Consider the following 112,778-nt stretch of genomic DNA (forward strand, 5'->3'; position numbering starts at 1 on the left):
AGCAGAGAAGGTGACGGCGCGGCGGGGAGGCGAGTCCCCGCCGCGCCGTCGTGTGTCGGCCGTCAGCGGTCAGCGGTCAGCGGTCAAGCGTCGGCTGTGTCAGCTCGGCAAAGCCCAAGCCTGATTCGCCTGATGGCTGCCGCACGTCCAGGTGTCCAGCTTCGTCCCGTCGGCGCTGCCGCCGCCGTAGACGTCCAGGCACAGCCCGGAGGCCTTGTTCGTGACGGTCCCGTCGGCCTGCGCCGTCCACTGCTGTGTGGTCGCTCCGGTGCAGGTGGATAGCACCGCCGAGCTGCCGGCGGTGGTGCCGTTGGCGGTGAGGCACTTGCCGAGGGTGCGCACGGTGCCGTCGCTGGGCCGCGTCCAGGCCTGGTTCGCGTTGCCGGTGCAGGTGTACAGGATCGTCGCGGTGCCGTCGGTGGTGCTGCTGCCGGTGACGTCCACGCACTTGGCGCCGTTGCCGACGATCTCGCCGGTGGGGACGGCCGCGGCGCAGCTCGCCGCGGGGGTGACGCGCCAGATGGCGGTGCCGTGGGCGGGGATGGTCGCGGTCAGGGTGCTGCCGGTGGCGCTGGTGCCGGTCCACAGGTTCTTGGCGGTGGCGGTGCAGCCCGGCAGGCCCACCGAGGCCAGGGTGGTGGACACCGTCTCGGAGGCCGAGCCGCGGTTCAGGACGGCCACGGCCCGGTCGCCGTTCGCCAGCGGCTTGGCCAGGACGTCGGTGGTGCCGTTGGTGGAGACCACGCCTGCCTGGTGGCCGGCGCTGTCCTGGTCCAGGGCGACCAGGTCGGTGTTGCCCAGGGCGGCCAGGCCGTCGGCGGACAGGTTCGCCACGTCCGAGGACAGGATCATCGGGGCGCTCATCATCGCCCACAGCGCCACCTGGCTGCGCGACTCATCCGCGCTCAGGCCGGGGTCGCCGGCGATGAGGAAGTCCGGGTCGTTCCAGTTGCCGGGGTGGGCGTAGCGGGCGATCCAGCGGTTGTAGCCGTAGTTGGACATGACCGAGGACCAGCGGCTCGCGGTGGGGTTGGAGCTGTCGTAGGTGGCGATGTCATAGCCCTCGCGCCACAGCTGGCCCAGGCCTCCGACCCAGCCCAGGACGTCGAACCAGGTGGGGTTGCCCCACTCGCCGCTCTGGAAGTACGCCGGGGCGGATTCGGAGAACGTGATGGGGCGGCCGGCGCCTGCCAGGGCGGTGGACTCGGCGGTGTAGGCGGTGCGGTAGGCCTGCTCGGTGGACTGTCCGCCGGGGACGTAGACGTTGCAGCCGTCGAGCTTCAGGTAGTCCACGCCCCAGGAGGCGAACGTGGCGGCGTCCTGGGCGAAGTGGTCGGCGCCGCCGCCCTGGGGCTGGCCGCTGCCGGGGTAGCCGCCGCAGGTGGAGGAGCCGGCGTCCTCGTAGATGCCGAAGTTCAGGCCTTTGCCGTGCAGGTAGCTGCCGAGCCAGGCCATGCCGTGCGGGAACTTGGTGGCGTCGGCGACGAGGTTGCCGCTGCTGTCGCGGGAGGAGGCCATCCAGCAGTCGTCGACGGTGACGGTCTTGTAGCCCTTGGCTGCCAGGCCGCTGCTGACCAGGGCGTTGGCGTTGGCGACGACCACGGACTCGTTGACCGAGCACTGGTAGTGGGCCCAGTCGTTCCAGCCCATCGGGGGCGTGGCGGCCAGGGTGGCCGCGGCGGTGCTGGTAAGGGTGCTGGTGGCGGCATTGGCGGCATTGGCGGCGGTGGCGGGGTGGGACGTTGAGGGTGCTGCCGGTGGCGCTGCGTGAGCGGTGCTGATTGTCAGCGGTAGAGCTGCCAGCGCGCAGGCCAGGGCGGTGGCTGCGAACCGGCGGGGGCCGGGGCGGGGAGATGACATGGTGCCTCCTTGCTGAATCCTGAAAGATCTGCGGGGCGCACGCCGTGCATCAGCACACTGCGGATGCTCGGAAGTGTCAAGGTTCCGCGCCATACGAACAGATCCGATCATCGATACGCATCGGTCGGCCGCGGCATCCAGTTGTTGATTCGGGGTCGTGGCCCGAAGCGCGCGGCACTAGGGTTGGGCACCGTCGGATCGGACGAGCAGGGGAGGGGAGCACGTGTCGTCGACGTCGGCGGTCGGGGTGCTGGCGCAGGGATTACGGGACCTTCGGGACTTCGCGGAAGGGCCCGAGGGCGAGGAGCTTCAGGAACGCACCGGGCTCACGGCCGGGCAGATCGACGCCGCACTGGCCGGCGAGCATCTGCCGACGCGTGAGGTGACGCTGGCGCTGGTCGGGGCCTGGGAGGGGGACGTCGAGGGCTGGCGGGAGTACTGGGGCCAGATCGCGGAGCTCGCCGAGGACGAGGAGAACGGGGAGAACGAGGGCCGCAGCGGCGGTGAGGGGCTTGAGACGCCCGCGCCGCCGGAGCCTTCGATCATCACGCCGATTCCGGAGGAACTGAACCACGGGGAGCAGGAAGAGCCGGAGCAGGAAGAGCCAGAGTCGGAAGTAGCAGAGCTGGCATCGGAGCCGGCTGAAGCTGATGTGGCCAAAGCTGGTGAGACCGAGGCTGGTGAGACCGAGGCGGAGGCGCGCGCCGGAGAAGCTGAGGCGGCCAATGCCGAGCAGGTGGAAGCGCAGTCGCCGGCGCGCGCCGAGACCGCGAGCGTCCCGGTCTCCCCTGGGTCTGAGAAGAAAAGCGCCCTGGCGCGTGTCGGCATCCCGGTCCTGCTGTTCGCGGTGGGCGTGGGGGTGGGTGCGTTCGGCGATCACGCGCTGAACTCGAAGCAGTCCTCGCGCGACACCGCCGCGTCCGTGCCGCCGGCTGCGTCCTCGACGTCGGCGAGGCCGACGCACACCGCGGCGTTGTCGCCGTCCGGTTCGGGCGCGACCTCGGGGACGTCTTCGGGGACGTCTTCGGGGGCATCGTCGTCGGCGAGCAGTGCGGGGTCGGCTCCGTCGCCGACCGATGGTTCCGGATCGAGCGCGGGATCAAGCTCCGGTTCTGCCTCGGGTTCCTCGACCGTCGCGCCGGGTACCGTGCTCGGGGCGTATGTGGGGATACAGCTGGCGTCCGGGTACAGCGTCAACTTCCTGACCGACCCGTACCATCCCTCCGCCGGTACCTCGAACGGTCCGGACACCATGGGGTTCTTCGCGGGCAGTTTCGTCGACGGGCGTTTCTACGCCGACCGGGTCGCGATCCTGGATCCGACCGAGACCGGCTCGTTCACCTCGTGTCTGAACGACACCCGGTACCAGCACGATGTGCTGCTGTCGCAGATAGCGAACGGCAGCAGTTTCTGTATCACCACCGGGACCGGGCATCTGGTGTTGGTGACGGTGCGGCGGTTGCCGTCCAGTACCGATGCCAACCCCTATGCGGCGCTGGACGTGACGGTCTGGCAGGGCGGCAGCGCTACGTAGACGCCGTTTGAGCTGCGAGAACGCCGGTCAGCGCCGGATGTGACCCGGGTCACATCCGGCGCTGTCACATTCTCCGGTGTCCGGGAGTCAGAGAGGCGAAGGACCAACGGGTCCAACCTTCATGAAACGCGTGAAGCAGCGTCTTTCCACTGATACAGGGACACAGGGAGTACTGACATGGAAGCTCGTATCCAGAACCCGGCGATGATCCTCGACGCCACCGGCGCGGTCCAGCAGCTGTACAAGGCTGTGAACAGCGGCGGGGTGGAGCCGGCGATCCTGGAGCTGGTGCATCTGCGGGCCAGCCAGATCAACGGGTGCGCGCCGTGTGTGTACTCCGGGATGGGCAACATGCGCCGGATGAAGGAGTCCGAGGAGCGCATCGGGCTGGTGGCGGTGTGGCATGACGCGCCGTTCTTCAGCGACGAGGAGAAGGCGGCGCTGGCGCTGGCCGAGGCGGCGACGCGGCTGGCCGACAACCCCGAGGGCGTCAGTGACGCGGTGTGGGAGGCGGCGGCGCAGTTCTTCGACGAGAAGCAGCTGGCGGCGATCGTGATGATGGTGGCGCTGACGAACCTGTTCAACCGGCTCAACCACGTCACGCGGCAGGTCGCCGGGGCCGGCTGGTAGGGGCCGGCAGGCGGGGGCGCCTTGGGGCGGTCGGTGCGGTAGCGTGCGGCGCGGGTCAAAGCACTGACAGCTCTGTGCTGGACCGACCGCACCCGACGTCGCCTTCAGGAGGGCCGCATGGCCGAGTTGTCCGGCTGGTCGCACGTGTCGTTCTCGGTCCGGGACCGGGACGCCAGCGTCAGCTTCTACACCGACGTGCTGGGGTTCAAGACCCTGGCCGTCACCGACCGCGACGCCTGGCTGCAGACGCTCATGCTGCACCCGACCGGGATGTGCGTGGCGTTCCAGCAGCACACCGGCAACTCCGGCCAGACGTTCGACTACGCCGCCACCGGGCTGGACCACTTCGGGTTCGGGGTGGGGTCGCCGGCCGAGCTGCAGGAGTGGATCGCCCGGTTCGAGGAACTCGGGGTGGCGCACTCCCCGGTGCGGGACACCGACCTCGGGCAGTTCGTGAGCTTCGAGGACCCCGACGGGATCCAGCTGGAGCTGTTCTACAGCCCCTACACCGCCGCCTGAGCCTCGGCTGTTGATGGCGTCTCCCATGCGGTGTGACCACCAGCGCGGGATCCATGAGGAGGCGGCCAGGTAGACCTGCACCAGGGCGATCAGGACCAGGACGTAGGTGATCACGCGGCGCCAGAGGTCGCGGCGGCCTGTGTCCGGGGCTGCTGCCGGTGCGGGAGCCCCGGTGGTACCGGTACCGGTGCCGGGTTCGGTGGCTTCGGATGCGTGCCGGAACCTCATGGACCCGATGCCGGCACCGGGTGTGGCCAGTCGCCTGCCGGGTGGGCCGGTCGTGCGGCGGTGGCGCGTGTTCTCGATGGTCGGCTGGCCGGCGCGCGCCGGCCAGCCGACCATCGAGAACACGCATTCGTGCAAGGGCGTCAGTACGCCATGCCCATCGCCTCGCGCACCTGGGCCAGGGTCGCCTCGGCTTCGACGGTGGCGCGCTCTGCCCCGCGGCGCAGGATCGCCGACAGGTAGCCGCGCTCGCCGGCCAGAGCGGCCCGGCGTTCCCGGATCGGCCGCAGGTGCTCGTTGACGGCCTCGGTGGCGGCGCGTTTCAGCGCCGCGGCGCCGCCGTCGCCGATCTGCTCGGCCAGTGCCGCCGGGTCCTGGCCGCGGCACAGTGCGGTGATCAGCAGCAGGTTCGACACCTCGGGGCGGAGCGCGGGGTCGAAGGTGATGTGCCGGTCGGTGTCGGTTTTGAAGCCTTTGATGATGCTCGCGGTCTGGTCTGCGGTGGCTTGCAGCGGGATGGTGTTGCCGTGGCTTTTGCTCATCTTGGCCCCGTCGCTACCCAGGACCGAGGGGGCGTCGGAGATCAGGGCCCTGGGTTCGGTGAACACCGGCGCGTAGCGGGTGTTGAAGCGGCGTGCGACGGTGCGGGTCACCTCCAGGTGCGGCAGCTGGTCGCGGCCGACCGGGACCAGGTCGGAGCGGCAGAACAGGATGTCGGCGGCCTGGTGCACCGGGTAGGTGAGCATCAGCGCCGACAGGGCGGGGCGGCCGGAGGCGGCGGCCTCGGCTTTGGTGGTGGGGTTGCGCTCGAGTTCGGGGACGGAGATCAGGGACATCAGCGGCAGCAGCAGCTGGTTCAGGGCCGGGACGGCGGAGTGGGCGAACACGGTGCTGCGGGCCGGGTCGATGCCGACGGCCAGGTAGTCGGCGACCAGGCCGAGGGCGAAGTCGGCGATGCCGGCCGAGGCGTCGCGGTCGGTGATCACCTGGTAGTCGGCGACCAGGACGAACATCTCGGCGCCGGCGTTTTGCAGCCGGACCCGGTTGCGCAGGGAGCCCAGGTAGTGGCCCAGGTGCAACGGGCCGGTGGGGCGGTCGCCGGTGAGGACGCGGACCTGGCGGGCGTCGCCGACCAGCTGCGCGGCCAGTTCGGCCTCGGTCACGCAGGCGGCGGGCTCGACTCCACCAGAGGGAAAAACATGAGGCTGGTCGCTTGCATTGGTGGGTACGTCAACAGTGATGCTCATCGTCGTTCTCCTCGCGGGAATCCCAGCTGGTCGGGGGACTGGCGCCGCCGGCGTCCGGACCGCCGGGGCCCCCGCGCGGGGGCCGAGAACAACGAAGGCCGTCCGGAACGTCGGACGGCCTGTCGGCGCGTGTGGCTGAACAACCGTCCTAGGACGGCCGCCAGCTGGCACACACGAAACTCTTCACGGACTCAGGATATCAGGGCAGGCATGCCGGACTCAATCGATACTGAATCGATGACCAGGCGGAAGGTCAGCAGCCCCTTGCCGGGCGCGTACTCCCAGTCCCGCTCCGGGGTCCGGGCGAAGCCCAGGCGCGTGTACAGCCGCTGCGCCGCCGTCATCTGCGGTTTCGTCGACAGCACCAGCGCCGGCCGCTTGTCTTCCCGGGTGCGCCGGACACAGTCCAGCACCAGCGCGGCTCCGACGCCCTGGCCGCGCGCGGAGCCGGCGGTGGCCAGCATCCGGATCTCGGCCTCGGCCCCGGAGGCGATGTCGGCGAACTCGCTGCCGGCGACCGTGTACACGGCGGCGCCGACCAGCGTTCCGGCCTCGTCCACGGCTATCAGCTGCCAGGCGCCGTCGGCGGCGTGCCGGGCCGCCGCGTCGGCGAGCCTGGGCAGGTACGTCGCCTCGGCCAGTGACTCGTCCCGGTACACGGCGGCGGTCAGCTCGCCGGCGGCGGCCAATTCGCCCGGTTGGGCTTCGCGAATGGTGATCACAGCGATTGATTCTGCCCGAGGCCCGCCGGGGCCGGTGTGGCGCCACCGGCGCGCGCCGATGGTGCGGTGCGGGCGTGAAGTGTGCGAGGCGAGTGTGACAGTACGGCCACGATCAGGTGATCCGGGAGTGTGTGCGCCGTCACAGCGCCCCCGGATGGTCCTATGATCGCGCTCGGTAGTCGTTCGGATGCCGCGCAGGCGGCAATGCGGGTCAGGCCAATCAGACGTCCTGGTCCGCGATGGAGGTGGTCGCGGTGTCGGGTCAGAATTCGTCCACGGCGCACGCAGAGACGGCCGGGTCCCGGTCGGCGGCGGAGCCGTGGTCGGACGAGCTCACGGGGCTGCCGAACCGGGCGATGCTGGGCCGGTGGCTGGAGGCGCGCACCGGGCCTCGGGCCCGGCCGGGGCAGCGGATCGGTTTGTGCAGCCTGGATTTGGACGGGTTCCGGCAGATCAACGCCCTGTTGGGGTTCGGTGCCGGGGACCGGTTCCTGGCCGCGGTGGCGGCCAGGCTGCGGTCGGTGCTGGAGCCGGGCGGACATCTGCTGGCGCGCACCGGCGGGGACGAGTTCGCGGTGCTGGTCGATTACAAGGACCTTGCCGGATCTGGTGCGGGCGGCGGGAGCAGCAACGGCTCCGGTAGCGGCGCGGGTAACGGCGCCGGTAGTGGCAACGGTGCGGGCAACGGCAATGGCGGTGGTGCCGGCGCTGCTGTGCTGGCCGAGGCGCCGCTGCCGCAGGGCGCTGAGGGGCCCAGGCGCGGCCCGGCGGGCCGGCCGATGGTGGAGCGGGTCGCCGAGCGGGTGTTGGCGGCGCTGCGGGACCCGCTGCGGGTGGAGGGCCGGGACCTGACGGTGACCGCGTCGATCGGCGCGGTCGAGGCGCTGGCCGCGGCCTCGGCGCCGGAGGACCTGCTGCGTGCGGCGGATCTGGCGTTGTACTGGGCCAAGGGCGAGGGCCGGGACCGGTGGACGCTGTTCGACGCCGAGCGGGCCGGGGCCGACGTGGCCCGGTACCGGCTGGCGGCGGATCTGCCGGCGGCGGTGGAGTCCGGGCAGTTCTACTGCGAGTACCAGCCGATCGTGTCGTTGGCCGACGGCGCGGTGACCGGGGTGGAGGCGCTGGTGCGGTGGCGGCATCCGCGGTTCGGGATCGTGCCGCCGGACCGGTTCATCGCGCTGGCCGAGGACTCCGGGCTGATCGTGGAGCTGGGCCGGCGGATCCTGTCCGAGGCCTGCCAGGCGGCGGCGACGTGGCCGGACGCGCCGGGGCAGCCGGCGCCGCCGGTGTCGGTGAACGTGGCGGTGCGGCAGTGCCGGGACCCCAGGCTGATGGGGCACGTGCTGTCGGCGCTGGCCGAGTCCGGGCTGGCACCGCAGCGGCTGCGGCTGGAGATCACCGAGTCGGCGCTGCTGCCCGGCGACGACGCGGCGCAGGCGACGCTGCGGGCGCTGGCCGACAAGGGCGTGGCGATCGCCGTCGACGACTTCGGCACCGGCTATTCGAACCTGTCGCACCTGCGCAGGCTGCCGGTGCACATCCTGAAGATCGACGGCACGTTCGTGGCCGGGCTGACCTCGGGCCGGGGCGGCGGTGCGAACGGGACCGGGGCGGCCGCGGGGGCAGCGGCCGGGGCCGGGACCGGCGCGGGGCCCGGGAGCATGGGGCCGTGCGGCGCCGACGAGCAGATCATCGCCACGGTCACCGCGCTCGGGCACGCCCTGGGGTTGACGGTGACCGCCGAGGGCGTGGAGACCGCCGGGCAGCTGGAGACGGTGCGGCGGCTCGGCGTCGACACCGGGCAGGGATGGCTGTTCTCGCGGGCGCTTCCGGCCGCCGGGATCAGGGACTTGTTGGCGCGCGGCGCGCCGCTGGCGGCGTAGGTGCGGCGGCCGCCGGTGCCCGGGCGGCGCCACGACCAGGGCTGCGAGGAGCGGACTTCGGGCTGGCACGCGGGGGAACTGGAGAGGACTTCCTTGCACTCTGAGGGCTGATCCTCCCGTACCCCGCTGGCACCGGGGGCTTCGGCGCGGTGTGATGGGTGTGCCGGCTCACCGAGCCGGACCGTGTTGGACAAGCTCCCCCAGCGACACCGACACTCGGGCGGGCCGCGACCTTCGGACCAGGGTCACGGCCCGTCCGGCTTTTTGCCGGCCGGGGCGATGCGGTGCTCGCGGCGGCGGCGTTGGCATGATGGCCGCTATGGCTTCTGGATCTTTCGAAGTGGTCGGCACCCTGGCCCGGTTGTGGCGCTACCCGGTGAAATCGATGCTCGGCGAGCAGCTCACCGACGCCCCGGTGGAGCGGCGCGGCCTGGTCGGGGACCGGCGGTTCGCGGTGTGGGACGCCGAGGACAAGTTCGGATCGTGCAAGAACTCCCGCCGGTTCCGGCGCATGGACGGGCTGCTGGACTTCCGTGGCGGCTCCAGCGATGGTGCCGCGGCGCACCTGGTGGCCCCGGACGGCAGTCTGCATGCCGTGCCCTCTCGGGACGCCGACGCCGCGGTGCGGGCGCACCTGGGGCGCGAGGACGTGCGCATCATGGCCGAGGCCGAGGTAGCGCATCATGACGCGGCGCCGCTGCACCTGCTGTCGACGGCGAGCCTTCACTGGTACGCCGACGCCCTGGAGGGCGTGCCCGCCGACGAGCGCCGGCTGCGTCCGAACCTGGTGGTGGACCTGCCGGGGCTGCCGGCGTTCGCCGAGGACGGGTGGGAGGGCCGGCAGGTGCGGATCGGGGCCGGGGCCGATGCGGTGCTGGCGCGGTGGGTGAAGCCGACCGAGCGGTGCCGGACGCTGACCGTGGAGCAGGACGGGCTGCCGCGCGCCGCGCGGGGGCTGAAGGTGCTGGCCGGGCGGGGCCTGAACCTGGGGGTGTATCTGGAGGTGCTGGAGGGCGGCCGGGTGCGGGTCGGGGATCCGGTGGCGCTGTCGGTGTAGGGCGTGTAGGGCGTGCCCCTACATGTCGGCCTTGACCTGCATCAGCTGGATCAGGTTCCCGCACGTGTCGTCCAGTACCGCCGTGATGACCGGCCCCACATCGGTGGGCTCCTGCGCGAAGCGCACACCCAACCCGCTCAGCCGCTCGTACTCCGCCGCGACGTCGTCCACCGCGAAGCTGGCCGCCGGGATCCCGTCGGCCACCAGCGCCTGCTTGTACGGCTTCACCGCCGGGTGGCTGCTCGGCTCCAGCAGCAGCTGCGGCCCGTCGGGGTCCTGCGGCGACACCACGGTGAGCCAGCGGTCCGCGCCGACCGGTACGTCGGCCTTGGTGCGGAAGCCGAGCTTGCCGGTGTAGAACGCCTCGGCCTTGGCCTGGTCGTCGACGAACACGTTGGTCAGGTGGATCCGCACGAAGTGCTCCGATGCTCGCCGGTTGCTCGCCGGTTGTTCGCTGGGTGCTCGCCGGTCAGGAACGGGACAGGAAGTGGAAGCCGAGCCACCACCACACCAACAGCATGCCCACCCGCCCCCACTTCTCGTGCATGACGCGGCTGACCAGCTGCGACAATCGGGGGATCTTGCTGGAGGGGCGGCGGGCGATCAGCTCCACCAGCAGCGCGGCCGCGCCGATCACGACGTACCCGGCGATGGTGATGGTGCGCGGGCTCATCGGCGCACCACCCACACCCCGGTCAGCAGCCACACCACGTAGCCGGCGGCGCGCGCCGGGGGCGGGTCGATCAGCGGGCCCATGAGGATCGACAGGGTCGGGTGGGCGTGGGTGGAGCCGCGGGCGGCGGCGTAGAGCTCCCAGACGGCGAAGGCGGCGCCGATCACGATCCAGGCGACGGTGCTGTGGCGGGCGAAGGGGGCCGGCGCCGGGTAGTGCTCGGTGGTGGGGCGCAGGGCGTACCAGACCAGGGCGGCTCCGGGCAGCAGGGTGGCGAGTTCGGCGGGGATGGTCAGGCGGGCGAAGCCGCCGGCGATCAGGGAGTAGCCCAGGCCCATCGCGGCCCAGCTGATCATGGTGGAGGTGGGGTGGGCGGCGCGCAGCGGTGCCGGGGCGGTGTGAAGGCGTGTGGACGCCCGGTCGCCGGCGGTTTCGGCCCGGCGGCCGACAGGCACGGATTCCTGCGTCATCGCGGCTCCCGCTTCTTCCTTCACCCCGCTGGTCCGGCGCGTGTTCACCGGGCGTTCGCGGACCTCTTGTGCAGCGCGGATACCCACTCAGGTGTCAAACCACACACTGTTCCCACTCTGGTGGCTCTACGTGATCGGCGCAGTTGGCCGGGCTCCGGCCGGACCCGGGTTCGCCCTGGTCGGGGCGGGCTGCTGTGATAGGAGGGTGTGCACCGCGATCGTGAGTGTCGAGCCCGCTTCGGAGTACCCGGTTCTGCTGGCCGGCGTGCGCGATGAGTTCCATGACCGGCCGTGGATCCCGCCGGGCCGGCACTGGCCGCAGTATCCGCGTCTGGTCGGCGGGCAGGATCTGCTGGCGTCCGGGACGTGGTTGGCGGTGGATCCGCAGGCGCCGCGGGTGTCGTGTGTGCTGAACGGCCGGGGTCCGCTGGCGCCGGAGTCGGGGCGGCTTTCGCGGGGAGAGCTGCCGTTGCGGTTCGCCGCCACCGGCGCCGTGGATGATCTGGACTTGATTCGCTACGACCCGTTCCACCTTATTTGCGCGACGCTGACCGAGGTGTTCCTGCTGAGCTGGAACGGCGAGCGCCAGGAGCGGCAGGAGCTGTCGCCGGGTCTGCACGTGGTGGTGAACAGCGGTCTGGAGGGTTCGGACCCGACGGCCGGGCCGGGTACGGAGGCGATGGCGGCACGGCTGGGGTTCTTCCGGCCTCGGCTGCTGGCGGCGCCGCGTCCCAGGCCGGTGCCGCGGGTGGCGACGGACAAGGCGTGGGGGCCGTGGCTGCCGCTGCTGGAGGGCGGCGGTGTGGATCCGCTGGATGATCGGGCGCTGCTGGTGCGGCGGGAGTTCGGCGAGCGGACGTGGGGGACGACGTCGGTGACGCTGGTGGGGCTGCGTTCGGGCGGGGTGCGGTACGACTTCAGCGGGGCGCCGGGGGATGCGGGGGCGTGGACGGCTGTGGTGGAGGACTGAGGAACGGCCTCCCCTGTCTCATCGACTCCCTCATCGATTCCCCCATCGATATGAACTGATATGAATCTCAGCTCTGCTACATTCATATGAGCTGTGGCAAGGTTCTGAGATGGCGGGGGCGGTTCGATGATCCTGGGGATGGTGCTCATCATCGGCGGCGGCGTGTTCGGCGCCATGCTGCTTTCCGGACGGCGCGAACTGCTGAAACGTCGGCGTGCCCTGAGCGTCGGCGCGTTCGCCGAGGGGACCGTCGCCTCGATCGTGACCGACTACCTCGGCGCCGCACCGGAGCGCGAGGGAAGACCCGCCGATCCGGGCACCCCGATCCAGCGGCTGATGATCTCCTTCACCGATGCCGCAGGCACCCCGGTCATCTTCAAGGAGCGGCTCAAGCCAGCCGCGGGCGTCGCGCGCGGTGCGTACTTCTCCGTGCACTACGACCCCGCCGATCCCAAGGGCACAGCGACCGTCGCCTCCAAGCAGGTCCTCGACGCCAAACTCGCCGAGAGCGCCCGGTACTGCCTGGTCAGCGGCGCCGCGGTGGTCCTGGGGGTGCTGATCGTCGCGGGCGTCATCCCGGTGTGAACGATCGCGAGCCGCCGGTACGGCAACCTTTGCCGAAGGCTGTGAGCGGCGCGATAGCCGTGTCATATCGACGCGCGGGGTCCGGCGTGCCACGCTGATCGTTCATGACCGCCGTGCACCCCGACGCCGCCTCCGATTCCCCCGCCGACGACTCGGCCAGCGACCCGGGCTCGGCCGGACCGCTGGCCGGGCTGCTGGTCATCGACCTGACGCGGGTGCTGGCCGGACCGTTCGCCACGATGATCATGGCGGACCTCGGGGCCCGGGTGATCAAGGTGGAGCATCCGGCCACCGGCGACGACTCCCGCCGCTACGGCCCGTTCGCCCCCGACGGCCGCTCCATGTACTTCGCCCGGGTCAACCGGGGCAAGCAGTCGCTCGCGGTCGACCTGAAGAAGCACCCCGAGCAGGTGGCGGCGCTGGCCGAACGCGCGGACGTGCTGGTGGAGAACTTCCGGCCCGGCGTGATGGACCGCCTGGGCCTGGGCGCCGAGGCGCTGCGGGCCCGCAACCCGCGGCTGGTGTACGCCTCGGTGTCCGGCTACGGCGCGACCGGCCCGCGCTCGGGCGAGCCCGCCTACGACGCGGTGATCCAGGCCCGCAGCGGCCTGATGTCGGTGACCGGCGAGCCGGACGGACCGCCGGTGAAGTCCGGCGCCTCGGTCTCGGACCTGTCCGCCGGCGTGTACACCTTCGGCGCGGTGATGGCGGCACTGGTCGGCCGCGGCATCCACGGCCGCGGCACGCACGTCGACATCGCCATGTTCGACGCGACGGTGTCGTTCCTGGAGGGCAACGCCCTGGCCTGGCTGGCCGACCGCACCGTCGCGCACCGCATCGGCTCCCACCACCCGAACATCGCCCCCTTCGGCGCCTTCGAAGCCGCCGACGGCCAGATCGTGGTCTGCGTCGGCAACGACGCACTGTTCGTGGCCTTCGCCGCCGCCCTGGGCGCCCCGGAACTGGCGCAGAACCCCGACTTCGCCCAGAACGCGGCCCGCTCGGCCAACCGCCTGGTCCTGACCGCCGTCATCGAGGAACTCCTGGCCGCCGACACCTGCGCGAACTGGCTGACCCGCCTGGAGGCGGCGAAGGTCCCGTGCGCCCCGGTGAACGACATCGGCCAGTCGATGACCGACGCCCAGACCGAGGCCCGCCGGATGCGCATCACCGCCGGCGGCCTGGAGCTGCCGGGGCAGGTGGTGAAGATGGCCGGGTATCCCGACCCGGTGGTGCGGCCGGCGGCGCCGGAGTTGGACGAGCACGGGGAGGCGATTCGCGCCGAGTTCGGGCTGGGCGTCGGCTTCGGGCTCTGAGGCCGGCGGACGGGGCGGGTAGTCAGAGGGAAAACGCGTTGCCGCCGGTGCTGGCGCCCGGCACGATCGCGCTCGTGACTCCCGACCAGAACACCCCGCCGTGCCTGATCGTCACCGGCATGCCCGGTGCCGGCAAGTCCACCGTGACCCGGCTGGCCGCCGAGCTGATCGCGCGCTCGGCGCGCATGGACGGCGACGTGGTGAACCGGCTGGTGGTCGGCGGGCGGGTGTGGGCGCTGGGTGAGCCGGCCGATGAGGCTTCCCGGCAGGTGGAGCTGTGCAACCGCAATCTGTGTGCGCTGGCCGCCAACTTCGCCGACGCCGGGTTCACGCCGCTGATCGACTGGATCGTTCCCGACCGGCGGCAGCTCGACTTCTTCCTGGAGTTGCTGGCGCCGCGGCCGGTGCTGTTCGTGATGCTCGCGCCGGGGATCCAGGCCTGCCGGTACCGCGACGAGATCCGCGATCCCGACCAGCAGTTCTTCTTCGACGGCTACCAGGAGCTGGAAGCGGCGATGAAGCGGGAACTCGGCGATGCCGGATGGTGGTTCGACACCTCCGGGCTGACGCCGGAGCAGACCGCGGCGCGCGTCGTCGCCGAGGCCGGGCAGCGGGCGCTGGTGGCACCGCGCGGCTGAGCCGAGCCGCTCACGCGCCCGCGGGCCCCGGCGGCTGGATCGTCGGCGTGGTCGGGGAGTCCAGCCAGGCGTTGATGTACGCCGTGAAGTCCCGGCCGGTGCGGGCCTCGACGAACGCCGCGAACGCGGCCCGGTCCTGGTTCGTCCCCTGGTGCTGGTGCACCCAGTCGTTCAGCAGCTGGTAGAACGCCGCGTCGCCGAGGGCTGTGCGTATCCCGTTCAGCATCAGCGCCGGGCAGTAGTAGACGTTCGACGAGGCGAAGTGCGTCGGCAGGTAATGGCCGGGCGGGCCGTCGGCGGTGCGCAGGGCCTGGTCCCGGGGCAGCGCGTTGTTCCGCAGCAGGTCGTCGACGGTCGCCGGGGCGGAGGACGTTTGGGCCGCCTCCCAGAGCATCTGCGCGTACATCGCGAAGCCCTCGTTGAGCCACAGCCCCGACCACGTCGTCGGAGTCACCGCGTCGCCGAACCACTGGTGCGCGAACTCGTGCAGCAGGTCCGCCGGGGCGGCGCGCGTCGAGAAGGTGATCATGGTCTGGGTTTCCATGCCGACCATCTCCGGCCGGAACAGCACCCCGCCGGTCGGGAACGGATACGGCCCGAACCGCCGCTCCAGGAACGAGATCATCCCCGGCACCTGCGCCGTCAGCCGGTGCACCGCGTCGGCGTCGGCCGGCAGGTACCAGTACGTCAGCGCTATGCCACCCGGCCCGGTGGCGCTGTCCTGCTGGAACCGGTCAACCGCGAACGCCACCAGGTACGTCGCCACCGGATTCGGCTGGTGCCACCGGTAGACGCCGTGGCCGGCCGACTCGGTCCGGCCCAGGAACGCGCCGCCGCTCACCCCGGCCCAGCCGTCCGGGGCGGTGATCGTCACGTCGTACAGCGCCTTGTCCGACGGCTGGTCGTCGCACGGGAACCACGTGAACGCCCCATACGGCTCCTGCTGCGCCCACACCGCACCGGAGGCCGTGACCTGCGCCCCCAGCCCCGGCACATCAGGACGCGTCATCGGCGCCGGAACCAGATGCGGCGTGCCGTGGTAGGCGATGACCACGGTCAGGACCGCGTCGGCCGACAGGTGCCGGCCGGCCGGGACCGTGAGGTGGTCGCCGTCGTGGACACCGGCGACCCGCACGCCGTTCACCGTCACCGAGTCGGCGCTCATGTCGGCAGCAAGGTCCAGCACGAAGCGGTCAGTGGGTTCGGCGGCGCGCACAGCGAGGGTGGCGGTGCCGGTCAGCACGGTCGAGGTCGGGTCCCACTTCACGTCCAGGCCGTAGTGCAGCACGTCCGTGGCCGCGTCGCCGAACTGCGGATACATGTCGTCGACCACCGGATGGGAGCGGCCCGCCGACCAGTCGGAAGTCGGACTGCCGGTTTTCGCAGCCGCAGCCGCCGGCGACGAACCCGAACCCGAACCGTCGCAAGCCGCGCTCGCCGCGACCGCGACCGCCAGCACCACGGCGGCTATCAGCCCCCGACGTCCCCGCACCATCCCCACCCCAAAGCCTCCCCGTGACGACACCAGCGCCCCACGATCTCAAGCCCCCGCCCGGCTACGCCAGCCCGGCCCGGAACGCCTGGATCACCAACTGCACCCGGTCGCGCGCGCCGAGCTTGGCCAGCAGATGGCTGATGTGGGTCTTGACCGTGCCGGTGGACACGCTCAGACGCTCGGCGATCTCGGTGTTGGTGAGCCCGGCGGCGATGAGCGTCAGGACCTCTAACTCGCGCGCAGTGAGCAGCCCCCGCAGCCGAGCCTGAGCCGGCGCCACAGCAGAGTCGGCCATGCCAGAGTCGGCCACAGCAGCCTGCGACTGCCGCGCGAACGCCTGGATCAGCCGCCGCGTCGCCGTCGGCGCCAACAGCGCCTCCCCACTGGCGACCACCTCGATCGCGGCCAGCAGCCCCTCCGGCGGCGTGTCCTTCAACAGGAACCCGCTGGCGCCGGCCCGCAGCGCCCCGAACACGTAGTCGTCCAGATCGAACGTGGTCAGGATCAGCACCCGCGACGGACCGGCCGCCGTGATCAGACGCGTCGCCTCCAGCCCGTCCATGCCGGGCATCCGCACGTCCATCAGCACCACGTCCGGGCACACGGCGCGCGCCGCGGCCACCGCCTGCGCGCCGTCGCAGGCCTGCGCGACGACCTCGAAGCCGTCGGCCATCGCCACGATCCCGGCGAAGCCGGCGCGGACCAGGGCCTGGTCGTCGGCGACCAGGACGGTGATCGGCGCGCTCATCCGGCCGGCCCGGCGACGGAGGAAGGCATGGAATGCTCGTCGAGGTGGGTCGCGACAGCGGCACCGGCATCAGAACCCTCGCCCGCGCGGCGCGGGCACGGCAGCACAGCCCGCACCCGCCAGCCGCCCCCGGGCAGCGGCCCGGCGGCCACCGTGCCGTCGTACAGCCCGACGCGTTCGCTGATCCCGGCCAGGCCGTGCCCGCCGCCGGGATGCGACCCGGGTGCCGGGCCGCCGCGGCCGGCGTCGGTGACCTCCACGACCAGCGCCGCGTCCTGATACTCCAGCAGCACCCGCGCTGCGCGGGTGTGGGCGTGCTTCACCACGTTCGTCAGCGCCTCCTGCGCGATCCGGTACGCCGCCAGCTCGATCCCGTCGGGCAGCTGCCGCACCGTGCCCGATGTCCGCAGCCGCACCGTCACCCCGGCCTCGGCGCAGGTGGCGGCAAGCCTGGGCACGTCGGCCAGGCGCGGCGCCGGGGCCAGCGCTGCGGCCTCCCCGCCGTCGCGCAGCACCGTCAGCATCCCCCGCATCTCCACCATCGCCTCGTGGCTGATCTGCTGGATCGCCGCCAGCGCCGCCCCGACGGCCGCCGGGTCGCGGCCGATCGCGAACCGGCCGTAGCCGGCCTGCACGTTCACCACGCTCATGCTGTGCGCCAGCACGTCGTGCAGCTCCCGGGCCAGCCGCACCCGTTCCCGGTCCAGCTCGGCGCGCGCCGCGGCGTCCTGCTGTTCACGCAGCCGGGCCCCGATGTCGCGGTAGCGGGCCACGCCGACGCCCAGGGCCCAGGCGATGAGCAGCGCCAGGCTGGTCAGGACGAGGTTGGTCAGGGGGCGTCGGAGACCGACGGTGGTCGCGGAGTCCCCGATGAGGAACAGCACCAGCGCCGCGGCGGCGATCGGCAGCGGTTCGGTGACGGCCACGGAGTACAGCAGCACCGTGCCGATCAGCTCGAAGGACGCCAGGCCCCGGGTCGCCAGCGGCCAGGCCGTCGCGAGCAGCACCAGCCAGGTGCCCAGCACCACGGCCGCGGAGGCCAGCGGCCAACGGCGGCGCACACCCAGGGCGGCGCCGGAGAGCACCACCCCGGCGAGCACGGGCAGCAGCTGCCCGTTGCCGGGCACGCGGTAGCCGTCGGCGGCCCAGTCGTGGCGTTGCCAGTTCTCCAGGTTCTGGTAGATGGTCAGTGCGGTCAGTGCGGCGGCGGACACGATGTCGAACACCACCCAGGCCCGCTGTCCGGGTACTGATGGCTGGGTTCGCATACCTGAAGGCTAGCCAGCCTGCGATCACCGGTCATCTGCCCCGGGGTCTATGACCACGGTCATAGCCGGGCCGGGTGCGCGGCGGTGATGTCCGCCCGCGGTCTGAAGACCGCAGCGGGGTGTGCTGGGCAGCCTTGGCGCCATGACGATCGAAGTCTGCGAACTCACGAAACGCTTCGGCGGCATGGTGGCCGTCGACCGCCTGTCGTTCACGGTGCGCCCGGGACGGGTCACCGGGTTCCTGGGGCCCAACGGCGCCGGGAAGTCCACGACGATGCGGATGATCCTGGGCCTGGACGCCCCCGACGCCGGCACGGCGCTGGTCGACGGCCGCGCCTACACCGAACTGCGGTATCCGCTCACCGAGGTCGGGGCGCTGCTGGACGCCACCGCGGTGCATCCGGCGCGGTCGGCGGCGGCGCACCTGCGGGTGCTGGCCGCCAGCAACGGCATCGGCACGTCCCGGGTCGGGGAGGTCCTGGCCCGCACCGGCCTGACCGAGGTGGCGCGCCAACGCGTCGGCGGGTTCTCCCTGGGCATGAAGCAGCGCCTGGGCTTGGCGGCGGCGCTGCTGGGGGATCCGCCGGTGCTGATGCTGGACGAACCGGTCAACGGCCTGGACCCCGAAGGCGTGCACTGGATCCGGGGCCTGCTGAAGGAGCTGGCTGCTGAAGGACGCACGGTGTTCGTGTCCTCGCATCTGCTCACCGAGATGGCGCTGACCGCCGACCACCTGGTCGTCATCGGCCGGGGCCATCTGGTCGCCGAGAGCGGCGCCGCCGACTTCGTGGCCGCCCACTCCCGCACCGACGTGCTGGTGCGCACCTCCGATCCGGAACGGCTCACCACGGCGCTGCTGGCGGCGGCGACCCCGGACACGCCGGTCGGCCTCACCCGCGAGCCGGACGGCGCGCTGGCCGTCACCGGCCTGCCCGGCGCCGCCATCGGCGACGTCGCCGCGGCACACGGCATCGGCGTGCACGAACTCACCGCGCGGCGTGCCTCGCTGGAGGAGGCGTATCTGCGCGCCACCGAAGACTTCGTCGACTTCTACGACCACGGCACCGACGGCGCCAACAGCAGCACCGAGGAGACCCCCGCATGATCGCCGCCCCCACCACCGGCCGCGCCCTGCACGCCGAATGGATCAAGATCAGCACGTTGCGCTCGACCTGGCTGACAGCGCTGCTCGCCATCGCCGCAGCGCTGACGTTCGCGCTGCTCGGCTACCACAACACCGCCCACCGCTGGCCGACCTGGACCGCGTCCGAACGCGCCGCCTACGACCCGGTCCGCGCCGGCTACGGCGGCTCCGTCGACCTGGCGGTCCTGGCCCTGGGCACCCTGGGCGTGCTCGCCGCCGCCGGCGAATACGGCACCAGCCTGATCCGCGCCACCTTCACCGCCACCCTGCGGCGCGCCCACGTGGTCACCGCGAAAATCCTCATCGTCGGCGGATTCAGCCTGGCCCTGGGCCAGGCCACCGCCTTCACCATCTTCGAGGCCGGCCAGCACCTCATCGCGAGCACCGGCGCCCAGGTGAGGCTGTCCCAGCCGCACGTGGCGCGCGCCGTCCTCGCCGCCGGGCTGTACCTGGCAGCCTCGGCGCTGATCGGGCTGGGACTGGGGTTCGTGATCCGCCGCACCGCCGGGGCGCTGGCGGCGTTCTTCGGCCTGTACTTCATCGGGCAGCTGCTGCTGGGCGCGATCTCCGACACCGCCTCGAAGGCCTCCCTGGAGGCGGTGTTCGGCAGCATCTGCAGCGTGCGGCCCAGGGCCGGGAAGATCGTGCCGTCGGTGCCGGCCGGGTTCGCGATCCTGGCCGCCTATGTACTGCTCAGTTGTGGCGCCGCGTACGTCGCGGTGCGGCGACGCGACGCCTGACCCTCTGGTTGGCAATCCCGGCTGCGCGGGTCTAAAGGCTGTACAGATTAGGGCTGCACGAAGTGGTAGCCGGCCTCCAGCAGCTGCGGCAGGAAACGCTGCAGCGCCGCGACCGTCTGGGAGCGGTCGCCGCCGCCGTCGTGCTCCAGGATGATCGAGCCGGTGTGGGTGTGGCCCATGACGGTCTGCACGATGTGGTCGGTGCCCGGACGCGACCAGTCGCGCGGGTCCACCGACCAGTCCAGCGGCCGCAGGCCCATCTTGGCGCAGACCGAGAACACCGTCGGGGACCAGTTGCCGCCGGGGGCGCGGAACAGCGTCGGCTGGCGCGCGCCGCCGCGGGTGATGGCGTCGTTGGTGCGCTCTATCTCGGCGGTCACCTGGGCCTCGGTCATCTTCCCCATGTTGGGGTGGGTCCAGGTGTGGTTGGCCACCAGGTGTCCGGCGGCGCTGACCTCGGCGACCAGCGAGGCGTGCTTGTCGGCGCTCTGGCCGATCATGCAGAACGTCGCCTGGATCTTGTACTGCGCCAGCAGGGCCAGCACCTGCGGGGTGTACTTGCTGGAGGGGCCGTCGTCGATGGTCAGGGCTATCGCCTTGTCGCCCTCGTGGACGTAGAACTGGGGGCTGCCCGCCGCCGGCGGCGGGTCGGATCCGGTCGCGCCGGGCGGGGGAGAGTTGTCCGGCGGCGCGGCGGTGTTGGTATGTGAGTCGCCCGGCGCGGTGGAGGTTTCGGAGGCACCGCTGGAGGGGCTCTGCCCGGGGAACGGCGCGCCGGTCGTCGGCCGCGACCGCGGATCCGGCGTGGGCGTCGGCGTCGTGGTGGCAAGGGCCTGCCCGAGCGGGATTTGTTTACCGTTGGAGGCGCAGCCGCCGAGCAACATCACTCCGCCGACGCCCAACAGCAGCCGGCGGGACAGACCGCTGCCGCGCCGCAGCGCCGCGTCGCGGGGGAACTCTTGAGACTCAGGACCCGAAACGTTCACGCCAATGGGACGCGCCGGGCGCGTGCCGGGTTGAGTTCTGTGAAGACTTTCTGAAGAAAACTTTCGCAAAGGAGCAATCGACGGCCGTTTCCTTGCGATGCGTGGCCGTATATGCACGTACTGTCATCGCGGCGCGCGCTGTTTGCTGTGCCGAGCGCGGGCAGGGCGTGGGCGGAACATAGGCGGAGCGTGCGCAGAAGTTCACGCGCGGGCGTAGGCGCCGTCGATGAGGTCCGCGAGGTGCCGGGTGAGGTCTTCGCGGCCGAAGGGCTGCTCGTCGAGCCACCAGTCGCCGGCGGCCTGCACCATGCCGACGATGCCGTGGGCCCAGGCCTGGGCGCGCGGCCACTGGTCCTCGGGCAGTCCGAGCTCGGCGGCGATGCCGGTGGCCAGGGCGTCGCCCAGGCGGCGCTGGAACATCGCCACGCGGTCGCGGACCTCCGGCTCCTCGGCCTGGCCGCGGTGCACCAGGAACCGGTAGAGCGCGGGGTTGCCCTCGACCAGGCGCAGCCAGGAGTCGATCGCGGCCTCGGTGCGCTCCCGGCGGGTGGCCGGGCGGGTGAGGGCTTCGCGCAGCCGGTCCAGGAGGGTCTCGATGTGGCGGTCGGCCAGGGCGACGTACAGGCCGGCCTTGTCGCCGAAGTGCCGGTACAGGATGGGCTTGGTGATGCCGGCCTCGGTGGCGATGGCGTTCATCGACGCCGAGGGGCCGTCGCGCAGGACCACGCGCTCGGCGGCGTCGAGCAGCTCGGTGCGGGTGCGGGGGCCGCGCCGGCGCGCCTGAGGGCGGCCCGGCGGTGCCGGTACAGCCGGTGCCGCCGGGGATGCCGGGGATGCCGGGGATGCCTGTGCCTGGTTCGCCATCAGGTCCCTTCCGTGCCTTCCTGGAGTGTGGCAGCCATCTTGACAGAAGTTACCGCCGGTAACACACTAGCGGCGACCGAGGTTACTTGTCGGTAGCGCCATCCCGGATTTCAGATCCCAGACCTGAATCGAACCCAGACCCGAAGGACAGTGAACGAGACGATGACCGGGTTCTCCCTGGAACTGACCGAGGACCAGATCGAGCTGCGGGACTGGATCCACGGATTCGCCGCCGACGTCATCCGGCCCGCGGCCGCCGAATGGGACGAGCGGGAGGAGACGCCCTGGCCGATCCTGCAGGAAGCGGCCAAGGCCGGCCTGTACTCCCTCGACTTCTACGCCAACCAGTGGTTCGACGAGTCCGGCCTCGGCATCCCGATCGCCATGGAGGAGATGTTCTGGGGCGACGCCGGCATCGGCCTGGCCCTGTCCGGCACCGGCCTGGCGGCGGTGTCGGTGGTGTCCAACGGCACCCCGGAGCAGGTCGGCGAGTGGGTCCCGCAGATGTTCGGCACCCCCGACGACGTCAAGCTCGGCGCGTTCTGCTCCTCCGAGCCCGACGCCGGCTCCGACGTCGGCGCCATGCGCACCCGCGCCGTGTACGACCAGGCCAAGGACGAGTGGGTCCTGAACGGCACCAAGACCTGGGCCACCAACGGCGGCATCGCCAACGTCCACGTGGTCGTCGCCACCGTCGATGCGGACCTGGGCACCCGCGGCCACGCCTCGTTCATCATCCCGCCGAACACTCCCGGCATGAGCCAGGGCCAGAAGTTCAAGAAGCACGGCATCCGCGCCTCCCACACCGCCGAGGTCGTCCTGGACGACGTCCGCATCCCCGGCTCCTGCCTGCTCGGCGGCAAGGAGAAGCTCGACGCCCGCCTGGCCCGGGCCCGCGAGGGCAAATCCAGCCGCGGCAACGCCTCCATGGCCACCTTCGAGGCCTCCCGCCCGGCCGTCGGCGCCATGGCCGTGGGCATCGCCCGCGCCGCCTACGAGTACTCCCTGGACTACGCCAAGACCCGCGTGCAGTTCGGCAAGCCGATCGTGGAGAACCAGGCCATCGCCTTCAAGCTCGCCGACATGAAAACCTCCGTCGACGCCTCCCGCCTGCTGGTGTGGCGCGCAGCCTGGATGGCCCGCACCGGCAAGACCTTCGAGTCGGCCGAGGGCTCGATGTCCAAGCTGTTCGCCTCCGAAACCTGCAAGAAGGTCACCGCCGAAGCCATCCAGATCCTCGGCGGCAACGGCTTCACCCGCGAGTACCCGGTGGAGCGCATGCACCGCGACTCGGCGATCTACACCATCTTCGAGGGCACCAGCGAGATCCAGCGGCTGGTCATCGCCCGGACCATCTCCGGGGCGGCGATCCGCTAGGCGCGCAGGCTCTACCTACGACAGAGGGCTCTCTTGGCAGGCACCACGCCTGCGAGGGAGCCCTCTGCGACGGATATCCCGTGGCCCCCGTCCACACTGAGCCCGAATAATCCACGGATGGACACCACTGGGGCACCGGACCTGCACCCGCACATCGCCGCCTTCTATGACGAACACTACGAAGAAGCCGAACGCCTCCGTATCACCGCGTTCGGCCGGCTGGAGCGCGAACGCACCAAGGAGCTGCTGCTGCGTGAGCTTCCGCCGGCGCCCGCGCGGATCCTGGACGTCGGCGGAGGGCCGGGCATCTACGCGGCATGGCTGGCCTCGCTCGGCCACCAGGTGACGCTCATCGACCCCGTCGCCCGACACCTCGAACAGGCCGCCGAATACGCCACGTTCACCGTCGAGGCCGGTGATGCCCGAACCCTCAGCGCCCCGGACGCCTCGGTCGAGGCGGTCCTGATGCTCGGCCCGCTTTACCACCTGCCGGATCCGGCCGACCGCGCGCAGGCCCTGCGCGAGGCGAAGCGCGTCGCCAAGCCCGGCGGGCTGATCGCCGCGGCCTTCATCTCCCGGTACTCACCGCTGCTGGACCTGGCCAGCAAGCTGCGCATCAACGACGACGCCATGGTCGACCTGCTCAGGCCCCTGCGCCACAACGGCGCCAACGACTTCGAGAACGGATTCACCGTCGCCTACTTCCACACCGTCGAGGAGATCCGCCAGGACTTCCACGCCGCAGGCCTGGCCGACCCCACGATCCGCGGAATCGAAGGACCGCTGTTCCCCCTGCTGTCGTCCGGACTGGTCGAAGACAACCCGGACTACTTCGAAGCCGCGCTGCGCACAGCCCGCCTCGCCGAGGACCACCCGGACCTGCTGCCGGCAAGCGCCCACCTGCTCGCGGTGACCCGCAGGACCTGAACCCGAACCACGCCCTACTGCGCCAACGGAGAACGCTGCAAAGCCTCCGCCGCAGCCGTCGCCGACGGATCCAAATACACCGACGTCGTCCCCACGTCCGAATGCCCCAGGATGTCCGCGACCGTGCCCACGTCGGCGCCGGCCTGCCGCAGCAGCACTGTGGCCGCGGTGTGGCGCAGGCCGTGCGGCGTCACCGCGCGCCGCAGCTCCACCGGCATCTGCTTCACCCGGCGCTCCACCATCCGCTGCACGTCGCGTGCCGTCATCCGGCGGCCGCGGATCGTCACCACCAGGGCGCGCGAGGCGTCGGCCCGGTCGGGCTCGGCGTCGCCGGACGGGGGAGCGGGCCTCTCATGCTGCTGATACTCCTGCAGCAGGCCCACCAGGGTGGCCGACATCGGCACGTCGCGGCTGCGGCCGCCCTTGCCGCTGCGGATCCGCAGCACCGGCATGCCGGTGAGCTCGTGGTGGCGGACGTCGTCCAGGTTCGCCGCGCACAGCTCCGCCACGCGCGGGCCGGTCTCGGTGAGCAGGCGCAGGATCACCTCGTCGCGGAACGTCAGGCGCTGGTCGGCCCGCAGCTCCTTCGTCGAGGCCGCCACCGCCGGGGTCTCCTGCAGCGCTTGGGCCTGCTCCACGGTCAGGCCCAAGCGCGCGCCGACGGCCCGGGTGGGGACGCGGACGCGGGAGACGTGGGGCATGGGGTCGGCGCGGACGTAGCCCTGTTCGGCGGCCCAGGAGAACAGGCCGCGTACGGCGGCGGTCCAGCGGGCGCGGGCTTGCAGGCCGCGTCCCGGGGCGGGTTCGCCGCCGGGGCCTGATTTGCGGGTGCGGGTGTAGCGGCGGTCAGGGGCGTTGGCGATGCGGACCAGGGCGTATTCGACGTCTTCGGCTTCGACGTCGTCCAGCGGTTTGTCCAGGCCCAGCAGCGTGGCGGCCTCGGTGAGGTCCCTGACGTAGGCGTCGCGGGTGGCCGGGGACATCGCCCCGGTGGCCACGCGCAGGTGCAGGGTGTCGCGGTAGCGGTGGACGGCTTCGGCGACGCTGATCGGGGTGAACGGTTTCGGGGCGGCCACTTGACCTATCGAAGCAGACGGCGGGGACAAGGGGACGGCGGCGGGCTGGAAGTCACCGGGCCGCGGGGACATCGGCGGGATGTCCGCTGGTGGGAGGTGTTGTGGTGCCGCGCCGGCCGGGGGACAGCCGGCGCGGCACCACAACGGTTTCACAAAGCCCTGCAGGTGGTGGACCTGACCTGCGGCTACTGGCTACTGGACCTTGCGGCTACTGGATCTGCATCCGCTGCGCCAGCTGGTCGGCGAGCTGGTCCAGCTCGTCGGTGAACACCCCCGCCGCCCAGGTCACGTTCATCACGACCAGGCAGTCGAAGTCCCGCGGCCGCACGATGAACACCGAGTTCTTCAGGATGCCGGCGTCGACGTCGTCCTTGTCCTTGGGGTCGGCCAGGATCTGGAACCGCAGCCTGGCGGCCGGGCCGATCGGCAGCTCCCCGTACACCACCTCCGGCGGGTCGGTGGCGCCGCCGATCGGGGAAGCGAACCACTGCACGACCTCGGTCAGCGCCGGGATCTGCGGCATGCCCTGGCTGGGCACGTAGTCGCGGACCTCGATGCGGCCGGACTCGCCGGTACGCGGGTAGGGCGCGAACATGATCGCCAGTGTCGCGCCGCGTTCGGCGGAGTCGGCGGTGGCCTCGACGAGGGCCTCGGCGAAGGAGGCGATCTCCTCGGGGTAGGCCTGGCCGTCCATGCGGGAATGCGCGACCGACTCGGCCCAGCCGCGCAGGTCCCCCTCGACGCCCAGGGGCAGCGCGATGCCGTCGTTGGGCATCGGCAGGACGACGTGGCGTCCCCGCACCGTGGCGGTCATCGCACCCACCTCAGCGTCGAGGCGATCGACTCGAACAGGCCGTCCAGGGCCTCGGTGAGCTCGATCATCGGCGTGGAGAACGACAGCAGCAGGAACGCCCCGGAGCCGGGCACCTGGAACTGGATGTCCAGGTGCGCCACCGGCCGGGTGTTCCCGGCCTGCTCGGCGGGGTTCGGCGCCTCCTGCCACTTGCGGCGAAGCGCGGGACCGGCCGGGAAGTCCATCATCCGCACGTTCTCGCCGGCGGCGGCGTACTGCATCGCCAGGTCCGACAGCGGCGGCGGGGCGCTGTCGCCGCGCGGCGGCACGAACGTCACCACCAGCGAGCCCGGCAGCGGCATGTTCGCCAGCCGCATCAGCGACAGGTACAGCTCCAGTCCGCCGTTGGCCTTGGCGGCGGCGGCCTGCGCGCGCAGCATGTCCCGCATCTGCGCCTTCAGGTGCGGGGCGTTGTCCACGCCCCGGAACTCCTTGTCGACGACGCGGGCGATGACCGGTTCCCACAGGTCGGAGTCCAGGATGATCCGCTCCCAGCCCTCGGGGGTGGCGATGCGGTAGTCCCGCGGTGGCGGCGCCTGCGCCTCCTGCGGGACCGGTATTGCGGCGTCCTGGGTCACGTGAATTCTCTCTTTTCCTTGGGGCCGGGCGCGTGGTGCGGCTCAGGGGAGCCGGCGGCCGCCGGGGTTGCGGCGCTGCTGGTCGCGTGCGGCCTTCTTCTGCTGTTCGGCCATCTCGGCGAGCTCGTCGAGCTTGGCCCGCTCGTCCTTGGTGGGCCGGGAATACCGGGGGGCGTCGAACGCGGGCTTCTCGGGCCCTGCGACGCCGGGGTGGCGGTGCGCGGCCTGAGCCTTGTCAGGCTCGTCGGCGCGCGGTTCGCGACCCAGCAGGTCGGTGTGGCATGCCAGCACCGCCTCGGCCAGGCCGGCACCGTATTCGGTGCCGGCCAGCCGGTGCAGCCCGTCCCAGGTGAAGCCGGCCTTCTTCAGGGCCCGCTTCTGGAAGAACGACATGGCTTCCAGTACGCGGACGACGTCTTCGGGCGGCATTGGCGTATCCATGGCTTGATCCTAGGTGTGCTGGTGCAGGGCGGTGCAGTGCGGTGCGGTCAGCCGGCGGCGGCGTCCGCGGTCTCCGGCGGGGCCAGCGGGTGCCACTCCCACATCTTGTCCTCGGAGGTGAGGATCTTGTTGCCGTGGAACAGGTTCGGCCCCATGAAGCCCGGCTCCCAGGACTTGAAGTTCTCCGGGATCTGCAGGTTCGCCAGGCCCAGGCCCAGCGGGAAGGTGGCGTTGGACCAGCCGGCCAGCCCGAACTTCCAGCCGGCGCCGCTGGCCAGGTTCGGCCCGAGCCCGCTCATGCCCGGGAAGCTCCAGTCGACGTTGCCGCCCTTGAGCTTGGAGAAGGCCTCGCCGACGTCCTTGAACGGGCCGGTGCCCAGGCCCTCGCCGAAGTTCTTCATCCCGATCTTGAAGATCGAGCTGGTGCCGTTCTTCAGCTGCAGGATGTCCTTGGCGCCCATGTCCAGGCCCTTGACGCCGTCCAGGGCCTCGGTGATGCCCTTGCCGCCGGCGCGGGCGGCGTTGAACAGCTCCATGCCGCGCGAGGCCTTGGCCATGTTGCCGATGGCCCGGCCGGCGCCGCAGGACAGCAGGCCGACCACGTCGATGGCGACGTCGAACCAGTTGCCCTTGCCGTCCAGGGCGGAGATGGTGTCGCAGACCAGTGCGACCGCACCGGCCACCAAGGCGATCGCCCCCAGCACCTCGCCGAGGACCGGCACCCAGGCCAGGGCCAGGGCCAGGATCCCGGCCACGCCGGCGATGGCGCCGGCGATGTGGCCGATGTCGGCGATGACGGTGGCCCAGTCGATGTCCCACCAGTGGTGGGCCGGGTCCTTCAGGCCGTCGGAGTTGATGAAGTCGTTGATGGCCCCGGCGACGGCCTTGCCCTGGCTGTCGCGGATGTCGATGGCGTGCTGGATGTCCGCGCCGGCCTTGGCCACCAGAGCGTCGGCGGCGGCCTTGTCGTTGTGCGCCTTCTGCTCCGCCGGCGTCATGCCGTTGCTGCCCGGGGTGTTGGTGGGGTCCGGGTGCGGGTTCGGCGGAGTCGGGGCGGCGCCGGGCGCGGGGGAGGGCAGGGCGTTGGCCTGCGCGGTGTGGATCTGCCGCTGCGCGGACTGGGAGTCGGCGTCGGCGGCCCGGCCGCGATTGAGCGCGTCCTGCGCCTTGACCTGCGCCAGCTCGATGGTGGAGGCCCACTCGGTGCCCGAGCGCCAGGAGACCTCGTCGTGCGGGCCGGAGGGCCGAACGTTGGTGCCCAGGGCGTCGGCGGCCTCGTTGTACCGGCCGAAGGCCTTGGCCAGCAGGTCCGCGGTGTCCCCGACCTGCTTGGCGAACGCGCGCCCGGAGTCGGAGTCGTCGAAGCCCTGGTCGCTGACCAGGTTCTTCAGGTTCGCGGCCTGCTGCTGGATGGCGGTCGCGGTGTCGCGGAACCGCTTGCCCAGGGCGGCGATCTGGTACGGGTCGCCGGGGATCAGGTCGCCCTGGGTGACCACGGCGCCCTGCCAGTCGAAGCTGCTCCAGTCGCGTGACATCAGCCCTTGGCCCCCTGGCTCGAGGAGCTGAACGCCTTCTCGATGGCCTGGGCCAGGTGCCCGTCCAGGCCGTCCCAGGCGTCGGCGCACTCGGTGGCCGTCTTGGCCAGCGTGTCCAGGCTCTTGGTCAGCGTGTCACGCTTCTTCGACCAGTCCGAGGCGAAGTTGCCCAAGGCACCGGCGACGTCACCGGACCCCATCTCGCCGCTGGCCGCACCGGTGATGTCCGTCGAGTGGTTGAACTCGTCGCGCAGCCGGCCCAGTTGCCCCCCCATATCGCGAAGCGTCCCGGTGTTGATTTTTATGTGATCAGCCATGGTTGTGGCGCGTCCCTCCCGTGAAAAGCCCGTCAACCGCGCCACGAGCGTAGCCAACCCGGAACGGGCTCGTCACGTCTTCCCCCGATATTGGGAAGCCCTGTGAGGTTTAGGAGCTGATCTGAGGCCTTTGACGTGCGGCCTCTGCGCGACCGCGGGGGGACCGGTCCCCGTGGACGGAAATTCTACTTTACATAATGTACATTATCGGGCAACCGCATGAGGGGTCGCAGTGGGGGGTGTCGAGGGTTGTTGTGTGGTTCGGTGCGCGGTTGTTCGCAGCGATGTTCTACGCAGCCGTGTTCTAGATCGCTCGTGCGAACGCGTGGATCACCATGCCGGGCAACAAGATCGGGACCATCGGGCGCGCGCCGCAGTGGCTCGGCGCTTGGTGCTCGGTGCTCGGTGCTTGGTGTGGCAGCGTCGGACACCGACAGCGTGTTCGGCTTCTGTCAGAGCCGTTCTGCGCGCGGGGCTGGTTCGTGGCCGGTCACCCGATTCGGCCACAATGCCGCCGAACCATCCCAAACCCTGTCGTGTAATGCTGATTACGCGTCCTGATGTACTCGGTTCAGGACTATCGCTTGTACACCAGGGAAACACCGTCGCCGACAGGAAGCATCACCACGTCGACGCGTTCGTCACCGGCGACCTTGTCGTTGAACTCCTTCATCAGCCGGGTCGACTCCTCCTGCGGCTCGGCGTCGACGACCTGCCCGCCCCACAGCACGTTGTCGATGGCGATCACTCCCCCGGTACGCATGCGCGGGACGAGTTCGCTGTAGTACGTCCAGTACGACGGCTTGTCGGCGTCGATGAACGCGAAGTCGATGTACTCCTCGTCCGGCAGCGCGGCCAGCGTCTCGGCGGCCGGCGCCAGCCGCAGCTCGATCCGGTCGGCGACCCCCGCCTCCTGCCACGCCGCACGCCCGATGCTGGTCCACTCCTCGCTGACGTCGCAGCACAGCAGCTTGCCACCGGGCGCCAGGCCGCGGGCGATGGCGATGGCCGAGAAGCCGGTGAAGGTCCCCACTTCCACCGCGTGCTGGGCATTGGTGAGCCGTACCAGCAGCGTCAGCAACTGCGCCTCCTCGGCGCCGATCTGCATGCCGGACGGCGGCCCGAGCTCGGTGGTGCGGGCGACCAGCGCGCTCTGGACGGCGTCCAGGGGCTGGGTGTGGTTCACGACGTAGTCCTGGAGCGCGCCGTCCAGGCCGATCGAGGCTCGGGTCATGTCGCCGACGATAAGCCGGTGATCGCCAAGCGGTCGCGTGGTGGCGGCGTTCGGCGGATGGGGCTGGAGGTGGGGGCACTCCCCCGGCGATGCGTGGTGCGATATTCGGGACATCTCGCAATATGTCAGACCTCTACGGTAGACCTCCGTCGCCTCACCCGCCCGCGGCGGAACCATGGCGCTACCGGCTGAGAAGGGCGGAACCTGCGGTATCGGCCCGCACACGATCGAAAACGTCCACGGGATCGTGTCCGGACGGCTCGATTGGGCGTGCCAGGGCTCGGTAGTGCTGACGATGAACGTCCGTCTCGTCTACCTTGGAAACAACGCCGAGCGCGAGACCGAGGTGGACGAGGGGAGCCCGCTGATCGTGAACAGTCCCCGAACAGTCCGCCGCGGTTCGTGACCGCGCCCTGCACCACCGGGCTGTGGAAGATGAAGATCGTCGGCACGGAGACGCCTGCGGCCGGGCCGGCACTGACGTTCACCACCACCAACGCGGCCAGCCCGCCGTTCGACAACCCCGAGTGGCAGACCCCGACCCAGATCACCTGTTAGGCGGCGAGCATGGCCCTGAGGCTCTCTGACCGGATCACCGCGGTCCGCTTCGTGCTGTGGACCTTCCAGCCTTACCGCTGCCCGGTCTCGGGCCGGGACATCGTCCCGTCGAACCCCAGCCTGGCCAGCCGGGTCCGTGCGTCATTGCGGGCTTGGTTCCACGCGCCGGCAGGCCCTGGCGTTGACGACGGCCCTGAGGAGTTCGCCGTCTTCCAACAGGCGTTGTGGGCTCTGCGGCCGGCGTCCGAAGACAGCGACAAGGACCAGTGGGTGGCGGTGTACTCCCGCTAGTAAGGGCTGGTCGTAGGGGTACTCCCCCGGCGATGCTTCATGGCATGGGCGAATGTGTGTTCTGTGAGATCGTGGCCGGCCGTGCTCCGGCGTACCGGGTGCTGGAGGACGACCACGCTGTGGCGTTTCTGAACATCAGGCCGGCCGCGCCCGGGCACACGCTGGTGGTTCCGCGCGTCCACGTCGTTGACATGTGGGACATTTCGGATGATGCGCACACGCATGTAGCGTCGATGGCGCGGCGGGTGGCGCTGCTGCTGAAGGACGTGTTCGAACCCGATGGGGTGAACCTGCGGGTCAACTCGGGGGCTGCGGCCGGGCAGGACGTCTTTCACTTCCACACCCATGTGATCCCGCGCCGCCACGCTGACGGGCTGCGTCTGACCTGGGGTTCGCCGCTGGCTGCGGCCGAGGAGTTGGAGGCGGCGGCGCGGCGGATCGCCGGGTTCTGCTCGTAGATCGATCACCTCAGGCTCCGGATGCGACCATCGACGCCGGGCTCGCCGCCGCCGGGGCCGGGGCGGGGTGTTCGCGCACTGCCGGGATCGCCAGCACCGCCAGGTTCGCTCCGCCCACCAGCACCGCTGAGACCGCCAACGGCAGGGCGGTCCCGAGCGCCGCGGCGGCGGGGGCGGCCAGTGCCAGGCCTGCCGGGCGGGCGGCGAAGGAGATGAGGGTGTCGAAGGAGCCGACGCGGCCCAGGGCTTCGCGCGGGATGCGCTGCTGGATGGTGGTTTCCCACAGGGGGTCCAGGATGCCCAGGCCGAACATGCCGGCGGTGTAGGCGGCCAGGAGCAGGGGCAGTGGTGCGGTGATGGCGAGCGCCGCCAGCGGTAGGGCGTAGGCCGAGGCGCCGAGGGCTACGGCGATCAGGGGGCGGGGCAGGCGCAGTCTTCCGGCGGTCCAGACGCCGGCCAGCATGCCGACGGTGCCCGATTGCAGGGTGATGACCCAGGCGGTGCCGCCGCCTAGGTGGTTGATGGCGATGACCGGTCCGAGGGTGAGCAGGACGCCGGCGGTCATGTTCCAGATGCCGTGGCCGATGACGTTGGCGATGAACCAGCGGTGGCGGCGGGTCTCGGTCCAGCCGGCGCGCAGGTCGTGCCAGAACGGCGCGCGCCGGGGGGTTGGTGCGGCGGCCTCGGCACCCTTGGCGCCCTCGGTGGCGCCGGTGAGGCCGGTGAGCGCGGCGGTCTGTGCGGTCTGTGCGGTCTGTGCGCCAGCCGGTGTGCTCAGGGCGCCGAGGGTGAGTGCGGATCCGATGAACAGTGCGGCGGTGAGCAGGGAGGACCAGCCGGCTCCGACGCCGAGCATCAGGGTGCCGGCGATGCCGGGGCCGGCGAACTGGGCCACGCCCTGCCATACCGACAGTCGTGCGTTGAGTCGTTGGCGTTGGGGTCCGGAGACGGTGGCCGAGACCAGGGTGCGCACGGCCGGGGTGCCGAAGGCGACGGCGGCGCCGGTGAGGGCGGCGAGTGCGGCCAGGACGGGGACGTCCACGCCCTGGGTGAGCAGGCTGGCGCCGATGCCGGCTTGGGCGGCGGCGCGGGTGAGGTCGGCGGCCAGGATGACGCGGCGGGCCGGGAAGCGGTCCGCGAACACTCCGGCGGCGGGCAACAGCAGCAGCATGGGGATGGTCTCGGCGGCCAGGATGGTGCCCAGGGCCTCGGCGGCGCTGCCGGCGTGGACGACGGCCAGGGTCAAGGTGGTGGGGATCAGGGAGGTGGCCAGTGCGGCGGCGGTGCGGCCGAGCAGGAGTGCGCGCATGGCCGTCACCGTAGCAGTACTTCGCTGGCTAATTATTCGCTGGCGAAATAGTTGACGGAGGACCATACTGGCCCGATGGAGGACTCCGTCGACCGTCACCTGGCCCGCTGGCGCGGCAAGGCACCCTACGACGAGACGGTCGAGGCGGTCGTCACCCGCATCCAGAACCTCACCAAGCACGTCGCCAACGGCAAACGCCGCATGCACGACGAGGTGGGCCTGGCCGACTACGAGTTCCAGACCCTGCACCGGCTGGCCGCCCGCGACGACCACCGCGCCACCCCCGGTGAGCTGGCCGCCGAACTGATGCTGTCCGGTGCCGGCATGACCGGGCGCCTGGACGCCCTGGAGCGGGCCGGGCTGGTGCGGCGCATCCGCGGCACCGCCGACCGCCGCCGCGTCGACGTCGAACTCACCGACGAGGGCCACGCCAAGTGGATGGCCGGCATGCGGTTCCAGGACGAGGTCGAACGAGGCATCGTCGGCGCCCTGGATCCGGCCGAACGCGAACAGGTCAACGCTTTGCTGAAGAAGATGTTGCTGCGCGCCGAAGGGCTCAGCGCCGGTACCGGCGCGGCTGGCTGAACATCTGCGAACCCGCAGAACCGGCGCGCGCCGCCGCCACCTGGGCCGGACTTTCGCGCAAACCCATCCGTTGGGGCACCGGCGCGCCATCCCCGCGCGCCATCCGCCACGGTGACGCGCACTGGTGGGCCTGCTTTGGTTCGCCTTACTTCAGAAGGGAGCCCTTTCGGTCAGCCACGGGCCATACAAGGAGGACCCGGCCATGACGATCACCCCGGACCGCACCGCCGAGGAAGCGGCCGATGACGTTCCCGCCACGGACACACCGCTGTCCCTGAGTACCGATGCCGCCCGCAATCTGGCCACCACCACCAAGACCCAGCCGCAGATGCGCGGCATCACCTCCCGCTGGCTGCTGCGGCGGCTGCCGTGGGAGGAGGTCTCCGGCGGCACATACCGGGTGAACCGGCGGCTGAGCCTGTCGGTGGGGCGCGGGCGGGTGGCGTTCGTGCAAAGCGGCGCCGACGACATCCGCATCGTGCCGCAGACACTGCGGGAGATCCCGGTGATGCGGGACTTCGACGACGACGCGCTGTTAGCGCAGATCGCCGCTTTGTTCACGCCGCGGGACTTCACCGCCGGCGAGGTCATCGCCGAGGCCGGACACCCCGTGGACGAGGTGTACATCCTGGCGCACGGCCGCGTGGAGCGCAGCACCATCGGCGCCTACGGCGACACGACGCTGCTGGGCGTCCTCACCGACGGCGCGCACCTGGGAGACGAGGTGCTGCTGCAGGAAGACCCGCTGTGGAGCGCCACGGTGAAGGCCACCACCTCCGGCACGCTGCTGGCGATGCAGATGGCCGACTTCGCCCGGATCCGCGACGCCAGCCCGGAGCTGAGCGAGCACATCGAGGCGTTCGCCGACCGCACCGGCCGCGCGGTCAACTCCAAAGGCGAGGCCGAGGTCGAGCTCAGCGCCGGCCACGAGGGCGAGGTGGAACTGGCCGGCACCTACGTGGACTACGACCTGTCCCCGCGCGAGTACCAGCTCTCCCTGACCCAGACCATCTTGCGGGTCCACTCCCGCGTCGCCGACCTCTACAACGACCCGATGGACCAGGTGAAGGAGCAGCTGCGGCTGACCATCGAGGAGATCCGGGAGCGGCAGGAGTGGGAGCTGCTGAACAACCGGGAGTTCGGCCTGCTGCACAACACCGACTACGACCAGCGGATCAGCACCTGGTCCGGGCCGCCGACCCCGGACGACATGGACGACCTGCTGGCGATGCGCCGCAGCACCCACATGTTCCTGGCCCACCCCAAGGCCATCGCCGCGTTCGGCCGCGAGTGCAGCAAACGCGGCCTGTACCCGGACCCGGTGCTCATCGACGGGCACGCGGTCCCGGCCTGGCGCGGCGTCCCGATCTACCCCTGCGGCAAGATCGGCGTCCAGGACGGCCACACCTCCTCCATCGTGGCGATGCGCCTGGGCCAGGCCCAGCAGGGCGTGGTCGGGCTGCGGCAGACCGGCATCCCCGACGAGTACGAGCCGGGCCTGAACGTGCGCTTCATGGGCATCACCGACAAGGCCATCATCAAATACCTGGTCACCGCCTACTACTCGGCGGCGGTCCTGGTACCCGACGCCATCGGGATCCTGGAGAACGTCGACGTCGCGGCACCGCGCGGCTGAGCAAGAAGGGGACGGGGACGATGGCGACGATCGGGCTGGTGCCGCGCGCCGGACTGGGCATGGCCGCCTCCAGGCTCTCGCAGGCCGGACGGCCGGCCCGGGTCACCGAGGCGCTGTACTGCCCGCCGGCGGTCCGGGACGACCCGGGCCTGGCGGCGGCGGTACAGCAGCACGTGGACGAATGGGCCGCCGGTGTGCACCTGGCACCGGGGCCGGCCTCCGGGCTCGGGCGGCTGGTGGTGCTGGCGCATCCGGACACCAACGATGTGGGGCGGCTCGCGGTGGCCGCCAGGCTGCTGGCGGTCGGGCGCGTGCTGGCCGCGGCGGGCCTCGGTGCCGACGAGCGGGACCTGGTGCGGCGCGCGCCGGGTCCGACTGATGGTGCCGACTCCCCCGGCGCGCCGCCGATGCCGGGCACGCCGGGTGTCGCGGCCGATGCCCCCGACTCCCCCGACTCCCCCAGCGCGGCTGCCGAAGCCGCCACGGCACTCACCGAGGCCCTGGCCGAGGCGGCCGCCGAGATCTACGACGGCTGCGACGTCCCCGACGACGCGCTGCCCTCCCGGCCGGATCCGGCGCGCGCCGGTATCGCCGATCCGGCGTTGCTGTCGGCGCTGGCCGGGGTGAGTGCTCTGCCGGCCTCGCCGTATCAGGTGCAGCGGGTGCGGGCCGAGTGCGAGGCGTTGGCGGCGGCGTCCGGTGGCGGTGGCGGGCCGCGCGCGCCGTGGGAGTACCTGTCGCTGGGGCATGTGAACGCCTACAGCCCGGCGTTGGCGGCGCTGGACGCGGTCGACGGGTTCGAGCTGTCGGCATCGGCGGCGGCCGATCCGGAGTTGCGGCGCGCGCAGCGGCTGGCGGCGTTGGCGGCGGCGCTGCTGCACGACATCGCCTCGCCGGTGCCCTCGGGTCTGACGGCGGCGATCGCGCGCGCCGACGGTCTGCCCCCGGGTGCGGCCGGCCGGCGTGCCGCGCAGGTCCACGACGAGTCGATGCGGGCGTTCCAGCACCATGCCGCGCAGCTGGCCGCCTCGGCCGATCCGGCGACGCGCCGGTACCTGTCGGGGTTGTGGACGTGGCTGGGCGGTCACCGTACCTGGCACGCCGTGTCCTGACCGGGCCGGCCTCCCGTGCCGCTCCCCCGCGCCACGACATCGCAAAGCTTTCCTGAACGCTTTCCTATCCGCTGTATCCGTCCCAGTTCCTACGACGCAGCCTTGCCTCGCAGTACCTCGACGAAGGGTGGTTTCGCCATGGGTTCGCAGTCCGCTGTCACCAGCCGCTATCAGGAGTCTGTCGCCGATTACTGGGACCGGGAGAAGAACCCGGTGAACATCCGCTTAGGCGAGGTGGACGGCATCTACCACCACCACTACGGCATCGGCGACGTCGACTGGTCGGTGCTGCAGGCCCCGGCCGACGACCGCGAGGCGCGCATGATCGCCGAGATGCACCGGTTGGAGACGGCGCAGGCGGAGTTCCTGCTGGACCAGCTGGGTCCGGTCACCGCCGAGCAGCGGCTGCTGGACGCAGGCTCAGGCCGCGGCGGCACGTCGCTGATGGCCAGCTTGCGGTTCGGCTGCCGGGTCGACGGGCTGTCGATCTCCGGCAAGCAGGTGGAGTTCGCGAACAACCGGGCCGAGCAGATGGGCCTGTCCGGGCGGGTGAACTACCACCTGCGGAACATGCTCGACAACGGCTTCGGCGACGGCACGTTCCAGGGGATCTGGAACAACGAGTCCACGATGTACGTGGACCTGGACACGCTGTTCGCCGAGCACGCGCGCTCCCTGGCGCCGGGCGGCCGGTACGTCACCATCACCGGCTGCTTCAACGACGCCTACGGGGCGCTGCCGTCGCGGTCGGTCAGCCAGATCAACGCGCACTACATCTGCGACATCCACCCGCGCTCGGGGTACTTCTCGGCGATGGTCGCCAACGGGCTGGTGCCGATCTCCGTGGTGGACCTGACCGCGGCGACGATCCCGTACTGGGAGCTGCGGCAGCAGTCGAACGTGACGACCGGGATCGAGGAGGCGTTCCTGACCGCGTACAAGGAGGGCAGCTTCCACTACCTGATGATCGCCGCCGACAAGGTCTGAGCCGCACTGCCGGTGTCCGGGGCCCCGCATCGGCCCCCGGACACCCGGCGAACGCGGAGCAGCCAGGACCGTTTTTCTCAGATCATGCGGGGAGAGATGCCGTGACCGGAGAGATGCCATGACCCTGACCGCCGACACCGCTCCGGCTGCCGACCGCGGGCTCGCCGCCGCCGCGGTGCTGCCGGGCCTGGCCGCGCTGACCGGGCCGCCGCCGGCACGTCCGCCGTGGGAGAGCGCCTCGGAGCACTGGCACAGCACCGACGTCGACCCGGGCCCGGAGCCGGGGCTGCGTCCCCCGCAGCACCCCGAGCGGCTGGCTCCGACGCCGATCCAGATGCGGCCCTGGGGCGACGGCTCCCACTCCCCGCTGTACTGCCCGGCCACGGTCCGCTTCGACGAGGCGCTGGCCCAGGAGGTCAACACGCGCCTGGTGGCCTGGGCCGAGCGGATCGGGCTGCACGCCGGGCACCTGGAGGAGTTCGCCAAGACCGGCTTCGGCCGGCTGATCACCCTGGCGCACCCCGAATGCGACGACCCGGACCTGCTGCTGGTCTCGGCGCAGATGAACGCCGCCTGGTGGGCCTCCGACGACTACTACGCCGACGAGACCGACCTGGGCGCGGTCGCCGAGGCCCTGCCGGAGCGCCTGGCGCTGGTGTCCTCGGCACTGGACCCGCCGCCGCCGGCCGGACAGTTCACCCCGCCTTTGGCCGAGGCTGTCGTGTCCGACGCGGTGCTGGTGTCGCTGCGCTCAGCGCTGGCGCACGTCACCCGCCACGCCTCGGCGGCGCAGGTGATGCGGGTACGGCACACCACCCACCAGATGTACGTGTCCTGGAACGCCTACAACGCCTGGCGCCACGCCGGCATCACGCCGGAGGCGTGGCGGTACCTGGCCGCGCGCCAGCACGACAGCTTCTACACCTCGATGATCCTCATCGACGTCGTCGGCGGCTACGAACTGCCCGCCGAGTTGTTCGCCGACCCGCTGTTCCACCGCGCCCTGACCCAGGCCGGCACCGCCGCGGTGCTGGTGAACGACCTGGCCTCGGCGGCGCGCGAAGCCGGCGAGGACCCGGACTGCAACCTGGTGCTGCTGCTGGCCGCCGAACGCGAATGCTCCATCGCCGAGGCCACCGAGGAGGTGGTGGCGCTGCACAACGACGTGGTGCGCGGATTCGAGGCCAGCCGGCAGGCGCTGGCGGCGGTGCCCTCGCCGGAGCTGCAGCGGTTCGTGCTGGGGGCGCGGGCGTGGATGGGCGGGTGTCTGGAGTGGCACGACAGTTCCTCGCGATACAAGTAGCGGCGGTGAGCGGCCCCGCGCCGGCTCCCCGGTTCGTGCATAGGCTCGGCGCATGAACGACCACGATCGCGATCGCGACCCCCGCCCCGGCCTCGGCGGCCGGCCGGTGCGGGTGGCCGCACCCGAGGACCTGGCAGCGCTGCCGGCGCTGGAGTCCGCAGCCGATGCGTTGCTCGCGGACTACCTGGACGCGCCGCTGCCACCGGGCCCTGACACCGAGGCCGCGGTGGCAGCGCTGGCGCGCGCCGCGGCGGTGCTGGTGGCCGGGACGCCGCCGGTGGGTTTCGCCCGCATCGACGTGGTCGACGGCGGCGCGCATCTGGAGCAGCTGGCGGTGGATCCGGCCTTCGCCCGGCGCGGGCTGGGCACGGCGTTGGTGCGCGGGTGCTGCGACTGGGCGGTGGCGCACGGCTTTGACGCGGTGACGTTGACGACGTTCGCGCAGGTGCCGTTCAACGGGCCGTTCTATGCGCGGCTCGGGTTCGCTGTCGTCGACGATGCCGCGCTGCCGACCGAGCTGGCGGGGCTGCGGCGCCATGAAGCCGAGGTCGGGCTTGATGCGTTGGGGCCGCGGGTGGTTATGCGCCGGGCCAGCGGTCTTGGACATACAGGCCGATGAGCGCGGCGTGGGACAGGGCACTGCTGGTGTCGGTGACATCGCCGTTGACGGTGTAGTCCAGCAGCACCACCTGGCCATCCTTGTCGGCGGCGCGCAGCTCGGCGACCAGGTCCGCGACCTTGTTTTCCAACACCCACCGGTACGCGGGCAGGAAGATCCGCCGCCGTGCCTGCTCATAGGACAGCAGGCGCGCGCCGGACAGTCCTTCCCGGTGACCGAGCACGGGCCCGTTCGTGCGGACGGTCCGCTTGAGCCCGGTCATGGAGGTGATGTGCAGCTTCCCGGTGTCGACATCGTGGCCTTCGAACACCTTCAGTGCCTGCCAGATACCTTCCACGGACTGTGACACCGCCTCGCCGCTGGCCGGAACCGGGATGTCGCCGTGCGGGAAGAACGGGCTCATCCGCACCCACGGCTGCGGCGCCTTCGACGTGACGTCGATGATGCGCGCCCCGGGGAACGCGGCCGCCAGCGATGCTGCGGAGCGTCGGCGGCTGGCGATGTGGATCGTCATGCGCCCAGCCTCGCGGAGGGCTCTGACAGTCCCCCAGCCTCTAGGCCTCCGCGGCCGGCCCCGGCACATACGGCTTGCGCCGCACCACCAGCAGCGCCACGTCGTCGTCCAGGCGCGCGCCGGCGTGGGTGGCCAGGCCCGCGAGGATCTGGCGGGTGAGCTCTGCCGGGCTGGTGGCGGGGCGGCCGGTGAGGAAGCCGGTCAGGTCGAAGAAGGTGCCGGCTTTGTCGCGGGCTTCGGTGGTGCCGTCGGTGTACAGCAGCAGGGTGTCGCCGGGGGCGAAGCGGGCCCAGGCCGGGGCGGAGGCGCTGCCGGGCGGGGAGGCCAGGTCGAACAGGCCCAGGGGCGGGCCGGGTTCGGCCGGGGCCAGGGCGGCGACGCGGCCGTCGCGCATCAGCAGCGGTGGCGGGTGGCCGCAGTTGACCACTTCGACGGTGGGGCGGTCGGGGTCGACCGAGAGCAGGACGGCGGTGACGAACTCCTCGGTGCCGGCGGGGCGGCGCGCGAGCATCGCGTGCATGCGGTCGGCGACGCGGGACAGGTCCGGTTCGGTGTAGGCGGCCTCGCGGAACACGCCCAGCACGTCGGCGGCGGCCTCCACGGCCGGCAGGCCTTTGCCGCGGACGTCGCCGATGAGCAGCCGGTCCCCGAAGCGGGTGGACAGCGCCTCGTACAGGTCGCCGCCGATGCGGGCCTCGGCGGCGGCGGCGCGGTAGGCCACGGCGGTGCGGACCTGCGCCAGCTCCGGCGGAACTTCCCGCAGGACCACGTGCTGCGCGGTCTCGGCGACGCTGCGGACGTTCGCCAGCATCCGCGACTGGCGTCCGACCAGCCCCAGGCTGACGCAGCTGACGACGGTCACCGCCACGATGGCGCCGATCGCGGCGACCTCGACGTCGCCGGCGACGTGCAGCGAGTACTCGTACAGCACCACCGACACGCCGATGGCGGTGGCCGCCGTGCAGATCGTCTGCCACAGGGAGCGGGTCAGCAGTGCCGACAGCGCCGGGGCCACCGACAGTGTCGAGGAGAAGGTGACGTCTTTGGGGGTGGCCAGGTCCGCGGCGACGATGATGGCGATGAACAGGTACGGCACCAGCCGCTGCGGCCACGTGGCGTGCGACGGCGTCACCGTCACCGGCGTGCCCGCCCCGGCCGCATCGCCGGGCAGCGCGGCCGGGGACACGGCGATGTCACGCCGGTTGTCCGGGCGGCGGAGCCAAACCATCGTCACGTGTCCAAGGAGAGCAGGCGGCACGCCGCGCGGGACGCGGGTGCCGCAGTCGGGGCAGAGCTGGTCGAGGCAGAATTGGTCGGGGCGGGGCTGTCGAGTCAGAGCTGTCGGGTCAGGGCCTGCAGAAGCGATTCTCGCTGCTGTCCGGTGCGATCAGCGGATCACGGCCCGCCTCGGCGCGGCGCGCCACGCTGCGCCGAACGCGGGACCCGCACCGGGCCGCGGGAGCCGTACCGAGCCGCGCTACAGCTCGAGGTCCACCACCACCGGCGCATGGTCCGAGGCGCCCTTGCCCTTGCGCTCCTCCCGATCGACGAACGCATCGCTCACCGCGCCGGCGAACGCCTTGTTCCCGAACACCAGGTCGATGCGCATGCCGTTGTTCTTCGGGAACGCCAACTGCCGGTAGTCCCAGTACGTGTACGGCTTGTCGTACTTCAACGCCCGCGGCAGCACCTCAACCAGGCCGTGCCCGGCCAGATCGGCCAGCTTCTCCCGCTCGGCCGGCGTCACATGCGTGGACTCGGTGAACAGCGACATGTCCCACACGTCGGCATCGGTGGGGGCGATGTTGAAATCCCCCAGCACCGCGTACGGCGTTTCGGCGCGCGCCGCGTCGGCGGCGAACGCGGTCAGCGAATCAAGCCAGGCGAGTTTGTAGTCGAAGTGCGGATGCCCCAGCTCCCGGCCGTTGGGCACGTACACGCTGGTGACACGCACACCGCCGCAGGTGGCGGTCAGCGCCCGCGGCTCGGTGACCCCGTCGAAGTCCGGCAGGTCCGGCCAGCCGCGCCGCACGTCGCCGATCTCGTGCCGGGACAGGATCGCCACACCGTTCCAGCGGCCCGTGCCCCAGGTCGCCGCCTGGTATCCGAGCTCGGCGACCTGCTCGGCGGGGAACGCCTCATCGGTGGTCTTCAACTCCTGCAGACACAGAACGTCCGGTCTGGCCGTGCCGAGCCAGCCGGTCAGCCGGTCGACCCGCGCCGTCACCGAGTTCACATTCCATGTCGCCACCCGCAGCACCATGCCCGACAGCTTATGGCTCACAGCCCGAACTTCGCGCCGCGGATCGCGTCCACCGCCTGCTCCTCACCTTCCATGTTCACCACCGCGTGGTGCTGCCGCCCCGACATGAACAGCACCAGCTCCGCCGGCTCCCCGGTGACCGTCACCACCGGCGCGCCCTTGTGCGCCACCGCCGTCTGCCCGTCGGGGCGGCGCAGCACCAGGCCGGCCGGCGCGCGCCGCCCGGACAGGCGGGCCATGCCGGCGGCGCGCTTCCACAGCGCCTCGCTCAGGTCGGCGTCCAGCAGCCGCGGTTCCCAGCCGGGCTTGGCGCGGCGCACGTCTTCGCAGTGCACGAAGAACTCCACGACGTTGGCGGCCTCGTCGACGGGCGCCAGCCCGAACAGCGAGCGCCGCGAGGGTCCTTCGGCGACCATCTGCAGCAGCTCGCTCCAGGGCCGGGCGGCGTATTCGGCCTGGACCCGCGCCAGGCGCGGCGCGAGGGCTTTGACCATGATGCCGCCGGCGGCGTCGACGCGCCGTTCGCGGACCACGACGTGCGCTGCCAGGTCCCGCGCGGTCCAGCCTTCGCACAGGGTCGGGGCGTCGGGTCCGGCTTCGGTGAGGGCTTGGGCGAGGTGGGCGCGTTCGGCGCGTGCGTGGGTTCCCATGGGGCCAGCGTAGGGGTGTGGGTGTGGTGTGCGAGATTCAGTGGCGGGAGGAGGGAGCCCCATGAATCAGCTGTTGAACCCGCTGGGCGCCTATATCGATGCCTGGCGGCGCCATGACATCGCCGGAGTGTCGGCCACTTTGGCCGAGGACTGTGTGGTCGTCGAGTGCTACGGCCCCGTCTATCACGGCCGGCCTCGCGTCGAGCAGTGGATGCGCGCCTGGTTCGATGCCGGCGGCCGCGTCGAGGACTGGAAGATCACCTCGCAGGCGGGCGCCGGGAATACTCTGATGGCTGAGTGGGTCTTCTCTTGTACGTCGCACGGCGAGGCGGCCACTTTTGAAGGCGCGACGATCGCCAGGCTCGATGGGGGCCGGATCGTCTACCTGCGGGAGTACGCCACGTCGGCGCCGTTGTACGAGTGGACGGGCACCTGGCGGGACTAGATGCCGGAGCTCAGTGCGGTTGCCGCGCTTTGACGCGAATTTGGATGCAAGATAGTTGTATGGGTACTAATACCACCGTCGCATCTGTATTCAGGCCCCTGCTCACTGCCGCGCTGGGCACGGCGCCGCCGCCGGTGCGGTTCGAGTTCTGGGACGGCAGTTCGTTGACACCGCGGGACGGGGACACGGTGGGGTCCGTGGTCGTGCGTTCGCGGGATGCTCTGGCGCACATGGTGTGGGCGCCTGGGGAGCTGGGGTTGGTCCGGGCCTATGTGTCCGGGGAGTTGGATTTCACCGGGGACATCTTCACGGTGCTGCGCTCGTTGCAGTCCGGGGCGAGCAACGATGCCCATTTGGGTGCCGAGGCCGCGGCCAAGGCGTTGGGGGCGGCGGCGCGGGTGGGGGCGTTGCGGCGGCGGCCGCAGCCTCCGGAGCAGGAGGCGCATCAGCGTGGCCGGCTGCACAGCAAGCGCCGGGACTCCGAGGCGATCAGCCATCACTACGACGTCGGCAATGAGTTCTATGAGCTGGTGCTCGGGGAGTCGTTGACGTATTCGTGCGCGCGTTTCGTCTCCGCCGGCGATGACGGGCGCTCCAAGCCGGATGTCTCGATGGCGCTGGCTGATGCGCAGGCGGCCAAGCACGACCTGATCTGCCGCAAGCTGGGGCTGGACCGGGGGCCGGGGATGCGGCTGCTGGATGTGGGCTGCGGGTGGGGGTCGATGGCGATCCATGCCGCGACCCATTACGGGGCGCGGGTCGTGGGGATCACCATCAGCGCGGCGCAGGCCGATCTGGCGCGCAAGCGGGTCGCGGCGGCCGGGGTGAGCGATCAGGTGGAGATCCGGTTGCAGGACTACCGGGATGTGGCCGGGGAGCGGTTCGACGCGATCTCCTCCATCGGCATGTTCGAACATGTGGGTGCCGAGCGGGCCGGGCAGTATTTCCAGACGCTGTTCGCGCTGCTGGGTCCGGGCGGGCGGCTGCTGAACCACGCGATCTCCAGCCCTGGCGGGTCCCGGATCAGCGGCCGCAGCTTCATCGGCCGGTACGTGTTCCCCGACGGTGAGCTGCTCGACGCCGGGGCGACGGCGCAGCTGATGCAGCAGGCCGGGTTCGAGCTGCGGGACGTGGAGGCGCTGCGGGAGCACTACGCCCTGACGCTGCGCGCGTGGGTGGGCAACCTTCAGGACAGCTGGAGCCGGGCCGTGGAGCTGGTCGGGGTCGGGCGGGCCCGGGTGTGGCTGCTGTACATGGCCGGCTCGGCGCTCGGGTTCGAGGACGGCGGCATCGGCATCCACCAGCTGCTGGGTGTGGTGCCGGAGGCCGGCGGGGAGACCGGGATGCCGGCGTCGCGGCGCTCCTGGATGTGAACCGGCCCTGGACTGGCTCTGGCTGACCGGCTCTGAACCAGCTCGTCTGACCTGGCTCTGTCTGGACTGGCTCTGAACGCGCCGGTGGTGCCGCCCGGCCGGGGTTTCCGGCCTGGACGGCACCGCCGGCGTGGCGGCACAGGCGCGGGCTTTGCTGCCTCAGCGCCTCAGCGCCTCAGCGCCTCAGTTCAGTGCCCCTGGGGCCGGGTGTACCAGAACGCGATGTCGGTCAGCGTCTTGGTCCCGGTGGCCGGCTTCACGATCTGCTGCTGGTCCTGCCTGGTGGTCAGCGCGACGGCCTTCTTCACGGCGGTGCCGCCGAAGCCGAGGTGGCGCAGCGGGTCCAGGCTGGAGGCGGCGACCACCGGGGTGCGTCCGGCGGCGGTGATGCCGGCGGTGACGTGCGCGAGTCTCGCCGGGTCGGCGTCGTTCAGCAGCGCGACCGGGACCTGGCACTGGTTGCGGATCGTGGCCATCCACTGGCCGCTCATGGCGTCGACGAGCACCACCGAGTCCTTGCTCGGCGACAGTGCCCGGCACACGCTGCGGGTGGCGGCGACCTCGCCGAGTTCGGTGCGTTTGGCCGCGACCGGCGCGGTGGTCGCGGCGGCCGGCACCACGAACAGCGCCGACATCACCGCCGCCCCGGCCGCGGTCACCACCACCGGGGTGAGCAGCCGGCGGCCGCCGGCGGCGCTGCGCTGCTGCCTGCTGCGGACCTTCTGGGCGAGCGCGCGGGTGGCCGCCGAGGCCGTCCACACCGCCATCAGGATCACCCCGGGCAGGACCACGGTGACCAGGCGCCGGTCGGCGTAGGGGTGGTCGGGGGTGATGGAGGGCCGCCACAGCTGAAGCGCCGCGGACAGCACGTACACCGGCAGCGCCGCGGCCCAGCGCAGTTCGCGGCCGTGCAGCACCCGCCAGGTCAGCACGACCGCGCCGGCCAGTGCCGCGGCCAGCAGCGGCCAGCCCACGTACCAGGACACCCAGCGCAGCGACTGCTCGGCGTAGGTGCGCGATCCGTCGGTGGGCAGACCGACCCAGCCCTGCAGGGAGATCAGGTACTGGCCCGACGGGGATTTCGCGTCGCCGCGCGCGGTGTTCACATAGGGCCGCACCACCAGTGCCACGCCGATCAGTGCCGTGGCGGCCGTGCCGGCGGCCGGCACCAGCCGCCACAGTGCCTGCGGCACGCCTCGGGAGCGCACCCACGCCGCCACGGCCAGACACACCAGGCACGACAGCACCAGCGCGGCGGTGGCCAGCTTGACCGAGGAAGCGTTGGTCTTCACGTACGGCCAGCTCAGGAACCGCGCGTCCAGCAGGCCCAGGGCCAGTCCGGCGAACGCCCCGGCCAGCCAGGCGAGGACGCCGGGGCGGCGCGTGGCCCACAGCCAGGCCGCGACCGGCATCAGCAGCGCCATGTCCAGCATCAGGTCCAGCCGGACCAGCTCGCCGACGCCCAGCACCAGCCCGGCGGTGAACGCGAACGGCCACGGCAGCGCCGCGCCGGCCCCCGCACTCACGCCGGCACCCGCGCTCGCGGCGTCGGAGGTGGCGTCGGTGCCCGCAACCGCCTCGGCGCCTGCGCCTGCGTCCGCCCCGGTCCCGGCAATGATGATCTCGCCGAGCAGCAGCACCGCCGTGCCCAGCAGCAGCAGCGCCGGCATCTCGGAGAAGGTGGTCTGGGAGTTCTTCAACACCGGGAACGCCACCGCCGTCACCAGCGCCACCAGCGGCGCCCACCGCGGCCCGGCCAGCCGTGCGGCCAGCCCGGCCAGCGCCAGTATCGCCGCGGCCCCGACCAGCGCCGGCATCACCAGCTCCCCCGACCAGCCGCCGAGCCACCATCCGGCCGCGACCATCGTCGGCCAGCCGGTCATGAACTGCGGCACCAGGTGCGACCCGACGCGGTAGAACGCCGGGCTCTCGTAGGTCACCAGCGAGGAGGAGTCACCGAAGGCCCCGGTGGGCACCGGCCGGTTCAGGCCGCCGTTGTGCGCCAGCAGGTACCCGATCTGCGCATAGGAGCCGTTGTCCCGGTGCAGGACCACCTGCTCGCTGTGCGTGGCCGCCGCGAACAGCAGGAACGCCGCCGCGATGGCCGCCGTGGCCACCACAGGCCACCATGGCGTGCGCAGCGTGGCCGCGGCCCGCAGCACCGGCGGCAGCCCGAACCGCAGCAGCACCGCGGCCAGCACCGCGAACAGCGGCAGCGCCGTGTACAGGCGGAACTGGCCGATCCACACCAGCGGGAAGGTGGCTATCAGCCAGGCGGTGACCAGCAGCGCCGGCACGGTGGCCAGCGATATGAGCACCGTGCTGGGTGCCAGGCCGGGGGCGAGGTCGCGTCGTGCACGGACGTACGCGGCGGCGTCGGTGACGAGACTCAAAGATCCTCATCCGGGTGTGGGGTCAAAACGCAGGCGATTCTATGTGCATTGAGCTAAGCGCAATGTGAAGAGAGGGATCAGCATACGGCCTGCATTACTTGCGATTGCAGTGGCGCCGTGTGCAGGCCCGGACCTGGCCTTGCGCCGCAAATTCGCCCAATTGCGGCGAGAATATATTTGCGCACCGGCGCAGACTTCCCCGGCGCCGAAACGCTTTGAGGGAGCCCGCGCCCGCGTGGCTCCCTCAAACTGCCCGGCCTGGCTGTTCAATCCGACTGTTCAGTCCTGCTGTTCAGTCTCGCTGTTCAGTCCGGCCGGCCCGCCGCCGCCTGTGCGCGGCGCGCGTTCACACCGCCGGCGGCGGCGTGTCACCGGGCTGGATGTGCGGGATCGCCTCGGTCGGCTCCACGCCCATCTTGCCCGAGCGGAAGTCGGCCAGCGCCTGCCGGATCTCCTCCTCGGTGTTCATCACGAACGGGCCGTAGTGCACGACCGGCTCGCGGATCGGCTCACCGCCCAGGACGATCACGTCCATGGTGGGGTGGCGCCCCTCCTGCTGCTGATCGGCGGCGATGACGATGGTGTCGCCGGCGCCCAGGACAGCGGCCTGCGCGGACTTGATCGGACGCTCGCCCGCGCCGACGGTGCCGCGGCCGTTGAGCACGTACACCAGCGCGTTGAAGTCTTTGCGCCACGGCAGCTCCACGCGCGCGCCCGGCGTGATCGACAGGTGCGCCAGCGTGATCGGGGTGTGCGTCACCCCGGGGCCCTCGACGCCGTCGATGCCGCCGGCGATGACGCGCACCAGCGCGCCGCCGTCTTGTGTGGAGGCCAGGCCCACCTGCCCGGAGCGGATGTCCTGGTAGCGCGGCGGCGACCACTTCTTGACCTTGGGCAGGTTCACCCACAGCTGGATGCCGTGGAAAAGGCCGCCGGTCTGCACCAGCTTCTCCGGCGGCGTCTCGATGTGCAGCAGCCCGGAGCCGGCGGTCATCCACTGGGTGTCGCCGTCGGTGATGACACCGCCGCCGCCGTGGGAGTCCTGGTGGATGAATGTGCCGTCGATAATGTAGGTGACGGTTTCGAAGCCGCGGTGCGGATGCCAGGGGGTGCCCTTGGGCTCGCCGGCCGCGTACTCCACCTCGCCCATCTGATCCATCATGATGAACGGGTCCAGGTATTCGCTGCGGATCCCGGCGAACGCCCGGTGCACCGGGAAGCCCTCACCCTCGAAACCACTCGGCGCGGTCGACACCGCCAGCACCGGCCGCGGCACCGCGTCCGGGGCGGGAGCGGCGATACGGGGCAGCGCCAGCGGGTTCTCTACGGTCACAGCAGGCACGGCAGCCTCCAGGGGTCGGATCGGGGCCGAGTCACGGTCACCCGGCTCCAACGGTAGTTGAATCTTAAATATTTCGTCCACACGGGACCGCTGCCGCTGGGGAGATGGCCGGCACAGCCGACACCGCCAACACTGCCAGGTGCGGACCGATCCGCCACCTGGCGGCGAAGGGAGGGCGGCGCGCGCCGTGCTTCAGCCGAACAGGTGCCGGGTGGCGCCGAACGGATCGCCCTTGGCGTAGGCGAACACCTTCGCCGGGGCCACGCGGAACACCAGCGTCTCCCCGCCGCCGCCCTCGGGGTTGTGGAACCGGCCGTCGGCGACGCTGTACTGCCAGCGTCCGTCCCACCGGGACGTGTACACCTCGGCGACCGCCTTCAGGACGGTTTCCTCGCCGACCTGCTCGGCCCGGCCCTCGATGACCACGTCCAGTCCGCCGTCCCAGCCGTTGCAGCCGGTGGTGAGCACGACCTGGGCGTTGCCGTCCAGGTTCGCGAACTTCTGCTCGCCGGCGCCGGTGCAGAACCACACCGCCTCGTCGAACCAGACCGCGACCACCGGCGTCACGTGCGGCCGGCCATCGGCGCGGACCGTGGTCAGCCAGAACAACTCGGCGTCGCGCACCACCTGCCGCGTCGCCTCCCACCCGGTGGCCTCGGCCTGCGGAGAACTGAAGCGCGTGACGAGCGTGGTGACCGGCTCGGCCATGGGAGCAACTCCTGTCAAGGGCGAAGATCCGTTACAAACCGCATCCGCCAGACATCGTAAGACATCGAATGGACACTTTCGCCTGCTACGGTGCCGAACCAAAGATGGACTTCAGCGAAACCGGAGGGGAATCCATGGTGAACAAGGCCGACGTGGCCGCCGAGGTGGCCGCCCGACTGGCGGACGCCGACCCCGACGCCCGCCAGTACGTCGACGCGGTGTTCGACATCATCATGGGCCACGTCGCCGCCGGGGAACGCGTCCAGATCCTCGGCTTCGGCACCTTCGACGCCGTGGCGCGCGCCGCCCGCATCGGCCGCAACCCGCGCACCGGCGCGGCGATCCAGGTCCCGGCCGGCATCACGCCCCGGTTCCACGCCGGGCAGACCTTCCGGTCGCAGGTGAGCGACGGCTCGCAGGCTGCCGCCCCGGTTGAAGTACCGGCGGAGCAGGACGCTGTGAAGCCCGCCAAGGCGAAGAAGGCGAAGGGCGCGCAGAAGAAGCCTGCGAAGGCTGCCGCGGACAAGCCGGTCGAGGAAGCGGTGCAGAAGCCGGCGAAGGCTGCGAAGAAGAGCACGAAGGCTGCGGCAGCCAAGGCAGCTGAGGCGACGAAGGCCAACAAGCCGGCCGAGGCTGTGAAGGAGAGCACGAAGACAGCGGCCAAGCCGGCCAAGGCAGCGGCTGACAAGTCCGCGAAGGCAGCCAAGCCGGGGAAGAAGAGCACGAAGGTGGCGGCCAAGGAAGTTGCCGCAGCGGTGAAGGAGAAGCCGGCCAAGGCTGCTAAATCCGCGAAGAAATCAGCCAAGGCCGGCAAGAAGTAGTCCCCGTCCTCGCGGCGTCACCCCACCGCCTGCCGCACCGGCAGCAGCGACTCCAGATACCCCGCCGCCGCCTGGGCTCCCCCGGCGGCCCGGAACGAGTCGGCGACCCGCCTGGCCGCTTGCGTGAAACGCGCGTCGTCGAGCACCTGGTCCAGGGCCGCACCGATCTGGGGCGCGCCGGCGCGGGCGAAGCGGATCCGCAGGCCGGCTCCGGCGTCGGCGACCTGCTGGGCGACCACCGGCTGGTCGTCGCGGATCGGTGCCAGGACCAGCGGTACCGCGTGATACAGCGCCTCGCACACCGTGTTCTGTCCGGCGTGGCAGATCGCGGCGGCGGCGCGCGCCAGCACGTCCAGTTGCGGCACATGGGGCACGACCAGCACGTTGCGCGGCGCTGTGGTCATGGCGGCGGCGGGATCGGCGATGATGCCGAACAGGTGTGGTCGGGCGCCGATCGCTTCGGCGCAGGCGGTGAGGAACCCGGCTGCGGCGTCGGCGTTGGCGGTTCCGACGCCGGCGAAGACCAGCCGCCGGTCCTGGGGCAGCCGGTGCCATGGGAACGCCGGGTCGGCGGGCCGTTGGGTGATCGAGGGGCCGACGTAGCGGAGCCTGCCGCGCAGCGCCTGGACGTCCCCGGACAACGCGGCGGTGCTGTAGGCCAGGACCAGCTCCGGTGAGAAACGCAGATCGCCGAAGGTGCTCTGGTACCGGGGCGAGGCGGCGTCGGTGGGTAGTCCGTTGCGGACCTCCAGGTCCAGCAGCAGCTCCCTGACCCAGCTGTCGATCTTCGGCATCGCCGCGAGCGGGTTGGCCAGCTCGGCGGCGGTGGTGGCGGAGGTGGCCCAGGTGATGCCGTGCCGCATGGCCACGACCGCCCCGGCGACGGCCTGCTGGTCGACGAGCATTACCTCGGGTTCGAACGCCTCCACCGCCGCCGACACGCCCGGGATCATGGCGTCGGCCAGCGGGATGAGGAACGTCTCCCACAGGAACTTCAGCGCCGCCGGCCCCCGCATGTCGGCGGGCCGGGCCACCGGGGTGTCGTCGTGGCCGGCGAGCGCGCAGGGAAACACCGCGGCATCGGGTGCGGCCCCCAGCCGGGCGAGGATCTCCGGATGTCCGGCGAACGCGACCTGGTGGCCGCGGGCAGCCAGTGCGCGGGCGACGCCCAGGGTCGGGTTGATGTGCCCGACCAGCGGCGGCACCACGATCAGGAACCGCCCGGGGCGCCCGGCCGCCACAGACCCGGACCCGGACCCGGTGATCCGGCGCGCCGCGTCGGCGGCATCTGGGCCGGCATCTGGGCCGTTCACAGCGACCCCCGCTCGGCCAGCCGCTGCTCCTTGAGCCACCCCAGAATCAGGTCCAGCACCCGGTCCGGCGCCTCCACCAGCACCGAATGCTCCAGCCCCGGCAGCACCACCGCCTCATAGGCGGGCATCAGCGCCCGCAGATACCCGACCTGGTCGGCCAGGTCGCTCTTCGCCCCGTACAGCGCCAGCGTCGGGCAGGTGATGGCGCCGATACCGGCCGGTGTGAGCACGGCCCCTTGCGGCAGGTCCTTCTCCAGGGTGCTGGCGGCCAGCAGCCGCGCGGCGCGTTTGGCACGCCGGGCCAGGTCGCGGCCGTAGCGGGCGGTGATCCAGGCGGTGGCCTCGAACGTGCCGAGCTGGGTGGCGGCCTTGTGCAGGTTGGCGGCCATCTTCTCCGACCAGGCCGGGGTCGCCGGCTCGGATTCGATGGCGGTGATGCCGGTGACGCGATCCGGGTGGCGGGCGGCCAGGCCGTAGGCGACGGTGCCGCCGAAGGAGTTCCCCAGCAGGCACGCCTGCCGGATGCCCAGGCTGTCCAGCAGCGCGGCCAGGTCCTCGACGAAGTCGTCCAGGCGGTATCCGGACGCGGGCTGCTCGGTCTTGCCGTGTCCGCGCAGGTCGTAGAGCACGACCCGGAACCCGGCGTCGCGCAGCGCGGCGGCGATGGTGAAGTAGTAGCTGGCCAGGCTGTCGATGAGGATGCCGTGGACACACACGATGGTCGGCGGGTCCTCGGCGCCCTCGCGCGGCGCCAGCACCTCGTGGTTCTGCCGGATCCCGTTGGCGATGGTGGCGGGCATCGCGCTCAGCTCGCCCCGGCCTGGGCGAGCGCCTCGGTGACGTAGTCGACGAGCTGCCCGACGGTGAGGTCGATCATCTCCTCCAGGCCGAGGTCGGCGATGAACTCGGCGAGGTTGACGGCCTCGCCGTAGCGGTCGGCGAGCCTGCCGGCCAGCGCGACCAGGTCGATGCTCTCCAGTTCCAGGTCGTCGTGGAAGCGGCTGTCGGCGTCGATGACGATGTCGTCGAGTCCGTACTCGTCCAGGATCGCGGCCAGCATGGCGGCGATCTCCGCGAGCACCGTCTGCTCGGCGGTGTGCGGGGTCTGGGTGCTCACGGGCGGCTCTCCTGGGGGTCGTCGTGGTCGTCGTGGTCGTCGGGTTCGTCAGGGTCGGGTTCGGCGCCTTCGGTGACGGCGATGACATAGGTCCGGGCGGGCAGGTCGTCGGGGTTGGCCAGCTGATGCAGCCGCACCGGGAAGCGGCGGTGGTCTGCGCGGACGGTGACGGTCGCGCTAGTGGCGCAGCAGTGCTCGACGGTGAAGCGGCGCGGGTCGCCGGCAAGTCCGGTGCCCAGGGCTTTGCCGACGGCTTCCTTGGCGGTCCACAGCCGCGCGAACCAGACATTGAGGCTGCCATCGCCATCGCCATCGCCGTTGGCATCGCGGTCGCCGTCGGCGAGCCGGTGCAGCATCGTCTTCTCCGCCGGTGACAACGCGAAATCGATGGTCGCCTCATCACGCGGCACCACCTGCTCCACATCGATCCCCACGCACACCGACCCGCCGGCGTCGGGGCGGGCGATGGCGACGCCGATCTCGCCGCTGTGCGCGAGCGACACCGTCAGCGGCGGCAGCACCGTGCCGTGCGTCCCGGTCACGAACGGCCGCCCGGCATCGTCGTGGCCGACGCCGATCTGCGCCGGGAACACCTTCGCCGGCCCGCCGCCGTCCCACATCGCCTGCCGGACGGCGTCCTTGACGGCGATCCGCCCCAGCAGCCACTGCCGCCGCCCGCGCGGCGGGCGCGCGCCGAACACCTCACGCTCGGCAGCACCGAGATAGCCGCGCATCCGCAGTTGCTGGGACGCCGGATCGCTCCACCGGTCGAACACGGCGAACCAGCCGCCGGGCTGCGGCCACGCCAGCAACGCACCCCCGGGGTCGTGCTCCACGGCCCGGGTGTCCCGGTGGCTGCCGAACCGCCGGTCGGTCCAGCCGGCGATCTGCGCCCACACCGTCCCGCCGCAGCTCAGCTGCGCATCGGCGACGACAGTGGTGTCACCGACCTGTGCGATCCGGATGTGGCACTCGGTGGGGCCCGCCGGTGCCGGGCCGTGGAACACGATGTGTTTCATCCCCATCGGGAACACAACGGTCCGCTCCGGCAGCGTGTCCATGACCCAGTACCCGAGAAGCTGCCCGACACAGTCCAGCACCGCACCGGGCGTCGGCAGCGCCGCGATCACCCCCCGCACATGCCGGTCCCCGATCGCGGTCAGCTCGCTCACGCCCTGGAAACGCGGCCCGTGGAACATCCACCGGTCCTCATACAGATCCCCGGCACGAATCGACGGCGCGCGCTCGCCGCCGACATCGACCGGCCACAGCCGCGGCGGCGCCGGATAGGCGCGTCCGGTCTCGATGCTCGCCCGGGCATACGGCCCGAACTCGACATCGACGAGGCCGTCGGGCCCCGGCCGGGTGGTGACCTCGACGGTGATCGGCGGCGCCGCGGCGGTCCACTGGTCGAACCGGGCGTCGCGCACCCCGATCGCGGCAGAGCCCGCGGCAGCGGCAGCGGCCTCCATCATGTGCGCGATGACAGTGGTGGCCGGCACCACCGGGAACCGGTCGGTGACATCGGGCCAGTCATCACGCTGCGGGAAGAAACAGTGGTCGAGCAGATACGGCATCGACTCGGTGTCCACGGCCAGCCTGATTCGGCGCTTGCCGCCGTGCTGGTCGGCGGGCTGGTTGTTGCGCGCCGCCAACACCGCACTGGTACTGGCCGCCGTCTCCCGCAGCAGCTGCGCGACCTGCGCGGCCACCGGATGCCGGCCGGCGATCTCATCAAGCTGCGTCAGCCCCGCAGCCGGGGCAGGGGCCGGCGGCACCGGTGCCAGGGCGGCGGCTTTGTCGCCGAGGCTGACCAGCGGTGAGCCGAGGTCCAGCCGCATCGTGGTGGCGGCGCGCGCCGCCGCGGGCCTGCTGTCGGGCTGGTCCTTACTGCCGGTTCGGCCGGTGGTGAATCCTTCGGCCCAGAACGCGGCGGCCACGCGCCGCAGCTGGGCGGCGGCCTCGCGGTTGGGGGTGCTGGCGGCGATGGCCAGGTGGTCGCGCTCGCCGAGGATGTCGCCGATCAGGGTGGCCAGGGCGCCGTTGCCGACTTGGACGAACGCGCGGATCCCGGCCTCGTGCATCGCCGCGATCGTGTGCCGGAACCGGACGGGTTCCAGCAGGTGCCGGACGAACAGGTCCCGGACCTGGTCGGAGTCGTGGGGGAACGGCGCGGCGGTGTTCGCCGACCACACCGGCAGCGTCGGCGGGTGGATCTCGAAGTGTTCGAACGCGCTGAGGATCGGGTCGAGGTACGGACGCAGCATCGGGGTGTGGAAGCCCGAACGGAACGGCAGCACCTGGCACAGCACTCCCTGGTGCCGCAGTTCGGCCAGCAGCGCTGTCGTCGCCTCTTGCGGCCCGCACACCACGCACTGGTTGGGCGCGTTGTCGTGGGACAGCTCGATCCCGGGGTAGCGCGGCAGCAGTGCGCTGACGCGGTCGGCGCCGGCGCCGATGGCGCCGAAGGCCAGCCCGGGCACGCGCATGGAGTCCGGGTCGAAGCCGGCGATGAAGTCGTCGACGGCCGCTCCGGCGAACATGCCGGCGGCGGCCATCGCGGTCCATTCCCCGACGCTGTGTCCGGCCACGGCCGCGGGGCCGATACCGATGTCCCGCAGGGACCGCTCCAGCTGCCGTCCGACTTGGAACACGCCGAGTCCGTGGGAGCCGACGCTGCCGGTGGCGCCGGTGCCGTCCTCGTGGCCGCCTTCCAGACCGGGGAAGATGAACGCGATCTTGGCGGCGCCGTGGTCGGCGAGCAGCGGCCGGCCGGTGAACCACACGTCGCCGCGTCCGCGCCAGGGCTGGTCGGCGGCGATGACCCGCCGCGCCAGTTTGTAGGACCGCGCGGTGGGCGCGACCATCGCGAGCCGATAGCGGCCGTTGCCGCGCTGCACCAGATCGCCGGTGCCAGATTCGGATTCGAGGCCGGATTCGATGGCGTCGAGCATCCGGGCCAGGGTCGCCGGGTCGTCGGCGGCCAGCCGAACTTCGCGCTCCGCCGCCGAAGCCGCCGCCGAACCTGTCCCGGCCCCGGTGTCAGTACCAGTGTCAGTACCGGTCGTGGTGCGCCGGCGCCGCGTCGGGGCCGGCGCTTGTTCCAGGACGACATGGGCGTTGATCCCCCCGAATCCGAACGCGTTGACACCGGCGCGCCGTGGTGTGGCGCTCTCGGGCCAGGTTTCGGTGGCCGAAAGGGTCCGGAAGCGGGTGTTCTTCAGCTCGGGGTGCGGGTCCTGGCAGTGCAGCGTCGGCAGCAGCAGCCCGTGGTGCACGGCCAGCGCCGCTTTGACCAGGCCGGCGATTCCGGCGGCGGGCATGGTGTGCCCGATCATCGATTTCACCGACCCCAGCACCGGTGCGGCACCGGAGCCGGCTCCAGAACCATCACCGGGCAGCGGTGGGCCGAAGGTCTCGGCGATGGTGACCAGCTCGGCCGCATCCCCCGCGGCGGTGGCCGTGCCGTGGGCTTCCAACAGCCCGACGGCGTCGGCTGCGCGCGGGTCCAGTCCGGCGGCGGCCCAGGCGGCGCGCACGGCCCGGATCTGCCCGGCCGGCTCCGGGTTCAGCAGGCTCGCGGCCCGGCCGTCGCTGGCCACACCGGTGCCGCGGATCACCGCGTAGACCCTGTCGCCGGCGGCCACCGCATCGGGCAGGCGTTTGAGGACGACCACTCCGGTGCCCTCGCCGATGAGGATGCCGTCGGCGCCGCGATCGAACGGCCGGATCCGCCCGCTGCGCGACAGCGCCCCGAGCTGGTTGAACACGCTCCACAACGTGATGTCGTGGCAGTGGTGCACCCCGCCGGCCAGCATCGTGTCGCAGCGCCCGGAGACCAGCTCGGCCACGGCGTGATCGACCGCCACCAGCGAGGACGCGCAGGCGGCGTCGACGGTATAGGCAGGGCCCCGCAGATCCAGCCGGTTGGCGATGCGGGAGGCCGCCAGGTTCGGCACCAGCCCGATCGCGGCCTCCGGACGGTTCGGGCCCAACGCCTCGGTGAACGCCTGCCGGATCGCCTCACCCTGCTCCGCGTCCAGCTGCGGCATCAGCTCCCGCAGCGTGCGCAGCAGCTGCCCCGCGGTACGGACCCGCTGATCCAGACGCACCAGACCGGGCGTCAGGTACCCGCCGCGGCCCAGCACCACGCCGATCCGGTCGCGCTCCGGCAGATGCTCGGGCCCTCCGGCATCGGCGATGGCGCGCGCCGCCACCCGCAGCGCGATCAGCTGGTCCGGTTCGGCGCCGGCCACCGAGTCCGGCATGATCCCGTACTCGACCGGGTCGAACTCGGCCAGGTCGTCGACGAACCCGCCGCGGCGGCAGTAGATCCGGTCCGGCTGCGAGGTGCCGGCACCCGGGTCGTACCAGCCAGCGTCCCACCGGTGTGCGGGCACCTCGGTGATGCAGTCGGTGCCGGCACGCAGGTTGCGCCAGTAGGCGTCCAGGTCGGCGGCGCCGGGCAGCAGCACCGCCATCCCGACGACCGCGACCGGCACGCCGGCCCGGCCCGGCACGCTCACGCCCCGCGCGTCGTGCACGCTCACCGCTGCGAAGCCGTATACAGCACCGACGCCGGGCCGCGGCCCCAGGCCAACTCCCGCAGCAGCGCCAACGCGCCTTCCTCGGCATCGATCAGGGCGATGCCGCGCTTGCGGTAGGCCTGCGCCAGATGCGGCGTGACCATGCCGCCGTGGTGCCCCGACGGCGCCCACGGCCCCCAGTGCACGGTCAGGCAGTGCGCGCCGGTGTGCTGCGACCAGGCGGCACCGAGGGTTTCCAGGGCGTCGTTGGCGGCGGCGTAGTCGGCCTGCCCCCGGTTGCCGAACGCGGCGGCGATACTGCCGAACAGCACCGTGTACCGGGGACGCTCCGGCAAGTCGTCCAGCCCTGCCAGCAGCGCACGCGCACCATCGGTCTTGGTCGCGAACACCCGCGCGAAGGACTCGGGGTCCTTCTCGGCGATGAGTTTGTCCTCGATGACACCGGCGGCATACACCACCGCGTCGATGCGGCCGTGATCGGAGTGGATGGCCTTCAACAGCTGCGGCAGCGCCTCACCGCCTCGCACATCCACGCTGTGATACCGCGCCGCAGCACCCAGGGCCTCCACCCGCGCCAGCGTCGCGGCCACCTCCCGGCCGGCCAGGATCGCCGCGGTCTGCTTCTCCACCTGCGCCGGGGAACCCACCCCGGACTCGATCAGCGCGGCCCGCACCGCTGCCGCATCACCGGCGGCGGCGATCCCGGCGGGCTCGGGACCGTCCGGCGCCGGTGTGCGGCCCAGCAGCTCGATCCGGCACCGGGACGCCGCGGCCAAGGCTTCGGCGACGTGCGCGGTGATGCCGCGGGCGCCGCCGACCAGCACCACCACCGAACCCCGGTCCAGGCCCAGCGCTTCGGCCTCGGCGGCACCGTCCCCGGCCGGACCGGCACCGGCTGCCGCCAACGCCCCCAGCGGCTCCTCCACGGCGGCGACGCGGAAACGCCGCCCGGCACGGCGGATCACCACCGGTTCGGCATCCTCGGCGACGATCTCCTCAACGAGCTGCGCCGCGAGGAGCTCGGCCGTGGTGGCGGCGGCGATAGTGCCAGCGCCGGTGGTGTCCGTTTCGGCGTCAGTGTCAGTACCGGTGTCGATGGTGACCAGGCGCGCGCTGATCGCCGGGTATTCGCGGGCGATGGTGCGCCACAGCCCGGCGAGTCCGGCGGCGCCGAGGCGGTCTTGGCCGGAGGCGGCGGCGATGAACCAGCGCGGCGAGCGGCTCAGCGCGTCTTTGATCGTGGCGAACTCCGTCGGCAGCAGCCGTGGCTTGTCGCCTTGTCCCGCACCCAGAGCCCCCAGGTGCACGATCCCGTCGACGCCCTGACCGATACCGCTACCTATCCGCACGTCCGCGCCGAAGCCGCCGAGCTTGGCCGCGAGCGCCTGCGCGAGGGCGTCGTCCTCGTCCACGCCGAGGATCGCCAGCCGGGTCCCGGCAAGGACGCTGGTGTCCGCAAGCGCCGGGAAGCCGTGTTCCTGCTCGCGCATGACGAACCGTTTCGGAGCACTGAGCAGGCCCGAGCCGTCCAGCTCCGGTCCCGGCTCCGGCTCTGGTTCCGGTTCCCGATCGGCGGCGGCGCTCTGCTGCGGCTCGGCGCCGCCGAGGTGCTCCTCGAGCCAGTCGGCGATGGCGCGCGCCGTGCGGGCTTTGGCGAGGTCTTCGAGTTTGTCCTCGTCCAGGCCGGTGGTGGAAAGACCCAGGCGTTCGGCCAGTTCCCCGGCGATCTCGGTGCGTTTGATGGAGTCGATGCTCAGGTCGGCTTCGAGGTCCAGATCGGGTTCGATCATGTCCGGCGGGTATCCGGTGCGGGCGCTGATGGTCGTCAGGATCGTGCCGAGCACGTCCCTGGCGGCGTCCTCCCGCGCCGGCGGCGCTGCCGGGGCCTCGGTCACGATGATCGCGGGCACCGGCGCCGCCTCCGGCGCCGCTGTCAGGGCCGGTAGGGCCAGCGGCGCGGCCGCACCGGGGCTGTCCTGCCACACCAGGCGGCCGGCCGGTGCGGTGCCGAGGTAGGCGAGCATGACGTCGCGCTGGGCGGCGATCATCTCGCGGTTGGTTTTCAGGAACTCGGTGAGCAGGGCGTCGGCCGCTGCGCCGGTGGTGGGGTCGGGCGTCACGGTGGTCCCCTTCAGCTGGATGCGGCGGGCCGGGGCCAGGCCGCCGGGCAGGAAATGTCCGTCGGCGGTGCGCACGAGGTGGCCGTCGAGCAGCCAGCCGGGTCGGGGCTGCGGCGCGGCGGTGGCGGCGTCCACGGCGTCACGGCCTTCGAACAGCCAGCCGGTGCGCAGGCCGACACCGGAAGTGGCCAGCTGTGCCACGGCCGCCAGGAAGCCGGGCAGCCCGGCGCCGGTGTTCTCCTCGCAGACCACCGCCTTGTGCGGGCGGTCCTTCAGGATCGCCTGGACCAGACGCGTCAGAACCTTGCCGGGCCCGGCCTCCACGAACACCCGGATCCCGGCGGCGTACATCGCCTCGATCTGGTCGGCGAACCGCACCGGCGCACCGATCTGCGCGGCCAGCTCGGCCCGCACATCCTTCGCGCCCGGCCCATACGGCGCGGCAGTCCGGTTCGCCCACACCTGCGTCTCCGGCGCCCGCACCGGCATCCCCTCAAGGACCCGCGCGAACGCCTCACCGGCTGCGGCGACCACAGGGCTGTGGAACGCGCAAGCCACCGGGATGGGCTTGGCCCCGTACCCGGCCGACCGCAGATGCGCCACCGCCTCCTGCACGGCCTCGGTACCGCCGGAGACCACCACCTGTTTCGGCGAGTTCTGGTTCGCCGCCACCACCGCAGCGGCCAGGCCGTGCGCCTCCAGCACCGCCTGCACCTGATCGCTGCTCGCGGCCACAGCGGCCATCGTGCCGGGGTCATCCCCGGCGGCGTCCAGGATCGCCGCAGCCCGGGCACCACTGGCCGCAAGCAGGCTCGCCGCATCGAACGCGCCCGCCGAAGCCAACGCGACCAGCTCGCCATAGCTGTGGCCGCCCAGCGCATCGGGAACGATGCCGAGTTTGCGCAGCAGATGATCCACGGCCAAACCCGCCACACCCAGCAGCGGCTGCGCGACCCGCGTATCCCGGATCTTCATGTCCTGATCAGTGGCAGTGGCCGCGTCGAACGCCTTCGGCGGGTTCAACACCTGCGCCCACTGCCCAGCCAGCCGCACATACCGCTGCAACTCCGGGAAAGCCACGAACAACTCGGCCAACATCCCCGGCCGCTGACTGCCCTGCCCCGGGAACAAGAACGCCGTACCGCCACCGTCCGCAGCACCAGGCCCGAAATACCCGTCCTCACCCGGCTGGTGCAGCCCCGCGGCAGGATCGTGCTCCCCAGCCAGCGCACGCTGCGCCAACGCATGCAGGTGCTCCACATCCGATGCGACCAGCGCCACCCAGGCCCGATCGGTGCTGGCATCGGCGGCGCGCGCCGCCGATGCCGCCAGATCCCGCAGCCGCCACGGCAACTCACCGGCCTTCGGCGCCATCCGCGCCAGCAAGGCACTGACCGCCCGGTGTGCGGCAGCCCGGTCCGTGCCGCGGAACACGAACAGCTCCGCCGGCCACTCATCCCGGCCGTGCCGCACATCCAGCGCCCGCTCGTGCCCGGCCAGCACCACATGAAAGTTGGTGCCGCCGAACCCGAACGCGCTGACACCGGCCAGGCGCTCCCCGGCCGGAACCGCCCACGGCGCCGCCGCACCGCGGAACGCGAACGGGCTGTCGGCAGCCGACCACGCCGGATTGGGCCGGGTGATGTTCACCGTCGGCGGCCGCACCCCGGTGTGCACCGCCAGCGCCGTCTTCACCAGCCCGGCCAGACCCGCGGCACACTTGGTGTGGCCGATCTGCGACTTCACCGACCCCAGCGCACACCCGCCGGGAACGGCACCGGCCTCGGCGAACAACGCCGACAACGTACCCAACTCGGTCCGATCACCCACCACGGTGCCGGTACCGTGCGCCTCCACCAACCCGATCCGCGCCGCCGACACCCCCGCCGAGGAGTACGAACGCTGCAACGCCCGCCGCTGCCCCTCCGGACGCGGCGCCGTCAACCCCAGCGCCCGGCCATCGCTCGCACTACCGACACCCTTGATGACCGCATACACCCGGTCGCCATCCCGCTCGGCATCAGCGAGCCGCTTCAACACCACACACGCCGCACCCTCACCCAGAGCGATCCCGTCGGCATCGGCATCGAACGCCCGGGAACGGCCCGTCGGGGACAACGCGTGCACCGAGGCGAACATCAAGAAGTCGTTGATGCCGTTGTGCAGATCCACACCCCCGCACAACACCAGATCACTGGTGCCCAACGTCAGCTCTTTACAAGCGATGTCAACCGCCGCCAGCGAGGACGCACACGCCGCATCGACGGTGTAGTTCGCACCGCCCAGATCCAGCCGGTTCGCGATCCGCCCGGAAATGACATTGGCCAACACCCCGGTGAACGAATCCTCCGACAACCTCGGCAACTGCTCGTCCAACTCCGGCGGCAACACCCCCAGATACGCCGGCAGCGTCGTCCGCAACACCCCCGCGTTCGACAGATCACTGCCGGCCTCCGCACCGAACACCACCGAAGTCCGGTCATGATCCACACCAGGCCGGTCCAACCCGGCATCGGCCAACGCCCGCCGCGCCACCTCCAACGCCAACAACTGCGCCGGATCGATACTGCCCAACGCCTTCGGCGGAATCCCGTACCGCAGCGGATCGAACGGGATCGACGGCGCGAACCCGCCCCACTTCGACGGCGTCGCACCAGACCCGGCCCTGGCCCCGACCGCATCAGGGTCGAAGAAAACCTCCGGATCCCAACGCCCCGCCGGAACCTCGGTGATCCGGTCCGCACCGTCCAACACCGTCGCCCAGAACGCCGCCAGATCCTGCGACCCCGGGAACACACAAGCCATCCCGACGATCGCGACATCCAGCGGCGCGGGCCGCTCCGGTTCCGCATCGGCCACCTGGGCGCGCGCTGCCAGGGCTTCGGCGGCCTGATCGGCGTGGGCGGTGTAGAACGCGGCGGCGGCGTCGGTGACGTCGGAGTGCAGGCCGGCGATGGTGGTGACGGCATCGCGCAGCACCGCGACCTGCCCGGCCATGAACAGGCCGTCAGCCAGCTGCCGGTCCTCGCCGATGCCGACCAGGTCTGCGCCCGCACGCAGCAGGCCCTTGCTGGCGATGCGCAGCCGGCCCACGTTCAGCTGCTCCAGACGCTCCCAGGCCTCACGCTGCGGGACACCGTCGGCGTTCAGCTGCTGCAGCAGCCGGCCGAACTCGGCGGTGAACGGGCTGACCAGGCCGCGGGTGGTGTGCCCCGGCGCGGTCTCCAGCAGCGCCGTGGCCTGCGCGGCCAGCGCCTGGGCCTGGAACAGCGGCTGGATCGCGCCGCAGCGCACCGCCTGCTCGGTGAACAGGTACGCGGTGCCCATCAGCACCCCGACCTGCACCCCGGCGGCGGTCACCGGCCGGGCCATGGCCGCGACCATCGCCGCCGAGCGGGCGTCGTGGATGCCGCCGGCGAACAGCACCTGCACGCTGCCCGACGACTCGGTGGTTCCGGCTGCTCCGGGGCCGCCGCGCTGCTCGGCCAGCCAGTCCTCGATGACGCCGAGCTGCGCCTCCCACAGCGGGAAACTGGCCCGCGGGCCGGTGTGGCCGCCGCACTCCGACCCCTCGAACACGAACCTGCGCACCCCGGCGGCCAGGAACTGCCGCAGCAGACCCGGCGAGGGCACGTGCAGGAACGTGGCGATCCCGGCGTCCTCCAGCGCCCGCGCCTGGGACGGACGGCCGCCGGCGACGATCGCGCACGCCGGCGCCACCTGCCGCACCACCTCCAGCTGCGCGGCACGCACTTCCGCCGGGGCGAACCCCAAGATCCCCACACCCCACGGGCGATCCCCCAGGGCTGCGGCCGTCTGCTCCAGCATCGTCCGGGTCGTCTCGCCGTCGGCCAGGGCCAGCGCCAGGAACGGCAGCGCCCCGTCATCGGCCACGGCTGCCGCGAACGCCGCCTGGTCGCTGACGCGCGTCATCGGGCCCTGAGCCACCGGCACGCGCAAGCCCAGGGACGCCGCCAGGGGCGCGTGCGGCAGGAGGGGGTCGGCGCCGTGGTCGTCACAGACCGCTTCGATGATCGCCGAGGACACGGCCCGAACGGCGCCGGCGGTGTCGTGGTGGCGTTGCAGGAAACGCGCGGCCAGGAAGCCGTCCTGGCCGATGGCGACGGGCTCGTGCTCTTCTGCGACGTTGCGCAGGATTCGACGGCCGTCGACGACGATCGTCTCCGAGCCGTCCATGGCCCGCAGCGCCGCACCGATCCGCTGCGGCAGCTCGGCCTCCGGCATCAGCGCCAACTGCACGTCCAGAACGACGCCGGCCGCGCCGCCGAGTACCGCCGCGGCGGCCGTGTGCTCGCCGATGCCGCCGGCCGCCCACACCGGCAGGTCCACGTCCGGCTCGGCCAGCAGGCGCTGCAGCAGCACGAACGTGCTCAGCTCGCCGATACGGCCACCGGCCTCGGAGCCCTTGGCGATCAGGCCGTGCGCGCCGGCATCGGCGGCCTGGCGTGCCTCGGCCAGGCTCGTCACCTCGACCAGGACCCGGTGGCCGGCTGCCCGCAGCTCCTCGGTGCGCCAGGGCGCGTCGCGGGCGAGGACCACCAGGGATACGCGGCCGCCGCCGAGCTCGGCCGGTGCCGCCGGTGCGGCTGGCTCCGCCAGCTCCGCCAGATCCGTCAGCTCAGCCAGCTCGGCGACGGCGAGCCGGCAGCCCGGTGCGCAGCGGACGCCGAACCCGGCCGGACACCACTCGGCGGCCAAGGCCAGGGCCTCGCGCGCGGACCGTCCGCCGGCGCCCAGATCCACCACCCCGACGCCGCCGCCGCGCCCGACGGCCGCGGCCAGCCGGGCGTTCGGGACACCGGCCGGGCCGATCCCGACCACCAGTTCTCGTCGATGCCGTGCCACGGGCATTGCGGCTCCGTTCCTGCGCAAGACGGCTGTAAGGCCTCTGATTTGCAGTTACCAACGGGTAGGGAGTGTGGCACATCGAACGTGATGTCGGAAGATAACGGGTCGTAAACCCGAAACGACAAGTTGTCACCAAGGAGCCTGTTCCGACCCTGACACGAAATGTGTAGCTCAAAGACCGACCTGGCGCCCTTGTCACAGATGTGCTAATCAATCCGCGTGGCCCACACCAAACCCCGCCCGCCACGCCGAACCCAGGCCATCGCCCAAGCCAGACCCGCCTACGAAGCCGAACTCAAAGCCGGCACCGCACACTTCTTCCACCCCCGCAGCACCCAATGCCCCTGGTGCCGATCCCCCCGACTACACCCCCGCCTGCACACCACAGACCTGCTCCAACACAAACCCGGCGACTTCCACCTCGACCACTGCCAGGACTGCGGACACATCTTCCAAAACCCGCGCCTGAACACCGAAGGACTCGCCTTCTACTACCGCGACTTCTACGACGGACTCGGCGAGAAGAACACCGCCGGCATGTTCGCCGGCCGCACCACCACCTACCGCCGCCGAGCCCAAGCCCTCACCCCCCACGCCCCCGACCCCCGCACCTGGCTCGACGTCGGCACCGGCCACGGCCACTTCTGCGCCACCGCCCAAACCGTCTACCCCCACACCGCCTTCGACGGCCTGGACTTCACCGACGGCGCCGAACTCGCAGAACAAGCCGGCCGCGTCCGCCACGGCCACCGAGGCAGCTTCCCCGACCTCGCCCCCACCATCAACGGCCACTACGACGTCGTCAGCATGTTCCACTACCTCGAACACAGCGAGCAGCCCGACCGCGAACTCCAAGCCGCCCACCAAGCACTCCGCCCAGGCGGCCACCTCCTCATCGAAGTCCCCGACCCCGCCAGCCGCTACGCCCGACTCCTCGGCCGCCGCTGGCTCCCCTGGCTACAACCCCAACACCTGCACTTCATCCCCGCACAAAACCTCCGCCAACGCCTGACCACCCTCGGCTTCACCGTCATCGCCGAACACCACGTCGAAGCCCACGACCGCGTCGACCTCCTCGCCGCCACCTGGTTCACCATCGACGCCATCGCCCCCCGCGACGAAGCACCCTGGCGCACCGAACGACCGGGACGGCTCAAGAAAACGGCGCGCGCCGCCGTGGTGATCGCGGGGATCCCGGCCCTGATCGCGGCCACGGTGCTGGACAAAGTGATGCCGCGGTTCTTGATCCGGCGACTTGAGCTTTCGAACGCCTATCGGATCATCGCGAGGCGCGAGGCCACCGGGGACTAGCGGCGCGGCGGGCCGGGGCGACGGTGTCATCGAGCCGGGTGGGGCTGGGTCGAGACGTCGCCCAGGAGACGTGCGCGGCTGCTATCCACTCGTGAGCCGCCATCGCAGCAGTATCACGACGGCACCGGCGGATCGTTACCCGATATCGCCCCTCAAGCCGCCTGCTCGAACCGCCCGAACACCCACGTCCCCGGCGCCGCCGGATCGTCGCCGGCCCAGAACTGCGTCCACAGCACCCGGAACTCCGGCTGCGACAAGAACCCGTCGCCGTCCAGGTCCAGGAGGGCGAACACCTCGTCGGTGTCGGTCGGGCAGCCGTTCCAGACCTCGATGAGCTGGTGGTGCTCCGCCCGGGAGATGCGGCCGTCGCTGTTGGCGTCCACGGCCTCGAACATGGCGTCCGCCGTCGCGTGCACCGCCTCGGCCATCGAGGGCAGCACGTCGACCACCGCCAGCACGTCCTCCAGGCGGACCCGCTCCGGATCGGCCGCGGCCGCGCTCAACGAGGACCACCAGCCCACCATGATGCCGCGCAGGCGCTCGTGGTCGAACGACCCGGGCGGCTGCCCGCGCACCGCCGTCCAGCGGGCCGCCAGCGCCTCGAAGTCGGCCTGGACCAGGTGCCCCCGGCGGTCCTTGTCCATCGCGGTGAAAACGCCCGCGACCTTGCGCCGCTGGAATTCGCTCGCCATACACCCCATGGTGGCGACGCGGCCGGCTACGACGGGGCCATTCCCAGGTCAAACCCCACTATCGAGTGAGCTGCCGGGTCAGCTGCCGGGTCAGCCGTCAAGTGCGGGCAGCGGCGTCTCGAACAGCCACGCCTGGAAGAACCCGCCCAGATCCCGCCCCGCCACCGCCGACGCCACCTGCACGAACTCCGCCGTCGACACCGTCGCGTGCCGGAACCGCTTCGTCCACGTCCGCAGCACCGAGAAGAACACGTCCTCGCCCACCGACAGCCGCAGCGCGTGCAGCGTCAGCGCACCCCGCTTGTACACCCGGTCGTCGAACAAGTCCGCCGGGCCCGGATCGGCCAACACCACATCCTGCGGCAACCGCGCCAGACGGCCGTGCCAAGTACGCGCGTGCTCGTCCGCCGACCGGCCGCCCGAGCCCTCCGACCACAACCACTCCGCGTAACACGCGAAGCCCTCGTGCAGCCAGATGTCCCGCCAATCACCCAGGGTCAGCGAATTGCCGAACCACTGATGCGCCAGCTCGTGCGCGATCAGCCGCTGCCCCTCCCAGTCCATCTCCATGTGGTTGCTGCCGAACATCGACACGCCCTGAGCCTCCACCGGGATCTCAAGACGGTCCTCCGTCACCACCACCGTGTACGCCCCGAACGGATACGGCCCGAACAGCCGCCCGAACAACGCCACCATCGCATCCTGCGACCCCAGCGCCTCCCGCGCCGCCGCCAGGCGCCGCGCCGGAGCCACCACCGCCAACGGCACCCCGCCGGCCCCACCCGGCAACTCCACCCGCTGATACACCCCGACCTGCAACGTCGCCAGATACGTCGCCATCGGCCCGTCCTGCACGAACGTCCACGTCGACGTCGACCCGCTGTGCGCCACCCCCGCCAGCCGGCCGTTCGCCACCACCCGGTACTGCGACGCCGTCGTCACCTGGATCCGGTACGTCGCCTTCTGATCCGGCCGGTCATTGCACGGGAACCACGACGGGGCCCCCGTCGGCTGCGACGCCACCAACACCCCGTCCGCCAACTGCTCCCACCCCAGCCCCCCATACCGCGACGGCGTCGGACGCGGCGCCCCCCGATACACGATCTCCAACACCACCTGCTCCCCGGCGGCCACCGCCGCCGGAAGCATCACCCGCAACTTCTCCTTGCGATGGTCGAACCGCAACCGCCGGCCATCCTCCAGAATCACCCGATCCACCCGCAGATCGGCGAAATCCAGAACCACCGACGACAACGCCGACGTCGCCCACAACCGCACCACCGCCACCGCCGACAACCGGTTCGGCCCCACCCGGTAGTCCAACGTCAGCTCGTAATGCTCGACCACATACCCGTCGTTGCCCCGCCGGGGAAAATACGGCGCGGCCGCCGCCGGAGCCGAGAGCCCGCGGCCGACACCATGCCCCGCGCTCACGCCTGCTCCGGCCACGGCGCGATCGGATTGCCCTGCCACCGCGTATGCGCCGGCACCGCCTCACCCCGCATCACCAACGACGCCGGACCCACCGTCGCCTGCGCCCCGATCTGCGCCGCCGGCAGAATCACCCCCTGCGGCCCCAACGTCGCCCCCGCCTCCAGCCGCACCACATCCATACTCATCACCCGATCATGGAACAGATGCGTCTGCACCACACACCCCCGATTCACCGTCGACGCATCCTCCAACACGATCAGATCAGCCTCCGGCAGCCAATACGTCTCACACCACACACCCCGCCCCACCCGCGAACCCATAGCCCGATGCCACAGATTCAACGGCGCCGTCCCCAACCACGTCTCCGCGAACCACGGCGCCGACACCAACTCCACGAAGTTGTCCGCCAGCTCATTGCGCCACACGAACGAACTCCACAACGGCTGATCCGATACCCGGATCCGCCCCACCAAAGCCCACTTCGCCACCACGGCGATCAGACCGGCCAACACCCCGACCGCCAAGAACACCACACCACCCAGCAACACCCCCGCAGCCACACCCCAACTGCGCGCGATCTGCGTCACCACCGCCACCGCCAACAGCGCCACCCCGGCCGTCACCATCATCGGCACCAGCCGACACAGCTCGATCACGGCGCGCGCGACCATCAGCCGCCGCGGCGGGTTGTACGTCAGCGCGTCGTCGACGTCCTGGCCCGGACGCCGCAGCCGCTCCGGCGGCATCCCCAAGTACGACTTACCCCGCTTCGCCTTCTGCGGAGCGGCCGACAACACCCCGACCAGGCTCTCCTTCGGCAGCTTGCGACCCGGTGCCACCATCCCGGAGTTCCCCACGAACACCCGCTTGCCGATCCGGGCGTGCCCCACCCGCAGCCAGCCGCCGGCCATCTCATACGGCGCCACCATCGTGTCGTCGGCCAGGAACGCGCCGTCGTTGACCGTCGTCATCGCCGGCACCGCCAACACCGTCGACATCTCCACGCCGCGCCCGACCCGCATGCCCAGCACCCGCAGCCACGACGGCGTCAGGATCGAGGCGTACAGCGGATACAGCCACACCCGCGCCATCGCCATCAGCTGCAGCGTCGCCCAGGTCTGCCACGCCCGGCGGCTGTGCAGCGGATGATCGCCGGCGACCATCCCCACACTCAGCGCCCGCACACACACCAACGTCAGCAGCGCGTAGCAGACCGCGAACACCGGCGTGGCCGGCAGCAGACCCACCAACGCCCAGCCGAAGCCCTGCCACACCGTCGCCGTGCCGTGCACGAACCCCGCCACGATCGCCAAGCCCGGCAACGCCGCCACCAGCGGGAACAGCGCCAGACCCACAGCCGTCGAGCCGTACACCAGCGTCCACACCCGCGAACGCCGCGCCGGCTCCGGAAGCCGCTCCGCCTTGCGCAGCCGCACAGCAGGCGACCCCGCCCACTCCTGACCGGCCGGCACCACGCCACCCACCGACGAGCCCGGCGCGATCCGCGCCCGCTCGCCGATCCGCGCACCCGGCAGCAGCGCCGACCGCGCACCCACCGACGCACCCGCGCCGATCCGCATCTCCCCGACCCGCACCCGGCCGCCGTCGACCCAGAAACCCGTCAGGTCCACCTCCGGCTCCACCGACGAACCCGCGTCCATCCGCAGCATCCCGGTCACCGGCGGCGGCGAATGCAGATCCACATCCGGACCCAGCCGCGCCCCCAACGCCCGCGCATACATCGTGTTCCACGGCCCCGTCACCGTCGTCAACACCCCGACCCGCCACGCCAACTGCTCCGCGGCCCACAGCCGCAGATGCACCGACCCGCCGCGCGGATACTCACCCGGCCGCACACCCCGCACCAGCAGGCGCACCCCCGAGGCCGCGATCGCGATCCGGCCCGGCGGCGAGACGAACACCACGAACCCGACCGCCACCCACCACCACGACACCCGCGGCGCCCACGGCACGTCCACCAGGTTCCCCAGCCCCGCCAGCAGCGTCAGCCAGCGCAACGCGCCGATCGTCGCCAACGGCACCATCGCCGCCACCTGCACCGCCTGCGCACCGCGCCCGACCGGCGCCACCTCCGGCAGCGACTCGGCGACCTGGTCGTCGACCGCCTCCGGGGCCATCGCCAGCAACCGCGCCGCCAGCTCGCCCAGCGTCGGATTGTCATACACGTCCCGCACGGTCACCGTGGGATAGCGCGACCGCAGAATCGACACGAACCGCGCCGCCACCAGCGAACTGCCGCCGGAATCGAAGAAGTCCACCTCCGGGCGCGCCGGACGCTCGCCCAGAATCGCCGACCAGCGCTCGGCCAGCCAGTCCTCGGCCACGGTCAGCTCCGCCGCCTCGACCGGCTCCTCCACCCCCGGCAACGGCCACGGCAGCGCATTGCGGTCCACCTTGCCCGACGTGCGCACCGGCAGATCCTCGACCACCGCGATCCGCGGCACCAGCGCCGCCGGCAACTGCTCGGACAGCTTGGCCCGCGCGTGCCCGGCATCGAACCCGAAACCGCCCGGCACCACGTACCCGACCAGGATCTCCGCACCGCCGGCCGTCCTCTTCACCGCCGCCGCCGCACCGGCCACCCCCGGCAACGCCTGCAGCGCCGCGTCCACCTCGCCCAGCTCGATCCGGCGACCGCCCAGCTTCACCTGTTCATCGGCCCGGCCCAGGAACACCAGACCCTCCGGATCGGCCCGCACCAGGTCCCCGCTGCGATACGCCCGATCCCAGTCCATCGACTTCAGCGGCGCGTACTTCTCAGCGTCCTTCTCCGGATCCAGATACCGCGCCAGCCCCACCCCGCCGATCACCAACTGGCCCGAGGCGCCCATCGACACCGGTTCCTCGGCGTCGTCGACGACCACCAGCTCCCAGCCGTCCAACGGCAGCCCGATCCGCACCGGAGTCTGCCCGGTCAGCAACGCCGCACTGGCCACCACCGTCGCCTCGGTCGGGCCATAGGTGTTCCACACCTCCCGGCCCGGCACCGCCAGCCGCTCGGCCAGCTCCGGCGGACACGCCTCGCCCCCGAAGATCAGCAGCCTGACGTCCGCCAGCGCCTCGGCCGGCCACAGCGACGCCAGCGTCGGCACCGTCGAGACCACCGTGATGCCGTTCTCCACCAGCCACGGCCCCAGATCCACGCCGCTGCGCACCAGCGCCCGCGGCGCCGGCACCAGACACGCGCCGTTGCGCCAGGCCAGCCACATCTCCTCGCAGGAGGCGTCGAAGGCCACCGACAGGCCCGCCAGCACGCGGTCCGACGTGGCGATCGGTGCCTGACGCAGGAACAGGCCGGCCTCGGCGTCTACGAACGCCGCCGCGTTGCGGTGCGTCACCGCCACGCCCTTCGGCTTGCCCGTCGAGCCCGAGGTGAAGATGATCCAGGCGTCGTCGGCCAGCGTCGGGGGACGGGACGGCTTCGGCTCGACGACCGGAGCCAGCCGCGGCGTTCCGTCCGAAGCCATCGGGACCGGCTGGACCGCGATCCGCAGCCCCTCGCCGATCACCGCGCGCACCTCGGCCTCGCCGAACACCAGCCGGGCCCGCTCGTCCGGGTCGTCGGCGTCCACCGGCACATACGCCGCACCGGCCGTCAGCACCCCGAGGATCGCGATGTAGAGATCGACGGTCCCCGACGGGACCCGCACCCCGACCCGGTCCCCGGCACCCACACCGGCCCGGCCCAGCCGCGCGGCCATCGCCGCCGCCTCGACCAGCAACGCGGAGTAGTCCAAGGCCCGGCGGCCGTCGTCCAGCGCCGTGGCGTCGGGATGCGCACGCGCGGTGGCGTGCAGCACGTCGATGAGCGTTCGCGGCGCGGGTGCCGACGCCGACGCGTCGTACACCGCGGGGGCGTCCACAGCGGACACCGGCTGATCCATTCGGGCATCCTCGCGTCGGCGGAGCGGCGCGCGGGTTCGCGGGCCTGGCCGATGTCAGGATATCAATAGAGATGATCACGCGAATTCCGACAGCGCCCCGGGGGTTACATGGCGGGCGCCGCCCTCGCCGTGCCGGGGCCGGCGCGGACAGAGGACGAACTCAGCGTCATCACAGCGAAGGGAAGCGTCGGGCGCATGGCGTGGGTGTGGTGGTGGGATGTCCGGCAGGTGACTGGATTGTGAGGGGCACTGCCCGCACTCCCCCGGCAGACTCGGGATCGGCCTGGTTGTTTTAGGAGAGTGCCGCCGAAGGCGGCTCCTTAGAAGGTTGTGTGGGACGTGGTGGTGACCCAGGTATGGGAAGAAGTTTGGGGCCTGTTATCTAAATTCAGCTGCGCGAGTAGGGTGGCAGGACCTGTACTCGCGACGGACAAGGGGAAACGGCATGGCGCAGCGCATCGCGATCTTCGGAGCCGGATACATCGGCCTGGTCACGGCGGCGTGCTTCGCCGAGCTCGGACACACGGTGGCGGTGCGGGACATCGACTCGGACAAGATCGCCGCGCTCCAGGCCGGCCGGATACCGATCTTCGAACCCGGGCTGGCCGAGCTGATCGCCCGCAACGCCGGCCGGCTGAGCTTCACCGTCGACGCCGACGACGCGGCCGCCGACGCGCAGGTCGTCTTCGTGTGTGTGGACACACCGCCCACCGCCTCGGGCGACGCCGACCTGTCCCGCGTGTGGTCGGTGGTGGACTCGATGAAGGGTGCGGCGCACCTGAGCGCGTTCGTGGTGAAGTCCACCGTCCCGGTGGGAACCGGCGCCCGCATCCGGGCAGTGCTGGACACAGCGGGTCTCCGGCACGTCGGCTACGCCGCCAACCCGGAGTTCACCGCGGAGGGCAGGGCGGTCCAGGACTTCATGCACCCCGACCGCGTGGTCATCGGTACGGACGACCACGCCACGGCCGAGCTCCTCGCCGCCGTCCACGACGGCATCGACGGGCCGGTCATGGCCATGGACGTCCGGTCGGCGGAGGCGGTGAAGCTGATGGCGAACGCCCTGCTGGCCACGAAGATCAGCTTCGCGAACGAGGCCGCGGCGATCTGCGAGGCCACCGGCGCGGACGTGAACCTGGTGATGGACGCGGTCGGCGCCGACGCCCGCCTGGGCCGGGGCTTCCTGAACGCGGGCATCGGCTGGGGCGGCAGCTGCTTCCCGAAGGACACGATCGGCCTCAAGGCCCTGGCCGTCAACGGCGGCTACCACCCGCAGCTGCTGTCGGCGGTGATCGAGGTCAACGAGCTGACGCGGCGCCGCGCGGTGATCCGCCTGAAGGAGGAGCTGGGCACCCTGGACGGCAAGACGGTCGCGGTGCTGGGGATGACGTTCAAGCCCGGCACCGACGACATGCGCGAGTCCCCGGCCACCGTGATCGTGGACCGGCTGCTGACCGAGGGCGCCACGGTACGGAGCTGGGACCCCATGGCCCAGCCGCAGACCACTCCCCCGTGGTCGTCGACGACCCGCTGCGCCTCCCCGCTCGATGCCCTGACCGGCTCCGACGCGGCGATGCTGGTCACCGAGTGGCCCGAGCTGCGCGACGTCGACTGGCCCGAGGCCGCCGCGGCGATGGCGGCCCCGGTGCTGTTCGACGGACGGAACCTGCTGGAGCCGGGCGCGATGGCGGACGCGGGGTTCACGTACCTGTCGGTGGGTCGGGCGACGGTTCGCGGCTGACACGGTCGGGATGTCGGGATGTCGTGCGCCAGCTGGTCGAGGCGCGGAATCAAGGGGCCTGTTATCCGTAGAAAACTCCGCGCCGACGAGGCCGACCGTGCGGCACAATCGTCCGTCATGGCCGTCAACAACCCTCTGACCTGTACAGAGCTGCTGGAATCAGCTTTCGCCGACCTCGATCGGGCGTTCGGCAGGAACCGCGATCGCGTCGCTCCTCCCGATGCATGCACACACTGCTTCGATGCCGATCACCTCGCCATCCTCGGCGGCCCTGTCGAGGAGATCCCCGACTGGCTGTTCAGCCGTGCCCTCGGCAAGTGGGGCACGACGATGTCCGCCGACGCCCGGTACTGGCGGCGCTGGACCCCTCGCCTGCTGCGACAGCTGACCGGCGGGACGCCGCTCATGGCGGAGGCGCTCCTCGCCCGCAAGTTCCGGGAAGCCGGGTGGCGGCAGTGGCCGGGCGACCAGACCAGGGCCGTCGAGGCGGTGCTCGCCGCCTGGTGGCGGACGAAGCTCGCCGCCGGACGCGGGCCGTCCGCCATCAGTGCCCTGGAATTCCTTGTCCCGTTGACCCGGGAGCCCGACTCATGGCTGCGAATCTGGTCGGAGTTCCCCGGAGACGCGGCGGGTCACGCCGTCCTGGAGCTGGCACGCTGGTGGTCGCTGGAACTGGGCAGCGGTGAGCTGGACATCGACGGGTTCGGCGGATCCTTGGACATCGCCGAGGAGGTGACCGCCTGGCTCCTGCGCGAGCTGCCGCGCCGCGGCCTGCTCGGCGACCTCGATGAGGACGAGACGTACTGGTTCAGCCAGATCGCTCTGCCGCCGGGGCAAAGGTTCCAGAACCCGGCAGGATTTCCCTGACGGGGCAGCCGCTCCCGCGACCGCCCCGCAACCGGTACCAGCCCTACCCCTACAACTCCGCCATAGCCGGGATCATCTCCCGGCCGATCAGCTCCAGCCGCTCGGTCTCCCACACATTCGGCACGGACCCGTGCACCTCGGCGACGCCCAGCGCCGCGAAGCCGCGGATCTGCTCCATCAGGGCCGGGATGTTCTCGCCCTTGTCGCCGATGTTCAGGGGCATCATCACGGTCTTCTCGATGCTGTCGTAGTCGCGGCCCTCGGTCTGGCAGTGGGCGCGCAGGACGTCGAGCTTGTGCGGCAACTCCGGGGTGGCGAACAGGTTGCAGGCCTGGGCGTACTTCGCGACCAGGCGCAGGGTCTTCTTCTCGCCGCCGCCTCCGATCAGGATCGGTACGGGGCGCAGGGGCTGCGGGGAGTTCAGGGTGCGGGCCAGGTGGTAGTGCTTGCCCTCGTAGGGCGCCTCGCTGTCGCTCCACATCTGCTGGCAGATCTGCAGGGCCTCCTCCAGGCGCTCGAAGCGCTCGGCGGTGCTGGGGAAGAGCAGGCCCAGGCCCGCGGCCTCCTCGCCGTTCCAGGCCGCGCCGATGCCGAGCCAGGCGCGGCCCTTGGACAGCACGTCCAGGGTGCTCACCGCCTTGGCCAGCAGGCCGGGCTCGCGGTAGGTCACCGCCGTGACCCAGGCCAGCAGCTGCACCTTCTCGGTGCGGGCCGCCAGGTAGCCCAGGGTGGTGTACGCCTCGAGCATCTCGTGCTCGGCCGGGCCGACGTTGCCGATCTGGAACAGGTGGTCCATCACGCTGACGCGGGCGAAGCCGGCCTGCTCAGCGGCGACGGCCACCCGGGTCAGGTCGTCGGCCAGCGTGGCGGGGCCGCCGGGGTAGGTGAAGTCGGGGATGTGCAGCCCGAGTTCCATGTCTGGCTCCTCACAAAGGGCTCAAAGGGTCATCAGAAGACGAAAGCTACTCCCGCGGCGGCCCATATGTCAGTCACAGACATCAACACTCAAGGCCGCGGCACCGGCCCCGGCGCGTCGTGCTCGGCACGGTGCGCCTTGGCGCCGTCCCAGGGCAGCACCATCGACCAGCCCATGGCCACCACTCCGAGCACCAGCACCACCGCGAAGACCGCGACCACCCCGCCGGAGCCGGCATTGATCCCGGCCAGGCCGAACGCCTCCAGGTAGCCTCCGACGATCAACGCGGTGATGCCCCATTTGGTCTCCATATGTCCAACCTAGGCCCGCCCGCCGATCGCGCCACTCCCCCGACCCGATCGGGAACGCGCACGCGATCGGCACCGCCCAGCACAGCTGTTCGCCAGACCTCAGGTGCTCACCACACCTCACGTGTTCGCCGGCACCTGCGTCCCCGCCCCGCGCCGCCGCACCGCCACCTGCTCGGCGCGCGCCGCCGGCAGCGTCGTCTCCTGGCGCCCCTCCACGCTGAACCCGGCGTCGGCGATCATCGCCAGGTCGTCCGCACCGGGCGCGCCCTCGCTGGTCAGGTAGTCGCCGAGGAAGATCGCGTTGGCCAGGTGCAGGGCCAGCGGCTGCTGGCCGCGCAGGTGGATCTCGCGCCCGCCGGCCAGCCGCACCTCGACGTCCGGAAAGACGAACCGGAACAGCGCCAGGATCCGCAGGCAGCGGGCCGGGGTGAGGTCCCAGCGCCCGCCCAGCGGCGTGCCCTCGAACGGGATGAGGAAGTTGACCGGCACCGAGTCCGGGTCCAGCTCGCGCAGCGCGAAGGCGACGGAGACCACGTCCTCGTCGCTCTCCCCCATGCCGAAGATGGCGCCGGAGCACGGGGACAGCCCGGCTGAGGTGGCGTCCCGCAGGGTGCTGACGCGGTCGGCGAAGGTGTGGGTGGTGCAGATGTCCGCGTACTTCTCCTCGGCGGTGTTCAGGTTGTGGCTGTAGGCGTCGGCGCCGGCAGCGGCCAGCCGCGCGGCCTGGCCGTCCTTGAGCAGGCCCAGGCAGACGCAGACCTCGACGTCGGGCGTGCCGTCCTTGATGGCGGCCACGGTGTCCGCGACGCGCTCGACGTCGCGGTCGGAGGGACCGCGCCCGGAGGCGACCAGGCACACCCGCTTGGCACCGGCGCCGACAGCCTTGGCGGCCAGGTCAGCGGCCTCATCGGTATTGATCCAGGAGTACTTCAGGATCTCGGCTTCGCTGCCGAGCCGCTGGGAGCAGTAGAAGCAGTCCTCGGGGCACAGTCCGGACTTCATGTTGACCAGGTAGTTGAGCTTCAGCCGGTTCCCGAAGAAGGCCCGCCGGACTCGTCCGGCGGCGGCCACGACGTCCAGCACGTCGGCATCGTCGCAGGCCAGCAGTGCGAGGGCTTGCTCGCGGGTCGGTGCACGGCGGACCAGGGCGGCGTCGACCAGGTCGGCGAGCAGGGTGTCTAGGGTGTGATGGGGCGAATCGGGCTGGGTCATGGTCTTCATCGTGGCGCGGCGCCCGGCCGACGGGTGATCGACGGCTACCACAAGAGCGAGCGGTGAACGTTGTGGGGTTCGTTCCGGCGCGCGCCGCGGCGCATGGCATGCTGCTCGAAATGAACACCTCTGATTCGAGCAGTCCGAGCAGCCCGAGCACAACGAGCGGCATACGGCTGGGCGTGGCGCTGGCCGCCTCGCTGGCGGTGGTGTCGCTGGCCGCGGGGTGCGGTGGTTCGAAGTCCTCGACGGCGGCGAGCACGTCCGCCAACTCGGCCACCACGTCCGCCGCGGCGTCCTCGACGGCGGGGGCCTCCTCCTCGTCGGGCGTGGTGGACGGCGGCGCGAGCCCGTCGGCCGCCGGGGCCGGCTCCTCCTCGCTGCCGCCGAAGCCGACCACGCCGGATCCGGGCGGGCCGCGCGACTGTTCGACCGACATGCTGAAGCTGACGATCGAACCCCTGCACGAGCCGATCAACCACGTGATGATCTCGGCGCAGAACATCTCGCAGCTGCCGTGCCATCTGAACAAGTACCCGCTGCTGCGCACCTTCGAGGCGCAGCAGACGCCGATGCAGGTGGCCCAGGCGACCAAGCCGGCGATCGCGTTGGTGCTGCAGCCGGGCGCGACGGCGTACGCGGGCGTGATGACCAGTTCCGCGGACGGTTCGGGGACGAACGGCAGGAACGTCCCGGCCATGCTCCTGCAGTTGCAGGCGAGCAGCGCCGCCGCCGGCGGGGTGGGGCGGCCGGCCTCGGTGGTGATGCCGCACGACGCGCAGTACGTCGACGGCTCGGCGGTCGTCACCTACTGGGAGAGCGACATCCAGAGCGCGACGTACTGATCTGCATGATCACCACCCGACAGGCGGGGGCATCGGGCGCCTGTTACGGTCGGGATGGTTGCGACGCCCGAGCCGCGAGGAGACCCGCCCGATGCCCAAGCTTTCCCCCGCCGACGCCGCCCAGCCGGTGGTCAGTCCCCTGACCTCGGCGGCGATGTTCCTGGTGCTGACCGTCGAGGACGGCGGCGAGGACGCGGTGCGCGAGGTCGTCCCCGATCTGACCGCGTACGCGCGCGCCGTGGGGTTCGGGTATCCGCGCGGCGGTCTGGCCTGTGTCACCGGTTTCGGCTCGGCGGTGTGGGACCGGCTGTTCGGCGGGCCGCGCCCGGCCGAGCTGCATCCGTTCGTGGCGCTGGACGGGCCGCGGCATGCGGCGCCGGCCACGCCCGGGGACATCCTGCTGCACATCCGGGCCCAGCATCTGGACCTGTGCTACGACTTCGCCGAGCACGTCCTGACGCGCCTGGGCGGCGCGGTGAAGATCGTGGACGAGGTCCACGGCTTCCGCTACCACGACAACCGCGACCTGCTGGGTTTCGTGGACGGCACCGAGAACCCCGAGGGCCACGAGGCGGTCGAGGCGGCGCTGGTGGACGCCGAGCGGGATCCGGAGTTCGTCGGCGGCAGCTATGTGATCGTGCAGAAGTACACGCACGACACGGCCGCGTGGCGGACGCTGTCGGACACCGAGCAGGCGCTGGTCATCGGCCGCACCAAGACGGACAACATCGAGCTGTCGGACGCGGTGAAGCCGAAGACCTCGCACGTGGCGCTGAACACGATCGTCGGCCCGGACGGCGAGGAGCAGGACATCCTGCGGCACAACATGGCCTTCGGCTCGTTCCGGGAGGGCGAGGCCGGCACCTATTTCATCGGGTACTGCGCCACTCCCACTGTGACCGAGCAGATGCTGCGGAACATGTTTCTCGGCGACGAGGAGGGAAACCAGGACCGGATCCTGGACTTCTCGACCGCGATCACCGGGGGGCTGTTCTTCGTGCCGGCCACGGACTTCCTGGACGACCCGCCGCCCGCGCCGGGCGAGGATTCCCCCGCGACCAACCCCGCGACCCCTGATGCACCCGCCGCGGCCCCCGCGCCGCCCGCACGACCCCGACCTTCCGACGGATCCCTGGGCCTCGGAAGCCTGAAACGGAGCTGACCTGATGAACAACCTGCACCGCGACCTCGCCCCGATCAGCGACGCCGCCTGGGAGCAGATCGAGGAGGAGGCCCGCCGCACGGTGCTGCGGTACCTGGCCTTCCGGCGCGTCGTGGACGTGGCGGGGCCGGCGGGCCCGGAGCTCGGGGCGGTCGGCGACGGCCACACCGCGGCGATCGCCGCGCCGCACGACGGCGTGCAGGCCCGGCTGCGCAGCGCCCAGCCGCTGGTGGAGGTGCGGATCCCGTTCGAGCTGGACCGCTCGGCCATCGACGACGTGGAGCGCGGCGCCCAGGACAGCGACTGGCAGCCGGTGAAGGACGCGGCGAAGATCGCGGCGTTCACCGAGGACCGGGCCATCGCCGACGGCTACGCGGCGGCGGGGATAACCGGGCTGCGCCCCTTCGCCAGCAACGCGGCGATGCTCCAGCCGGAGAACGCGGCCGACTACCCGACGACCGTGGCGCGCATGGCCACGCAGCTGAAGCTGGCCGGCGTCGAAGGGCCCTACCACCTGGTGCTGGGCGCGGACGCCTACCAGGCGCTGTCGGACGCGGTGGACCACGGCTACCCGGTCGCCGAGCACGTGGCGCGCCTCATCGACGGCGACGTGATCTGGGCGCCGGCGATCAGCGGCGGCGTGCTGCTGTCCGGGCGCGGCGGCGACTACTGCCTCCAGCTGGGGCAGGACCTGTCGATCGGGTACGAGTCGCACACCGCGGAGAAGGTGCGGCTGTACTTCACGCAGTCGTTCACGTTCCTGCCGTACACCGCCGAGGCCGCCGTGCCGCTGAGCGGCAGCGACGACGGCGGGCGCGGCAAGACGTCCCGGACGGCTAAGCGGTCGCGGTGACGATGACGTAGCCCTTCGGCTCGCGCCAGATTCCGCCCGGCAGGGTGCGGAATCTGGCGCGAGCCGTTTCATCGAGGTCGGCGATGATGGCCTGGCGCAGTCGCGGTTCCTCCGGAACACCCTGCAACGTCAGGATCGACGCCAGATACGCCACAACGGGCCCGGGCTCGGTGAACAGCAGGGCGTTGTCGCGCCGCAGGATGGTCATGCCCGCCGCGTCGAAGCTGTGGGCGACCAGGTCCGGCAGGTTGCCGCCGTGGACGTTCTCATCGGGTGAGGGCGGCGGGGTGATGCCGTGCGCGGCCAGCACCTCGTGCAGCACGGCCATCAGGTGCGGGTAGGGCGCTTCGCGGTTGACGACGGCGGCGAAGCGGCCGCCCGGGCGCAGGACGCGGAGGGCCTCGGCGACGGCGGCCAGTGCACCTGGGACGCGTAGCGTCTCCTTAACGGGCGGTGGTGGGAGACGGGTGGGCGGCTCGTCGAGGTGGTAGAGCATGTGGCGGGCCGTGACGACGTCGAAGGCGGCGTCGGCGAACGGCAGGGCCCGGGCGTCGCCGCGGGCGGCGTGCACGCCGGGGATGCGGGCGCAGGTGGCGGCGGACTCGGCGGAGAAGTCCAGGGCGGCCAGCGGTGCGGTGTGTCCGGCGGCGGACAGGCGGGCCAGGAAGGTGCCGGTGCCCGGGCCGACGTCGAGCAGGCGGTCGGCGGCGGTGACGGCGGCGGCTCGCAGTACGTCGGCCTCGACGTCGTGCTCGAACTCGCTGTAGCGGCGGTGGGTCTGGATCCTGACGTCCAGCGGGCTCAGGTCGCGGTAGGCGCGGTCCACGGCGGTACTCATGCGGATCATCATGGCTCGTTTCCCGGCGGCTGCGGCGCCGCCGGGAAACGGCCGCCGGCTCAGGCGTTCACCCGCACCACAGCCGAGACCGGCATGGAGCGCACCGGGTCGGGGCGGACGGTCGCGCCGGTGTGCGGCGAGTCGATCACCAGGCCGTTGCCGACGTAGATGCCGACGTGGTGCTGCGTGGGATAGAAGACCACGAGGTCGCCCGGCTGGACCTCGTTCATCGAGATGTGCGTGCCGGCCCGGGCCTGGGCGCGCACGGTGCGCGGGATCTTGACGCCGGCGGCCGCCCAGACGTGCTGGGTGAAGCCGGAGCAGTCGAATCCGGCACGGGTGGTGCCGCCCCAGCGGTAGGGGACGCCGAGCAGGGACAGCGCCTCGTGGACGGCCGCGGCTGCCTTCCTGGAGTTCGCCGGGGGCAGGTGCTCCAGCGAGTAGGAGTTGGTGTGCCGGGCCGGGCGGGAGCGGTTGGCCGAGCGGCTGTGCGACGCGCCATGGCGGCGGGCCGGGGCCTTGCTCGTGCTCCTCTTCTTCCTGTTCTTGCCCCTGTTCTTGCCCCTGTTCTTGCTCGTCCTCCTGTTCGTGCTCTCGCTCGCGCTCCTGCTCTTCGTCGCGCGCCGGGTTCGTTCGGTCGGCTCCGGCCGGGTCTGGTCCGGGTCGGCGGGGTCGGTGAGCCCCGTCCCGGCGAGGTGTTCGCCGCGCTCGGCGAGCAGCGCCGAGACGGAGGCCGCGGTCAGAGCCGGTGGTATCGACAGGGCCGCGTTCTGGAGCGCGGGCCGCTGCGAGGTGCCGCCGAGGCTGTCGGCGGCGGCAGCCAGCAGCGCGCCGGCTGCCAGCAGTGCGGAAACGCACCGTGCGGGAGCACGGTGCCCACGTTTATGACATTGCATCCCGTTCACTTCCCTCGATCTGGCGCAGGACAGGCTCCTGTGATGATCCGATGGTCGTCCTACCGCCGCGACGAGGGCTCCATGCCTGCTCACCCCCGGACGGCGCAGTGCCTTGAGGCGTCACCTGGGCCGGACGGGCGACGAAGGGTGACCGAAGAAGGGGCCTGAACAAGAGTGCTGCCGGGTACCTGCGGACACGACGAAACCGCCCCGCCGTACGGCCCCGTGACCGTCGGAGAGGCGGCGTGTCGCGCTGCCCTGCTGCTCTGCTGTGCTGGTCCTGCTGCTCTGCTGTGCTGCTGTCTTGCTGTCCCTGCTGCCGGGATCGGCATCATCGCCGACCCCGGCCCTGGGACGTCCCCCTTGCGCGTCCGGCCGCACGGCCCCGTGACCGTCGGTCGGACACCCCCTGGCAGCCGGCGCCGGCTTCCCCTCCGACGCCTCGGCCCGATCTGCCTCATCGACCTGCCTCGCCGACCGGCCCCGTGACCGGCGGTGAGGCAGTCCCCCGACTCCCTGCCGGCATCGGCGGCCATCGCCGGTCCCGGCCCGACCGTCCCGGCGGCCCCCGCCGCGGGACAGTCGCCCCTTCCGTCGCGCCGCCGTCCCGTACGACGGCGGCGCGGCGGAAACCCGTGGTTGATCGATCTCTGGTTCGCCCTCGGCGGACCCCGCCCATCCCATTCCGACGGACGGGGTCCCCTCAGGCCCGGCAGCCCCGCGTCATCGGTGCTCGCGGCGGATGCTTACTCGCGCTTGCGGCTGGGCCGTGAGCCCCAGCCCGAAGGTCCGGTAGGGGCCTTCGCTGTCGACGTTGTCGTCCTGGACGTAATCCGTGTTCACCATGGCAACTATGGGAGCACCGAGGGGCCGGGACCCCTCCCCGCCGATCCCCAGTACGCTGCTCGTCAGGCACCACGTACGCCGCCAGAGGACAATCAGCCGCCGCCGGGCGCCCGGGGCGGTCGAGGAAAAGGGCCACCATGCAGATCCGGGACTTCATCCCCCAAGTCCTGCCGCAGAACCTGCCGAGCCTGGCCGGCGGAGTGCCGCCGGCCCCGGCCGGGACGATCTTCGTCAAGTCCGGCCCCAGCGGCTTCGCGGTGCCGCCGCGCAAGTTCACGCTGCACTTCGGCCGGGCCGAGGCGGACGTGCACGTGATGATCGGCGGCGACGACGAGTTCGTCAGCCGCCTGGCGGGGATCTTCACCTGCGACGGCGACGAGTGGTGGCTGCGCAACGAGGGACGGCGCCCGATCCTGATGCCCGGCACGGAGCCGGTGCTGCGGCACCACGAGGTGTCTGTGGGCCCCGGCTACACGCCGCTGACCATCGAGACCCCGAACCGCCGCACCCACCTGCTGGAGGTGCACATCGTCGGCAACCCCGGCCGCCCGGCCCGCGACATCGGGCAGGCCCGCACCCTGACCTCGGACGTCACCGACCTGTCCCCGGTCGAGCGCCTGATGCTGATCGCCCTGAGCCAGCGCTACCTGCGCCGCGAGCCCTACCCGGCGCCGGTGACCTGGAAGCAGGCCGCCGACGACCTGAACGAGGCCCAGCCCAACCCGGTGCACCCCTGGACCGCCAAGGCCGTCGAGCGCCGCATATCCGAACTGCGCGCCCGGCTGTCGACCGGACCCGGCGCGATCCGCGGGATCGTGAAGGAGCCGGGCATGGTCGAGCCGCTCGGCAACACCCTGAACGACAACCTGATCCGGGGCCTGCTGCGCAATGCGACGCTGGTGCCGGAGGACTTGTACGCGCTCGGCGACAACGTCTGAGGGGCTGTGCAGCCCCTCAGATCAAGGTCCTGCCGGACAGTTCACACCCGCGCGTCGTGCCCGCTGGCCCGCAGCCCGTCCACCACCTGCTTCACCTCGTGCGCCCGATCGCGGGGGCAGACCAGCAGCGCGTCCTCGGTGTCCACGACCACCACGTCGCGCAGCCCCACCACCGCCACCACCCGGCCGGTCGTGGACACCACCACCGAGTCCTCGACGCCGCGCAGCGTCGCGACCGCGGCGTCGGTGAGGACCACGTTGCCGTCGGCGTCGCCGTCCAGCGACTCCCCCAGCGAGTGGAAGTCGCCGATGTCGCTCCAGGGGAAGTCGGCCGGGACCGTGACCACCCGGCCGGCCGCGGCGGCGCCCTCCATCACGCCGTAGTCCACGGAGATCTTCTCCAGGTCGTCCCACACTCCGCCGAACACGGTCTCGTGCTCCGGGCCGTCCCAGTCCTCGACGATGGCGCCGATGCCGGCCGCCAGCCGCGGACGCTGGCGCTCCAGCTCGGCCAGGAAGGCCCGGGCCTGGAAGACGAACATGCCCGCGTTCCACAGGTACTCCCCCGACTCCAGGTAGGCGGCGGCCACCTGCGCGGAGGGCTTCTCGCGGAACTCCTCGACGCGGTGCACCCCGGGTGAGAGCTGCTCGGCCAGGCGCAGGTAGCCGAAGCCGGTCTCGGCCCGGGTCGGCCGGATGCCGACGGTCACCAGTGCCCCGGTCCCGGCCGCCGCGGCGGCCAGCCGGATCAGCTCCTCGAACCGCTCCTGACGCCCTATGAGGTGGTCGGCGGAGTACACGGCCACCACCGCGTCCGCATCGCGCCGGGCGATCACCGCTGCGGCCAGCGCGATCGCCGCGAGGGAGTCCCGCGGCGCCGGCTCCACCAGGATGTTGTCCTCGGGCACGGCCGGCAGCTGGCGGGCCACCGCCGCGGCGTGCGCGACCCCGGTCACGACGTACACCTGGTCCGGGTGCGACAACGCGGACACCCGGGCCACAGTGGCCTGCAACAGTGTCTGTTCGGTTCCGCCGAGACGGTGCAGGAACTTCGGGTTCGCGGCCCGGGAAAGGGGCCACAACCGGGTTCCGCTGCCGCCGGCCAGGATCATCGAGTACACGCGGGGACACCTTCCGAGGAGAGGGACAGGCTTCCCGAAACATTCCCCGGTCTGCCGGCCGCCGCACTCAAGAACGCCCGCGGTGCCGGATATGGCAGGATTCTGCGGTGTCTGGTCGCCTGTGTTCAGCGATCGGCCGACATATTCAGCCCTCGAACACGAACCGGTGACCGGCGTCGCGCCGCAGCTCGGCGGTTCCGGTGACGGCGTCGACGTTCAAAGGTCCGTAGATGTGCGGGAACGGCTTGTCGGCGCCGGGCACCGGGTCGTACCTCAGCGGCGCGGTCAACCGCTCAGGATCGATGACCAGCAGCACCAGGTCCTCGGCGTCCGCATCGGCGTAGAACCGGTTCGCGACGCCCTCGACCTGCTCGGCGGTGGAGGCGTGGATGAAGCCCTCCTGTTCCACGGTCACACCGCGCGTGGAGACGTGGTAGAGCCCTGAGGCCTGGGCGTCGGCCCAGTCGGCGCGCAAGGCGATGTGGTAGATCGTCATACCCCAGTCTGACCCGGCCGGGACCACTGCCGCTGAATACCGGGCGTGTCGCGGTCGCATTGGCCGCCCGGACTAGTCCTGCCGACCGATGCGGCCGGCGGCCGGTGATCGCTAGCCTGAACGACGTGAACGCTCTGGCACCCCTTCTTCAACGGCTGCGACGCCGCACCGCGCGGCGGGTGCCGGCCGCCTGGTTCGACGCGTTCGCCTGGGGCGGAGCGCTGCTGTTCGCCTGGATGGTGTTCGCCACCATGCCCAACGGACCCCGGCCGGTGCTGCTCGGCCAGTTCACCGTGCAGTTCCACGGAACGCAGCGCCTTGAGCTGGCCCTGCTGTCGGCCGTACCGATCCTGACCTGCCGCCGCCGGCCGGTGGCCGCGCTGGTCGGGGTGCTGGCCGGGGCGGCGGTCCTGACCGCGCTCGGCTTGGGCAGCGCGATGTCGCTGCTCGGCGCGACCGCGATGGTCGCCGTGGTCGCGGCCGCGCGGCCGCGCCCGGTCGGGCTGACCGCCGCGGTCGGGACGTTCGCGGCCTGGGCGCTGCTGGAGCTGGCGACCGATCCGGGCGACCCCACGCCCTACGGCCGGCTCAGCAACGCCGTGCTGCTGCTGGCCGTCGCGTTCACCGTCGGGGTGCTGATCCGCGAGCGGCGCGAGCACGGCAGGGCCCTGCGGGAGCAGGCGGCGGCCGGCGCGGTCACCGCCGAGCGGCTGCGGATCGCCCGCGAACTGCACGACATGGTGGCGCACAGCATCGGGATCGTGGCGATCCAGGCCGGGGCGGCCAAACGCTGCATCCAGACCCAGCCGGTGCTGGCCGCGCAGGCGCTGGACGTCATCGAGACCACCAGCCGCGAGACCCTGACCGGGCTGCGGCACATGGTGGTCGCGCTGCGCCGGGCCGAGGCCGACCGGGACGGCGTCGCGCCGATGCCGGGGCTGGACGACCTGCCGGCGCTGGCCGACAACGCCGCGAAGGCCGGGGTCGCCGTCCAGGTGCGCTTCGACGGCGAGCGCCGGGCGCTGCCCGCGGAGGTGGACCTGTCGGCGTACCGGATCGTGCAGGAGTCGCTGACGAACGTGGTGCGGCACGCCGGTACCCGGCAGTGCCGGGTGGCCATCGCCTTCCAGGCGCGGGACGTGGTGATCGAGGTGACCGACGAGGGCCGCGGCGGGCTCGCCGACGCCCCGCGCGCCGGCATCGGATTCGGGCTGGCCGGGATGCGCGAGCGGGTGTCGCTGCTGGACGGGTCCTTCGATGCCGGGCCGCGGCCGGAGGGCGGGTTCCGGGTGCGGGCGCGGATCCCGGCATGACCTCCTCCGGCACTGGCACCGGCTCCGGCACCTCCTCCGGCGCTGGCCCCGGCACCGGCCCCATCAGGGTCCTGCTCGCCGACGACCAGCCGCTGATCCGCGCCGGGCTGGTGATGGTGATCACCGACGCCCCGGACATCGAGGTCGCCGGGCAGGCCGGCAGCGGCGCCGAGGCCCTGCGCCTGGTGCACGACCTGCGCCCGGACGTGGTGGTGATGGACATCCGGATGCCCGGCCTGGACGGCATCGCGGCCACCGCCCGCATCAAGGCCGAGGCGCCGGCCACCAAGGTGCTGATGCTCACGACGTTCGACGACGACGAGAACGTCTACGGCTCGCTGCGCGCCGGCGCCAGCGGCTTCCTGCTCAAGGACATGGCGCTGGACGACATCCTGGCCGCGGTGCGGGTGGTCGCCGCCGGCGACGCGCTGATCGCCCCGAGCGTGACCCGGCGGCTGATCGCCGACTTCGCCGACCGGGGCGGCGCGGCCGAGCAGAGCCCGCGCGCCGGGCACAGCGCCCAGGCCGAGCGCATCCGCCTGGCCGGCGTCACAGAGCGCGAACACGAAGTGCTGGCCCTGGTCGCCCGCGGCCTGGCCAACAGCGAGATCGCCGCCGAGCTGGTGATCAGCGTGGCCACGGCGAAGACGCACGTCGCGAACCTGCTGACCAAGCTGGCCGCGCGCGACCGGATCCAGCTGGTCATCCTCGCTTATGAGGCCGGGATCACGGGCTAGGTGTGGCGGGCGACAGAACTCTTAGGCGCCCGGCACAAACATCCCGCAACGGGTTGTCCGACGGGCGGACACCTGAAAGCATTCCGCGCATGGAGATCAGTGAGTCACCGCTGGCCGAGGCCGGCCGGCGTTTCTTCAGCCCGGAGAACGCCAAGACATGGATCGAGCTGCTGCGCCCGGGATTCCACCTGCGCGAGCAGAACGAGGGTGAGCCGCTGGTCGGCTACCTCGGCGGGGAGCCGCTGCTGCCGGCCGGCGTGGAATGGCCGCAGTGGGAGGGCCACGGCCCGCTGTCGTTCGTGGCGGCCGTGGACTGCGACGAGTTCCCGGTCGCTGAACTGGACATCCCCGTGCCGGACTCCGGCATGCTGTTTTTCTTCTACTTCAACGGCGTCGGCGAGGACGCGGTCCAGTACCTGGACCCGGACAGCATCAAGGGCGGCACTCGGGTGATCTACGTGCCCGAGGGCACTCCGGACGTGGCCCCGCGCTCGGCCCCCGAGGGCCTGGAGGCCTTCCCGCGGGTGATGCTCACCGGCGAATTGATAGCGACCGCCCCCGACAACGAGAACTCGGCCCTGGTCTCGGCCTTCGGCGAGGGCGAGGACCCGGCCGCCGACGACGACTACACCGAGTACCCGACAGTCGGCGACGCCGACGGCGACGGCTTCTACGACGCGCTGACCAGCTTCCGCCGCGACCACTCCCCGCACCACCGCGTCGGCGGCTACGCGCTGCCCAAGGCCGGCTCGGTCACCAAGGAGGTCGCGCACGTCCTGGCCCCCGGCGACGACGACGCCGCCAAGGCCGCCCGCAAGGCACTGCTGCCGGAGCTGGTGATGCTGCTGCAGGTCGACAGCGACGGCCGCGCCGGCATGGAGTGGGGCGACACCGGCCGCCTGTACTGGCTGATCCGCCGCGAGGACCTGGCCGCCCGCGACTTCGACAAGGCCACGTTCACCTGGCAAAGCGAGTAACGCCCGCGAGCGGACCGTCGCAGCCGGAGGCCATGGCCTGCTGGGCCGCGACGGTCCGCGGCGGGGATCTGGCGGCGCCGTCCGAGACCGGACGGCGCCGCGCGCATCAGGGCGCGGCCCTGACCGGCTTGACCGCGAGCGTCGCAAAATAATGCGACATGTATTGCGCGGACGGGTTGGATTGGTGCGGTGCCTCGGCGAAGCCGGTGACCACGAACCCCGCGGCGAGCTGCCCGCCGATCTGGTCGGCGAGGGTGTGACTGTATTCGAGCGCGGCATCCGCGCCGAACTTGGCGTCGCGTTCCTCGGCGGAGTAGTGCGTGACATCGCTGTAGGGCAGCTTGTGCACGACGACCAGCTCGCCGCCCTCGTCGAGGGCATCGGGATCGAACAAGTACACATCCGGGTTGAGGAAACCCGCGAGCAGAGTCCCGCCCGGCCGCAGGACACGGAAGCACTCACGCCACACCGGCGCCACCTCGGGGACGAAACAGTTCGAAACCGGGTTGATCACCACGTCGAACACCGCATCGCCGAAAGCACCGAGGTCACGCATATCCCCCAGCACAGTGCGCACCTCAAGCCCGTCGCGCGCCGCCACCATCCGGTCCTGCCCAAGCTGCCCGGGCGAGTTGTCGAACACAGTGACCCGCGCCCCCGCGGCGGCAAGCAGCGGACCCTGCTGGCCACCCCCGGAGGCCAGACTCAGCACATCCTTGCCGGCCAGGTCCGCCGGCAGCCACGACCGGTCGACAGGCTGATGCCCGATGACGACAATCGACCAGTCGCCCGCACGAGCACGCTCGACGTCCTCAGTACTCACCGGCCGCGACCACTCATTGCCCTCCTGGACAAGCTTGTCCCAGGCAGCCCGATTGTGGGCACCGGGATCGACGACCATGTCCTGCATGTCCAACTCCCTGCTACGGCAAAGCGGCCACCGGCGCCACTGACGCTCCGGTCCCGCCAGCCAACACGATCACGGATGCGGGCTCAACGGGATTAGCGGCGGGTCCGACCGCCGGCTTCGAGCCGTTCCGCGAGACGTTCGCCGAGCAGGAGCGCGCCGCCGAGGCCGAAGACGGGGAACTGGCCGACGCGTGCTACGAGCAGGTCCGCAAAACCCTGACGATGAGCTTCCCCGACGGCAAACCGGTCGCCGAGTTCTGGCTGCACGTCCACGGCGACGGCACCGCCGCCTGGCGCTGGCACAACGAGCCCTTCGGCACCGCGGATGACGCCGAAGGGAAACCAGCGAGCATCGCCGCGGACTACCCCTAGTTCGAACAGACCACGTTCGCCCCCGGCATCAGTTTGGCGCCGTAGCGCTCTGCGATCTCGGCGTCGGTCTAGGCTGAGCCAGGTCGCCAGCGGCGCGGCCCGGAAAGGCAGGGTCCGAACGTGGCACGCTATTCGCGGGTCGTGGTCAAACTCAGTGGCGAGGCGCTCGCCGGTACTGCGGGCAGCGGTGTCGATCCGGAGTGCCTGGCGCGGATGGCCGATGAGATTCTCGCTGTGCATCGTCTTGGCGTGCAGGTGGGTGTGGTGGTCGGTGGTGGCAACTACTTCCGGGGCCGCATGGCTGAGGGGTGGGGTATCGGGCGGGCTGAGGCCGACAACATCGGGATGCTCGGGACCGTCATGAATGCCCTGATGTTGCGTGGTGCGTTGACCGGGCGCGGGGCCGGGGATGTGCGGGTCATGACCGCCGTGCCGATGCAGAGTCTGGCCGAGCCCTTCATCCGGTTGCGGGCCGAGCGGCACTTGGAGCGGGGCCTGATCGTGCTGCTGGCCGGCGGGATCGGGCAGCCGTACGTGACCACCGACTACCCCTCCGTCCAGCGTGCGCTGGAGCTGGAAGCCGGTGCGCTGCTGGTCGCCAAGCGGGGCGTCGACGGCGTCTACGACCGGGACCCGAACCTCGATCCGGCCGCGCGGCGGTTCTCGACGATGACACATGCCCAGGCCGTCGAGGCCCGCGTCAAGATCATGGACGAGAGCGCGTTCGTGCTGGCCAGCGAGCACAAGCTGCCGATGCACATCTTCGACGTCTCCGCGCCGGAGGGCATGCGCCGCATTTGCGAGGGCGAGGACGTCGGCACGCTGGTCACGAGCCCGTAAGGCCCCTGAGCCCGCGAACCGATCGCCCCCGAACCGATCGCCTGCAATCCGATCGCCCCCGAAGCGGTCGTCTGCAATCCGATCGCCCCCGAACCGGCCGTCCCGCGGCGCCTCACATCTCCTGCTCCCACCACCCGCGCGTGTCGACGCCCGCGGCATCCGCCAGGGCCTCCAGCTCCACGATCTCCTCGTCGGCGAGCTCGATGCCGCGGGCCCGGACCAACCCGTCGATGTAGCCCGCCTTCGTGACCCCGACGATCGGGGTCGTCCCCTTGGCGATGGCCCAGGCGGTGGCGACATCGGCGGCCGAGGCGCCGCGCTCCCCACCGACGGCCGCCATCCGGTCCGTCAGCGCTTGCAGTCGGGGCAGGATGCCGTTGTACGCGGCCGCCCGGTTGCTCCCCTCCGGCAGCGGATTGGCGGGGCTGTACCTGCCGGTCAGCGCCCCCTGCTCCAGGACCATGTAGGAGAAGAACGGCACGTCGATCTTCCGGCAGTGCTCGAGGATGCCCGCGCGCTCGGAGCCCCGGTGCAGCAGGCTGAAGTGGTTCTGGACGGCCGCCACGCGAAAGCCGGCCTCGCCGAGGATCTCATCGGCGAGGGCGATCTGCTCCAGGTTGTGGTTCGAGACGCCGACATGCTTGACGGCGCCGCTCCTGAGCAGCGGGATCAGCAGCGGTGTCCACCGTGCCACGTCGGCGGGATTGTGGATCCACAGGAGATCCACGTAGTCCGTGTTCATCCGCTCCAGGCTCTGCTCCAGCATGTCCGCGACCGGGTCGGCGCCGTCGCCGGCGACCTGCGGAGTGAACTTCGTCGACAGCTGGTACTCGCCGCGGTCATAGCCCTTCAGCGCCTGGGCGAGGACCGTCTCCGAGCGGCCCATGCCGTACACCACGGCGGTGTCCCACAAGGTGAACCCGTTCGACTGCGCCTTGTCGACGACCTCCCGCAGGCCGGCCTCGCTCAGCTGACTGCCGAAGTAGCCCTCGCCCGCCGTTCCGCTGTCGCCCCAGGCCCACGTGCCCAATGCCACCTCCGGCACAGTCAGCGCCTTGTTCGTCATGTCTTGTCTCCGTTGGTAGTTCTAGCGATCTTGCGATCTTGCGACCGGACTGGAAGGTCCGATCCCCAGGAGATCGCGTCCGCCGCCGCCGAAGAAGGCCGCGTTTATAGGGGGTACAAGCTCAACCCCCTTCGCGGCGTGACCAGCGGTTACCATGACGGACATGGACCAACCGCCCGGAACCCGCGGCGAGATCCGGGACTTCCTGGCCGGCCGGCGCGCCAAGATCACCCCGGCGCAGGCCGGACTGCCGACCGGCGCCCGCCGCCGGGTCCCCGGCCTGCGGCGCGAGGAGGTCGCCGTCCTGGCCGGCGTGAGCACGGAGTGGTACACGCGGCTGGAGAAGGGGCACATCGGCGGCGTGTCCGAGGACGTCCTGGACGCGGTCGCCCGCGCCCTGCGGCTGGACGACGACGAACGCACTTACCTGTTCGACCTGGCCCGGTCATCGCGGCGGGAGAGCGGCACGAGCCGCACTAGCCACACGCCGCCGCATCGCAGAGACGCCGAGGTCCCGCCCCAGGTCCAGTGGCTACTCGACTCCATGACGGCGTCCTCGGCGTTCGTCCGCGACGGCCGCACCGCCATCGTCGCCGCCAACGCCCTGGCCCGGGCCCTGTTCGCACCGATGTTCGACAGCACCACCGGCGACGAACACGGCCGCCCCAACCTCGCCCGCTACATCTTCCTCGACCCCGGCGCGCACGACTTCTTCGTCGACTGGGACGCCGCCGCCAGCGCCACCGCCGCCCTGCTGCGCGCCGAGGTCGGACGCCGACCGCGCGACCCCGCACTGCGCGACCTGACCGACGAGCTGTCCACCCTCAGCCCCGAGTTCCGCGGCCGATGGGCCGCGCACGACGTCCTGATGCGCCACGACGGCGTCAAACAGCTTCAGCACCCCGACGTCGGCCGCCTGGAACTGGCCTTCCAGTCCCTGGACCTCCCGCTGCCCGGCTCGGCCGAGCGCGAGCTGGTCGTCTACACCGCCGAGCCCGGCACCGCGTCCGAGGACCGGCTCAAGCTCCTCGCCATCTGGGCAGCCACAGAATCTCAAGCGGCCACAGAATCTCAGGCGGCCACGGAAACCCGGGCGGCCACGGAAAATAGCCGCCGCCCTCCAGCATCCCGGGCCTAAACTGCGCGCGATGACTCAACGAACCGATACGCCTCCCACGTGGGACGAGCGAACGCAACTGACCACTTTTCTGGACTACGCCCGCGACACCGCACGCACCAAGTGCGAGGGCGTGTCCGCCGAAGACGCCCGCAAGGCCCCGCTTCCGGCTTCGCCGTTGATGACGCTGTGCGGACTGATCAGCCATCTGCGCTGGGTGGAGTACTACTGGATCCAAGTGATGTTCCTCGGCGAGGAACTCACGGGGCTGCTCGCCGAGGCGACCGACGATGATCCCGACCCTGAGATGCGAGCCGCGGTCGACATCCCCCTGCCGCGGCTTCTCGCCGAGTACGAGGAGCAGAGCGCGCGCTACCGCCTCCTGATGTCAGAGTACGACCTGGACTCGACGGCCAAGCGCGCCATCAGCGACGGCCGCCACGTCGACCTCCGGTGGGTGCTGCTCCATCTCATCGAGGAGACGTCCCGCCACAACGGCCACCTGGATGTCGTCCGTGAGCTCGTCGACGGCCGGACCGGGGTCTGAGCTAGTCCCCTGTCTCCCGCAACAACCGCTCATGCAGCGCCACCAGCGCGTTGTAAGCACTCATCACGTCAGCCAGATCCCGCGTCTCCGGAATCGACTGCTCAGCCGCCATCTCGATCATGTCCGCCTGCTCCCGCAGCACCGCGTACTGCTCCGCGCGCGGCGCCTGCGCCATGATCTCCCGCAGCGCCTGCAGCTCCCGGATCATCACCGAGGGCACCCCGAGGCTGGCCTGGCGGATCTTCTCGAACCCGCGCCGGACCAGCCGGTCGTAGGAGGCCTGCGTCCGGATCAGCCGTACGTACCCGGCCCGGTCGCGGTGCACCACCTGCGGGTTCCAGTGCAGCGCGACCTGGCGCAGGCTGTCGCCGAGCCAGTCGATGCAGGTCAGCGCGGTGAAGGGGTCGTTCACTGCCGGGGACAGCGCCCGGACGGCGATCTCCACCAGCTGGTCGATGCCGAAGGAGATGTCCTGGGTCAGGGAGCGGTAGGGGCCGTTCAGGTGCGCGCGCCGCAGGGCCTCCTTGACGTGCGGCGCGGCTTCCGGCGGGGTCACGGTGGCCAGCAGGCGGCCGGCGACGATGAAGTGCCCGGGGCGGTAGAGCAGGTGGATCACCGCGTCGGCGTCGGTGGCGATGCGGACCAGCATGCTGTGCGAGACGTACTGCAGGTATCCGCTCTCCGAGGCGGTCACCACGCCGTGCTCGGCCTCCATCGCGGCCAGGATCTCCCGCGGCGCGGGCCCCAGCTTCGGCCCTCCGGCCGGCGGGACGGCCTCGTCCTCGATCGCCTTGGCCACGTCGCCGGCGATGGAGGCGATGACGTAGGGCAGCTGGATCTGCACCGCGATGTGGTGGATGAAGTAGATCAGGATGAAGACGTCCAGCAGCGACAGGAACAGCACCGCGCTGATGGAGGCGTGCGGGACGAAGTCGCCGTGTTTGCCGGGGCCGATGGAGATCAGGACCAGGATGGCGAAGGTGAAGGTGCCGACGAAGGTGCCCAGCGTCCACTGGGTCCCGCGGTCGCGCATGAAGTTGCGCAGCATGCGCGGCCCGAGCTGGCTGGCGGCCAGCGTCAGGGCCACCAGGATCACCGAGAACACCACGCCGATCACGGTGATGATGGCGGCGGCCAGCGCGGCCAGGATCTGCCGGGAGGCGTCGGCGGTGCCGCTGATCACCCAGGACGGCAGCTTCACCGAGCCGTTGTAGGCCGCGCGGTCGAGCACGTAGCCGCCCCAGAACAGCAGGAACGCCGCCCCGACCTCCAGCGTCGGCACCCACCACAGGCTGGTGCGCAGCGCCTCCCGGCGCCAGCCGGACCGCAGCTCGACACGCGTCAACGCGGCTCCTGTCCCGAAGTGAGCGGTCCCGAAGTGAGCGCAAGTACAGCAATTCTCGTGGGTTGGATCTCCCAGGGTACGGATCTGACGCCCTGAATGGGCCATCCGGGTAGCGCCGGTGCCGCCGACCGGCGGACAGTGGTCGCCGTGAACTCCTCGCAGGACGCCGCCAAGCAGCCCGAGCCGCCGCTGGAACCCTCGGTCGGAGCCGCCCCGGAGGCGCCGCCGAGCTCGCACCCCTACCACCATCCGGCCGCCGGCTGGGGCGCCGCCAAGAGCGTCACCAAAGTGCTGCTGGACCAGGGCGAGCTGCGCGAGGGCACGCGGGCGATCCTGAAGATGAACCACGAGAACGGCGGTTTCGACTGCCCCGGATGCGCCTGGCCGGATTCCCTGAAGGGCATCCACCTGGACATCTGCGAGAACGGCATCAAGCACGTCACCTGGGAGATGACCCGCAAGCGCGCCGGCCGCGAGTTCTTCGCCGCGCACACCGTCTCCGAGCTGGAGCAGTGGTCCGACTTCGCGCTGGAGGACCAGGGCCGGCTCACCGAGCCGCTGGTCTACGACGCCGAGACCGACCACTACGTGCCGATCGGCTGGAAGGACGCCTTCGAGCTGATCGGGCGCACCCTGCGCGAGCTCGACGACCCGAACCAGGCCGCGTACTACACCTCGGGCCGGCTGGGCAACGAGGCCACGTTCCTGTACCAGCTGATGGCGCGCGAGCTGGGCACGAACAACCTGCCGGACTGCTCCAACATGTGCCACGAGGCCAGCGGCCGGGGTCTGACCGCGGCCCTGGGCACCGACAAGGGCACCTGCGACCTGAGGGACTGGGAGAGCACCGACGCCCTGTTCATCCTGGGCGTCAACGCCGCCTCCAACGCCCCGCGCATGCTGACCACGCTGGCCGAGGCCTACCGGCGCGGCGCGCAGATCGTGCACATCAACCCGCTCATCGAGGCCGCCGCCACGCGCACGATCGTGCCGCACGAGTTCGCACAGATGGCCGTGAACAAGGCCACGAAGACCAGCACCCTGAACATCCAGCCGCGCATCGGCGGCGACATGGCGCTGATCCGGGGCATGGCCAAGGCCATGCTGGAGTGGGCCCAGGGCGACCCCAAGACGGTCGACCAGGAGTTCCTCGACCGGCACACGCAGGGCTTCGAGGACTACCGCGCCGTGGTCGAGGCCACGAGCTGGGACGAGCTCGAACAGCAGTCGGGCGTCGGCCGCCAGGACATCGTCAAGGCCGCGCAGGTCTACCGCGACGCCGACCGCAGCGTCATCAGCTGGTGCCTGGGCATCACCCAGCACGAGCACGGCGTCGACACCATCCGCGAGATCGTCAACCTCCTGCTGCTGCGCGGCAACATCGGCCGCGAGGGCGCCGGCCCCTCGCCGGTGCGCGGGCACAGCAACGTGCAGGGCAACCGCACCTGCGGCATCGACCACCGCCCCGCGACGGCGTTCCTGGACCGGCTGGCCGAGGTCTGCCAGATCGACCCGCCGCGCGCGTTCGGCCTGGACACGGTCCGCACCGTGCAGGCCATGCACCGCGGCGAGGTGAAGGTGTTCTGCGGCATGGGCGGCAACTTCGCCCTGGCCGCCCCGGACACCCGCTACACCTACGAGGCGCTGCGCACCTGCGAGCTGACCTTCCACGTCAGCACCAAGCTGAACCGCAGCCACCTGGTCCACGGCAAGAAGGCGCTGATCCTGCCGTGCCTGGGCCGCACGGAGAAGGACCACCAGCGCGGCGGCGTGCAGCACGTGTCGGTCGAGGACTCGATGAGCATGGTGCACCTGAGCCTCGGGATGAAGAAGCCGGCCTCGCCGTACCTGATGTCGGAGCCCGCGATCATCGCCGGGATCGCCAAGGCCGCGCTGCCGAAGACCAAGACGCCGTGGGACTGGTACATCGAGGACTACGACCGCATCCGCGACACCATGGCCAAGGTCCTGGACGGCTTCGAGGACTTCAACCGGCGCGTCCGGCTCCCCCTCGGCTTCCGCATCAAGCAGCCGGCCCGCGAGCTGGTCTTCCTGACCCCCTCGGGCAAGGCCGAGTTCTCCGCGGCGGCGCTGACCGACAACGTCCCGGCCCCCGGCACGCTCCTGCTGGGCACGATGCGCTCGCACGACCAGTGGAACACCACGATCTACAGCGACGACGACCGCTACCGGGGCGTCAAGAACCTGCGGGCCCTGGTGTTCATGAACAAGCAGGACATGCGCGAGCGCGGCCTCGGGCAGCTCGACCCGGTGGACATCGTCGCGACCTCCAAGGACGGCTCGAAGCGCACGCTGAACGGCTTCCTGGCCGTGGAGTACGCCGTCCCGCGCGGCTGCGCCGCCGGCTACATGCCGGAGATGAACGTGCTGGTCGGCATCAAGGACTACAGCACGCAGAGCGACCAGCCGCTGATGAAGAACCTGAAGGTGACGATCACGCGCTCGAAAGCCGGCACCAGGCCGGAGTCGAACACCGTGACGACCCGTGCGCCGCGGTCGAGGGTCGCGGCACAATAGACGGCGGCGGCCGGGCTGTGAGGCCGGCCGCCGGCCCGCGCCGGCCGATCCGACTGATCTGGACATGCGGCAGATCCGGCCGGTCCGGCACCCGAACAACCACACGAATGGATTAGGCGACAGGTCCCCGCCGCCCGCCGGGGTGACAGTGGCGGGGTGGACATCTCCGAACTGACGCCCGAAACCCTGGCCACACTGCGCACCCGCCGTCCCTATCCGGCGGTGACCATGGTCATGCCGGTGGACCCCAAGGCGCCCTTCAGCGAGAAGGACCGCATCCTGCTGCGCGGGCTGATCACCGAGGCGCAGCGCCAGCTGGCCGAGGACCAAGACGTCGAGCGCGACGTGCGGCTGGCGCTGCGCGACGGCAAGCTCACCCCGGACACCGTCGCCGAGCTGGTCGACCCGGGCGTCCCGGCCGGCGAGCTGGTCGTCTACCTCAGCGCCACGGACCCGGCGCAGGTCTGGCAGGTGCCGACCGACGCCGAGGTGCTGCCCCGGGTGGAGTTCGCCGACCGGTACCTGACGCGCTACCTGGCCGCCGCCGAGCAGCGCGCGTGGCCGTACCTGGTGCTGGTCCTGGACCAGGAGATGTGCCGGCTTTACCGGGGCTCGGCCTCGCGGCTGCGCGAGGTGCAGCAGCACGGCTTCCCCGACGCCCCGGCCATCCCCTCGCCGGAGGACGCGGTCCCCGGTCCCATCCCGCGCGCGCAGCCGTACGAGGCGCACGAGGAGTACGTCAAGCAGTACTTGCGCACCGTCGACAAGAACCTCGGCCGCGCCCTGAAGGCCCACAACGGCCTGCCGCTGTTCGTCATCGGCGGCGACAAGATCCTCGCGGCCTTCCTGGATCTCACCGGCTACCGCGACCTGGTCGCCGACACCCTGCCGCTGACCGGCATGGACAAGGACACGCCAGCCGAGCTGGCCAAGCGCGTGGCCCCGGCGGTCGAGGCGTACCGCGCGAAGCAGGTCGCCGAGGCGGTGCGGGACCTGGAGGACTCGCGCTCCCAGAACCGCTACGCCGGCGGCCCGGCGGAGGTGTGGACGGCGGTCGCCGACAAGCGGGTGCAGCGGCTGCTCGTCGAGGAGGGCCTGCTGATCGCCGGCACGGCCGACGGCGACGGCCGCGAGCTGAAGACCGTGCCCTACCCCGAACCGGTCACGCTGCCGCAGCCGAAGGAGGACTTCGAGCCGCCGGAGCCGGGTGTGGACACCGACATCGTCGAGCAACTGGTCGAGAACGCTGTGGAGAGCGGCGCGCTGGTGCTGTTCGTGCCGGACGGGACGTTGGCGGACGCGGCGGGGGTGGCGGCGGTGCTGCGGTACTGAGCCCCACCACCACGGCGCCCTACCTCCCCAAGGCCTCCAGCATGTCCGAGGCGATCTGCGCCGAGGACTGCGGGTTCTGCCCGGTGTGCAGATTCCGGTCGGTCTCGGTGTGCGCCTGGAACGCCGGCCCCTCGACGAAGTCGGCGCCGAGCGCGACGAGCTGGTCCTCCAGCAGGTAGCGCATGTTGTCGGCGAGGCCGCCCTGGCGCTCCTCCTCGTCGGTGAAGGCGGTGAGGCGGTAGCCGGCGACGGTCGGGGTGCCGTCGTCGCGGCGGGCGGCCAGGAAGGCGGCCGGGCCGTGGCAGACGGCGCCGACCGGCTTGCCCGCGGCCAGGGCCTCGGTGAGCAGGCGGCCGGCGACCTCGTCGGTGGCCAGGTCCTCCAGCGGGGCGTGGCCGCCGGGGACGAAGACCGCCTCGTAGCCGCCGGTCTCGACGTCGTCCAGGACCAGCGGGGTGCGCAGGTCGGGGAGGTGGTCCAGTTCGGCGCCGTCGTGGGCGTTGAGGCTGCGCGGGTCCGCCTGCGGGACCAGGCCGGCCGGGGTGGTGAACTTGACGTCGAACCCGGCCTCGGTGAACGCCTTGTAGGGGACCAGCAGTTCCTCGGCCCAGAAGCCGGTGGTGTGCAGCGTGGCGTCCTTCATCGTCAGCTGGTGCGCGGCACTGACGATGAACAGGACCCGGGGACGGCCGGCGGCGGCAGCTTGTTCGGACATGGATCCAGGCTCGCAGGCGGGGCGCCGTGGGCAACTCCACGGCGCCGTCCGCATGACCCTGCGAGCCCGGGAGCCTTCGGGCGCAGGAGCCTTCGAGTCCGGCGCCCGAAAGCCTGCGAGCCCGGCTAGCGCTTGGTGAACGCCTCGAAGGTCTTGCTGAACTGCCACGTGTTCTGCGCGATGCCCGAGCAGCTGTCGCTGCCGGCCGTCCCGACGCAGCCGCCGTTGTCCCGCTCCAGGGCCCAGAACGACAGCTCCGCCAGCCCCTTGCCCGCCGCCCAGCGCTCGATGGCGACGGCGTCGGCGGTGGTGGTGACCTCCGGCGGGCCGAAGTCGTCGATGCCGATCATCTCGGTGACGCCGAGGTGGTGGTAGAGCTCTGCGTCGGACTCGTGCGGGTAGATCGCGCGCAGCTGCCGCACCACGGCGGCCGCGGCCGTGGCGGTGTCGGCGGCCATCTCGTGCGGCTGGTCGTCGTAGTAGTCGAACGTCATGATGTTGACGATGTCGATCCGGGCGTGGTTCGCGACGGCGTTCTGGAGCACGCCGACGCCGGTCGGCACGTTCAGCCCGGTCATGTTGGTGCCGACGGTGTAGACGAACTCCACCCGCCGCCCGGTCCGCGCGGCCCAGTCCTCGACGATCTTGATCGCCTTGTTCCGCCGGTCGACCCCGGCGGCGTTGGTCTCGGAGTAGTCCTCGACGTCGAAGTCCAGCCGCGTGACGCCGTAGGTGGTGACCACCGACTCGTAATCCTGCGCGATCTTGTTCACGTCGGTGCAGCTGTCGGCGATCTCCTCCTGCCCGTGGTCGGCGTTGTAGCCCCCGAAGGAGGGCACGACGTCTCCCCCGGCCGCCCGGATCTTGGCGATGTCGGCGCCGTAGTGCGACCAGGCGATCGGCGCGGCGGGGTCCCCGTTCCAGTCGATGTCGCACGACCCCGGCGCCGGGGTCTGGATGAACGCCAGCGTCAGGTACTTGTTGCCGGAGGCGGCGGCCAGCGCGGCCGGGCTGTCGGCGGTGTAGCCCTCGAAGTAGGGCGCGAAGATGTGCCTGGGCAGCTGCCGGCAGTCGGCCGACGCCGTGGCGCCGGTCAGCGACGCGGCGGTGGCCAGCGCGACCACGGCGGTCGCGAGGGTGGTTCGGATACGCTTCACGGGCCCTCCGCTTTTTCGTCAGTAAGGATTACTAACTGATGCGCGACAGTAGGGCGCACAAGCCTCCCAGGTCAAGGCCCTGGTTCACGTCGAGCTTCAGGGTCATGCTCGACCTGAGGGTGAGAGTGTGAAATCGCTATCGTGTGAGGATGTCGCCCATGTCCAAGCTCTCCGAACTGGTCGGCCGGCTCGCCGAGAAGGTGAGCGCTCACGAGGCCCGGCTGAACGCCCTGGCGACGAAGGCCGCGGAACATGACGCGCTGGTGGCCAGAGTCGCAGCGCTGGAAGCCCAGTTGGCCAAGGTGACCAGCCCCGACCATGCCGAGGCCGTGCAGATCCGCGACGAGCCGACCATCGCCCTGGCCGAGTACCGGCGCCAGCTCGACGACGTCGCGTTCGACCCCGAGGCCATCTACGGCTGGCGTCGCTCCGGCGCCTTCCGAGAGGGTACGACCTTGCCGGTCGGCGCAGGGGTTCTGTACATGGCGATGGAGGAGAAATCCGTCTGGTCCATCACCGTCCTGGACGACTAGCACTCGCGCACCGACCACCGGGAGGCCCCGCATGGAGACCCTCGACCTGCACGGCGTCTTCCGCGACGACCGCGCCATCTACCGCGCGGTCCAGCAGGCCCTGTTCCGCTGCTCGGCGACCGGCGTCGACGTTCTTCAGATCATCCCCGGCCGCGGCTCCGGCACGCTGAAGCACCGGGTCATGGCCTTCCTGGAACAGCGGCAGCTGCGGCGCCTGTACGCGCGGGTCGAGGAGGACCCGAACAACGCCGGGCGGATTCTGGTGCACTTCAGGTAACCGCGGTTGTTACACGACACTTCGAACCAGTCGCCCGCCCCACGGCGTCTGATCAAGTGTGACGGACTACTGGAACCACAACGTCGCGCACCACGCCCGCATCGTGCGCGCGATGCCGCCGGACTGCCGCTCGGCCCTGGACGTCGGCTGCGGCGACGGCCTGCTCGCGCGCAAGCTCGCCGCGCGCGCCAGGTGGGTCGTGGCCCTGGACGCCGCACCGGCGATGGCCGAGCAGGCCCGCCGCCGCACCGCCGGCCTGGACGTCGAGGTGGTCGAGGCCGACTTCCTGACCGCGGTCCGCGACGGCGTCCTCCCCCGGCACTCCTTCAGCTTCGTCACCTCCGTCGCCGCCCTGCACCACATGGACCCCGAGGAAGCGCTGCAAGCCATGGCCTCCCTGCTCGAGCCCGGCGGCCGCCTGGCAGTGGCCGGCCTGGCGATGAGCCGCTCAGCCGTGGACTGGCTGATAGCCGCCGCGCAGGTCCCGATAGTGCACACCATCCGCCTGGCCCACCACGGCAAGTCCGGCCCGGACGGCATGCCGATGAGCTTCGACGCCATACCGTCCTGGACCGAGTCGAAGCAGACCGCACTGCGCACCCTGCCCGGAGCACGCTGGCACCGGACCCTGCAACTGCGCTACATGATCGAGTGGACCGCACCGGGCCGCGCCCCCATCGCGCTGCGGCGGGGCTACACCGCCGCGACGCAGCACCTCACAGCGGATCACCCGCCGCTAACCTGACGCGCATGACCCCGCCTCCGCCGCGCTGACGCAGCCCCGGCAAACGGTCATTCCCAGTGGAAGCCGCCTGATTCGAAGACGCAGGTCAGGGTGTTGCCGTTGGCATCGGTGGTGGTGAGGCCGACGTCGGCGTCCGGGCAGAACTCGCCGCGTACGTAGTAGCCGCCGTTGGGGTCTGTGATGACGCCCTGCGACGGGGTGCCGGGCGACGGCGGCGCGACGGTGTTGCTCTGAGTCAGTCTCCCCTCGGTGATCTGACCATTGCCGACCAGGTAGAAGCCGTCGTAGACCTTCGTCGAACCGTCTGTCTGGAGCGCTTCGAGGTGGACGTTGACCGTGTTCCCCTGCACCCCGGTTATGGTCAGGGAGTCATGTGCGGTTCCTGCGAAGCCTGATGCGAACGCGCTGTAGCTGGAGCCGAGGTTGTCGCCTCCCAACTTCCAGGCCGTGGCGTAGTCCTGTGCGTTGATCGCCGCGTAGAAGGCCGAGACCACGGAGGCCGGGTCTTGGGACGCCTGCGACGGCGTGACCGCCGGTGCGGCAGGCGCGCTGGAAGAAGTCCCGGAGGGCGTCACGGTCTTGGTGATCGTCGTCGGTGGAGCCTGAGTGGATGTCGGCGAAGGCGAGGAACTCGGCTTCGCCGAAGGGCTGGTCGCTGCCGAAGCACAACCTGCGGCACCGCATCCCACGGCCACAATCACTGCGATGACCCGGGCTCGCATAACCTCACCCCGCTAGTCCCACCCTCTATCCTCCGCCCTCAAGCCTCCCTCCGCATCCTGGTGGTTACTTGTTAGTGAGTAGTAACATGCCTGCATGGCACCCTCATCCCCACCGAAGATGACCGCCGGCGAGCGCCGGGCGCAGATTCTGGCGATCGCCGCGCAGGAGTTCGCGCTCGGGGGGCTGCACGGCACCTCGACCGAGACGATCGCGCGGCGGGCCGGGATCACGCAGGCGTATGTGTTCCGGTTGTTCGGGTCGAAGAAGAACCTTTTCATTCAGGTTGTGCGATCAGCGTTCGAGCAGTTGACCGGTGCTATGCGGGACGCCGCCGGGGAGAGCACCGGGTTGGCTGCGTTGTCGGCGATGGGTCAGACCTATGACGCGCTGCTCGGCGACCGCACCGCGCTGCTGTTGCAGTTGCAGGGGTTCGCGGCGGCCAGTGAGCCGGAGGTGCGTGATGCGGTGCGCGAGAGCTTTGCCGGGATGTGGCAGGTGGTGGCGGGGACGACCGGGCTGGATCCGGTGACGGTCAAGACGTTCCTGGCGTTCGGGATGCTGCTGAACAACGGGGCGGCGCTGGAGGTGCGCGAGGTGGACGAGCCGTGGGCGCAGGGGGTGCGGACCCGGATCCAGCCCGGCTTGTTCACGCACATCACCGGTGAGACCAACCGATGACCGCCGCCGGCTCCGCGGGATCCGACTCCGACACGCAGGCGGGGCCGGAGGCTGCCGCCACCCCTCTCCCCCGTGCTCTGCTGCTCATCGGTGTGGTCATGGCGGTGGTCGGCAGCGTCGGCGGGCCGCTGATCACCAGCGTGGCGACCACGCTGCACGTCTCGCTCGCGGCGGCGCAGTGGACGCTCACCGTCTCCCTGCTCGCCGGCGCCGTGGCGACGCCGGTGCTCGGGCGGCTCGGGTCCGGCGCGCGCCGGCGGCCGGTCGTGCTGGGCACGCTCGGGGTCATCGTGGCCGGCAGTGTCCTGACGGTGCTGCCGCTGCCGCTGGTGCCGCTGTTGGTGGGGCGGGCGGCGCAGGGGTGCGGGCTGGCGCTGGGTCCGCTGATGATGGCCTCGGCGCGCGAGCACCTGGACCGGGGGCGGGCCGCGTCGACGATCGCGATGATCTCGGTGGCGTCCACGGCCGGGGTGGGCTTCGGGTATCCGCTGGCGGGCTATCTCACCGATGTGGGCGGTATCCGGCTCGCCTATGCGGCCGCGCTGGGGCTTTCGCTGGTGGCCCTGCTTGTGGCGCTGCGCTTCTTCCCCGCGTCGCAGCAGCCTGTCGCCCCGCCGCCGGACGCGGTGGCGAGCCTGCTGCTCACCGCGGGGGTGCTGGTGCTGCTGCTGGTGTTGGGCGAGGCCAGTGTGTGGCAGCACCACCTGCCGCTGGCGGTCGGCGGCGTCGTTCTGGGGCTGCTGGTGCTCGTGGCGTGGACGCTGCGCGAGCGCGCGCTGACGAACCCGCTGGTCGATCTGCGCTTGCTGCGACACCGGGCGGTGGCCGGGGCGAACGCGGCGATGCTGGTGGCCGGGGTCGGGATGTATCTGCTGTTGTCGTGCATCACCCGGTACGTGCAGACCCCGCGCGTGGCCGGCTACGGCTTCGGCTTAAGCACGTTCACGGCCGGGCTGTTCCTGGTGCCGTTCTCAGTGGTCGGGTTCGCCGCGGGCCGGATCAGCCCGTGGGTGCGCCGGTATCTGTCGGCGGCGGCGCTGGTCACGGCGGCGACCGTGGTGGTGATCGCCGCGTTCGCGGTGTTCGCCGTGGCGCGCGGCACGATCGCCGGTCCGCTGGTGGCGATGACGCTGCTGGGGCTGGGCGTCGGGGCGTTCTCGGCGGCGATGCCGGCGGTGATCCTGGAGGTGACGCCGGCGCAGGAGACAGCGAGCGCCATGGGCGTCAACCAGGTCGTGCGCAGCATCGGTTTCTCGCTCGGCAGCACGCTGAGCGCCCTGCTGCTGGCGGCGTACACGCCGGCCGGGGCCGTCTTCCCGTCCGACGAGGGCTTCACGGCCGCGGCGTGGATCGGCGCCGCCGTCACCGCGCTCGCGCTGGGCATCAGCTTCACGCTGCGCCCGCGAGCCGCGGCGACGACGGCGCCGGCACCGTCGCCTTCGCCGGGGTGAACCGGCGGGGTGCTCAGACCGCGGCCTCGCCTGCCTCCACAGAGTCGACAGTCTCGACAGACTCGGGGGCCACGCCCCGCTTGAGCCCGACGAACGCCACGATCGCGGCCACCGCCATGATCCCGGCCATCGCGTAGAAGATCGTCGCGGTGGACTGCGCGAAGGCCACCTTGTAGAAGTGCGGGATCTGCGACAGGTCCGGTGCGCCGCTGCCCGTGGAGCCGGAACCAGAGCCGGAGCCAGAACCGGAGCCAGAGCCGCTGTTCTGCATCTGCGCCAGGCTCGCCGCCGCCTTGTCGGCCGCCGCGCGCGGGACGTGCTCTTCGGTGACCAGCTGGTTGGCGACGTTGACGCGCATCCGGGAGACCAGCGTCGTGCCGAGCACCGCCAGGCCCAGGCTGGCCGCGTAGTTGCGGATGGTCTGGGTGATGCCGGTGGCCTCGCCGTAGGAGTAGCGGCCGGCCTGGTTCACCGCGTCGGTGCTGGCCGGGGAGAGCATGAAGCCCATGCCGGCGCCGGCCAGGACGATGAACCACTGCTGCTTGCCGAAGTCGAGCGTGGTGACCTTCTGGGCCCACAGGAAGAAGCCCACGGCGGCCAGGGCGCAGCCCATGGTGACCGGGCGCTTGGCGCCGATGCGGTCCAGCATGCGGCCGCCGATCTGGGTGGCGATGGCGAAGCCGATGAAGAAGTAGAGCAGGAAGACGCCGGCGTCCTTGGCCTGCTTGCCCAGGGAGATCTGCGCGTACTCGCTGGAGAACAGGAACAGCGGGACGAACACCAGCATCGACACGCCCAGGACCATGTTCTCGACCAGGAACGTCCGGTTCTTGAAGATGTTCATGTCGATCAGCGGCGACTCGGTCCCGCGCTCGACGCGGTAGAACACGACGAGCAGGACCAGGCCGGCGGCGATGCACAGGCCGATCGCCGGGTTGCTCCAGCCCCACAGCGGGGCCTGCTGGAAGCCGAAGACGCCCAGCACGATGCCGCCGGTGATCAGGGCCAGGCCGCGGTAGTCCATCTTGGCCGGGCGGAAGTCGGTGACCGGCTTGGCCAGCACGATCAGCACCAGCGCGACGGCGGCCACCGGCAGGTTGACCCAGAAGATCGCGCGCCACGTCCACTGCGTGAGGAAGCCGCCCATGATCGGGCCGATCGCGGTCAGCGCGCCGGAGATGCCGAAGAACGTGGCCAGCGCCTTGCCGCGCTCGCGCACCTCGTAGGTCTGCACGACGATGGCCAGCGCGGCCGGGAACATGAGCGCTCCGCCCACGCCCTGCAGCGCGCGGAAGGCGATGAGCCAGGCCTCGGCCAGCGAGCCCTTGGGCGTGGCGCCGCACATCGCCGAGGCGCCGGCGAAGACGATGACGCCGACCGTCACCATCTTGCGGTGCCCCAGCGTGTCGGCCAGCCGGCCGCCGAACGCGAACATCGAGGCCAGCGCCAGCAGGTAGGCGTTGACCGCCCACTGCACGCCGGTCGCCGACAGCCCCAGCTTGGTCTGGATCTCCGGGACCGCGATGGACACGATGGTCTGGTCGATGAAGGTCATCGCGACCGCGAAGATCATCGCCGCCAGGACCAGATTCTTCGACCGGCCGTGGACCGGTGCGGTTTCGGACATGTTCCCCTCCCCTGTGAACCCACTCATGACAAGGACGGCAAACAGGGGCGACTGAAACGGATGAGATCTCTGGCACGCCCCCGAACACCGATTCCCGCGTGCTGTGCCGAATACGCGGAACGCCCCCAACTGATATCCCCGTCAGCGGGTAACCGGAGGCCATCATGGTGCATGTCTGCCGGTGCTGCCAAGCCGGAGCGGCCGTGACGCGGGAGGGGCGGGTTCGGCAGAACAGGAGATCGCGATGCCTGATAGCCCAAGTGGGCGGTATCGACCTTTTACGAAGGTGTATTAATGAGCTCATTCCGCCGGGAGAGCAGGAATGTCCGTTCGGCGGCGTTGCCGGCGTAAGCGGCGGCCTGTTCGTATTCGGCGACGGCCTCGGCCCGGCGTCCGGCGCGGCGCAGTAGATCGGCGCGCACTGCGTGGTAGGGCCCGTACTCGGCGAGCGGGGCGGCGAGCTCGTCGACGACGTCCAATGCCGCGCCGACACCGTGGGCCTCGGCCAGCGCGACAGCCCGGTTGAGGGCGACGACCGGAGTGGGTTCCAGGGACAGGAGGCTGTCATACAGCGCGAGGATCTGGCGCCAGTCGGTGTCCTCGGCGCGGGCGGCGTCGCAGTGCACGGCGTTGATGGCGGCCTGGAGCTGGTAGGGCCCCGGCCGGCCGCGGCGCAGGCAGGCCCGGACGAGGTCCTGGCCCTGGTCGATCAGGGCCCGGTCCCAGCGGCCGCGGTCCTGGTCGGCGAGCAGGACCAGCTCCCCGCCAGGCCCGACGCGCGCCGGGCGCCGCGCCTCGGTGAGCAGCAGCAGCGCCAGGAGCCCTGCGACCTCGGGCTCGTCGGGCATCAGCTCGGCGAGCAGGCGGGCCAGGCGGATCGCCTCGGCGCACAGGTCGGCGCGGACCAGCTCCGCGCCGGAGGTCGCCGAGTGTCCCTCGGTGAAGATCAGGTAGACGACGGCCAGCACGGCACGCAGCCGGTCCGGCAGCTCGGCCTCCGAGGGGACGCGGAACGGGATGCGCGCGTCCCGGATCTTGCCCTTGGCCCGCACCAGCCGCTGCGACATGGTCGCCTCGCTGACCAGGAACGCCCGCGCGATCTCGGCCGTGGTCAGCCCGCCGAGCAGGCGCAGGGTCAGGGCCACGCGGGCCGGCGCGGCCAGGGCCGGATGGCAGCAGGTGAAGATCAGACGCAGGCGGTCGTCGCGCACCGGGTCCTCCGAGCAGGGGTCGTCTGCGGCGGCGTGCAGCAGCGCCGCCTGGGCGTGGTGGTCCTCGCGCCGCGCCTCCCGCCGGAGCCGGTCGATGGCGCGGTTGCGGGCGGTGGTGATGATCCAGCCGGCCGGGGACGCGGGCGGGCCGTCGATCGGCCAGCGTTGCACGGCCGTGGCGAAGGCGTCCTGGACCGCCTCCTCGGCGAGGTCGATGTCGCCGAAGGCGCGGACCAGGACGGCGACGGCGCGGCCGTATTCGGCGCGGAAGACGGCCTCGATGGTGGTCGCGGTCGGCGCGGTGGTCGTGGCGGTCGTGGTCGGCGCGGCGGGCGCGGCGGGCGCGGCGGGCGCGGTCGGCGCGGTCGGCGCGGCGGGCCGGGACTCGGGCTCGCTCATCTCAGCCCTGGAACGGCCGCACCTCGACCGGCAGCCCGGTGGCGCGCGTCAGCTTCGCGGCCCAGCCCAGGGCGGCGTCCAGGTCGGGGGCATCGATGATCTTGATACCGCCCAGGTGCTCCTTGCTGTCGACGAACGGCCCGTCGGTCATCAGCACCTCGCCGGAGCCGGGCCGCAGGACGGTCGCGGTGCTCGCCGGGTGCAGGCCGCCGTCGAAGACCCAGCCGCCGGCGGCGCGGAGTTCGACGTTGAGCGTCTCCAGGTCGCGGCCGATCTCGGCCAGGCGCTCGGCCGGCGGCACCGGGCCGTCGGGCTGGTAGATGGAGAGCAGATAGCGGGTCACAATGTCCTCCTGGAGGCCTCGTAGGTCGCGATGATCACACCGGTACCGGTGGCCACGGAGCCGACCAGCCGCAGCTTGGCGGACTCCGCTCCGTCGAACAGCCGCAGGCCGGTGCCCAGGACCAGCGGATGGATCAGCAGCACGTAGCGGTCCACCAGGCCCGCGGCGGCCAGGGTCCGGACCAGCCGGCCGCTGCCGAGGACCGCGATGTCGCCGTCGGTGGCGTCCCGGAGCGCGGCGACGGCCGCCGCGACAGCGCCGTCGTCGCCGTCGCCGCCGCCGGGCACCACCGTGGAGTTCACCCACGGCAGCGGCTCGACCAGCGTCGAGGACACCACGTACTTCTGCACCTTGTTCAGCTTCTCGGTGTAGGGGTTGCCGTCGGTCTGCTTCGGCCAGTGCGCGGCCAGCGCCTCATACGTACGCCGCCCGAACAGCATCACCCCGGGCCGGCCCATGCCCTTGGCCATCTCGGCGCCCATGACCGCGTCGGCGTAGGGCGCGGCCCAGCCGCCGTGGGCGAAGCCGCCGCGCAGGTCCTCGTCGGCCCGGCCCGGCGCCTGCATCACGCCGTCGAGGGTCAGGCTCTCGGTCACCACGATCTCGCCCATGATGTTCTCCTTCATACTCCGTGCGGATCGGTCTCACCCTCTACACGAACCAGGAGGGCCGAAACAGACAGCCCGCCCGGACTGAACGGGTGAGAACCGAACCGAACGGGTGAGAAGTGGCCCGCGGCGCCGCGCCGCCTAGGCTGGCCCCATGATCCGCACCGCCGCCCCCGCCGACGTCCCGACCATCCGCGCGCTGATCGAGGCCCTGGCCGACTACGAGCACCAGCCCGAGGCCGCCCAGGCCACCGACGAGCAGCTGCACGCCGCTCTGTTCGCCGAGAACCCGGCGGTCTTCGCCCTCATCGCCGAGGACGACGCCGGCACCCCGGTCGGCTTCGCGCTGTACTTCCTGAACTTCTCCACCTGGAACGGCGTCCACGGCATCTACCTGGAGGACCTGTTCGTCCGCCCCGAGGCCCGCGGCGGCGGCCACGGCAGCGCGCTGCTGCGCGAGCTGGCACGCATCGCGGTCGAGCGCGGCTACAGCCGGGTGGAGTGGAGCGTGCTGGACTGGAACGAGCCGTCGATCGGGTTCTACAAGGCGCTCGGCGCGGTGTCGATGGACGAGTGGACGACGATGCGGCTGACCGGGGACGCGCTGGCGGCGTTCGGGGGCGCGGCCGGCTAGTCGGGCAAGGCAGGCAGGGCAGGCAGGGCAGGCAGGGCAGGCAGGGCAGCCAAGCCGCGCCGCACGGCCGGCTCAGCCGAGCCGACCGTGCACCCTCGCCGCCATAGTCCCCTCAGGCTCAGCCGACCCGACCGTGCACCCGCGCCGCGATGGCCCCCTCCACATCGGGCGAGATCGCGGCCGGCCCGCCGAACAGCGTCACCGCGACCAGGTGCGAGGCCAGGGAACCGAGCAGGTCACCCGTCGTGCCGGGCAGCGACTTGGGATCGGTGAGCAGCAGCGGCATCCCGGCGTTGGCCGCGTAGGCACCGCCGGTGAGCGCGTCGGGGAAGTTCATGCCGCTGGCGATCCCGACCCCGGTGACCGGATGCCCCAGGGCGCGGCCCAGGGCCGCGGCGACCGCCGTCGACGTCAGGTAGCGGTCCTTGCCGGCCAGCGGGGTGACGCTCGGAGCCCCGGCGCCGAGCGCGGCCACGGCCGCCACGGCCTGCCCGCCGACCGCCTCGACCGCCGCGTGTCCGCGGACGAAGGCGGCGGTGTCGGCGTCCAGATGAGTGTCCTGCGACAGCACCACCGGCGCGCCTTCCACGGCGCCGAGCGGGCCGGCCGACAGGGCGTCCGCGAAGGACTGTCCGGTCGCCACGATGACGTGCTGGGACGGCCCGAACGCCTTGGCGACCGCCAGCGAGGTGGCGTAGCGGTCGTTCCCGCTGAGCCGCTTCACCTGATAGCCGAGCGCGCGGACCTGCCTCTCGGTGTCGGCGCTGACCGCGCCGGTGCCGCCGAGGATGTAAACGGTCTTGCTCTTGTCGCCGCCCAGGACCCGGGTGATCTCCGCGGCGGTCGCCGCGTCCATCGCCTTCGGGTCGGTGAGCAGGAGCGGCCCGTGCACGTGCGCGGCCAGCGGGACGCCGGACAGCGCGTCGGGGAAGTTGCCGCCGGTGGCGATCACGACCGCGCCGGCCGTGCCGTCGTGCCACTGAGCCCTGGAGACGTCCACGGAGGTGGCGTACCGGTCGCCGCCGGACAGCCGGGAGACCACCGGCTGCCCCGGGTTCGCCGGCGGCGGGTTGGTGGGCGGAGGAGTCGTGGGCGGCGGGTTCGTGGGAGGCGGCGGGGTTCCGCCACCGCCGGGCGAGGTCGGCGGCTGGTACTCGACGGCCCCGCGGTCGTCGAACGTCCGCGGCCCGGCACCGGTGTCCGGCGTGTTCGGGTCGTCGACCCGGGCGTGGCCCCGCAGGTCGGTGAGCTGCTCGCCCGGGGCGGCCGAGTTCGCCGAGTCGATCGCCTCGCTTTCCAGCGGGACCGTGCCGTCGGGCGCGACCGGGAGCCAGTCGGTGCTGTCGTGCGCGCCCTGGCCGCTGGCCTGCCGGAAGGCCGCGAGCTGAATGTTCGTGAAGGACTGGGCGCCCCAGACGTACGCCTCGCCCAGCGGGGTGGCCACGTCGTTGTAGTCGACGGTGGTCCCGGCGATGGCCTGGGCGTCCACGCTGATGCCGACCTGTTGGAAGCCACTGTTCACGCAGTCGAAGCCGGCCGTGGCGCCGGGCTGGGCGACGATGTTGTTCTGGACGCTGTCGCCGGTGACCGGGCCGGCGATGAGGAGCTCGGTGGTGTTGTTGCCCTGCACGATCGTGTTGCCGGTCACCGCCGTGTGGGACGCCGCGACCGAGATGCCCTGCCCGTATCTGGTGCACGTGACGAGGTTGTCGGCCACGACGCTGCGGTCGGCGGTGCCGGCCACCGAGATGCTCGTGTAGTTGGAGTCGTGCACCGTGTTGGCGATCACCGAGCTGTCCGGTGCCGCGACTGAGATCGTCGGGTCGCTCACCGCCGACGCGGAGCTCACGGTGTTGCCCTGCACCGTGATCCGTGAGGAGGAGGCGTCGACCGAGATGCCGCCGATCTGGCCGCCCGTCACGGTGTTGCCGATGATCGCCCCGTTGTGGACACCTCTGAAGGTGACCAGCTGGGAGTCGGTCCCGCCCCACTGCGTGCTGGTCATGCTGCTGTCCCGCACGGTGACGTTCTGCCCGCCGGCGGAGACCGCCGTCTGGCCGGGCGTGGAGATGGTCAGGCCCGAGACCGTGACGTCGTGGGCCGTGCCGAGCGAGACGACAACGCTTCCGCCGATGTTCTGTCCGTTGAGGGTTACGGTCCCGGGCGCCGCGTGCAGCGTGATCGGGCTTCCGGGGACGCCGGAGCGCGTGACGTTCACGGTCTCGTTGTACGTGCCCGGAGCGATCTCGATCGTCTCGGCCGGCACCGCCGTGGCCACGGCGGCGGAGATCGAGCAGTAGGGCGTGGCCGCGCTGCCGGCCCCGGCCCCGGTGTTCGCGCAGTTCGCACCGGCGGCGTCGTTGACGTGGACGGTGGTGGGTGTCGGGGTACTGACGTCGGCGGTGACCTGGCCGGTCACGGCCGAGTAGGTGTAGTGGGCCGTCGCGGTCATCCCGTCGGTGTCCGTGACGGTCACGGTCACCGGATAGGTCTTGGCGACGGGATAGGTGTGGCTCGCGGTCGTCGCGGTGCCCGGTCCGGCGCTCGCGCCGTCGCCGAAGTCGACCGCGTAGGACTGGATCGGCGTGGTGCCGTGCAGCGACTTCACCATGTCCAGGGAGACAGTGTGCTTGTCGGCCGCGCCCGGGGTGAACTCGGCGTAGGCGGTCGGCCCGCCGACCGAGTCGGTGGCCGGGACGGTGAAGACGTAGCGGGTGACCATCGAGGTGCCGTCGGGGCTGACCGTCTGGGCGTCGATCCAGTGCTGCCCGGCGCTCTGGGCCGTGAACGGGACGGAGGCCGATCCGGAGGAGCCGGCGGCCGCGGTGAGCGTCGCGCCGCCGTCGATGGAGTAATGGACGGAGGCGACGCCGGACGCGGTACCGGAGACCTTGATCGTGCCCGGACGCCCGACGCCGAAGTACGACCCGGAGGCGGGGAAGTCGATGGAGCTCACGGTCGGCGGGGTCGGCGTCGGCGCGGCCGTCACCGGCGCGGCACAGTCCACGGCCGGGCTGGTCGTGCCCTGGAACTCGAACGCGCCGCGGTCGTCGTACGTCCGCGTGCCGGTCCCGGTGTCGCAGACCCCTGTGTCGTCGCGGCGGGCGTTGCCGAGCAGGTCGGTGCCGGTCTCCCCGGCGGCGGCGGAGTCGGCCGAGTCGATCGCCGGGGAACCGGCCTTGAGCGTGCCGTCGGCGTTGAGCAGCGGGTCGGCGCCGACCTCGTGCAGACCGCCGTGCCCGAGCGCGGCCAGGTGCGCGCCGTCCGGGATCAGGGTGCTGCCGACCTGGTAGGGGACGCCGGTCGGCATGTCGACGACGTTGTCGTCGATCGCCGCGTTGACCCAGGCGGCCTGGTCGATCGCGATCCCGGCCTGGAACGCCGGGTTCGCCGCCGCCTGGTGCGGCAGCGCGGTGCCGGTGGCGATGATGTTGTTCTCGATGTGGCGGATCGGCAGCGGGTTCGGCGTGTAGTTCTCGACGGTGTGCGGGTGGACCTCGATCTGGTTGCCGCCGTTGTCGGCGATCGTGTTGCCGGTGATCGTGTCGAAGTACCCGTAGGTGAGGACGCCGGCGCCCTTGTTCCCGGCGATCAGGTTGTCGGCCACGACGATCTGCGCCTGCGCCGCGGTGTCCGAGTTCACCATGTTCAGGCCGATCATGACCCCCGCGTCGGAGCCGCCGGTGACCGTGTTGTGGACGATGGTCGCGCTGCCGACCTGGACCCCGATCTGACCGCCGGTGACCGTGTTGTCGTCGATGAGCGTGGGCGTCGGCTCGGCCTGCGAACCGCTGAAGTTCACAGCCCCCTCGGCCCAGATCCCGCCGCCGTCGACGACGTTGTGCGAGATGACCATGGCCTCGCCGTCAGCCATGTCGATGCCGCCGCCACTGTGGAAGTGGTTCCCGGTCACCGTGAACCGGGCCGACGACTCGTCCACCCACAGCCCGCCGGTGAAGTCCAGGCCCTTGATCACGATGTCGTGGACGCCCTGGTCGAAGCGCAGACCGGCCAGCGTCACCGTCCCCTGCGCGGGCTGGAAGGTGATCGGGCTGCCGGCCGAACCGGAGTGGGTCACCAACTGGTTCGGCTCGGCGTAGGGGCCGCTGCCGGGCTCGATCAGCACGGTGCTGCCCGGCGTCGCGGCGTTGCCGGCGGCCTGGACGGTGCAGAACGGCGCGGCCTCGGTCCCGGACCCCGTATCAGAGCACTGAGCACTGCCGTTGTCGACGTAGATCGTCGTGGCCGTGTCGGCGTGCGCGACGGTCGGCGCCAGCCCGGCGGCGGCACCGACGGTCGAGAACGCGGACAGCGCGGCAAGGGTGATACGGCGAGCGCGCATGCGAGAGATCCCCCGTGAGACGAGAAGGAGCCATTACGGCGACGGTGCACTGTACTGGCTGTCAGCCTCGTGACGATAGTGAGATCAACCCGGGCCGTTCAGCAGGGAAGAACCTGGAATACCACGTAGCCGCTCTGGGTGCCCTCCGAGAACCACGCGCCGCCGCAGTCGTAGCCGCGCTCACCGACCAGAACGGTGTGGGCCGCGTCCTGATAGACGGACCAAACACACCAGCTGCCCGCGCCGCAGGCCTTGGCCTGGGCGGTGCCGGCGGGAATCAGGGCGGCGCCGGCCGCGGCCAGGGTGATCGCGGCGGCCGTGGTCAAGGTGCGGCGGAACATGGGACCTCCCGGGTGGTGGCGGGCTCGGCGGACGGTGCGACACGCGTTCCAGAGCCCGGTCAGATCATCAGGGCTCTGTTTTGCTGGCTTGGTTATACCGCGCGGCCCCTGATCTCGGTAGCGGCCTTTTGCCCCTGTTCTGCCGCGGGCCGGCACACTAAGCGACGCCCGCTAAGAAAGCCGCAGCTCCTTGGCCATCATCGTGCACACCGTCTCGTACCGCCGGATCGTCCCGTCCGGCGCTTCCTCGTCCCAGGCATCGGGCCGGTCCT

103 protein-coding genes (1 of these 103 only partly in view) are annotated in these 112,778 nt (G+C 71.5%); 48 read left to right on the forward strand and 55 right to left on the reverse strand.

What is annotated here, in order from left to right; all coding sequences use genetic code 11:
• Positions 1-99: 99 nt before the first annotated feature.
• Positions 100-1,860: a ricin-type beta-trefoil lectin domain protein gene (locus ABIA35_RS05395; protein ID WP_370357059.1), complete on the reverse strand. Its 1,761-nt coding sequence runs from the start codon at positions 1,858-1,860 to the stop codon at positions 100-102.
• 223 nt (positions 1,861-2,083) lie between these two features.
• Here ABIA35_RS05395 and ABIA35_RS05400 point away from each other — a divergent pair, with 223 nt between their 5' ends.
• The 3 genes from ABIA35_RS05400 (at position 2,084) to ABIA35_RS05410 (ending at position 4,543) form a co-directional block, all read left to right on the forward strand.
• Entirely contained in the window at positions 2,084-3,394 is a 1,311-nt protein-coding gene (locus ABIA35_RS05400; protein WP_370357060.1) for a hypothetical protein, read from the forward strand.
• Positions 3,395-3,571: 177 nt separating this feature from the next.
• Positions 3,572-4,024 carry a carboxymuconolactone decarboxylase family protein gene (locus ABIA35_RS05405; RefSeq protein ID WP_370357061.1) on the forward strand — a complete coding sequence of 151 codons (453 nt, stop codon included), beginning with the start codon at positions 3,572-3,574 and terminating at the stop codon, positions 4,022-4,024.
• 117 nt (positions 4,025-4,141) lie between these two features.
• Positions 4,142-4,543: a VOC family protein gene (locus ABIA35_RS05410; RefSeq protein WP_370357062.1), complete on the forward strand. Its 402-nt coding sequence runs from the start codon at positions 4,142-4,144 to the stop codon at positions 4,541-4,543.
• Positions 4,544-4,911: 368 nt separating this feature from the next.
• Here ABIA35_RS05410 and trpS read toward each other — a convergent pair whose 3' ends face one another.
• Entirely contained in the window at positions 4,912-6,015 is a 1,104-nt protein-coding gene (gene trpS / locus ABIA35_RS05415) for a tryptophan--tRNA ligase (protein ID WP_370357063.1), read from the reverse strand.
• Positions 6,016-6,206: 191 nt separating this feature from the next.
• Complete coding sequence (locus ABIA35_RS05420; RefSeq protein ID WP_370357064.1) at positions 6,207-6,737, reverse strand: GNAT family N-acetyltransferase; 531 nt, start codon at positions 6,735-6,737, stop codon at positions 6,207-6,209.
• Between the two features lie 254 nt (positions 6,738-6,991).
• Here ABIA35_RS05420 and ABIA35_RS05425 point away from each other — a divergent pair, with 254 nt between their 5' ends.
• Positions 6,992-8,620, forward strand: a complete 1,629-nt coding sequence (locus ABIA35_RS05425; RefSeq protein WP_370357065.1) for a putative bifunctional diguanylate cyclase/phosphodiesterase — start codon at positions 6,992-6,994, stop codon at positions 8,618-8,620.
• A 319-nt stretch (positions 8,621-8,939) separates the two neighbouring features.
• Positions 8,940-9,677 (forward strand): MOSC domain-containing protein, encoded by a 738-nt coding sequence (locus ABIA35_RS05430; RefSeq protein ID WP_370357066.1) that lies wholly within the window; start codon positions 8,940-8,942, stop codon positions 9,675-9,677.
• Positions 9,678-9,695: 18 nt separating this feature from the next.
• On the opposite strand, the gene ABIA35_RS05435 is transcribed toward ABIA35_RS05430, so the two are convergent.
• The 3 genes from ABIA35_RS05435 to ABIA35_RS05445 are packed head-to-tail and all read right to left on the reverse strand — an operon-like array spanning position 9,696 to position 10,820.
• Positions 9,696-10,091, reverse strand: coding sequence for a VOC family protein (locus ABIA35_RS05435; RefSeq protein ID WP_370357067.1), 396 nt, complete (start codon positions 10,089-10,091; stop codon positions 9,696-9,698).
• 55 nt (positions 10,092-10,146) lie between these two features.
• Positions 10,147-10,350, reverse strand: a complete 204-nt coding sequence (locus tag ABIA35_RS05440; RefSeq protein WP_370357068.1) for a DUF6186 family protein — start codon at positions 10,348-10,350, stop codon at positions 10,147-10,149.
• Positions 10,347-10,820 carry a hypothetical protein gene (locus ABIA35_RS05445; protein ID WP_370357069.1) on the reverse strand — a complete coding sequence of 158 codons (474 nt, stop codon included), beginning with the start codon at positions 10,818-10,820 and terminating at the stop codon, positions 10,347-10,349. The genes ABIA35_RS05440 and ABIA35_RS05445 overlap by 4 nt, the downstream gene beginning before the upstream one ends.
• 220 nt (positions 10,821-11,040) lie before the next feature.
• Between ABIA35_RS05445 and ABIA35_RS05450 the strand changes: the two genes are divergently transcribed.
• The 4 genes from ABIA35_RS05450 to ABIA35_RS05465 all read left to right on the forward strand — a co-directional run bounded on the left by ABIA35_RS05450 (position 11,041) and on the right by ABIA35_RS05465 (position 14,329).
• Complete coding sequence (locus ABIA35_RS05450; protein WP_370357070.1) at positions 11,041-11,790, forward strand: NRDE family protein; 750 nt, start codon at positions 11,041-11,043, stop codon at positions 11,788-11,790.
• 138 nt (positions 11,791-11,928) lie between these two features.
• Positions 11,929-12,375 (forward strand): hypothetical protein, encoded by a 447-nt coding sequence (locus tag ABIA35_RS05455; protein WP_370357071.1) that lies wholly within the window; start codon positions 11,929-11,931, stop codon positions 12,373-12,375.
• 104 nt (positions 12,376-12,479) lie between these two features.
• Positions 12,480-13,691: a CaiB/BaiF CoA transferase family protein gene (locus ABIA35_RS05460; RefSeq protein WP_370357072.1), complete on the forward strand. Its 1,212-nt coding sequence runs from the start codon at positions 12,480-12,482 to the stop codon at positions 13,689-13,691.
• A gap of 119 nt (positions 13,692-13,810) precedes the next feature.
• The gene (locus tag ABIA35_RS05465; RefSeq protein ID WP_370357394.1) at positions 13,811-14,329 is read left to right on the forward strand and encodes a phosphotransferase; all 519 of its coding nucleotides are present in this window, start codon (positions 13,811-13,813) and stop codon (positions 14,327-14,329) included.
• A gap of 10 nt (positions 14,330-14,339) precedes the next feature.
• Here the strand turns inward: ABIA35_RS05465 and ABIA35_RS05470 are convergent, their stop codons facing one another.
• The 3 genes from ABIA35_RS05470 to ABIA35_RS05480 all read right to left on the reverse strand — a co-directional run bounded on the left by ABIA35_RS05470 (position 14,340) and on the right by ABIA35_RS05480 (position 17,840).
• Positions 14,340-15,824 (reverse strand): M1 family metallopeptidase, encoded by a 1,485-nt coding sequence (locus ABIA35_RS05470; RefSeq protein WP_370357395.1) that lies wholly within the window; start codon positions 15,822-15,824, stop codon positions 14,340-14,342.
• Between the two features lie 61 nt (positions 15,825-15,885).
• Positions 15,886-16,572: a response regulator gene (locus ABIA35_RS05475; protein WP_370357073.1), complete on the reverse strand. Its 687-nt coding sequence runs from the start codon at positions 16,570-16,572 to the stop codon at positions 15,886-15,888.
• On the reverse strand, positions 16,569-17,840 hold the full coding sequence (locus ABIA35_RS05480; protein WP_370357074.1) for a sensor histidine kinase: 1,272 nt from the start codon (positions 17,838-17,840) through the stop codon (positions 16,569-16,571). Before ABIA35_RS05480 ends, ABIA35_RS05475 begins: the two co-directional genes overlap by 4 nt.
• Positions 17,841-17,982: 142 nt before the next feature.
• Here ABIA35_RS05480 and ABIA35_RS05485 point away from each other — a divergent pair, with 142 nt between their 5' ends.
• Positions 17,983-18,945, forward strand: a complete 963-nt coding sequence (locus ABIA35_RS05485; protein WP_370357075.1) for an ATP-binding cassette domain-containing protein — start codon at positions 17,983-17,985, stop codon at positions 18,943-18,945.
• Positions 18,942-19,724 (forward strand): hypothetical protein, encoded by a 783-nt coding sequence (locus ABIA35_RS05490; protein WP_370357076.1) that lies wholly within the window; start codon positions 18,942-18,944, stop codon positions 19,722-19,724. The genes ABIA35_RS05485 and ABIA35_RS05490 overlap by 4 nt, the downstream gene beginning before the upstream one ends.
• A 47-nt stretch (positions 19,725-19,771) precedes the next feature.
• On the opposite strand, the gene ABIA35_RS05495 is transcribed toward ABIA35_RS05490, so the two are convergent.
• Positions 19,772-20,710 (reverse strand): polysaccharide deacetylase family protein, encoded by a 939-nt coding sequence (locus ABIA35_RS05495; protein WP_370357077.1) that lies wholly within the window; start codon positions 20,708-20,710, stop codon positions 19,772-19,774.
• Positions 20,711-20,911: 201 nt separating this feature from the next.
• Positions 20,912-21,574, reverse strand: a complete 663-nt coding sequence (locus ABIA35_RS05500; RefSeq protein WP_370357078.1) for a TetR family transcriptional regulator — start codon at positions 21,572-21,574, stop codon at positions 20,912-20,914.
• Positions 21,575-21,736: 162 nt separating this feature from the next.
• Here ABIA35_RS05500 and ABIA35_RS05505 point away from each other — a divergent pair, with 162 nt between their 5' ends.
• Both ABIA35_RS05505 and ABIA35_RS05510 read left to right on the forward strand, forming a co-directional pair.
• Positions 21,737-22,951, forward strand: a complete 1,215-nt coding sequence (locus tag ABIA35_RS05505) for an acyl-CoA dehydrogenase family protein (RefSeq protein ID WP_370357396.1) — start codon at positions 21,737-21,739, stop codon at positions 22,949-22,951.
• A 117-nt stretch (positions 22,952-23,068) separates the two neighbouring features.
• Positions 23,069-23,878, forward strand: a complete 810-nt coding sequence (locus ABIA35_RS05510) for a class I SAM-dependent methyltransferase (RefSeq protein ID WP_370357079.1) — start codon at positions 23,069-23,071, stop codon at positions 23,876-23,878.
• Between the two features lie 14 nt (positions 23,879-23,892).
• Here ABIA35_RS05510 and ABIA35_RS05515 read toward each other — a convergent pair whose 3' ends face one another.
• The 7 genes from ABIA35_RS05515 to ABIA35_RS05545 form a co-directional block, all read right to left on the reverse strand.
• A complete protein-coding gene (locus ABIA35_RS05515; protein ID WP_370357080.1) occupies positions 23,893-24,954 on the reverse strand; it encodes a tyrosine-type recombinase/integrase in 1,062 nt (353 codons plus the stop codon).
• 208 nt (positions 24,955-25,162) lie between these two features.
• On the reverse strand, positions 25,163-25,768 hold the full coding sequence (locus tag ABIA35_RS05520) for a hypothetical protein (protein WP_370357081.1): 606 nt from the start codon (positions 25,766-25,768) through the stop codon (positions 25,163-25,165).
• On the reverse strand, positions 25,765-26,385 hold the full coding sequence (locus ABIA35_RS05525) for a hypothetical protein (RefSeq protein ID WP_370357082.1): 621 nt from the start codon (positions 26,383-26,385) through the stop codon (positions 25,765-25,767). The genes ABIA35_RS05520 and ABIA35_RS05525 overlap by 4 nt, the downstream gene beginning before the upstream one ends.
• A 42-nt stretch (positions 26,386-26,427) precedes the next feature.
• The gene (locus ABIA35_RS05530; protein ID WP_370357083.1) at positions 26,428-26,826 is read right to left on the reverse strand and encodes a hypothetical protein; all 399 of its coding nucleotides are present in this window, start codon (positions 26,824-26,826) and stop codon (positions 26,428-26,430) included.
• 47 nt (positions 26,827-26,873) lie between these two features.
• Positions 26,874-28,361, reverse strand: coding sequence for a hypothetical protein (locus tag ABIA35_RS05535; protein WP_370357084.1), 1,488 nt, complete (start codon positions 28,359-28,361; stop codon positions 26,874-26,876).
• The gene (locus tag ABIA35_RS05540; protein ID WP_370357085.1) at positions 28,361-28,636 is read right to left on the reverse strand and encodes a hypothetical protein; all 276 of its coding nucleotides are present in this window, start codon (positions 28,634-28,636) and stop codon (positions 28,361-28,363) included. Before ABIA35_RS05540 ends, ABIA35_RS05535 begins: the two co-directional genes overlap by 1 nt.
• Before the next feature lie 619 nt (positions 28,637-29,255).
• Positions 29,256-29,912: an O-methyltransferase gene (locus tag ABIA35_RS05545; RefSeq protein ID WP_370357086.1), complete on the reverse strand. Its 657-nt coding sequence runs from the start codon at positions 29,910-29,912 to the stop codon at positions 29,256-29,258.
• Positions 29,913-30,087: 175 nt separating this feature from the next.
• Here ABIA35_RS05545 and ABIA35_RS05550 point away from each other — a divergent pair, with 175 nt between their 5' ends.
• Genes ABIA35_RS05550 through ABIA35_RS05565 form a run of 4 tightly spaced genes read left to right on the forward strand, consistent with a single transcriptional unit; the run spans position 30,088 to position 31,219 of the window.
• Complete coding sequence (locus tag ABIA35_RS05550) at positions 30,088-30,318, forward strand: hypothetical protein (RefSeq protein WP_370357087.1); 231 nt, start codon at positions 30,088-30,090, stop codon at positions 30,316-30,318.
• Positions 30,315-30,470, forward strand: coding sequence for a hypothetical protein (locus ABIA35_RS05555; RefSeq protein ID WP_370357088.1), 156 nt, complete (start codon positions 30,315-30,317; stop codon positions 30,468-30,470). The genes ABIA35_RS05550 and ABIA35_RS05555 overlap by 4 nt, the downstream gene beginning before the upstream one ends.
• 9 nt (positions 30,471-30,479) lie before the next feature.
• Positions 30,480-30,761, forward strand: coding sequence for a hypothetical protein (locus tag ABIA35_RS05560; protein ID WP_370357089.1), 282 nt, complete (start codon positions 30,480-30,482; stop codon positions 30,759-30,761).
• A 32-nt stretch (positions 30,762-30,793) separates the two neighbouring features.
• Positions 30,794-31,219: an HIT family protein gene (locus tag ABIA35_RS05565; protein WP_370357090.1), complete on the forward strand. Its 426-nt coding sequence runs from the start codon at positions 30,794-30,796 to the stop codon at positions 31,217-31,219.
• A gap of 10 nt (positions 31,220-31,229) precedes the next feature.
• Here the strand turns inward: ABIA35_RS05565 and ABIA35_RS05570 are convergent, their stop codons facing one another.
• Positions 31,230-32,528, reverse strand: coding sequence for an MFS transporter (locus ABIA35_RS05570; RefSeq protein ID WP_370357091.1), 1,299 nt, complete (start codon positions 32,526-32,528; stop codon positions 31,230-31,232).
• Positions 32,529-32,603: 75 nt separating this feature from the next.
• On the opposite strand from ABIA35_RS05570, the gene ABIA35_RS05575 reads away from it, so the two are divergent.
• From ABIA35_RS05575 to ABIA35_RS05600, 6 genes are all read left to right on the forward strand, one after another.
• The gene (locus ABIA35_RS05575) at positions 32,604-33,113 is read left to right on the forward strand and encodes a MarR family winged helix-turn-helix transcriptional regulator (protein WP_370357092.1); all 510 of its coding nucleotides are present in this window, start codon (positions 32,604-32,606) and stop codon (positions 33,111-33,113) included.
• A gap of 202 nt (positions 33,114-33,315) precedes the next feature.
• Complete coding sequence (locus tag ABIA35_RS05580) at positions 33,316-34,749, forward strand: family 2B encapsulin nanocompartment shell protein (RefSeq protein WP_370357093.1); 1,434 nt, start codon at positions 33,316-33,318, stop codon at positions 34,747-34,749.
• 20 nt (positions 34,750-34,769) lie between these two features.
• Complete coding sequence (locus tag ABIA35_RS05585; RefSeq protein ID WP_370357094.1) at positions 34,770-35,861, forward strand: hypothetical protein; 1,092 nt, start codon at positions 34,770-34,772, stop codon at positions 35,859-35,861.
• Positions 35,862-35,999: 138 nt separating this feature from the next.
• Positions 36,000-36,848, forward strand: a complete 849-nt coding sequence (locus ABIA35_RS05590; protein ID WP_370357095.1) for a geranyl diphosphate 2-C-methyltransferase — start codon at positions 36,000-36,002, stop codon at positions 36,846-36,848.
• Positions 36,849-36,966: 118 nt separating this feature from the next.
• Positions 36,967-38,151, forward strand: coding sequence for a family 2 encapsulin nanocompartment cargo protein terpene cyclase (locus ABIA35_RS05595; protein WP_370357096.1), 1,185 nt, complete (start codon positions 36,967-36,969; stop codon positions 38,149-38,151).
• 52 nt (positions 38,152-38,203) lie between these two features.
• The gene (locus ABIA35_RS05600) at positions 38,204-38,770 is read left to right on the forward strand and encodes a GNAT family N-acetyltransferase (RefSeq protein ID WP_370357097.1); all 567 of its coding nucleotides are present in this window, start codon (positions 38,204-38,206) and stop codon (positions 38,768-38,770) included.
• Here ABIA35_RS05600 and ABIA35_RS05605 read toward each other — a convergent pair.
• From ABIA35_RS05605 to ABIA35_RS05620, 4 genes are all read right to left on the reverse strand, one after another.
• A complete protein-coding gene (locus ABIA35_RS05605) occupies positions 38,730-39,284 on the reverse strand; it encodes a hypothetical protein (RefSeq protein ID WP_370357098.1) in 555 nt (184 codons plus the stop codon). The two genes, ABIA35_RS05600 and ABIA35_RS05605, sit on opposite strands and share 41 nt — an antisense overlap.
• A 40-nt stretch (positions 39,285-39,324) precedes the next feature.
• Entirely contained in the window at positions 39,325-40,512 is a 1,188-nt protein-coding gene (locus tag ABIA35_RS05610) for a PP2C family protein-serine/threonine phosphatase (protein ID WP_370357397.1), read from the reverse strand.
• A 249-nt stretch (positions 40,513-40,761) separates the two neighbouring features.
• Positions 40,762-41,541 (reverse strand): exodeoxyribonuclease III, encoded by a 780-nt coding sequence (locus ABIA35_RS05615; RefSeq protein WP_370357398.1) that lies wholly within the window; start codon positions 41,539-41,541, stop codon positions 40,762-40,764.
• 23 nt (positions 41,542-41,564) lie between these two features.
• A complete protein-coding gene (locus ABIA35_RS05620; RefSeq protein WP_370357099.1) occupies positions 41,565-42,197 on the reverse strand; it encodes a TIGR03085 family metal-binding protein in 633 nt (210 codons plus the stop codon).
• Positions 42,198-42,258: 61 nt separating this feature from the next.
• On the opposite strand from ABIA35_RS05620, the gene ABIA35_RS05625 reads away from it, so the two are divergent.
• Together ABIA35_RS05625 and ABIA35_RS05630 are read left to right on the forward strand one after the other, a co-directional pair.
• Positions 42,259-42,642, forward strand: coding sequence for a nuclear transport factor 2 family protein (locus tag ABIA35_RS05625; protein WP_370357100.1), 384 nt, complete (start codon positions 42,259-42,261; stop codon positions 42,640-42,642).
• 59 nt (positions 42,643-42,701) lie between these two features.
• On the forward strand, positions 42,702-44,015 hold the full coding sequence (locus ABIA35_RS05630) for a class I SAM-dependent methyltransferase (protein ID WP_370357101.1): 1,314 nt from the start codon (positions 42,702-42,704) through the stop codon (positions 44,013-44,015).
• Positions 44,016-44,203: 188 nt separating this feature from the next.
• Here the strand turns inward: ABIA35_RS05630 and ABIA35_RS05635 are convergent, their stop codons facing one another.
• The 3 genes from ABIA35_RS05635 to ABIA35_RS05645 form a co-directional block, all read right to left on the reverse strand.
• Entirely contained in the window at positions 44,204-46,408 is a 2,205-nt protein-coding gene (locus ABIA35_RS05635) for a hypothetical protein (RefSeq protein ID WP_370357102.1), read from the reverse strand.
• Positions 46,409-46,754: 346 nt separating this feature from the next.
• On the reverse strand, positions 46,755-47,750 hold the full coding sequence (locus tag ABIA35_RS05640) for a pirin family protein (protein WP_370357103.1): 996 nt from the start codon (positions 47,748-47,750) through the stop codon (positions 46,755-46,757).
• 192 nt (positions 47,751-47,942) lie between these two features.
• On the reverse strand, positions 47,943-48,458 hold the full coding sequence (locus ABIA35_RS05645) for a pyridoxamine 5'-phosphate oxidase family protein (RefSeq protein WP_370357104.1): 516 nt from the start codon (positions 48,456-48,458) through the stop codon (positions 47,943-47,945).
• A gap of 104 nt (positions 48,459-48,562) precedes the next feature.
• On the opposite strand from ABIA35_RS05645, the gene ABIA35_RS05650 reads away from it, so the two are divergent.
• Positions 48,563-49,279, forward strand: coding sequence for an HU family DNA-binding protein (locus ABIA35_RS05650; protein ID WP_370357105.1), 717 nt, complete (start codon positions 48,563-48,565; stop codon positions 49,277-49,279).
• Between the two features lie 17 nt (positions 49,280-49,296).
• On the opposite strand, the gene ABIA35_RS05655 is transcribed toward ABIA35_RS05650, so the two are convergent.
• From ABIA35_RS05655 to ABIA35_RS05675, 5 genes are all read right to left on the reverse strand, one after another.
• Positions 49,297-50,520, reverse strand: coding sequence for a glycosyltransferase (locus tag ABIA35_RS05655; RefSeq protein ID WP_370357399.1), 1,224 nt, complete (start codon positions 50,518-50,520; stop codon positions 49,297-49,299).
• A gap of 68 nt (positions 50,521-50,588) precedes the next feature.
• A complete protein-coding gene (locus ABIA35_RS05660) occupies positions 50,589-51,392 on the reverse strand; it encodes an alpha/beta fold hydrolase (RefSeq protein ID WP_370357106.1) in 804 nt (267 codons plus the stop codon).
• Between the two features lie 5 nt (positions 51,393-51,397).
• Entirely contained in the window at positions 51,398-51,709 is a 312-nt protein-coding gene (locus tag ABIA35_RS05665; RefSeq protein ID WP_370357107.1) for an acyl carrier protein, read from the reverse strand.
• Positions 51,706-56,259 carry a beta-ketoacyl synthase N-terminal-like domain-containing protein gene (locus tag ABIA35_RS05670; protein WP_370357108.1) on the reverse strand — a complete coding sequence of 1,518 codons (4,554 nt, stop codon included), beginning with the start codon at positions 56,257-56,259 and terminating at the stop codon, positions 51,706-51,708. The genes ABIA35_RS05665 and ABIA35_RS05670 overlap by 4 nt, the downstream gene beginning before the upstream one ends.
• Complete coding sequence (locus tag ABIA35_RS05675; RefSeq protein WP_370357110.1) at positions 56,256-63,248, reverse strand: SDR family oxidoreductase; 6,993 nt, start codon at positions 63,246-63,248, stop codon at positions 56,256-56,258. The genes ABIA35_RS05670 and ABIA35_RS05675 overlap by 4 nt, the downstream gene beginning before the upstream one ends.
• A 210-nt stretch (positions 63,249-63,458) precedes the next feature.
• On the opposite strand from ABIA35_RS05675, the gene ABIA35_RS05680 reads away from it, so the two are divergent.
• Positions 63,459-64,556, forward strand: coding sequence for a class I SAM-dependent methyltransferase (locus ABIA35_RS05680; RefSeq protein WP_370357400.1), 1,098 nt, complete (start codon positions 63,459-63,461; stop codon positions 64,554-64,556).
• 152 nt (positions 64,557-64,708) lie between these two features.
• Here the strand turns inward: ABIA35_RS05680 and ABIA35_RS05685 are convergent, their stop codons facing one another.
• The 3 genes from ABIA35_RS05685 to ABIA35_RS05695 all read right to left on the reverse strand — a co-directional run bounded on the left by ABIA35_RS05685 (position 64,709) and on the right by ABIA35_RS05695 (position 70,587).
• Positions 64,709-65,248, reverse strand: coding sequence for an EF-hand domain-containing protein (locus tag ABIA35_RS05685; protein ID WP_370357111.1), 540 nt, complete (start codon positions 65,246-65,248; stop codon positions 64,709-64,711).
• Between the two features lie 90 nt (positions 65,249-65,338).
• Complete coding sequence (locus tag ABIA35_RS05690) at positions 65,339-66,682, reverse strand: M1 family metallopeptidase (protein ID WP_370357112.1); 1,344 nt, start codon at positions 66,680-66,682, stop codon at positions 65,339-65,341.
• A complete protein-coding gene (locus tag ABIA35_RS05695) occupies positions 66,679-70,587 on the reverse strand; it encodes a Pls/PosA family non-ribosomal peptide synthetase (RefSeq protein ID WP_370357113.1) in 3,909 nt (1,302 codons plus the stop codon). The genes ABIA35_RS05690 and ABIA35_RS05695 overlap by 4 nt, the downstream gene beginning before the upstream one ends.
• Before the next feature lie 445 nt (positions 70,588-71,032).
• Here ABIA35_RS05695 and ABIA35_RS05700 point away from each other — a divergent pair, with 445 nt between their 5' ends.
• Together ABIA35_RS05700 and ABIA35_RS05705 are read left to right on the forward strand one after the other, a co-directional pair.
• A complete protein-coding gene (locus ABIA35_RS05700) occupies positions 71,033-72,328 on the forward strand; it encodes a UDP-glucose/GDP-mannose dehydrogenase family protein (RefSeq protein ID WP_370357114.1) in 1,296 nt (431 codons plus the stop codon).
• Positions 72,329-72,445: 117 nt separating this feature from the next.
• Positions 72,446-73,195: a hypothetical protein gene (locus tag ABIA35_RS05705; protein ID WP_370357115.1), complete on the forward strand. Its 750-nt coding sequence runs from the start codon at positions 72,446-72,448 to the stop codon at positions 73,193-73,195.
• A 49-nt stretch (positions 73,196-73,244) separates the two neighbouring features.
• Here the strand turns inward: ABIA35_RS05705 and ABIA35_RS05710 are convergent, their stop codons facing one another.
• The 3 genes from ABIA35_RS05710 to bioB form a co-directional block, all read right to left on the reverse strand.
• Positions 73,245-74,111, reverse strand: coding sequence for an LLM class F420-dependent oxidoreductase (locus tag ABIA35_RS05710; protein WP_370357116.1), 867 nt, complete (start codon positions 74,109-74,111; stop codon positions 73,245-73,247).
• Positions 74,112-74,200: 89 nt separating this feature from the next.
• On the reverse strand, positions 74,201-74,422 hold the full coding sequence (locus ABIA35_RS05715; protein WP_370357117.1) for a hypothetical protein: 222 nt from the start codon (positions 74,420-74,422) through the stop codon (positions 74,201-74,203).
• A 117-nt stretch (positions 74,423-74,539) separates the two neighbouring features.
• Positions 74,540-75,643, reverse strand: coding sequence for a biotin synthase BioB (bioB, locus tag ABIA35_RS05720; RefSeq protein ID WP_370357118.1), 1,104 nt, complete (start codon positions 75,641-75,643; stop codon positions 74,540-74,542).
• A gap of 110 nt (positions 75,644-75,753) precedes the next feature.
• Here bioB and ABIA35_RS05725 point away from each other — a divergent pair, with 110 nt between their 5' ends.
• From ABIA35_RS05725 to ABIA35_RS05735, 3 genes are all read left to right on the forward strand, one after another.
• The gene (locus tag ABIA35_RS05725; RefSeq protein WP_370357119.1) at positions 75,754-76,479 is read left to right on the forward strand and encodes a DUF4232 domain-containing protein; all 726 of its coding nucleotides are present in this window, start codon (positions 75,754-75,756) and stop codon (positions 76,477-76,479) included.
• 91 nt (positions 76,480-76,570) lie between these two features.
• Positions 76,571-77,641 (forward strand): Dyp-type peroxidase, encoded by a 1,071-nt coding sequence (locus ABIA35_RS05730; RefSeq protein ID WP_370357120.1) that lies wholly within the window; start codon positions 76,571-76,573, stop codon positions 77,639-77,641.
• A gap of 4 nt (positions 77,642-77,645) precedes the next feature.
• Positions 77,646-78,494 (forward strand): family 1 encapsulin nanocompartment shell protein, encoded by an 849-nt coding sequence (locus tag ABIA35_RS05735; protein WP_370357121.1) that lies wholly within the window; start codon positions 77,646-77,648, stop codon positions 78,492-78,494.
• Here ABIA35_RS05735 and ABIA35_RS05740 read toward each other — a convergent pair.
• The 3 genes from ABIA35_RS05740 to ABIA35_RS05750 all read right to left on the reverse strand — a co-directional run bounded on the left by ABIA35_RS05740 (position 78,478) and on the right by ABIA35_RS05750 (position 81,074).
• Positions 78,478-79,332, reverse strand: coding sequence for a class I SAM-dependent methyltransferase (locus ABIA35_RS05740; RefSeq protein WP_370357122.1), 855 nt, complete (start codon positions 79,330-79,332; stop codon positions 78,478-78,480). The two genes, ABIA35_RS05735 and ABIA35_RS05740, sit on opposite strands and share 17 nt — an antisense overlap.
• Before the next feature lie 59 nt (positions 79,333-79,391).
• Positions 79,392-80,228: an NlpC/P60 family protein gene (locus ABIA35_RS05745; RefSeq protein WP_370357123.1), complete on the reverse strand. Its 837-nt coding sequence runs from the start codon at positions 80,226-80,228 to the stop codon at positions 79,392-79,394.
• Positions 80,229-80,951: 723 nt separating this feature from the next.
• The gene (locus ABIA35_RS05750; protein ID WP_370357124.1) at positions 80,952-81,074 is read right to left on the reverse strand and encodes a hypothetical protein; all 123 of its coding nucleotides are present in this window, start codon (positions 81,072-81,074) and stop codon (positions 80,952-80,954) included.
• A gap of 137 nt (positions 81,075-81,211) precedes the next feature.
• On the opposite strand from ABIA35_RS05750, the gene ABIA35_RS05755 reads away from it, so the two are divergent.
• Positions 81,212-82,012, forward strand: a complete 801-nt coding sequence (locus ABIA35_RS05755; RefSeq protein ID WP_370357125.1) for an FHA domain-containing protein — start codon at positions 81,212-81,214, stop codon at positions 82,010-82,012.
• Between the two features lie 41 nt (positions 82,013-82,053).
• Here ABIA35_RS05755 and ABIA35_RS05760 read toward each other — a convergent pair whose 3' ends face one another.
• Together ABIA35_RS05760 and ABIA35_RS05765 are read right to left on the reverse strand one after the other, a co-directional pair.
• Complete coding sequence (locus ABIA35_RS05760; protein WP_370357401.1) at positions 82,054-83,124, reverse strand: mannose-1-phosphate guanylyltransferase; 1,071 nt, start codon at positions 83,122-83,124, stop codon at positions 82,054-82,056.
• 154 nt (positions 83,125-83,278) lie between these two features.
• Positions 83,279-83,629 (reverse strand): DUF952 domain-containing protein, encoded by a 351-nt coding sequence (locus ABIA35_RS05765; protein ID WP_370357126.1) that lies wholly within the window; start codon positions 83,627-83,629, stop codon positions 83,279-83,281.
• Between the two features lie 125 nt (positions 83,630-83,754).
• Between ABIA35_RS05765 and ABIA35_RS05770 the strand changes: the two genes are divergently transcribed.
• The 3 genes from ABIA35_RS05770 to ABIA35_RS05780 all read left to right on the forward strand — a co-directional run bounded on the left by ABIA35_RS05770 (position 83,755) and on the right by ABIA35_RS05780 (position 86,656).
• A complete protein-coding gene (locus ABIA35_RS05770; protein WP_370357127.1) occupies positions 83,755-84,942 on the forward strand; it encodes a sensor histidine kinase in 1,188 nt (395 codons plus the stop codon).
• Complete coding sequence (locus ABIA35_RS05775; RefSeq protein WP_370357128.1) at positions 84,939-85,679, forward strand: response regulator; 741 nt, start codon at positions 84,939-84,941, stop codon at positions 85,677-85,679. The genes ABIA35_RS05770 and ABIA35_RS05775 overlap by 4 nt, the downstream gene beginning before the upstream one ends.
• 89 nt (positions 85,680-85,768) lie before the next feature.
• On the forward strand, positions 85,769-86,656 hold the full coding sequence (locus ABIA35_RS05780; protein ID WP_370357129.1) for a YwqG family protein: 888 nt from the start codon (positions 85,769-85,771) through the stop codon (positions 86,654-86,656).
• Positions 86,657-86,762: 106 nt separating this feature from the next.
• On the opposite strand, the gene ABIA35_RS05785 is transcribed toward ABIA35_RS05780, so the two are convergent.
• Positions 86,763-87,566 (reverse strand): class I SAM-dependent methyltransferase, encoded by an 804-nt coding sequence (locus tag ABIA35_RS05785; RefSeq protein WP_370357130.1) that lies wholly within the window; start codon positions 87,564-87,566, stop codon positions 86,763-86,765.
• Positions 87,567-87,787: 221 nt separating this feature from the next.
• On the opposite strand from ABIA35_RS05785, the gene ABIA35_RS05790 reads away from it, so the two are divergent.
• Together ABIA35_RS05790 and pyrH are read left to right on the forward strand one after the other, a co-directional pair.
• Positions 87,788-87,937 carry a hypothetical protein gene (locus ABIA35_RS05790; RefSeq protein WP_370357131.1) on the forward strand — a complete coding sequence of 50 codons (150 nt, stop codon included), beginning with the start codon at positions 87,788-87,790 and terminating at the stop codon, positions 87,935-87,937.
• A gap of 120 nt (positions 87,938-88,057) precedes the next feature.
• Positions 88,058-88,777, forward strand: a complete 720-nt coding sequence (pyrH, locus tag ABIA35_RS05795; RefSeq protein ID WP_370357132.1) for a UMP kinase — start codon at positions 88,058-88,060, stop codon at positions 88,775-88,777.
• A gap of 112 nt (positions 88,778-88,889) precedes the next feature.
• On the opposite strand, the gene ABIA35_RS05800 is transcribed toward pyrH, so the two are convergent.
• Positions 88,890-89,843, reverse strand: coding sequence for an aldo/keto reductase (locus tag ABIA35_RS05800; protein ID WP_370357133.1), 954 nt, complete (start codon positions 89,841-89,843; stop codon positions 88,890-88,892).
• A gap of 163 nt (positions 89,844-90,006) precedes the next feature.
• On the opposite strand from ABIA35_RS05800, the gene ABIA35_RS05805 reads away from it, so the two are divergent.
• Both ABIA35_RS05805 and ABIA35_RS05810 read left to right on the forward strand, forming a co-directional pair.
• Positions 90,007-90,981: a helix-turn-helix transcriptional regulator gene (locus ABIA35_RS05805; protein ID WP_370357134.1), complete on the forward strand. Its 975-nt coding sequence runs from the start codon at positions 90,007-90,009 to the stop codon at positions 90,979-90,981.
• 10 nt (positions 90,982-90,991) lie between these two features.
• Positions 90,992-91,507 carry a DinB family protein gene (locus ABIA35_RS05810; protein WP_370357135.1) on the forward strand — a complete coding sequence of 172 codons (516 nt, stop codon included), beginning with the start codon at positions 90,992-90,994 and terminating at the stop codon, positions 91,505-91,507.
• A gap of 1 nt (position 91,508) precedes the next feature.
• Here ABIA35_RS05810 and ABIA35_RS05815 read toward each other — a convergent pair whose 3' ends face one another.
• Positions 91,509-92,852 carry a DUF2254 domain-containing protein gene (locus ABIA35_RS05815; protein WP_370357137.1) on the reverse strand — a complete coding sequence of 448 codons (1,344 nt, stop codon included), beginning with the start codon at positions 92,850-92,852 and terminating at the stop codon, positions 91,509-91,511.
• Positions 92,853-93,041: 189 nt separating this feature from the next.
• Here ABIA35_RS05815 and ABIA35_RS05820 point away from each other — a divergent pair, with 189 nt between their 5' ends.
• Both ABIA35_RS05820 and ABIA35_RS05825 read left to right on the forward strand, forming a co-directional pair.
• Complete coding sequence (locus tag ABIA35_RS05820) at positions 93,042-95,390, forward strand: FdhF/YdeP family oxidoreductase (protein ID WP_370357402.1); 2,349 nt, start codon at positions 93,042-93,044, stop codon at positions 95,388-95,390.
• A gap of 156 nt (positions 95,391-95,546) precedes the next feature.
• Positions 95,547-96,722 (forward strand): hypothetical protein, encoded by a 1,176-nt coding sequence (locus ABIA35_RS05825; RefSeq protein ID WP_370357138.1) that lies wholly within the window; start codon positions 95,547-95,549, stop codon positions 96,720-96,722.
• Between the two features lie 19 nt (positions 96,723-96,741).
• Here ABIA35_RS05825 and ABIA35_RS05830 read toward each other — a convergent pair whose 3' ends face one another.
• Together ABIA35_RS05830 and ABIA35_RS05835 are read right to left on the reverse strand one after the other, a co-directional pair.
• Positions 96,742-97,437: a type 1 glutamine amidotransferase domain-containing protein gene (locus tag ABIA35_RS05830; protein ID WP_370357139.1), complete on the reverse strand. Its 696-nt coding sequence runs from the start codon at positions 97,435-97,437 to the stop codon at positions 96,742-96,744.
• 125 nt (positions 97,438-97,562) lie between these two features.
• The gene (locus tag ABIA35_RS05835; RefSeq protein ID WP_370357140.1) at positions 97,563-98,594 is read right to left on the reverse strand and encodes a glycosyl hydrolase family 18 protein; all 1,032 of its coding nucleotides are present in this window, start codon (positions 98,592-98,594) and stop codon (positions 97,563-97,565) included.
• Positions 98,595-98,752: 158 nt separating this feature from the next.
• Between ABIA35_RS05835 and ABIA35_RS05840 the strand changes: the two genes are divergently transcribed.
• From ABIA35_RS05840 to ABIA35_RS05850, 3 genes are read left to right on the forward strand one after another with little or no spacing between them, the layout of a single operon-like run.
• Positions 98,753-99,127, forward strand: coding sequence for a hypothetical protein (locus ABIA35_RS05840; RefSeq protein WP_370357141.1), 375 nt, complete (start codon positions 98,753-98,755; stop codon positions 99,125-99,127).
• 31 nt (positions 99,128-99,158) lie between these two features.
• Positions 99,159-99,404 (forward strand): Smr/MutS family protein, encoded by a 246-nt coding sequence (locus ABIA35_RS05845; RefSeq protein ID WP_370357142.1) that lies wholly within the window; start codon positions 99,159-99,161, stop codon positions 99,402-99,404.
• A 58-nt stretch (positions 99,405-99,462) separates the two neighbouring features.
• Entirely contained in the window at positions 99,463-100,149 is a 687-nt protein-coding gene (locus ABIA35_RS05850; protein ID WP_370357143.1) for a class I SAM-dependent methyltransferase, read from the forward strand.
• Between the two features lie 47 nt (positions 100,150-100,196).
• Here the strand turns inward: ABIA35_RS05850 and ABIA35_RS05855 are convergent, their stop codons facing one another.
• The gene (locus ABIA35_RS05855; protein WP_370357144.1) at positions 100,197-100,724 is read right to left on the reverse strand and encodes a hypothetical protein; all 528 of its coding nucleotides are present in this window, start codon (positions 100,722-100,724) and stop codon (positions 100,197-100,199) included.
• Between the two features lie 265 nt (positions 100,725-100,989).
• Here ABIA35_RS05855 and ABIA35_RS05860 point away from each other — a divergent pair, with 265 nt between their 5' ends.
• Together ABIA35_RS05860 and ABIA35_RS05865 are read left to right on the forward strand one after the other, a co-directional pair.
• Positions 100,990-101,550, forward strand: coding sequence for a TetR/AcrR family transcriptional regulator (locus ABIA35_RS05860; protein WP_370357403.1), 561 nt, complete (start codon positions 100,990-100,992; stop codon positions 101,548-101,550).
• A complete protein-coding gene (locus ABIA35_RS05865; RefSeq protein WP_370357145.1) occupies positions 101,547-103,001 on the forward strand; it encodes an MFS transporter in 1,455 nt (484 codons plus the stop codon). Before ABIA35_RS05860 ends, ABIA35_RS05865 begins: the two co-directional genes overlap by 4 nt.
• 13 nt (positions 103,002-103,014) lie before the next feature.
• On the opposite strand, the gene ABIA35_RS05870 is transcribed toward ABIA35_RS05865, so the two are convergent.
• The 4 genes from ABIA35_RS05870 to ABIA35_RS05885 all read right to left on the reverse strand — a co-directional run bounded on the left by ABIA35_RS05870 (position 103,015) and on the right by ABIA35_RS05885 (position 107,192).
• Entirely contained in the window at positions 103,015-104,628 is a 1,614-nt protein-coding gene (locus tag ABIA35_RS05870) for an MFS transporter (RefSeq protein ID WP_370357146.1), read from the reverse strand.
• Positions 104,629-104,906: 278 nt separating this feature from the next.
• Positions 104,907-106,238: an RNA polymerase sigma factor gene (locus tag ABIA35_RS05875; RefSeq protein ID WP_370357147.1), complete on the reverse strand. Its 1,332-nt coding sequence runs from the start codon at positions 106,236-106,238 to the stop codon at positions 104,907-104,909.
• Between the two features lies 1 nt (position 106,239).
• Positions 106,240-106,581, reverse strand: a complete 342-nt coding sequence (locus tag ABIA35_RS05880) for a YciI family protein (protein WP_370357148.1) — start codon at positions 106,579-106,581, stop codon at positions 106,240-106,242.
• A complete protein-coding gene (locus ABIA35_RS05885) occupies positions 106,578-107,192 on the reverse strand; it encodes a dihydrofolate reductase family protein (protein WP_370357149.1) in 615 nt (204 codons plus the stop codon). The genes ABIA35_RS05880 and ABIA35_RS05885 overlap by 4 nt, the downstream gene beginning before the upstream one ends.
• A gap of 151 nt (positions 107,193-107,343) precedes the next feature.
• Here ABIA35_RS05885 and ABIA35_RS05890 point away from each other — a divergent pair, with 151 nt between their 5' ends.
• On the forward strand, positions 107,344-107,823 hold the full coding sequence (locus ABIA35_RS05890; RefSeq protein WP_370357150.1) for an N-acetyltransferase family protein: 480 nt from the start codon (positions 107,344-107,346) through the stop codon (positions 107,821-107,823).
• 118 nt (positions 107,824-107,941) lie between these two features.
• Here the strand turns inward: ABIA35_RS05890 and ABIA35_RS05895 are convergent, their stop codons facing one another.
• The 3 genes from ABIA35_RS05895 to ABIA35_RS05905 all read right to left on the reverse strand — a co-directional run.
• Positions 107,942-112,165, reverse strand: coding sequence for a cell wall-binding repeat-containing protein (locus ABIA35_RS05895; RefSeq protein ID WP_370357151.1), 4,224 nt, complete (start codon positions 112,163-112,165; stop codon positions 107,942-107,944).
• Between the two features lie 98 nt (positions 112,166-112,263).
• Positions 112,264-112,506 (reverse strand): hypothetical protein, encoded by a 243-nt coding sequence (locus ABIA35_RS05900; protein WP_370357152.1) that lies wholly within the window; start codon positions 112,504-112,506, stop codon positions 112,264-112,266.
• 171 nt (positions 112,507-112,677) lie between these two features.
• A protein-coding gene (locus tag ABIA35_RS05905; RefSeq protein WP_370357153.1) for a GNAT family N-acetyltransferase crosses the window boundary here: on the reverse strand, positions 112,678-112,778 show its end. Its footprint extends 301 nt past the window's final position; only the last 101 of its 402 coding nucleotides appear in the window; the start codon falls outside the window, past its right edge; its stop codon occupies positions 112,678-112,680.

The sequence above is a fragment of the Catenulispora sp. MAP12-49 genome (assembly GCF_041262705.1).
GTDB lineage: Bacteria > Actinomycetota > Actinomycetes > Streptomycetales > Catenulisporaceae > Catenulispora.

Excerpts from the sequence above, each read along its gene's own strand:
- ABIA35_RS05395 (WP_370357059.1), bottom strand. The coding sequence starts at position 1,860 with ATGTCATCTCCCCGCCCCGGCCCCCGCCGGTTCGCAGCCACCGCCCTG.
- ABIA35_RS05405 (WP_370357061.1), top strand. The coding sequence starts at position 3,572 with ATGGAAGCTCGTATCCAGAACCCGGCGATGATCCTCGACGCCACCGGC.
- ABIA35_RS05410 (WP_370357062.1), top strand. The coding sequence starts at position 4,142 with ATGGCCGAGTTGTCCGGCTGGTCGCACGTGTCGTTCTCGGTCCGGGAC.
- trpS (WP_370357063.1), bottom strand. The coding sequence starts at position 6,015 with ATGAGCATCACTGTTGACGTACCCACCAATGCAAGCGACCAGCCTCAT.
- ABIA35_RS05430 (WP_370357066.1), top strand. The coding sequence starts at position 8,940 with ATGGCTTCTGGATCTTTCGAAGTGGTCGGCACCCTGGCCCGGTTGTGG.
- ABIA35_RS05440 (WP_370357068.1), bottom strand. The coding sequence starts at position 10,350 with ATGAGCCCGCGCACCATCACCATCGCCGGGTACGTCGTGATCGGCGCG.
- ABIA35_RS05445 (WP_370357069.1), bottom strand. The coding sequence starts at position 10,820 with ATGACGCAGGAATCCGTGCCTGTCGGCCGCCGGGCCGAAACCGCCGGC.
- ABIA35_RS05455 (WP_370357071.1), top strand. The coding sequence starts at position 11,929 with ATGGTGCTCATCATCGGCGGCGGCGTGTTCGGCGCCATGCTGCTTTCC.
- ABIA35_RS05460 (WP_370357072.1), top strand. The coding sequence starts at position 12,480 with ATGACCGCCGTGCACCCCGACGCCGCCTCCGATTCCCCCGCCGACGAC.
- ABIA35_RS05465 (WP_370357394.1), top strand. The coding sequence starts at position 13,811 with ATGCCCGGTGCCGGCAAGTCCACCGTGACCCGGCTGGCCGCCGAGCTG.
- ABIA35_RS05470 (WP_370357395.1), bottom strand. The coding sequence starts at position 15,824 with ATGGTGCGGGGACGTCGGGGGCTGATAGCCGCCGTGGTGCTGGCGGTC.
- ABIA35_RS05475 (WP_370357073.1), bottom strand. The coding sequence starts at position 16,572 with ATGAGCGCGCCGATCACCGTCCTGGTCGCCGACGACCAGGCCCTGGTC.
- ABIA35_RS05480 (WP_370357074.1), bottom strand. The coding sequence starts at position 17,840 with ATGCGAACCCAGCCATCAGTACCCGGACAGCGGGCCTGGGTGGTGTTC.
- ABIA35_RS05485 (WP_370357075.1), top strand. The coding sequence starts at position 17,983 with ATGACGATCGAAGTCTGCGAACTCACGAAACGCTTCGGCGGCATGGTG.
- ABIA35_RS05490 (WP_370357076.1), top strand. The coding sequence starts at position 18,942 with ATGATCGCCGCCCCCACCACCGGCCGCGCCCTGCACGCCGAATGGATC.
- ABIA35_RS05500 (WP_370357078.1), bottom strand. The coding sequence starts at position 21,574 with ATGGCGAACCAGGCACAGGCATCCCCGGCATCCCCGGCATCCCCGGCG.
- ABIA35_RS05505 (WP_370357396.1), top strand. The coding sequence starts at position 21,737 with ATGACCGGGTTCTCCCTGGAACTGACCGAGGACCAGATCGAGCTGCGG.
- ABIA35_RS05510 (WP_370357079.1), top strand. The coding sequence starts at position 23,069 with ATGGACACCACTGGGGCACCGGACCTGCACCCGCACATCGCCGCCTTC.
- ABIA35_RS05520 (WP_370357081.1), bottom strand. The coding sequence starts at position 25,768 with ATGACCGCCACGGTGCGGGGACGCCACGTCGTCCTGCCGATGCCCAAC.
- ABIA35_RS05530 (WP_370357083.1), bottom strand. The coding sequence starts at position 26,826 with ATGGATACGCCAATGCCGCCCGAAGACGTCGTCCGCGTACTGGAAGCC.
- ABIA35_RS05535 (WP_370357084.1), bottom strand. The coding sequence starts at position 28,361 with ATGTCACGCGACTGGAGCAGCTTCGACTGGCAGGGCGCCGTGGTCACC.
- ABIA35_RS05540 (WP_370357085.1), bottom strand. The coding sequence starts at position 28,636 with ATGGGGGGGCAACTGGGCCGGCTGCGCGACGAGTTCAACCACTCGACG.
- ABIA35_RS05545 (WP_370357086.1), bottom strand. The coding sequence starts at position 29,912 with ATGACCCGAGCCTCGATCGGCCTGGACGGCGCGCTCCAGGACTACGTC.
- ABIA35_RS05550 (WP_370357087.1), top strand. The coding sequence starts at position 30,088 with ATGGCGCTACCGGCTGAGAAGGGCGGAACCTGCGGTATCGGCCCGCAC.
- ABIA35_RS05560 (WP_370357089.1), top strand. The coding sequence starts at position 30,480 with ATGGCCCTGAGGCTCTCTGACCGGATCACCGCGGTCCGCTTCGTGCTG.
- ABIA35_RS05565 (WP_370357090.1), top strand. The coding sequence starts at position 30,794 with ATGCTTCATGGCATGGGCGAATGTGTGTTCTGTGAGATCGTGGCCGGC.
- ABIA35_RS05570 (WP_370357091.1), bottom strand. The coding sequence starts at position 32,528 with ATGCGCGCACTCCTGCTCGGCCGCACCGCCGCCGCACTGGCCACCTCC.
- ABIA35_RS05575 (WP_370357092.1), top strand. The coding sequence starts at position 32,604 with ATGGAGGACTCCGTCGACCGTCACCTGGCCCGCTGGCGCGGCAAGGCA.
- ABIA35_RS05580 (WP_370357093.1), top strand. The coding sequence starts at position 33,316 with ATGACGATCACCCCGGACCGCACCGCCGAGGAAGCGGCCGATGACGTT.
- ABIA35_RS05585 (WP_370357094.1), top strand. The coding sequence starts at position 34,770 with ATGGCGACGATCGGGCTGGTGCCGCGCGCCGGACTGGGCATGGCCGCC.
- ABIA35_RS05590 (WP_370357095.1), top strand. The coding sequence starts at position 36,000 with ATGGGTTCGCAGTCCGCTGTCACCAGCCGCTATCAGGAGTCTGTCGCC.
- ABIA35_RS05595 (WP_370357096.1), top strand. The coding sequence starts at position 36,967 with ATGACCCTGACCGCCGACACCGCTCCGGCTGCCGACCGCGGGCTCGCC.
- ABIA35_RS05600 (WP_370357097.1), top strand. The coding sequence starts at position 38,204 with ATGAACGACCACGATCGCGATCGCGACCCCCGCCCCGGCCTCGGCGGC.
- ABIA35_RS05605 (WP_370357098.1), bottom strand. The coding sequence starts at position 39,284 with ATGACGATCCACATCGCCAGCCGCCGACGCTCCGCAGCATCGCTGGCG.
- ABIA35_RS05610 (WP_370357397.1), bottom strand. The coding sequence starts at position 40,512 with ATGGTTTGGCTCCGCCGCCCGGACAACCGGCGTGACATCGCCGTGTCC.
- ABIA35_RS05620 (WP_370357099.1), bottom strand. The coding sequence starts at position 42,197 with ATGGGAACCCACGCACGCGCCGAACGCGCCCACCTCGCCCAAGCCCTC.
- ABIA35_RS05625 (WP_370357100.1), top strand. The coding sequence starts at position 42,259 with ATGAATCAGCTGTTGAACCCGCTGGGCGCCTATATCGATGCCTGGCGG.
- ABIA35_RS05630 (WP_370357101.1), top strand. The coding sequence starts at position 42,702 with ATGGGTACTAATACCACCGTCGCATCTGTATTCAGGCCCCTGCTCACT.
- ABIA35_RS05645 (WP_370357104.1), bottom strand. The coding sequence starts at position 48,458 with ATGGCCGAGCCGGTCACCACGCTCGTCACGCGCTTCAGTTCTCCGCAG.
- ABIA35_RS05650 (WP_370357105.1), top strand. The coding sequence starts at position 48,563 with ATGGACTTCAGCGAAACCGGAGGGGAATCCATGGTGAACAAGGCCGAC.
- ABIA35_RS05660 (WP_370357106.1), bottom strand. The coding sequence starts at position 51,392 with ATGCCCGCCACCATCGCCAACGGGATCCGGCAGAACCACGAGGTGCTG.
- ABIA35_RS05675 (WP_370357110.1), bottom strand. The coding sequence starts at position 63,248 with ATGCCCGTGGCACGGCATCGACGAGAACTGGTGGTCGGGATCGGCCCG.
- ABIA35_RS05685 (WP_370357111.1), bottom strand. The coding sequence starts at position 65,248 with ATGGCGAGCGAATTCCAGCGGCGCAAGGTCGCGGGCGTTTTCACCGCG.
- ABIA35_RS05695 (WP_370357113.1), bottom strand. The coding sequence starts at position 70,587 with ATGGATCAGCCGGTGTCCGCTGTGGACGCCCCCGCGGTGTACGACGCG.
- ABIA35_RS05700 (WP_370357114.1), top strand. The coding sequence starts at position 71,033 with ATGGCGCAGCGCATCGCGATCTTCGGAGCCGGATACATCGGCCTGGTC.
- ABIA35_RS05705 (WP_370357115.1), top strand. The coding sequence starts at position 72,446 with ATGGCCGTCAACAACCCTCTGACCTGTACAGAGCTGCTGGAATCAGCT.
- ABIA35_RS05710 (WP_370357116.1), bottom strand. The coding sequence starts at position 74,111 with ATGGAACTCGGGCTGCACATCCCCGACTTCACCTACCCCGGCGGCCCC.
- ABIA35_RS05715 (WP_370357117.1), bottom strand. The coding sequence starts at position 74,422 with ATGGAGACCAAATGGGGCATCACCGCGTTGATCGTCGGAGGCTACCTG.
- bioB (WP_370357118.1), bottom strand. The coding sequence starts at position 75,643 with ATGAAGACCATGACCCAGCCCGATTCGCCCCATCACACCCTAGACACC.
- ABIA35_RS05725 (WP_370357119.1), top strand. The coding sequence starts at position 75,754 with ATGAACACCTCTGATTCGAGCAGTCCGAGCAGCCCGAGCACAACGAGC.
- ABIA35_RS05730 (WP_370357120.1), top strand. The coding sequence starts at position 76,571 with ATGCCCAAGCTTTCCCCCGCCGACGCCGCCCAGCCGGTGGTCAGTCCC.
- ABIA35_RS05735 (WP_370357121.1), top strand. The coding sequence starts at position 77,646 with ATGAACAACCTGCACCGCGACCTCGCCCCGATCAGCGACGCCGCCTGG.
- ABIA35_RS05740 (WP_370357122.1), bottom strand. The coding sequence starts at position 79,332 with ATGAGTACCGCCGTGGACCGCGCCTACCGCGACCTGAGCCCGCTGGAC.
- ABIA35_RS05745 (WP_370357123.1), bottom strand. The coding sequence starts at position 80,228 with ATGCAATGTCATAAACGTGGGCACCGTGCTCCCGCACGGTGCGTTTCC.
- ABIA35_RS05750 (WP_370357124.1), bottom strand. The coding sequence starts at position 81,074 with ATGGTGAACACGGATTACGTCCAGGACGACAACGTCGACAGCGAAGGC.
- ABIA35_RS05755 (WP_370357125.1), top strand. The coding sequence starts at position 81,212 with ATGCAGATCCGGGACTTCATCCCCCAAGTCCTGCCGCAGAACCTGCCG.
- ABIA35_RS05760 (WP_370357401.1), bottom strand. The coding sequence starts at position 83,124 with ATGATCCTGGCCGGCGGCAGCGGAACCCGGTTGTGGCCCCTTTCCCGG.
- ABIA35_RS05765 (WP_370357126.1), bottom strand. The coding sequence starts at position 83,629 with ATGACGATCTACCACATCGCCTTGCGCGCCGACTGGGCCGACGCCCAG.
- ABIA35_RS05775 (WP_370357128.1), top strand. The coding sequence starts at position 84,939 with ATGACCTCCTCCGGCACTGGCACCGGCTCCGGCACCTCCTCCGGCGCT.
- ABIA35_RS05780 (WP_370357129.1), top strand. The coding sequence starts at position 85,769 with ATGGAGATCAGTGAGTCACCGCTGGCCGAGGCCGGCCGGCGTTTCTTC.
- ABIA35_RS05785 (WP_370357130.1), bottom strand. The coding sequence starts at position 87,566 with ATGCAGGACATGGTCGTCGATCCCGGTGCCCACAATCGGGCTGCCTGG.
- ABIA35_RS05790 (WP_370357131.1), top strand. The coding sequence starts at position 87,788 with ATGAGCTTCCCCGACGGCAAACCGGTCGCCGAGTTCTGGCTGCACGTC.
- ABIA35_RS05800 (WP_370357133.1), bottom strand. The coding sequence starts at position 89,843 with ATGACGAACAAGGCGCTGACTGTGCCGGAGGTGGCATTGGGCACGTGG.
- ABIA35_RS05805 (WP_370357134.1), top strand. The coding sequence starts at position 90,007 with ATGGACCAACCGCCCGGAACCCGCGGCGAGATCCGGGACTTCCTGGCC.
- ABIA35_RS05810 (WP_370357135.1), top strand. The coding sequence starts at position 90,992 with ATGACTCAACGAACCGATACGCCTCCCACGTGGGACGAGCGAACGCAA.
- ABIA35_RS05830 (WP_370357139.1), bottom strand. The coding sequence starts at position 97,437 with ATGTCCGAACAAGCTGCCGCCGCCGGCCGTCCCCGGGTCCTGTTCATC.
- ABIA35_RS05840 (WP_370357141.1), top strand. The coding sequence starts at position 98,753 with ATGTCCAAGCTCTCCGAACTGGTCGGCCGGCTCGCCGAGAAGGTGAGC.
- ABIA35_RS05845 (WP_370357142.1), top strand. The coding sequence starts at position 99,159 with ATGGAGACCCTCGACCTGCACGGCGTCTTCCGCGACGACCGCGCCATC.
- ABIA35_RS05860 (WP_370357403.1), top strand. The coding sequence starts at position 100,990 with ATGACCGCCGGCGAGCGCCGGGCGCAGATTCTGGCGATCGCCGCGCAG.
- ABIA35_RS05865 (WP_370357145.1), top strand. The coding sequence starts at position 101,547 with ATGACCGCCGCCGGCTCCGCGGGATCCGACTCCGACACGCAGGCGGGG.
- ABIA35_RS05870 (WP_370357146.1), bottom strand. The coding sequence starts at position 104,628 with ATGTCCGAAACCGCACCGGTCCACGGCCGGTCGAAGAATCTGGTCCTG.
- ABIA35_RS05875 (WP_370357147.1), bottom strand. The coding sequence starts at position 106,238 with ATGAGCGAGCCCGAGTCCCGGCCCGCCGCGCCGACCGCGCCGACCGCG.
- ABIA35_RS05885 (WP_370357149.1), bottom strand. The coding sequence starts at position 107,192 with ATGGGCGAGATCGTGGTGACCGAGAGCCTGACCCTCGACGGCGTGATG.
- ABIA35_RS05890 (WP_370357150.1), top strand. The coding sequence starts at position 107,344 with ATGATCCGCACCGCCGCCCCCGCCGACGTCCCGACCATCCGCGCGCTG.
- ABIA35_RS05895 (WP_370357151.1), bottom strand. The coding sequence starts at position 112,165 with ATGCGCGCTCGCCGTATCACCCTTGCCGCGCTGTCCGCGTTCTCGACC.
- ABIA35_RS05900 (WP_370357152.1), bottom strand. The coding sequence starts at position 112,506 with ATGTTCCGCCGCACCTTGACCACGGCCGCCGCGATCACCCTGGCCGCG.